General features: G+C 72.4%; 92 protein-coding genes. 25 read left to right on the plus strand and 67 right to left on the minus strand.

Annotation, left to right across the window (positions count from 1 at the left end; all coding sequences use genetic code 11):
- Positions 1-117: 117 nt before the first annotated feature.
- Positions 118-615: an NUDIX hydrolase gene (locus tag MOPEL_RS08175; protein ID WP_009482412.1), complete on the minus strand. Its 498-nt coding sequence runs from the start codon at positions 613-615 to the stop codon at positions 118-120.
- 77 nt (positions 616-692) lie between these two features.
- Between MOPEL_RS08175 and MOPEL_RS08180 the strand changes: the two genes are divergently transcribed.
- Together MOPEL_RS08180 and MOPEL_RS08185 are read left to right on the plus strand one after the other, a co-directional pair.
- Positions 693-1,262, plus strand: coding sequence for a hypothetical protein (locus MOPEL_RS08180; protein ID WP_009482413.1), 570 nt, complete (start codon positions 693-695; stop codon positions 1,260-1,262).
- Positions 1,263-1,265: 3 nt separating this feature from the next.
- The gene (locus MOPEL_RS08185) at positions 1,266-2,279 is read left to right on the plus strand and encodes a hypothetical protein (protein ID WP_009482414.1); all 1,014 of its coding nucleotides are present in this window, start codon (positions 1,266-1,268) and stop codon (positions 2,277-2,279) included.
- Between the two features lie 164 nt (positions 2,280-2,443).
- On the opposite strand, the gene MOPEL_RS08190 is transcribed toward MOPEL_RS08185, so the two are convergent.
- From MOPEL_RS08190 to MOPEL_RS08205, 4 genes are all read right to left on the minus strand, one after another.
- Positions 2,444-3,736 carry a type II toxin-antitoxin system HipA family toxin gene (locus MOPEL_RS08190; protein WP_009482415.1) on the minus strand — a complete coding sequence of 431 codons (1,293 nt, stop codon included), beginning with the start codon at positions 3,734-3,736 and terminating at the stop codon, positions 2,444-2,446.
- On the minus strand, positions 3,730-4,083 hold the full coding sequence (locus MOPEL_RS16635) for a helix-turn-helix domain-containing protein (RefSeq protein ID WP_009482416.1): 354 nt from the start codon (positions 4,081-4,083) through the stop codon (positions 3,730-3,732). The genes MOPEL_RS08190 and MOPEL_RS16635 overlap by 7 nt, the downstream gene beginning before the upstream one ends.
- Positions 4,084-4,190: 107 nt before the next feature.
- The gene (locus MOPEL_RS08200; RefSeq protein ID WP_009482417.1) at positions 4,191-4,433 is read right to left on the minus strand and encodes a YbdD/YjiX family protein; all 243 of its coding nucleotides are present in this window, start codon (positions 4,431-4,433) and stop codon (positions 4,191-4,193) included.
- Positions 4,433-6,703, minus strand: a complete 2,271-nt coding sequence (locus tag MOPEL_RS08205; RefSeq protein ID WP_009482418.1) for a carbon starvation CstA family protein — start codon at positions 6,701-6,703, stop codon at positions 4,433-4,435. The genes MOPEL_RS08200 and MOPEL_RS08205 overlap by 1 nt, the downstream gene beginning before the upstream one ends.
- A 268-nt stretch (positions 6,704-6,971) precedes the next feature.
- On the opposite strand from MOPEL_RS08205, the gene MOPEL_RS08210 reads away from it, so the two are divergent.
- Together MOPEL_RS08210 and MOPEL_RS08215 are read left to right on the plus strand one after the other, a co-directional pair.
- Positions 6,972-7,964 (plus strand): 1,4-dihydroxy-2-naphthoyl-CoA synthase, encoded by a 993-nt coding sequence (locus MOPEL_RS08210; protein WP_009482419.1) that lies wholly within the window; start codon positions 6,972-6,974, stop codon positions 7,962-7,964.
- Between the two features lie 13 nt (positions 7,965-7,977).
- Positions 7,978-9,231, plus strand: coding sequence for an acyltransferase family protein (locus MOPEL_RS08215; RefSeq protein WP_009482420.1), 1,254 nt, complete (start codon positions 7,978-7,980; stop codon positions 9,229-9,231).
- A gap of 175 nt (positions 9,232-9,406) precedes the next feature.
- Here MOPEL_RS08215 and MOPEL_RS08220 read toward each other — a convergent pair whose 3' ends face one another.
- Entirely contained in the window at positions 9,407-10,159 is a 753-nt protein-coding gene (locus MOPEL_RS08220) for an SDR family NAD(P)-dependent oxidoreductase (RefSeq protein ID WP_009482421.1), read from the minus strand.
- A gap of 219 nt (positions 10,160-10,378) precedes the next feature.
- Between MOPEL_RS08220 and MOPEL_RS08225 the strand changes: the two genes are divergently transcribed.
- Genes MOPEL_RS08225 through MOPEL_RS08235 form a run of 3 tightly spaced genes read left to right on the plus strand, consistent with a single transcriptional unit; the run spans position 10,379 to position 12,821 of the window.
- The gene (locus MOPEL_RS08225) at positions 10,379-11,656 is read left to right on the plus strand and encodes an AMP-binding protein (RefSeq protein WP_009482422.1); all 1,278 of its coding nucleotides are present in this window, start codon (positions 10,379-10,381) and stop codon (positions 11,654-11,656) included.
- 3 nt (positions 11,657-11,659) lie between these two features.
- Positions 11,660-11,929: a PLD nuclease N-terminal domain-containing protein gene (locus MOPEL_RS08230; RefSeq protein ID WP_009482423.1), complete on the plus strand. Its 270-nt coding sequence runs from the start codon at positions 11,660-11,662 to the stop codon at positions 11,927-11,929.
- 1 nt (position 11,930) lies between these two features.
- Positions 11,931-12,821 (plus strand): 1,4-dihydroxy-2-naphthoate polyprenyltransferase, encoded by an 891-nt coding sequence (locus MOPEL_RS08235; protein ID WP_009482424.1) that lies wholly within the window; start codon positions 11,931-11,933, stop codon positions 12,819-12,821.
- A 116-nt stretch (positions 12,822-12,937) separates the two neighbouring features.
- On the opposite strand, the gene MOPEL_RS15945 is transcribed toward MOPEL_RS08235, so the two are convergent.
- The 24 genes from MOPEL_RS15945 to MOPEL_RS08350 all read right to left on the minus strand — a co-directional run bounded on the left by MOPEL_RS15945 (position 12,938) and on the right by MOPEL_RS08350 (position 36,428).
- Complete coding sequence (locus MOPEL_RS15945; RefSeq protein ID WP_009482425.1) at positions 12,938-13,255, minus strand: DUF4229 domain-containing protein; 318 nt, start codon at positions 13,253-13,255, stop codon at positions 12,938-12,940.
- A complete protein-coding gene (gene ccsB / locus MOPEL_RS08245; protein WP_009482426.1) occupies positions 13,255-14,361 on the minus strand; it encodes a c-type cytochrome biogenesis protein CcsB in 1,107 nt (368 codons plus the stop codon). Before ccsB (MOPEL_RS08245) ends, MOPEL_RS15945 begins: the two co-directional genes overlap by 1 nt.
- Positions 14,358-16,211 carry a cytochrome c biogenesis protein ResB gene (resB, locus tag MOPEL_RS08250; RefSeq protein WP_009482427.1) on the minus strand — a complete coding sequence of 618 codons (1,854 nt, stop codon included), beginning with the start codon at positions 16,209-16,211 and terminating at the stop codon, positions 14,358-14,360. The genes ccsB (MOPEL_RS08245) and resB (MOPEL_RS08250) overlap by 4 nt, the downstream gene beginning before the upstream one ends.
- 112 nt (positions 16,212-16,323) lie before the next feature.
- Positions 16,324-17,100: a cytochrome c biogenesis CcdA family protein gene (locus tag MOPEL_RS08255; RefSeq protein ID WP_009482428.1), complete on the minus strand. Its 777-nt coding sequence runs from the start codon at positions 17,098-17,100 to the stop codon at positions 16,324-16,326.
- Between the two features lies 1 nt (position 17,101).
- The gene (locus tag MOPEL_RS08260) at positions 17,102-17,740 is read right to left on the minus strand and encodes a TlpA family protein disulfide reductase (RefSeq protein ID WP_051992264.1); all 639 of its coding nucleotides are present in this window, start codon (positions 17,738-17,740) and stop codon (positions 17,102-17,104) included.
- An 8-nt stretch (positions 17,741-17,748) separates the two neighbouring features.
- Entirely contained in the window at positions 17,749-18,357 is a 609-nt protein-coding gene (locus MOPEL_RS08265; RefSeq protein WP_009482430.1) for a histidine phosphatase family protein, read from the minus strand.
- Positions 18,354-19,712, minus strand: coding sequence for a glutamate-1-semialdehyde 2,1-aminomutase (gene hemL / locus MOPEL_RS08270; protein ID WP_009482431.1), 1,359 nt, complete (start codon positions 19,710-19,712; stop codon positions 18,354-18,356). Before hemL ends, MOPEL_RS08265 begins: the two co-directional genes overlap by 4 nt.
- Before the next feature lie 14 nt (positions 19,713-19,726).
- Positions 19,727-20,038 carry a MarR family winged helix-turn-helix transcriptional regulator gene (locus MOPEL_RS17220; RefSeq protein ID WP_009482432.1) on the minus strand — a complete coding sequence of 104 codons (312 nt, stop codon included), beginning with the start codon at positions 20,036-20,038 and terminating at the stop codon, positions 19,727-19,729.
- A gap of 254 nt (positions 20,039-20,292) precedes the next feature.
- Positions 20,293-21,312, minus strand: coding sequence for a porphobilinogen synthase (gene hemB / locus MOPEL_RS08280; RefSeq protein ID WP_009482433.1), 1,020 nt, complete (start codon positions 21,310-21,312; stop codon positions 20,293-20,295).
- Positions 21,312-22,973, minus strand: coding sequence for a bifunctional uroporphyrinogen-III C-methyltransferase/uroporphyrinogen-III synthase (locus MOPEL_RS08285; RefSeq protein ID WP_009482434.1), 1,662 nt, complete (start codon positions 22,971-22,973; stop codon positions 21,312-21,314). The genes hemB and MOPEL_RS08285 overlap by 1 nt, the downstream gene beginning before the upstream one ends.
- A complete protein-coding gene (hemC, locus tag MOPEL_RS08290; protein ID WP_009482435.1) occupies positions 22,970-24,043 on the minus strand; it encodes a hydroxymethylbilane synthase in 1,074 nt (357 codons plus the stop codon). Before hemC ends, MOPEL_RS08285 begins: the two co-directional genes overlap by 4 nt.
- Positions 24,040-25,365 carry a glutamyl-tRNA reductase gene (locus MOPEL_RS08295; RefSeq protein ID WP_009482436.1) on the minus strand — a complete coding sequence of 442 codons (1,326 nt, stop codon included), beginning with the start codon at positions 25,363-25,365 and terminating at the stop codon, positions 24,040-24,042. Before MOPEL_RS08295 ends, hemC begins: the two co-directional genes overlap by 4 nt.
- Before the next feature lie 246 nt (positions 25,366-25,611).
- Positions 25,612-25,887 (minus strand): glutaredoxin family protein, encoded by a 276-nt coding sequence (locus MOPEL_RS08300; RefSeq protein WP_009482437.1) that lies wholly within the window; start codon positions 25,885-25,887, stop codon positions 25,612-25,614.
- Positions 25,888-25,994: 107 nt separating this feature from the next.
- The gene (locus MOPEL_RS08305) at positions 25,995-26,951 is read right to left on the minus strand and encodes a lysophospholipid acyltransferase family protein (protein ID WP_009482438.1); all 957 of its coding nucleotides are present in this window, start codon (positions 26,949-26,951) and stop codon (positions 25,995-25,997) included.
- A complete protein-coding gene (locus MOPEL_RS08310) occupies positions 26,948-28,204 on the minus strand; it encodes an NAD-dependent epimerase/dehydratase family protein (protein ID WP_009482439.1) in 1,257 nt (418 codons plus the stop codon). Before MOPEL_RS08310 ends, MOPEL_RS08305 begins: the two co-directional genes overlap by 4 nt.
- A gap of 154 nt (positions 28,205-28,358) precedes the next feature.
- Positions 28,359-28,457, minus strand: coding sequence for a 30S ribosomal protein bS22 (locus MOPEL_RS16640; RefSeq protein ID WP_003792170.1), 99 nt, complete (start codon positions 28,455-28,457; stop codon positions 28,359-28,361).
- Between the two features lie 279 nt (positions 28,458-28,736).
- Complete coding sequence (locus MOPEL_RS08315) at positions 28,737-29,930, minus strand: acetoin utilization protein AcuC (protein WP_009482441.1); 1,194 nt, start codon at positions 29,928-29,930, stop codon at positions 28,737-28,739.
- A 130-nt stretch (positions 29,931-30,060) separates the two neighbouring features.
- Complete coding sequence (locus MOPEL_RS08320; RefSeq protein ID WP_009482442.1) at positions 30,061-30,570, minus strand: GNAT family N-acetyltransferase; 510 nt, start codon at positions 30,568-30,570, stop codon at positions 30,061-30,063.
- Between the two features lie 128 nt (positions 30,571-30,698).
- Positions 30,699-31,529: a pyrroline-5-carboxylate reductase gene (gene proC / locus MOPEL_RS08325; protein ID WP_009482443.1), complete on the minus strand. Its 831-nt coding sequence runs from the start codon at positions 31,527-31,529 to the stop codon at positions 30,699-30,701.
- Between the two features lie 193 nt (positions 31,530-31,722).
- Positions 31,723-32,667 (minus strand): proline dehydrogenase family protein, encoded by a 945-nt coding sequence (locus tag MOPEL_RS08330; RefSeq protein ID WP_009482444.1) that lies wholly within the window; start codon positions 32,665-32,667, stop codon positions 31,723-31,725.
- Between the two features lie 180 nt (positions 32,668-32,847).
- On the minus strand, positions 32,848-33,657 hold the full coding sequence (locus tag MOPEL_RS08335; RefSeq protein WP_009482445.1) for a sugar phosphate isomerase/epimerase family protein: 810 nt from the start codon (positions 33,655-33,657) through the stop codon (positions 32,848-32,850).
- Between the two features lie 10 nt (positions 33,658-33,667).
- A complete protein-coding gene (locus MOPEL_RS08340; protein WP_009482446.1) occupies positions 33,668-34,639 on the minus strand; it encodes a sugar-binding transcriptional regulator in 972 nt (323 codons plus the stop codon).
- Between the two features lie 127 nt (positions 34,640-34,766).
- Entirely contained in the window at positions 34,767-35,984 is a 1,218-nt protein-coding gene (locus MOPEL_RS08345; protein ID WP_009482447.1) for a NupC/NupG family nucleoside CNT transporter, read from the minus strand.
- 3 nt (positions 35,985-35,987) lie between these two features.
- Complete coding sequence (locus MOPEL_RS08350; protein ID WP_009482448.1) at positions 35,988-36,428, minus strand: cytidine deaminase; 441 nt, start codon at positions 36,426-36,428, stop codon at positions 35,988-35,990.
- 202 nt (positions 36,429-36,630) lie between these two features.
- Between MOPEL_RS08350 and MOPEL_RS08355 the strand changes: the two genes are divergently transcribed.
- The 3 genes from MOPEL_RS08355 to MOPEL_RS08365 all read left to right on the plus strand — a co-directional run bounded on the left by MOPEL_RS08355 (position 36,631) and on the right by MOPEL_RS08365 (position 40,640).
- Complete coding sequence (locus tag MOPEL_RS08355; RefSeq protein WP_009482449.1) at positions 36,631-37,932, plus strand: thymidine phosphorylase; 1,302 nt, start codon at positions 36,631-36,633, stop codon at positions 37,930-37,932.
- Positions 37,933-38,121: 189 nt separating this feature from the next.
- A complete protein-coding gene (gene deoC, locus MOPEL_RS08360) occupies positions 38,122-38,799 on the plus strand; it encodes a deoxyribose-phosphate aldolase (protein WP_009482450.1) in 678 nt (225 codons plus the stop codon).
- Between the two features lie 137 nt (positions 38,800-38,936).
- Positions 38,937-40,640 carry a phospho-sugar mutase gene (locus MOPEL_RS08365; protein WP_009482451.1) on the plus strand — a complete coding sequence of 568 codons (1,704 nt, stop codon included), beginning with the start codon at positions 38,937-38,939 and terminating at the stop codon, positions 40,638-40,640.
- A gap of 140 nt (positions 40,641-40,780) precedes the next feature.
- On the opposite strand, the gene MOPEL_RS08370 is transcribed toward MOPEL_RS08365, so the two are convergent.
- The gene (locus MOPEL_RS08370) at positions 40,781-41,713 is read right to left on the minus strand and encodes a Ppx/GppA family phosphatase (RefSeq protein WP_009482452.1); all 933 of its coding nucleotides are present in this window, start codon (positions 41,711-41,713) and stop codon (positions 40,781-40,783) included.
- A 152-nt stretch (positions 41,714-41,865) separates the two neighbouring features.
- Here MOPEL_RS08370 and MOPEL_RS08375 point away from each other — a divergent pair, with 152 nt between their 5' ends.
- The 9 genes from MOPEL_RS08375 (at position 41,866) to MOPEL_RS08415 (ending at position 50,463) form a co-directional block, all read left to right on the plus strand.
- The gene (locus MOPEL_RS08375) at positions 41,866-42,720 is read left to right on the plus strand and encodes a DUF3109 family protein (RefSeq protein ID WP_141631260.1); all 855 of its coding nucleotides are present in this window, start codon (positions 41,866-41,868) and stop codon (positions 42,718-42,720) included.
- Positions 42,721-42,740: 20 nt separating this feature from the next.
- Entirely contained in the window at positions 42,741-43,505 is a 765-nt protein-coding gene (locus tag MOPEL_RS08380) for a class I SAM-dependent methyltransferase (protein WP_009482454.1), read from the plus strand.
- A gap of 91 nt (positions 43,506-43,596) precedes the next feature.
- Complete coding sequence (radA, locus tag MOPEL_RS08385) at positions 43,597-44,997, plus strand: DNA repair protein RadA (RefSeq protein ID WP_009482455.1); 1,401 nt, start codon at positions 43,597-43,599, stop codon at positions 44,995-44,997.
- Between the two features lie 123 nt (positions 44,998-45,120).
- Complete coding sequence (disA, locus tag MOPEL_RS08390) at positions 45,121-46,191, plus strand: DNA integrity scanning diadenylate cyclase DisA (protein ID WP_009482456.1); 1,071 nt, start codon at positions 45,121-45,123, stop codon at positions 46,189-46,191.
- A 31-nt stretch (positions 46,192-46,222) separates the two neighbouring features.
- Positions 46,223-47,119, plus strand: a complete 897-nt coding sequence (locus MOPEL_RS08395) for an iron-sulfur binding domain-containing protein (protein ID WP_040633655.1) — start codon at positions 46,223-46,225, stop codon at positions 47,117-47,119.
- Between the two features lie 152 nt (positions 47,120-47,271).
- Positions 47,272-47,703: a hypothetical protein gene (locus MOPEL_RS08400; RefSeq protein ID WP_009482458.1), complete on the plus strand. Its 432-nt coding sequence runs from the start codon at positions 47,272-47,274 to the stop codon at positions 47,701-47,703.
- Between the two features lie 39 nt (positions 47,704-47,742).
- Positions 47,743-48,606: an ABC transporter permease gene (locus tag MOPEL_RS08405; RefSeq protein WP_245544747.1), complete on the plus strand. Its 864-nt coding sequence runs from the start codon at positions 47,743-47,745 to the stop codon at positions 48,604-48,606.
- Between the two features lies 1 nt (position 48,607).
- A complete protein-coding gene (locus MOPEL_RS08410; RefSeq protein WP_009482460.1) occupies positions 48,608-49,474 on the plus strand; it encodes an ABC transporter permease in 867 nt (288 codons plus the stop codon).
- Complete coding sequence (locus MOPEL_RS08415; protein ID WP_009482461.1) at positions 49,471-50,463, plus strand: ABC transporter ATP-binding protein; 993 nt, start codon at positions 49,471-49,473, stop codon at positions 50,461-50,463. The genes MOPEL_RS08410 and MOPEL_RS08415 overlap by 4 nt, the downstream gene beginning before the upstream one ends.
- Before the next feature lie 333 nt (positions 50,464-50,796).
- Here MOPEL_RS08415 and MOPEL_RS08420 read toward each other — a convergent pair whose 3' ends face one another.
- The 4 genes from MOPEL_RS08420 to MOPEL_RS08435 form a co-directional block, all read right to left on the minus strand.
- Positions 50,797-51,150, minus strand: a complete 354-nt coding sequence (locus tag MOPEL_RS08420; RefSeq protein ID WP_040633615.1) for a hypothetical protein — start codon at positions 51,148-51,150, stop codon at positions 50,797-50,799.
- Between the two features lie 50 nt (positions 51,151-51,200).
- A complete protein-coding gene (locus tag MOPEL_RS08425; protein WP_009482463.1) occupies positions 51,201-51,710 on the minus strand; it encodes an amino-acid N-acetyltransferase in 510 nt (169 codons plus the stop codon).
- Positions 51,707-52,540: an NAD(+) synthase gene (gene nadE / locus MOPEL_RS08430; RefSeq protein WP_009482464.1), complete on the minus strand. Its 834-nt coding sequence runs from the start codon at positions 52,538-52,540 to the stop codon at positions 51,707-51,709. The genes MOPEL_RS08425 and nadE overlap by 4 nt, the downstream gene beginning before the upstream one ends.
- Positions 52,541-52,632: 92 nt before the next feature.
- Positions 52,633-52,950, minus strand: coding sequence for a DMT family transporter (locus MOPEL_RS08435; protein WP_009482465.1), 318 nt, complete (start codon positions 52,948-52,950; stop codon positions 52,633-52,635).
- Between the two features lie 452 nt (positions 52,951-53,402).
- Here MOPEL_RS08435 and MOPEL_RS08440 point away from each other — a divergent pair, with 452 nt between their 5' ends.
- The gene (locus tag MOPEL_RS08440) at positions 53,403-53,654 is read left to right on the plus strand and encodes a hypothetical protein (protein ID WP_009482466.1); all 252 of its coding nucleotides are present in this window, start codon (positions 53,403-53,405) and stop codon (positions 53,652-53,654) included.
- Positions 53,655-53,767: 113 nt separating this feature from the next.
- On the opposite strand, the gene MOPEL_RS08445 is transcribed toward MOPEL_RS08440, so the two are convergent.
- The 4 genes from MOPEL_RS08445 to lysX all read right to left on the minus strand — a co-directional run bounded on the left by MOPEL_RS08445 (position 53,768) and on the right by lysX (position 61,960).
- Positions 53,768-56,410 (minus strand): ATP-dependent Clp protease ATP-binding subunit, encoded by a 2,643-nt coding sequence (locus MOPEL_RS08445; protein WP_009482467.1) that lies wholly within the window; start codon positions 56,408-56,410, stop codon positions 53,768-53,770.
- A gap of 285 nt (positions 56,411-56,695) precedes the next feature.
- Positions 56,696-57,676, minus strand: a complete 981-nt coding sequence (locus MOPEL_RS08450) for a bile acid:sodium symporter family protein (RefSeq protein ID WP_009482468.1) — start codon at positions 57,674-57,676, stop codon at positions 56,696-56,698.
- A 58-nt stretch (positions 57,677-57,734) separates the two neighbouring features.
- Positions 57,735-58,595 carry an MBL fold metallo-hydrolase gene (locus MOPEL_RS08455; RefSeq protein WP_009482469.1) on the minus strand — a complete coding sequence of 287 codons (861 nt, stop codon included), beginning with the start codon at positions 58,593-58,595 and terminating at the stop codon, positions 57,735-57,737.
- Positions 58,592-61,960: a bifunctional lysylphosphatidylglycerol synthetase/lysine--tRNA ligase LysX gene (lysX, locus tag MOPEL_RS08460; protein ID WP_141631261.1), complete on the minus strand. Its 3,369-nt coding sequence runs from the start codon at positions 61,958-61,960 to the stop codon at positions 58,592-58,594. The genes MOPEL_RS08455 and lysX overlap by 4 nt, the downstream gene beginning before the upstream one ends.
- Before the next feature lie 346 nt (positions 61,961-62,306).
- Between lysX and MOPEL_RS08465 the strand changes: the two genes are divergently transcribed.
- Positions 62,307-63,500: a M20 metallopeptidase family protein gene (locus MOPEL_RS08465; RefSeq protein WP_009482471.1), complete on the plus strand. Its 1,194-nt coding sequence runs from the start codon at positions 62,307-62,309 to the stop codon at positions 63,498-63,500.
- Between the two features lie 98 nt (positions 63,501-63,598).
- The gene (locus tag MOPEL_RS08470; protein ID WP_009482472.1) at positions 63,599-64,852 is read left to right on the plus strand and encodes an MFS transporter; all 1,254 of its coding nucleotides are present in this window, start codon (positions 63,599-63,601) and stop codon (positions 64,850-64,852) included.
- Positions 64,853-65,166: 314 nt separating this feature from the next.
- Here MOPEL_RS08470 and panC read toward each other — a convergent pair whose 3' ends face one another.
- The 4 genes from panC to ku all read right to left on the minus strand — a co-directional run bounded on the left by panC (position 65,167) and on the right by ku (position 68,878).
- Positions 65,167-66,018 carry a pantoate--beta-alanine ligase gene (gene panC, locus MOPEL_RS08475; protein WP_009482473.1) on the minus strand — a complete coding sequence of 284 codons (852 nt, stop codon included), beginning with the start codon at positions 66,016-66,018 and terminating at the stop codon, positions 65,167-65,169.
- Positions 66,015-66,902, minus strand: a complete 888-nt coding sequence (gene panB / locus MOPEL_RS08480) for a 3-methyl-2-oxobutanoate hydroxymethyltransferase (protein WP_040633618.1) — start codon at positions 66,900-66,902, stop codon at positions 66,015-66,017. Before panB ends, panC begins: the two co-directional genes overlap by 4 nt.
- A 76-nt stretch (positions 66,903-66,978) precedes the next feature.
- On the minus strand, positions 66,979-67,851 hold the full coding sequence (locus MOPEL_RS08485) for an Fpg/Nei family DNA glycosylase (protein ID WP_009482475.1): 873 nt from the start codon (positions 67,849-67,851) through the stop codon (positions 66,979-66,981).
- Between the two features lies 1 nt (position 67,852).
- Positions 67,853-68,878, minus strand: a complete 1,026-nt coding sequence (gene ku, locus MOPEL_RS08490) for a non-homologous end joining protein Ku (protein ID WP_009482476.1) — start codon at positions 68,876-68,878, stop codon at positions 67,853-67,855.
- 245 nt (positions 68,879-69,123) lie between these two features.
- Between ku and ligD (MOPEL_RS08495) the strand changes: the two genes are divergently transcribed.
- Complete coding sequence (ligD, locus tag MOPEL_RS08495; RefSeq protein WP_051992261.1) at positions 69,124-70,101, plus strand: non-homologous end-joining DNA ligase; 978 nt, start codon at positions 69,124-69,126, stop codon at positions 70,099-70,101.
- On the plus strand, positions 70,091-71,029 hold the full coding sequence (gene ligD, locus MOPEL_RS08500; protein WP_009482478.1) for a non-homologous end-joining DNA ligase: 939 nt from the start codon (positions 70,091-70,093) through the stop codon (positions 71,027-71,029). The genes ligD (MOPEL_RS08495) and ligD (MOPEL_RS08500) overlap by 11 nt, the downstream gene beginning before the upstream one ends.
- A gap of 9 nt (positions 71,030-71,038) precedes the next feature.
- Here the strand turns inward: ligD (MOPEL_RS08500) and MOPEL_RS08505 are convergent, their stop codons facing one another.
- The 10 genes from MOPEL_RS08505 to dacB form a co-directional block, all read right to left on the minus strand.
- Positions 71,039-71,704: a (2Fe-2S)-binding protein gene (locus tag MOPEL_RS08505; RefSeq protein ID WP_009482479.1), complete on the minus strand. Its 666-nt coding sequence runs from the start codon at positions 71,702-71,704 to the stop codon at positions 71,039-71,041.
- 53 nt (positions 71,705-71,757) lie between these two features.
- Positions 71,758-72,096 (minus strand): histone-like nucleoid-structuring protein Lsr2, encoded by a 339-nt coding sequence (locus MOPEL_RS08510; RefSeq protein ID WP_009482480.1) that lies wholly within the window; start codon positions 72,094-72,096, stop codon positions 71,758-71,760.
- Positions 72,097-72,306: 210 nt separating this feature from the next.
- The gene (locus tag MOPEL_RS08515; protein WP_009482481.1) at positions 72,307-72,585 is read right to left on the minus strand and encodes a hypothetical protein; all 279 of its coding nucleotides are present in this window, start codon (positions 72,583-72,585) and stop codon (positions 72,307-72,309) included.
- A gap of 133 nt (positions 72,586-72,718) precedes the next feature.
- Positions 72,719-73,612, minus strand: a complete 894-nt coding sequence (gene folK, locus MOPEL_RS08520; RefSeq protein WP_009482482.1) for a 2-amino-4-hydroxy-6-hydroxymethyldihydropteridine diphosphokinase — start codon at positions 73,610-73,612, stop codon at positions 72,719-72,721.
- The gene (gene folP / locus MOPEL_RS08525; protein WP_051992262.1) at positions 73,609-74,517 is read right to left on the minus strand and encodes a dihydropteroate synthase; all 909 of its coding nucleotides are present in this window, start codon (positions 74,515-74,517) and stop codon (positions 73,609-73,611) included. The genes folK and folP overlap by 4 nt, the downstream gene beginning before the upstream one ends.
- Positions 74,514-75,098: a GTP cyclohydrolase I FolE gene (folE, locus tag MOPEL_RS08530; RefSeq protein ID WP_009482484.1), complete on the minus strand. Its 585-nt coding sequence runs from the start codon at positions 75,096-75,098 to the stop codon at positions 74,514-74,516. The genes folP and folE overlap by 4 nt, the downstream gene beginning before the upstream one ends.
- A 29-nt stretch (positions 75,099-75,127) precedes the next feature.
- Positions 75,128-75,679 carry a hypoxanthine phosphoribosyltransferase gene (gene hpt / locus MOPEL_RS08535; protein WP_009482485.1) on the minus strand — a complete coding sequence of 184 codons (552 nt, stop codon included), beginning with the start codon at positions 75,677-75,679 and terminating at the stop codon, positions 75,128-75,130.
- A 50-nt stretch (positions 75,680-75,729) separates the two neighbouring features.
- Entirely contained in the window at positions 75,730-76,743 is a 1,014-nt protein-coding gene (tilS, locus tag MOPEL_RS08540; protein ID WP_009482486.1) for a tRNA lysidine(34) synthetase TilS, read from the minus strand.
- A 15-nt stretch (positions 76,744-76,758) separates the two neighbouring features.
- Positions 76,759-77,883: an Rv3626c family coenzyme F420 biosynthesis-associated protein gene (locus tag MOPEL_RS08545; protein WP_009482487.1), complete on the minus strand. Its 1,125-nt coding sequence runs from the start codon at positions 77,881-77,883 to the stop codon at positions 76,759-76,761.
- Between the two features lie 52 nt (positions 77,884-77,935).
- A complete protein-coding gene (gene dacB / locus MOPEL_RS08550; RefSeq protein ID WP_009482488.1) occupies positions 77,936-79,441 on the minus strand; it encodes a D-alanyl-D-alanine carboxypeptidase/D-alanyl-D-alanine endopeptidase in 1,506 nt (501 codons plus the stop codon).
- A gap of 153 nt (positions 79,442-79,594) precedes the next feature.
- Between dacB and MOPEL_RS08555 the strand changes: the two genes are divergently transcribed.
- Positions 79,595-80,143 carry an inorganic diphosphatase gene (locus tag MOPEL_RS08555; protein WP_009482489.1) on the plus strand — a complete coding sequence of 183 codons (549 nt, stop codon included), beginning with the start codon at positions 79,595-79,597 and terminating at the stop codon, positions 80,141-80,143.
- 210 nt (positions 80,144-80,353) lie between these two features.
- Here the strand turns inward: MOPEL_RS08555 and cutA are convergent, their stop codons facing one another.
- The 14 genes from cutA to MOPEL_RS18140 all read right to left on the minus strand — a co-directional run.
- Positions 80,354-80,689 (minus strand): divalent-cation tolerance protein CutA, encoded by a 336-nt coding sequence (gene cutA / locus MOPEL_RS08560; RefSeq protein WP_009482490.1) that lies wholly within the window; start codon positions 80,687-80,689, stop codon positions 80,354-80,356.
- Positions 80,690-80,819: 130 nt separating this feature from the next.
- Positions 80,820-81,035 carry a phospholipase D-like domain-containing protein gene (locus tag MOPEL_RS18830; protein WP_009482491.1) on the minus strand — a complete coding sequence of 72 codons (216 nt, stop codon included), beginning with the start codon at positions 81,033-81,035 and terminating at the stop codon, positions 80,820-80,822.
- Between the two features lie 397 nt (positions 81,036-81,432).
- Positions 81,433-82,113, minus strand: coding sequence for a TlpA family protein disulfide reductase (locus MOPEL_RS08570; RefSeq protein ID WP_009482492.1), 681 nt, complete (start codon positions 82,111-82,113; stop codon positions 81,433-81,435).
- 73 nt (positions 82,114-82,186) lie between these two features.
- Positions 82,187-83,101 (minus strand): c-type cytochrome biogenesis protein CcsB, encoded by a 915-nt coding sequence (ccsB, locus tag MOPEL_RS08575; protein WP_040633622.1) that lies wholly within the window; start codon positions 83,099-83,101, stop codon positions 82,187-82,189.
- Positions 83,102-83,106: 5 nt separating this feature from the next.
- Positions 83,107-84,612 carry a cytochrome c biogenesis protein ResB gene (gene resB, locus MOPEL_RS08580; protein WP_009482494.1) on the minus strand — a complete coding sequence of 502 codons (1,506 nt, stop codon included), beginning with the start codon at positions 84,610-84,612 and terminating at the stop codon, positions 83,107-83,109.
- 10 nt (positions 84,613-84,622) lie between these two features.
- On the minus strand, positions 84,623-85,363 hold the full coding sequence (locus MOPEL_RS08585; RefSeq protein ID WP_009482495.1) for a cytochrome c biogenesis CcdA family protein: 741 nt from the start codon (positions 85,361-85,363) through the stop codon (positions 84,623-84,625).
- A gap of 4 nt (positions 85,364-85,367) precedes the next feature.
- Positions 85,368-86,273 carry a tetratricopeptide repeat protein gene (locus tag MOPEL_RS15950; RefSeq protein WP_009482496.1) on the minus strand — a complete coding sequence of 302 codons (906 nt, stop codon included), beginning with the start codon at positions 86,271-86,273 and terminating at the stop codon, positions 85,368-85,370.
- Positions 86,274-86,538: 265 nt separating this feature from the next.
- The gene (locus MOPEL_RS08595) at positions 86,539-88,035 is read right to left on the minus strand and encodes an ammonia-forming cytochrome c nitrite reductase subunit c552 (protein WP_009482497.1); all 1,497 of its coding nucleotides are present in this window, start codon (positions 88,033-88,035) and stop codon (positions 86,539-86,541) included.
- Between the two features lie 4 nt (positions 88,036-88,039).
- Positions 88,040-88,534 carry a cytochrome c nitrite reductase small subunit gene (nrfH, locus tag MOPEL_RS08600; protein WP_009482498.1) on the minus strand — a complete coding sequence of 165 codons (495 nt, stop codon included), beginning with the start codon at positions 88,532-88,534 and terminating at the stop codon, positions 88,040-88,042.
- Between the two features lie 165 nt (positions 88,535-88,699).
- Positions 88,700-89,392, minus strand: a complete 693-nt coding sequence (locus tag MOPEL_RS08605; protein WP_009482499.1) for a response regulator — start codon at positions 89,390-89,392, stop codon at positions 88,700-88,702.
- A complete protein-coding gene (locus tag MOPEL_RS15955) occupies positions 89,389-90,759 on the minus strand; it encodes a sensor histidine kinase (RefSeq protein ID WP_009482500.1) in 1,371 nt (456 codons plus the stop codon). The genes MOPEL_RS08605 and MOPEL_RS15955 overlap by 4 nt, the downstream gene beginning before the upstream one ends.
- A gap of 102 nt (positions 90,760-90,861) precedes the next feature.
- Complete coding sequence (locus tag MOPEL_RS08615; protein ID WP_009482501.1) at positions 90,862-92,430, minus strand: YfcC family protein; 1,569 nt, start codon at positions 92,428-92,430, stop codon at positions 90,862-90,864.
- A 206-nt stretch (positions 92,431-92,636) separates the two neighbouring features.
- A complete protein-coding gene (locus MOPEL_RS08620; protein WP_009482502.1) occupies positions 92,637-95,669 on the minus strand; it encodes a type I restriction endonuclease subunit R in 3,033 nt (1,010 codons plus the stop codon).
- A gap of 4 nt (positions 95,670-95,673) precedes the next feature.
- Positions 95,674-95,994: restriction endonuclease subunit S (locus MOPEL_RS18140; RefSeq protein ID WP_009482503.1), on the minus strand; the 321-nt coding region annotated here is incomplete at its 5' end.

Raw genomic sequence — 95,994 nt, forward strand, 5'->3', positions numbered from 1 at the left:
CCGGACGGGGCATCGGCCGCCGCGGCCGGACGAGGTGCACCGACCCCGCCTCGACCGGCCTCCGTGAGATGGACGCGGGGCCGAGGATCGGCCGGAGGGGCTTCGTGTCGGCGGTCCTCAGTCCGCCGGGCCGAGGTAGGGATCGACCTCGCCCGTGACGGCGCGCACCACGAGACGGACGTGGTCGTCGCCCATCGGGGGCAGGGCGTCGGTGGGCCACCAGGCGGCCTCGGTGGCCTCGTCGTCGCCGACGCGCGGCTCGCCCGCGACCCACCGGCAGCGGAAGGCGTGGTCGACGTAGTCCGACACGTCACCGTTCGGGTACGTGATGGGGCCGACGACCCGCACCGCGACGAGGCGCTCGACGGCGATCTGCACGCACGTCTCCTCCATCGCCTCGCGCACGGCCGTGTCGGCGGGGTGCTCGCGCGGGTCGACGATGCCGCTCACCGGCGTGTAGCGGCCGTCGTCGCTGCGCTTGACGAGGAGCACCTGCGGCGGGCCGTCGGGACGCTCGGGGTCGTCGCGCAGGACGATCGCCGTCACCCCCGTGAGCCACAGAGGGTCGTGGCCGACGTGGCGGCGCAGCTCGGCGACGTGCGGGGGAATCGGCATGCGACCCAGCGTAGGAGGTTCGGGACCCCCGTCGCCCACCCCGACCCGCCGCGCCCGGCCCCTACGCTGGAGACATCATGAGCACCTCTCTCCCCGACCCCACGGACCCCGCCCGCGTCGAGTCACCGGAGGAGCAGACGCCCCACCCCGTCCTCCCGGTGCGCACCGAACGGACGGGACGCACCGGGAGCAGCGTGCCCGAATACCTCGAAGACACGGACGACCTCGGCGACACGGACGGTCTCGACGAGGACGAGGACCAGGACGAGGACGAGGACGACGGACCCTCACGCACAGCGAAGCAGTGGTGGCCGTACCTGATCTCGGCGCTCGCGTTCCTCGTCGCGCCGTACGTCATCGGGATGGCTCTGCCCGCCGCGACGGCGACGACGGCGATGCTCGTGCTGCTGCCGGTGGCGGCGTTCGGCACCGGGGTGCTCGACGGCGCGGTGTTCCGGTCCACGTGGTCGTTCCCGATCCTCACGGGCCTGATCTGCTGGTTCGCGCTCAAGCTGTATTCCGACCCGGGCACGTGGATCTACGCCGTCGGCGTGTTCCTGCTGTGCCTGGCGGGCAGCCATCTCGGCGGCCGACTCCGTGGTGGAGCCGAGGGACGGCCCGCCGACTCCGGCGTCGGGAAGGTGTGACGCGTGGAGGTCTGGACGCTGCACCATCCGCAGCAGGGCGTCATCGAGCTGGAGCAGGGGTTCGACGCCGAGTTCGTCGGGCGTTACCCCGACTGGCCGGTGCCCGACTCCGACACGGACGAGAACGGCGCCCCGAAGTCCGGCGTGCGGGCCGGCATCGATGCGGGCCCGCGGGAGCGCGTCGAGCGGTGGGTCCGCAACCCGCCGCTGCGGCTGCAGGTGACGGTCGACGGGCGCGTGGTCGGACGGTACTCGGGGACCGCGGACGGCGACCTGCCCCTGATGGGACGCCGCGGGATCACCAAGCTGGCGTCCGTCGGTTCCGCCCTCAGCCGGTCGAAGCCACACCTGCGCATCCGCGCCAACACGTTCGACGACCTCCTGGAGGTCTACTACCGCGACGCCGACTCGATCATCGAGGTCGACCCGCCCGCCGGGTCGCGCGGGGCCAAGCGGCGGGAGGCGATGGCGTCCAGCGACGTCAAGCGGGTCGCGTACCCGTTCCTCGCGGGGCTCGGCAAGGCCGGGTGGGCGATCGCGATCTTCGTCCTCGGGCCGATCATCGGCAGGCTCCTGCCCCACTGGGACGTCGACCTGCCCGACGTTCCGTGGCCAGACCTGCCGCCGCTGCCGCAGATCCACCTGCCGGTGCCGGGGTTCCCGCGCATCCACCTACCCGTCCCCCACCTCGACCTGCCGCCGCTGCCCGACCTCCCCGATCTACCGCCGCTGCCGCCGTGGCTCGTCACGGTGCTGGAGCACGACCAGTTCTGGAAGCCCGTGCTCATCGGCCTCGTCCTCGGCGTCATCGGGCTGCGCAACCACCGCAGGTCCGAGGCGGAGAAGGCCCGCTGGGCGCAGACCCACCCCGACGGCGCGGACGCCGAGACGACGACCGACGAAGGACGGGCGGCCGCAGGGGACGATGCCGGGGTCGCGGGGAAGCCCGCGACGGCCGACGACGTGCACCCCGGCGCCGAGCCGGACGTCCCGGACGAGGCGGACCGCATCCCGTGACCGCGGAGTGACGCCATCAGGACGGAGTCGATGCCCCCTCGGCGCCCCCCCGAGCCCGTGACCTGCAGTCTCACGGACTGAGACGGGCTCGAGACCGTTCGAATGGCGCTACCTCCGCACCGACCGCGCCCGCCGCATGGGTGCCCGCCGCAGCCCGGCCCGCCTCAGCTCCGCAAGCCCAGCTCCCCCGCGGCCCGTGCGACGCGGTCGTCGAGGACGGTCCACGCCCCCGGCGTCACGCCGGGGTGGCGGCCGCGGTCGATGCGCGCGAGGGCGTCCGTGAGGTCGGTGACGACGTCGACGACGGCCGCGCGGGCCGCGTCGCCGGGCACGCCCCACGAGGCGACCTCGTCGACGACGTGGGCGACCGTGAGGGCGTCGAAGTCGGACTCCCCCGCCAGGTCGAGCGCCGTGCGGTGCGCGCCGGGATGGTGCAGGTGCGCGGCGACGTCGTACGCGGGGGCGACGTCGACCCGGCCGTCGGCGTGCCGCAGGAACGACGTGTTCTTGGCGTGGTGGTCGCTGTTGCCCACGAGCCACGAGAACGCCACGAGCCGCGCCAGGGGCGAGAGCCGCCCGCGACCGGCGCGGATCACGTCGGATGCGGCCCGCCACGACGGGATCGTGCGGCCGCGCTGGAACTTGCGGGCCGGGTCGGCGGTGTTGAGCCCGAGCGCCTGGGCGAGGTCCTCCTGGTGCAGGCGCGCGACCCCGCTCCGGCCGTCCGGCATCCGGTCGTACCGGGAGACGGCGATGGCGCGCAGCCCGTCGACCTCGATCACCTCGGCCTGCACGGTCGTCACCCCGACGCGGCGGCCCAGGTCCAGGCAGGCGGCCTCGGTGTCGACGACGTCGGCGGCGTCGCTGCCCACGGGGTGGGCCACCTTGAGGATCCACGTCGACGGGATGCCCGGCGGGGGCTGCCACCACGACCCGTCGGCGGCGCGACGCAGGGCGATCTTGGGCACGAGGCCGGCGAGCGAGATGGACGTGAGGCCGCCGTCGCGGCGGCTGCTGCCCGCCCGTTCGAGCAGCTCCCTGACCTGCGCGTCGCCGAGCGGCACGGGCTCTGCGGCGGGGTCCCCGGGCCGACCCGTGCGGGGGACGAAGTCGAGCGCGCCGGCGGTGTCGCGGCCGTACCGGCGCAGCATCGCGAACGTGTCGTCGGGGTCGATGCCGGCGTTGACGGCGTAGTGCAGCCGCGCCTGCCCCTCGGGCAACAGCCCGGCGACGACGACGCCGGCGCGCAGGTCGTGCAGCCTCGCCCCGGGCTCGCCGACGGGTGCGGCGTGCCCCACGACGCGGGCCCCGACGCCCCATCGGGCGGCGGCGTCGGCGGTCCACGTCCAGTCGAGGCGGTGCGGTTCACGCCCGCGCCGCACCTCCGCGACGTGGGTGCCGTAGAGGACGACGTCGAGGACGTCGGACGCGGCACCGGAGGAGGTGCGGGTCACCATCCGAGGTCCTTGAGCGCGGGGGCGCCCCCGTCTGGGTCGTCGTCCACCGCGACGGCATCGTCACCCGATGCGCCCGTCCGGGAGAGGCCGGAGGCGGCGTCGCGGGCGCCGGGTTCCTCGACGACGAGGCGGGCGTCGAGGGCGTCGAGCACGGCGTGCAGGCGCTGGACGAACAGGGTGGAGCGGCCGTTCTCCAGGTCGACGACGAACCGCCGCGGCACCCCGGCGGCGTCGGCGAGTTCGGCCTGGGTGAGACCGTGCGCGCGACGCAGGAGGAGGAGCAGCGCGCCGAGGTCGGCGGGCTCGTCGGCCGCTCCCCACAGGGGAGGGCGGGTGCCGTCGTCCATGATCGACCTCCTGTACGGATATCCGCACACCCATGGTAAGTGCGATTATCTGTACACGCCAGGGACGTGGCCGGTTATCCGTTCATGCCCGTCGCCGGACGGGCGGATCAGCAGCAGCGGGCGCCGGGGTCGCGGTCGAGAGAACGGTAGTGCTCGCGCCAGAACTCCTTCTCCCCCATCGGTTCGACGTCGGGGTGGGCGACGCGGTGGTGGGCGAGGTAGCGGTCGTATCGGTCGGCGCCGAGGATCGACCGCCACGTCGCCCACGCCAGACGCCCCGCCGCCCGCACCCGGCCGGTGAGGGCCTGGGTGCGGGCGGCGAGGGTCGTACCGGTCGCGACGTCGGCCATCAGTGGCCCGTGCGGTGGGCGAGGGCGACGTCGGGGTGCTCCTCGTAGAACGCCTCCCACTCCCGCTCCAGCTCCTTCTCGGGCGGGGTGGTGACGAACCCGGCGGGTGCGAACACCCGCGAGGCGACGTACGGGCCCTCCGTGTCGATCCGCGACGCGCCCCGCAGCGTCTGCAGGGTGCGGACCACCGCGACGACGATGACGACGATCGCGAGGACGACGAAGAGGATCGACAGGCTGCCCTGCACGAACGTGTTGCGGACGACGGCCTCCATCGCCTCGGGCGTCTTCGCCGTGCCGAGTTGCGTCTTGCCCGCCGCGAGGGCGTCCTTGAACGCCCTGTGCTGCGCCCAGTAGCCGATGGCGGGGACGGAACTGAAGATCTTGTAGAACGAGCCGGTGATCGTCACCGCGGAGACGAACGCGAGCGGTGCGGCGATGATCCACAGCGAACGGCGGCGGCCCATGTGGGCGGCGATGGCGAGGCAGACGGCGAGCGCGATCGCGGCGAGGAGCTGGTTCGCGATGCCGAACAGCGGGAAGAACGTGTTGATGCCGCCGAGCGGGTCGTGCACGCCGAGAAGGAGGATCGACCCCCACCCGGCGACCATGACGCCGGTGCACAACCACTTGCCGAGGGTCCAGTCGAGGTCGGCGAACTTGGGCCACACGTTGCCGAGGGCGTCCTGGAGCATGAACCGGGCGACGCGGGTGCCGGCGTCGACGCTCGTGAGGATGAACAGCGCCTCGAACATGATCGCGAAGTGGTACCAGAACCCCATGAGGGCCGACCCGCCGAGGAACTGGTGCATGATCTGCGCGAGTCCGATCGCCATCGTCGGCGCGCCACCGGTGCGGGAGACGACCGAGGGCTCCCCGACGGCCTGCGCGGTCGCGGCGAGTGCGTCGGGCGTGGTGTGGACGCCCATGAGTCCGAGGTTGTTGACGAACGCGGCCGCACCCTCGACGGTGCCCTGAGTGACGGCGGGCGAGGAGTTCATCGCGAAGTAGAGGCCGCGGTCGATGGACACGGCGCACACGAGGGCCATGACGGCGACGAACGACTCGGCGAGCATGCCCGCGTAGCCGACCATCTTGGCCTGACGTTCCTTCTCCAGCAGCTTCGGCGTCGTGCCCGACGCGATCGTCGCGTGGAAGCCGGAGAGCGCACCGCACGCGATCGTCACGAAGAGGAACGGGAACAGCGGGCCGGAGAACACCGGGCCGTCGCTGCGGAACGCGAGCTCGGTGAAGGCGGGCGTGTGGATCTCGGGGCGGACCACGACGATGCCGACCGCGAGCAGGGCGATCGTGCCGATCTTCATGAACGTCGAGAGGTAGTCGCGCGGGGTGAGGAGGATCCACACGGGCAGCACGGCCGCGACGAACCCGTAGACGATGACGGCCCACGCGAGGGTGCCGCGGGACAGGTGGAACATCGACGCGAGCGCGGGGTTCGCGTTGATCCACCCGCCCGCGACGATCGCGAGCAGGAGGAGGACGACGCCGATGGCCGAGACCTCACCGACACGGCCCGGGCGGAGGAACCGCATGTAGACGCCCATGACGAGCGCGATCGGGATCGTCATGCCGACGCTGAACACGCCCCACGGGCTGTCGCCGAGGGAGTTGACGACGACGAGCGCGAGGATCGCGACGATGATGAGCATGATCGTCAGCGTCGCGACGAGGGCGGCCGCACCACCGACGGTGCCGAGCTCGTCCTTGGCCATCTGACCGATGGACCGGCCGCCGCGCCGCATGGAGAAGAAGAGGACGAGGTAGTCCTGCACGGCGCCGGCGAGGATGACGCCGACGATGATCCACAACGTGCTCGGCAGGTAGCCCATCTGCGCGGCGAGGATGGGGCCGACGAGCGGACCGGCACCGGCGATCGCGGCGAAGTGGTGACCGAAGAGGACACGGCGGTCGGTGCGGACGAAGTCCTTGCCGTCGGCGGCGTACTCCGCCGGGGTGGCGCGCCGGTCGTCGGGCCTGAGGAGCGTGTCCTCGATGTACGTCGCGTAGAAGCGGTAGGCGATCGCGTACGTCGCGAGCGCGGCGAAGACGAACCAGATCGCGTTGACGGTCTCGCCGCGCACGAGCGCGAGCATCACCCACGCGACGCCGCCGACGAGCGCGACGACCGACCACGTGAGGATCTTCGACAACGGCCAGGCGCGGTCGTGCGCCTCACGCCTCTCCGGGTCGACCGCCGGCGGCGGCCATCCCTCGGTGCGGACGTCCTCGTTCGTGGGTACCGGACTCATCTGCCGTCTCCTCGCTGTGCATCCACGCTGATGCGACGCGCCCTCCCCGAAGGGGCGAGGCCCGTCGCCGGGAACGGTACGCCCGCGCGGGGGCGCTCCTGTCCGAGATGCCCGAACGTCCCGGGTGCCCGCGTCGCCACCGCGAGCGTCGAAGGGGCGGCGTGCCGCGGGGTGACCGGGCGGCCGGGAGTGGCACCCGTGACGGACGGGTCGGGGCGTCGCACGGGTCGTCCCGGTGCGGGGCGTCCCGGCTTTGTACCCTTCCCCCATGACCGACGCCGGCGCCCGCTCTCCACAGCCCTTCGACCCGCAGGCCTGGGAGGAGGTCGCCGGGTTCGACTTCACCGACATCACGTACCACCGGTGTGTCCTGCCCGGCCCGGTTCCGGGCCGCACCCTCGGTGCGGTGCGCATCGCGTTCGACCGACCCGAGGTGCTCAACGCGTTCCGGCCGCACACCGTCGACGAGCTGTACCGCGCGCTCGACCATGCGCGTCGCTCGGCCGACGTCGGCGTCGTCCTCCTCACCGGCAACGGCCCGCACCCCACCCCCGGCAAGTCGGGCGAGACCGCCGGGTGGGCCTTCTGCACCGGCGGCGACCAGCGCATCCGCGGCCGCTCCGGCTACCAGTACGCGAGCGCCGAGGCGGAGGAGAAGGGCGACGAGTCGAGCAACAGCGTCGACACCGCGCGTGTCAAGGCCGAGGGCGGTCGCCTCCACATCCTCGAGGTGCAGCGGCTCATCCGCACGATGCCGAAGGTCGTCGTCGCGGTCGTCCCCGGCTGGGCCGCGGGCGGTGGGCACTCCCTCCACGTCGTCTGCGACCTCACGATCGCGAGCCGCGAGTACGCCCGGTTCAAGCAGACCGACGCCGACGTGGGCTCCTTCGACGCCGGTTACGGCAGCGCCTACCTCGCGAAGATGGTCGGGCAGAAGTTCGCCCGCGAGATCTTCTTCCTCGGCCGCGCCTACACCGCCGAGGACATGCACCGCATGGGCGCCGTCAACATCGTCGCGGACCACGCCGAGCTCGAGGCGACGGCCATCGAGGTGGCGAAGGAGATCATGGGCAAGTCGCCGCAGGCGCAGCGCATGCTCAAGTTCGCGTTCAACCTCGCCGACGACGGACTCATGGGCCAGCAGGTGTTCGCGGGCGAGGCCACGCGCCTCGCGTACATGACCGACGAGGCCGTCGAGGGCCGCGACCAGTTCCTCGAGAAGCGCGACCCCGACTGGTCCCCCTTCCCCTGGTACTTCTGATCGGGGGTCCCCCATGCCCGCCGACACCCCCACACCCGCACCACGGGGGGACCGTGGGCCCCACGCCCCCGAGGACCGGGCCACCGAGGCGCGCCGCCGACGCGCGTCCGGTGGCCGGGCGCTCAAGTCACGCCGACTGAGACTCGCCCGCCTCGAGCAGCTCGAGCACTTCGGCCGCCCCACCCCCCGCCCCACGGGCGGTGCCTCCCGCCTCGCGTGGATCGACGCCGCCCGCGGACTCGCGATCGTCGCCGTCGTGCTCCTCCACGTGAGCATCGGCCACTACTACGCCCTGCCGCAGGCCGCCGACTGGGTCGTCCCCCGCTGGGACCGCATCAACCAGGTCGTCGCCGTCATCCGCATGCCGCTGCTCTTCGTCGTCTCCGGCATGCTCGCCTCCGGCAAGATCCGCCGCGGCTTCGCCCACGGCAACGCGATCCTCTCCGCGGTGACGAACTACTACCTGTACCTCGTGTGGCTCGCCGTGTACGGGTTCCTCTTCATCGCGTCCGGGCCCGTCGTCGTCCCGTTCCAACCCGCGCGCGTGCAGGACTTCTTCATCCAGATCGTCGAGCCGCGCACCCCGCTGTGGTTCGTGTTCGGTCTCGCCGCCTACACGCTCGTCTTCACGGCGCTACGCCGCGTCCCGCCGGGGATCGTCCTCGCCGGCTCCGCCGCCGTGAGCATCTGGGCCGGGATGACATGGACCGTCGAGTCGCCGCTGTGGACCCGGATCCTGCTCTACGTGTTCTACTTCGTCCTCGGCGTCCACGCGAAGCCGCTCATCCTCCGTCACGCCCGCTCGTGGTGGGTCCTCCTCGGGAGCGGCGTGCTCACCGTCGCGTTCTTCCAGGCGTTCGGCCTCGCGACCCTCATGACGCCGAAGCCGCTCTCGTTCGGCGACTCCGTCCTCTCCCTCGTCCTCCAGCTCGCCGCGAGCGTCCTCGGCATCACCGCCTCTGCGCAGCTGTGCCGGTGGCGGCCATGGCGCGTCGTCGGTTCCTGGGTCGGACGCCGCACGCTCGGCATCTACGTCATGCACGTGCCGGTCATCGTCGCGTGGCACTTCGCCGTCGAACTCGGCCCCCTCGCCGTCGTCGAGACCCTCACCGCGACCTCGCTGTGGTTCGACCTGCTCTACCCCGTGCTCCTCACCGCGTTCGTCGTCGTCGTGTGCGTCGGCATCGAGACACTCCTCGGCACGCTGCGCCTTGCCCACCTCTTCCGACTCCCCAGCCGACTCCGCCGCCGTCTCTACCGCCGGTGACCCACGCCGACGACCGGTGAGACGCGGCGCATGACGGAGCCGGAAGTGGCACGGGATGCGGGCGGGCGACGCGGCCGGCATGCGACGACGGCCGCGCCGGGGCCGGGCCGGGGCCTCGGGACGGTGACGACACGACGACGGCGCCGGTTCTCGCACCGGCGCCGTCGTCACGTCCTCACGCTTCGCGCAGCGGCCCGCGGTGGAGCTTGTACGGGGTGGCCTGGGCGACGGGCTTGACCGTCATCCGGTCGATGTTGACGTGGGCGGGCAGCGAGACGACCCAGCGGACGCACTCCGCGACGTCCTCCTCGGAGAGGGGGTGGTCGACGCCCTCGTAGACGGCCTTCGCCTTCTCCTCGTCCCCGCCGAACCGGACGAGGGAGAACCCCTCGGACTCGACGAGACCCGGCGCGATGTCGCAGATGCGGATCGGTTCGCCGTTGAGCTCGAGGCGCAGCGCGTCGCTCGCGTACCGCTCGGCGGCCTTGACGCCGCAGTACCCGGCGCCCTTCTCGTACGCGCCGTCACCGGCCGTCGACGTGATCGTGACGATCGTGCCGCCGCCCGACGCCCGCAGCGCCGGCAGCAGGGCCTTCGTCACCGCGACGGTGCCGAGGACGTTGACCTCGTACATCGCCCGCCACTTGTCGAGCGCCGCCTCCTCGACGGGCTCGAGACCGAACGCGCCACCCGCGTTGTTGACGAGCACCGCGACGTCGTCACCCGCCTCCTCCGCGAGCCGCGTGACGTCCTCGGCCTTCGTCACGTCGCACGTCACCGCGACGCCGCCGAACTCCTCCGCGATCCCGGCGAGCTTCTCGCCCCGCCGTGCCGCGAGGACGACCCGGTAGCCGTCCGCGGCGAGGGCCTGCGCCGTCGCCTTGCCGATACCGCTGCTCGCACCCGTCACCACTGCCGTCTTCGTCATGGCCCCATTCTCGCGCCGCCGCCTGCTCACCCACCGCCGCTCCCCGGTTTCCGGGGCCCTCCGTCATACAGCGGGGCAGGGGCGTCGCCCGACGCCCGCAGCGCACCCCTCTGACCTGCGCCGACGCAGAACATCTTCCCGCCACCACCCGCGCCGCCGACATCGCTGTACCGCGGAGGGGCCGAGGAGTCGGGGGGTGCCGCGCGCTACGGTGCCCCGGTGACGATCGCGCCCCTGGCCGTGCCCACCGACCCGACGGACCCGGAGCTGCTCGACCGGCTCGCGACCGCGGCCGCCGGAACGGGCCCCCTCCTGCTCCCCCACGCCGCCGATGCCCCGGCCCCGGTGGTCGAGGACGCCGACGTGGCCCACCTCGCCGCGCTCGGCGCCGACACCGGTGGCGGGATCGCCGTCGGCACCTCCGGGTCGACCGGCGCCGCGAAGCGCGCCGTGCTGCCGGCCACGGCGCTCGCCGCCTCGGCCGATGCGACCCACGCGCGCCTCGGCGGCCCCGGCCGCTGGCTGCTCACGCTGCCCGCCCACCACGTCGCGGGCCTCCAGGTCGTACTCCGATCCCTCCGCGCAGGCGCCCCGCCCGTTCCCCTCCCCCCGGCCGACTCGTTCACCCCCGCGGTGTTCGCCGCGGGCGCCGAGGCGATGGCCGCGGCCACGAGCGCGCAGGAACGCCGCTACACCTCCCTCGTGCCGACGCAGGTGCGCCGCCTCCTGGCCGACGCCCGCGCCGTCGAGGCCGCCCGCGGGTTCGACGCGATCCTCGTCGGCGGATCCGCCTGCCCCGCCGACCTCCTCGAGGAGGCCGCGCGGGCGGGGCTGCGACTCGTCACGACGTACGGCATGAGCGAGACGTGCGGCGGATGCGTCTACGACGGGCGCCCCCTCGACGGCGCCCGCGTCCGCCTCGTCGAGGGGAGGATCCACCTCACCGGTCCGATGCTCGCCGCCGGATACCTCCGCCCCCCGGCCGAGTCGCCCTTCGTCGAGCTCGACGGCGAACGCTGGCTCCGCACCGACGACCTCGGCCGCCTCGACACCGACGGCGAAGGGCACGACGGCGAAGGGCACGACGGGCACGAGCGTCTCGTCGTCGAGGGCCGCGCGGACGACGTCGTCGTCACGGGCGGCCTCAAGGTGTGGCCCGCGCAGGTCGTCGCCGCCCTCGCCCCGGCCCTTCCCGCCGGGTGCGACGTCGCGGTCGTCGGCGTCCCCGACGCCGAGTGGGGTCAGCGGGTCGCCGCCCTCGTCGAGGCATCCGCCGGGCAGGAGAGCGCGGCGCGAGAGGCGCTCGACGCCCGTGCCCGGGAGGCCCTCCCCCGTCATGCGCGACCCCGACTCGTCCGGGTGGCCCCCGCCCTGCCGCGCGTCGCGCTCGGCAAGCCCGACCGGCGCCGGATCGCCGAGATCCTCGCCGCACCGGAGTGGGATGATGGATCACCCACCGTGCCGGGCCTCCCGCAGGCCCACCCGAAGGAAGGATGAGGGTTGCTCCGCGTCGTCGCCGCCGTCGCGCTCCTCGTGTTCACGGTCTACACGCTCGTCGACTGCGTGCAGACCGAGGACGAGCGCGTCAAGGGCCTGCCCAAGATCGTGTGGGTGTTCGTCATCCTCCTGTTCCCCCTCGCCGGAGGTCTCGGCTGGTGGTTCGGCGGCCGTGCCGCGGGCATGCCCCTGCCGATGCCGCCCCACCGTGCCCCCCGCCGTCGCGGGCCCATCGGGCCCGACGACGACCCCGACTTCCTCGGACGGCTCTGACATGGCGACCCTCCACGAATGGATCGAGGGTGCCCGCCCGCGCACCCTGCCCGCCGCCCTCGCCCCCGTCCTCCTCGGCACGGCCTGCGCCTACGCCGTCGACGCCGGCCACCTCGGCCGCGCCGCCCTCGCGCTCGTCGTCGCGCTCGCGCTCCAGGTGGGCGTCAACTACGCGAACGACTACTCCGACGGCATCCGCGGCACCGACGAGAACCGCACCGGCCCCGTCCGTCTCGTCGGCCAGGGCCTCGCCCCCGCCGCACACGTCAAGCGGGCCGCGTTCGCCTCGTTCGGCGTCGCCGCTCTCGCCGGACTCCTCCTCGTCGCGCTGTGCGGCGCGTGGTGGCTCCTCCTCGTCGGCGCCGTGTCCGTCGTCGCCGCGTGGTTCTACACCGGCGGGCGACGCCCCTACGGCTACCTCGGGCTCGGCGAGATCTTCGTCTTCGTCTTCTTCGGCCTCGTCGCCACGCTGGGCACGACGTACACCCAGGCCGACACGACGACCCTCGCCTCGTGGGCCGCGGCCACCGGCGTCGGTCTGCTCTCGTGCGCGATCCTCATGGTGAACAACGTCCGCGACATCCCCACCGACGGCCCGGCGGGAAAGCGCACCCTCGCCGTCCGTCTCGGCGAGCGACGTGCCCGACTCACGTACGTCGGGATGCTCGTCGCCGCGTTCGTCGCCTGCGCCGTCGCCGCAGTGCAGCACCCGGGAGCCCTCGTCGGTCTCCTCGTCGCACCGCTCGCCGTGCGCCCCTGCAAGGACATGCTCGGCGGCGCCACCGGTCGCGGCCTCATCCCCGCGCTCGGTGCGACCGGCAAGCTCACGCTCGCATACGCCGTCGCCGTCGCCGTCGGGATCGGCGTCGTCGTGTTCCCCACGATGTCCTGACCGCGCCGCCCCGACCTCACCCGCACACGAACGAGGCCGCTGCCCGGAGCTCCGGGCAGCGGCCTCGTCGTCGTTCGACGGGTGTGGTGTCGACGCGTGGGTCGACGGGGGTGCGGTCAGCGGAAGGCCTGGTCCTCGACGTCCTCGTCGGTGACGGCGTCGGCGTGCCGGCGGCGACCGCGGGTGGGCGCGGGCTCGGCCGGGGCGGCCTCCTCGAGCGGGGCCTCACCGCGGCGGCGGGCGGAACGCTCGACGATCTCCGCGCTCATCCTGTCGCGCATGCCACTGAGGGCGAAGACGGAGATGAGCATCGAGACGGTCGCCGCGACGAGGAGGAGCACGAGGAGGTTCTCCAAGCCCATGAGCCGGAAGAGCCCGAGGCAGCCGAGGAAGATGAGGATGCGGGCGAGCGAGTAACGAACGGTGTACGACATCAGAGTCCCGAGTAGGAGTGGAGTCCGGAGAAGAAGAAGTTGACGACGGTGGTGTTGAGGAGGATCGCGACGTAGCCGGCGATCGCGATGACGTTCGACGTGCGTCGCTTCCATCCGCTCGTCGCGCGCGCGTGGAGGTAGGCGGCGTAGAGCACCCAGATGACGAAGGTCCACACCTCCTTGGGGTCCCAGCTCCAGTAGGTACCCCACGCCTTCTGGCCCCAGATGGCGCCCGCGATGATCGTGAAGGTCCACAGCGGGAACGCGGCGACGTTGAGCGAGTAGGCGATACGGTCGAGCCGGGCCGCGCCGGGGAGGGCGTCGAGGAGCGTGCCGAGGCGGGACGTCGACGGCGCGCGACCCTCGGCCCGCTGCCGTTCCCGACGCTCGACGCCGAGCTGGACGAGGAGGATGCAGAACGCGACGGTGAAGATGCCGATGGAGATGATCGCGATCGGCACGTGGATGGCGATCCAGTAGCTCTGCAGGGCCGGCGCGAGCTCGGCCGCGGGCACGTACCAGGCGACGAGCGCGAGGCCGAGGACGGAGAGCACCGGGACGACCACGAACAGCCCGAGCCACCGCAGCGGGCGGCGCTGGGCGAGCACGAGGTAGGTGAGGAGCGTCGCCGTGGCGCCGGCGACGGCGAACTCGAAGAGGTTGGCGACGGGCACACGCGAGACGGAGAGCCCGCGGAGCGCCAGCGACACGACGAGGAACAACGCGCCGAGCCAACTCAGGGACATCCCGAGGCTGCCCGAGGCGGGCTCGCGGCGATCGCCCTCGGCCACCGCACTCGCGGGCGTCGTGGCCACGTCCTCCCGACCGTGGCCACCGGTGGTGACGCCGGTGGTGGAGTCGCCGGTGGTGGAGTCGCTGGTGGTGGAGTCGCCGGTCACGGCGTCGCCGCGGGCCGCACCCGCGGTGACGAGCACAGGCGAGTCCGTGTGGGTGCGTGCCGCCTCCGACTCGGAGACCCGTCGGGCCTCCCGCCCGGAGGCGAGGCGGGCGAGATACAGCGTGAAGGCCGTCATCGCGCAGGCGAGCGCCGCCATCGCCACGTAGAGGGCATAGGTCGCGAGCTGGGCCATCTGGATGGAAGTCATGAACGGTCCGTCCCCTCGGTCGAGTCGATGATAGTCGTGTCGCCGAGGCGTTCGGCGAGGTCCTCGGCGAGATCCCGCAACGTGCCGGGGAGTCCGGCGTCGTCACGGCGGGTGAGTCCGGCGAGGACGACCTGGGTGCGCGGCCCTGCCACGGTGCCGGGGTCGGCGGTAGCCGTCGGGTCCGTGCCCGGCGTGGGCGGCGCGCCTGTCGTCACCGCGGGGGCGCCCTCGCGTCGTGCCCGGAGGAACACGCGGCGTCGCGGCACGACGAGCGAGGCGAGCAGGCCGAGGAGCATGACGACCGACGAGCCGAGGGCGAGGCCCTTGACCGGGTCGTAGCGGGTCGAGACGCCGGCCCAGCGGTCGACGGCGGAGAGCTCGACGCTCCCCCGCCCGCCCGGCAGGGTCGCCTTCTCGCCCGGCCGCAACCGGAGGGTGAGGGGCGCACCGGAGGCGTCCTTCACCGGGTCGAGGCCGCGAGTGTCGAGGCGGTACACCGACTGGGGTTCCGAGTCGGGGAAGAGTGTGCCCTCGTGGACGGCGAGGACGAGCATCGGGTCGTTGAGCCCGGGGAAGCCGGACTCGAGGTTCCCGGCGACGCCGGAGCCGCTGCCCTCGCCGACCTCGACGACGGTGGGGAGGAAGACGCCGGAGAACCCGAGCTGCTTCGGCGAGGCTGCGGGCACCTTGATCGCGCCGCTGGAGCGGTAGTTGCCGTCGTCGGGGAGGAACGGGGTGGCCTGCCGGTAGAGGACCCGGCCGCCCGCGTCGCGCACGGTGACGACCGGCGCGTACCCGTTGCCGAGGAGGTAGACCTCCGCGCCGGAGAACTCGAGGGGGTGGTTGACGGCGAGGGTGTCGGTGCGGGGGGCGCCGCCCGGGGTGTCGCGCACGGTCGTCTCGACGCGGAACTCGCGCGGGGCGCCGAGCTGGCCGGTGCCGATCTCGTCCTCGAACCGGGCGACCATCGAGTCGAGCGTGACGACGAACGGCTGCATCCGGTCCGCGTCGACGAGCGGGCCGCCGGAGAACGTGTGGTAGGCGGCGCGGTTGTTGGCGAAGCTCTCGCCGATGGGGACGATGCGGTCGCCCTTCCAGCCGACGAGGTAGCCCGCGGCGAGGGAGAGGATGACGGCGACCACGCCGTAGTGGAACAGGAGGTTGCCCGCCTCGCGGAGGTAGCCCGTCTCGGCGGCGACCTCGGCGACCTCTCCCCCGGCGCGTGCCGGCCGGTCGTCGGCGCGGCGGAGGCGGTACCGGCGGTGGCGCAGGAGCGCGCGGGCGGCGTCCTCGACCTCCGCAGGACTCGCGGAGGTCTCGAGGCGCAGGCTCGTGCCGAGGCGTTCGGGCCGGCGGGGCACGGCGGGCGGCGGCCCGGTGAGGGTGCGTCGGTAGGTCGCGGTGCGCGGGAGGATGCAGCCGACGAGCGAGATGACGAGCAGCAGGTAGATCGCCGAGAACCACGGCGAGGTGTAGACGCCGAAGAACCCGAGGGTGTCGAGGATCGGGCCCGCGACGGGGTGCTTGCCGATGAACGTGTCGACGGCGGTGACGTCGATGTTGCGCTGCGGGAACACCGAGCCGGGGATCGCCGCGAGCGCGACGAGCAGGAGGAGGAGCAGCGCGGTGCGCATGCTCGTGAGCTGCCGCCAGAGGAACCTCACCCAGCCGCGGAACCCGAGGCGGGGGCCGCGGAGCGGGCCCGCGACGCCGGGGTCGTCGGGGAGGGAGTCGAGGGTCGTCGGCGAGTCGGGGGTGTCGTCGAGGCCGACGGCGGAGTGGCGCGCCGCCGGGGTCCGGGGCTCCGGTCCCGTACTCGCGGGGTCCTCCGGCGTCGATGCGGGTGTCACCGCGTCCTCCTCGTGGTCGGGGTGCGTCGGGTGGGGGTGGCCTCGTCCGGGTGCGTGCCCAGGTGGGCGTTCCGGTGGGCGTCGTCGGGGACGGGCGGGGTCGGGAGGGGTCTCACAGCAGCGTCTCGTATCGGCTCACGAGGCCGGCCTGGAGGCGCGCGACGATCTCCGTCCAACCGCCGGTGACGAGGAGGAGCCCGACGACGAGGAGCAGACCGCCGCCGAAGAGGTGGATCCCCCGCTGATGGCGACGGAGCCAGGCGGAGGTCGAGAGCGCGCGAGACCACCCGGCGGCGATGAGGAGGAACGGCACCCCGAGTCCGAGGCAGTAGGCGAGGCCGAGGACGAGTCCGCGGGCGATGAGGTGGCCGTCACCGGCGAGGTTCGTCGCGAGCGTGTAGATCATCGCGAGGGTCGGCCCCATGCAGGGCGCCCAGCCGAGCCCGAACACGACGCCGAGCAGCGGCGCGCCCGCGAGTCCGGCCGCGGGGCGCCACCGGGGCGCCCACGTGCGTTGCCCGAGGGAGCCGCCCCAGCCGAGGAAGACGAACGCGAGGAGGACGACGAGCACGCCACCGGCCCGCACGAGCGTCTCCTGGTGGACGCGGAGGAACGAGCCCGCCGCGGCGGCGAAGAGGGTGCCGGTGAGGAAGACGGCCGTGAACCCGAGGACGAAGAGGGCCGCGCCGAGGAGGACCCGGCAGCGGGGCTGGTCGTCGAGGGGGCGGTCGGCCGCGCCGGTGACGAACCCGAGGAACCCGGGCACGAGCGGCAGGACGCACGGCGACGCGAACGAGACGAGCCCCGCGAGCAGCGCCACGAGGGTGGCGAGCAGCAGGTTTCCGTCGGCGATGATCTCGGTGACGCCGCCGGTGTCGGCGAGCAGCACCTCAGCCCTCGGCGAGGAGGTCGTCGACGAGGCCGGTGACCGTGGCCGACGTCGTCTCGCCGGTGACGCGGGCCGCGATGCGTCCCTGTCGGTCGAGGAGGATCGTCGCGGGCGGGGTGGAGGCCTTGTCCTGGAGTGCGGTGAGGGCGGCGCCGCCGTCGTCGGCGAGCGAGGGGTACGTCGTGCCGACGCGACGCATGAACGCGGCCGCCGTCTCGGGAGCCTCATTGACGTCGACGCCCATGAACTCGACGGGCTTCTTCGTCTTCTCGAGGGTGGCGTGGGCCTTCTGCAGCTCCGGCATCTCGGCGACGCACGGCGGACACCACGAACCCCACACGTTGAGGACGACGATCTTGTCCCGGTGGTCGACGCTCGACCACGCCTGGCCGTCGAGGGTCTTTCCCGTGAGGGTGACGGGTTCGCCGCGGTCCGCGGCGGACAGCTTCTCGATGCGTCCGTCACCGCTCACGTAGGCGCGGTCGGCGACCTCCTTGGCCTGACCGGCGACGGTGTCGTCGCCACCCTGGGCGCCGGAGCAGCCGCCGAGGACGCCGAGGGTGAGCGCGGCCGCACCGGCGAGGACGGCCCGGCATCCTCGGGTCGGGAGGACGTGCGGACGGGGGTCGGAGGAGGACACGGCGGGGCTCACAGGTCGGCGCACGGCTCGGCGTAGGCGACGGAGGTGAGGTCGTCGTCGTGGTAGGTGAGCGTGGTCACCGACGCGAGACGACACTCCCGCTTGCGGGGGTCGTGCCAGAGACGGCGGCCCTCGGCGTAGCTGCGGGCCGTCCACACGCAGAGCTCGTGCGAGACGAGCATGATCTCGTGCCCCGGCGCGAATGCTCGGGCCGCGTCGACGGCCTCCATCATGCGGGCCGCGATCGAGGTGTAGGACTCGCCCCACGAGGGGAGGAACGGGTTGACGAGCAGGCTCCAATACTTCGGGTGCAGCAGCTGTTTCGGGTTCGACCCGATCGTTTCGCCCTCGAAGTGGTTGCCCGCCTCGAGGAGACGCGAGTCCGTGCGCACCGGCAGCCCATGGGCGCGTGCGGTGGGCTCGGCGGTCTCCTGGGCGCGCTCCATCGGGGAGGCGGTGACGGCGGCGAGGTCGTGCCCGTCGAAGTACTCCGCGAGGCGGTCGGCCATGGCGCGGCCCCGCGCGGAGAGGTGGTAGCCGGGCATCCGGCCGTAGAGCACCCGGCCGGGGTTCTCGACCTCGCCGTGGCGGACGAGGTGGACGAGCGTACGGGTCATCGGTCCATCCTGGCACGGGATTCCGAGGCCGCCCTGGCAGCGTCGGGCAGCGCGTCGAGGACGACCTCGACGGCGGCGTCGTCGTGGGACGCGCCGACGAACCACGACTCGAACGCGCTCGGCGGGAGGTGGACGCCGGACTCGAGCATCGAGTGGAAGAACGCGGCGAATGCGGGCAGGTCCTGCGCGCGGGCGTCGTCGTAGTTTCGGACGACCCCCGTCTCGGCGCCGCGGCTGCCCTCGGAGACGAAGAAGATGCTGAACATGCTGCCCGCCCACTGGACGACGTGCGGCACGCCCTGGACGTCGAGCGCGGAGGAGGCGGCCTCGGCGATCGTGCGGGAGACCTCCTCGAGACGCGTGTAGACCTCGCTCGTGCACCCCTGCAGCGTGGCGAGACCGGCCGCGGTGGCGATGGGGTTCCCCGAGAGGGTGCCCGCCTGGTAGACGGGGCCGAGGGGGGCGAGGTGGCCCATGATGTCGGCGCGGCCGCCGAACGCCGCGGCCGGGAACCCGCCACCCATGACCTTGCCGAACGTGAAGAGGTCGGGGGCGCCGCCGTCGTAGGGGCCCTCGAGGCCGTACCAACCGGAACGGCTGCAGCGGAAGCCCGTCATCACCTCGTCGGAGACGAGGAGCGCGCCGTGCTCGGCGGTGACGCGCCGCATCGCCTCGGTGAAGCCGGGGGCGGGCGGCACGACGCCCATGTTGCCGGGGCTCGCCTCGGTGATGAGGCAGGCGATCTCGTCGCCGTGCTCGGCGAACGCGGCCTCGAGGGCGTCGACGTCGTTGTACGGGAGGACGATCGTCTCGCCCGCGGCCGAGGCGGGCACGCCCGCGGAGTCGGGCAGGGCGAACGTCGCGACACCGCTGCCCGCGTGGGCGAGGAGGGCGTCGACGTGGCCGTGGTAGCAGCCGGCGAACTTGACGACGGTGCTGCGGCCGGTGAACCCACGCGCGAGGCGAACGGCGCTCATCGTCGCCTCGGTGCCGCTGCTCACGAGGCGGACCTGCTCGACGGGGTCGACGCGGGACACGATCTCGGCGGCGAGGGCGACCTCGTTCTCGCTCGGCGTGCCGAAGCTGAATCCTCGCGTCGCGGCGTCCTGCACGGCCGCCATGACGTCGGGGTGCGCGTGGCCGAGGATCATCGGGCCCCACGAGGCGATGAGGTCGACGTACCGGTTGCCGTCGACGTCGGTGAGCCACGGCCCCTTCGCCTCCCGGATGAACCGGGGCGTGCCGCCGACGGCGCGGAACGCGCGGACGGGGCTGTTGACGCCGCCGGGGGTGACCTGCGCGGCGCGCTCCATGAGGTCGGCCGAACGATCGATGGTCGGGTGGGATCGCGTCATGCGTTCATCCTCGCTCAGGTGGTCCGCGAGGGGCCGCCGGGGGTCCGCTCGCTCATGATGCCGTCTCGGATCTGCCCCATCGCGTCCCCGAGCCGCTGGAAGCCCTCGGGGCCGAGGTGGTCGATGAGGTGATGTCGGACACTCGCCACGTGCAACGGCGCCACCGGGTCGAGAAGTTCCCGACCGGCCTCGGTGAGCCACAGTTCGACGCCGCGACCGTCGTCCTCGGCGCGCCGACGCTGCACGAGACCGCGCTTCTCCAGCCGGCTCGCCGTGTGGGTGAGACGGCTGCGGGACCGGACGACGGAGTCCGCAGGGGTCGACATGCGGACGTGCTGGCCCCCGTCTCGGAGACGACCGCGAGGACCTCGTACTCCCCGAGCTGGAGGCCGTGGACACGGACGCCCTCGTCGAGGACGTCGTGGGTGAGGCGCATCGCCGCGAGACAGGCGCGCCAGGCGCTGCTCGTCGTCGGTGAGCCAGGTCGTCCGGGGCTCGTGGGTGGTCTCGTCCGTGGTCGCGTCCGTGGTCTCCGGAGAGGGGTGGTCCGGCATGTCGTCCCGTTCGTCGGGCCGCAGGGTCACCCCTGCAGGCGGCGCGCCACCTCGAGGGCGTAGTAGGTGAGGATCGACCCCGCGCCGGCGCGCTTGATCGAGGTGAGAGCCTCCATGACGACGCGGTCGCGGTCGATCCAGCCCTGGGCGGCGGCGGCCTCGATCTGGGCGTACTCCCCGGAGACCTGGTAGGCCGACGTGGGGACGCCGGCCTCGTGGGCCACCTCGGTGACGGCCCGGAGGACGTCGAGGTAGGGCAGCGCCGGCTTGACCATGACGATGTCGGCCCCCTCCTCGATGTCGAGGCGCGCCTCACGGAGCGACTCGGAGAGGTTGGCCGGGTCCTGCTGGTAGGTGGAGCGGTCGCCCTCGAGCGTCGACTCGACCGCCTCGCGGAACGGGCCGTAGAACCCGGAGGAGTACTTCGCGGCGTAGGCGAGCACGGCGACGTCGGTGCGTCCGTGGGCGTCGAGGGCGTCGCGGACGACGCCGATCTGGCCGTCCATCATCCCGGACGGGCCGAGGACGTGGGCGCCGGCGTCGGCCTGCGCACACGCCATCGCGGCGTAGCGCTCGAGGGTGGCGTCGTTGTCGACGACGGTGGCACCGCGGGCGTCGGTGGTGAGGACGCCGCAGTGGCCGTGGTCGGTGAACTCGTCGAGGCACAGGTCGGCCATGACGAGGGTGTCGTCGCCGACGGCCTCCCGCACGCGGGCGAGCCCGACGTTGAGGATGCCGTCGGGGTGGTCGGCGGCGGAGCCGACGGCGTCGCGCGTGGCGGGCACGCCGAAGAGCATCACCCCGCCGACACCGGCGTCGGCGGCCTCCCGGGTGGCGACGACGAGGGAGTCGAGGGAGTGTTGGACGACGCCCGGCATCGAGGTGATCGGCACCGGGAGGTCCACCCCCTCCCGCACGAACATCGGGAGGATGAGGTCGGAGGGGTGGAGACGCGTCTCGGCGACGAGGGCACGCATCGCGGCCGAGCTGCGGAGCCGGCGGGGCCGGACGCGGCCGACGCGGACGTCGGTGTCGGGGGGGGTCATCAGCGGGCCTTCCTGCGGGCGGCGGGGCGACGTTCGCTCGGGCGTCGCACATCCTCCCCCGCCTCGATCGAGTCGGCGCGCAACCGGCGCCCGTGGGCGGCGAGGGCGTCGACGAGCGCGTCCGAGGACGCCTCCTCGGCGAGGACGGAGACGGTGAGTCCATGCTCCTCGGCCGTCTTGGCGGTCGCGGGGCCGATGCAGGCGACGACCGTCGTGGGGTGCGGCTTGCCGGCGATGCCGACGAGGTTGCGCACCGTGGAGGACGACGTGAAGATCACGGCGTCGAAGGCGCCCTGCTTGATCGCGTCGCGGATCTCGACGGCGGGCGGGGCGGCGCGGACGGTGCGGTAGGCGGTGACGTCGTCGACCTCCCAGCCCATCTCCTGCAGACCGGCGACGAGCGTGTCGGTGGCGATGTCGGCCCGCGGGAGGAAGACACCGTTGATGGGGTCGAGGACCTCGTCGTAGGGCGGCCACACCTCGAGGAGCCCCTTGGCGGACTGCTCGCCCGTGGGCAGGAGGTCGGGCTCGAGACCCATCTCGCGGAGCGCCTCGGCGGTGACCCCGCCGACAGCGGCGATCTTGAGCCCGGCGAAGGCGCGGACGTCGAGGCCGATCTCCTCGAGCTTCTCGCGCACGGCGCGGACGGCGTTGACCGAGGTGAACCCGACCCACTCGTACCGGCCGGTGACGAGGCCCTTGATCGCACGCTGCATCTGCTGCGGGGTGCGGGGCGGCTCGACGCTGATCGTGGGGACGGTCTCGCCGCGGGCGCCGTACTCGGCGAGGCGCTCGATCGTGGGTCCGGCCTGGTCCTTCGTGCGGGGCACGAGCACCCGCCACCCGAAGAGCGGCTTGGTCTCGTACCAGGACATCTCGTCGCGGAGGGAGACCGTCGCGCCGACGAGGGCGACGTCGGGCTGGAGCTCTCCGCTGCGGAGGAGCGCAGGGGCGTCGGCGAGCGTCGACGTCGTCGTGCGCTGCTCGGTGGTCGTGCCGTTCTCGGTGATGGCGACCGGCGTGGCACCGTCCCGCCCGGCCTCGGCGAGGTGCTCGAGGCCGTCGGCGAGGCGCTCGGCGTCGCCGAGGACGACGACCGTCGTCGAGTCGGCGACCCCGCCGCTCCAGTCCGCGTCGGAGGCGGCCGCGTCGACGATGTGGACGGAGCCGGACTCGCGGGAGGTGAGCGGGATGCCCGCGTAGGCGGCGACACCGGCGGACGTGCTCACACCGGGGACGATCTCGGTGGCGTGGCCCGCCTTGTGGCAGGCGGCGAGCTCGGCGGCGAGGCCGTGGAAGGCCGTCGGGTCACCGGTCATGAGTCGGACGAGGAGTCCGCCGCCGGATCCCGCACGGGCCGCATCCTTGCCGACCTGCGTGGCGGCGCGGGCGACGAGCTTGGCCCACGAGGCGTGGGTGAGCGCGTTGCCGCGGTCGCCCTCGGTCGTCTCGATGATCGTCACGTCGGGACGCCCGTACTCGCGGGCGAGGACCTCGGCGGCGGCGTCGTCGACGACGACGGCGTCGGCGGCCGCGAGGAGTTCGGCGGCCCGGACGGTGAGCAGGGCGTGGTCGCCCGGTCCGGCGCCCACGAACGCGACCCGCGTCGGGGTGGCACCGGAGGCCGGGGCGGGCGGGGAGGTCCGGCGGGAGGTGGTCACGGTGTCTGCTCCTTGGGGGCGCCCATGTCGTTCGGGCTGTCCGGGTGGTCGCCTTCGTGCTGCGGCCTCGTTCGTGAGGGAGTGCGGGCGAGCATGCTCGCGGGGATGCGATCGGCTCCGTCGGCGAGGAGCTCCGTCGCGAGGGCGACGCCGACGTCGGCGGGCGTCTCTGCCGCGCCGGTGGCGCGGCGGCGCAGCGCGATCGTCGCGTCGTCGCTGCCGGCGAAGGCCTCGAGCACGAGTCCTCCGTCGTCCTCGACGCGGGCGTAGGCCCCGACGGGGGCGGTGCAGCCCGCCTCGAGCGCACGCAGGAGGGCGCGCTCGGCGGTGATCGCGATGCGGGTGGGGTCGTGTTCGAGAGCGCCGAGCGCCTCGACGAGGTCGGTGTCGCTCTCGCGGCACTCGACGGCGAGGGCGCCCTGCCCGGGGGCGGGGAGCATGATCGCCGTGTCGACGACGTCGGTGATCTCGGCGTCACGGCCGAGGCGGCGGAGTCCGGCCCCGGCGAGGACGACGGCGTCGAGTTCGCCGCTCGTCACGCGGCGGACGCGGCTGTCGACGTTGCCCCGAATGGGTTCGACGACGAGGTCGGGCCGATGGACGGCGAGCTGCGCGGCGCGCCGCGGCGACCCGGTGCCGACGCGGGCCCCCGCGGGGAGCTGCGCGAGCGTGAGCCCGTCGCGGGCGACGAGCACGTCGCGCGGGTCCTCCCGCACGGGCACGGCCGCGATGACGAGGCCGGGCTCGGGCAGGACCGGCAGGTCCTTGAGGGAGTGGACGGCGAGGTCGACCTCACCGGCACGCAGGGCGTGACGCAGGGCCGAGGCGAAGACGCCGGTGCCGCCGATCTGGGTGAGCGGCGCGTGGTTGACGTCGCCTTCGGTGACGACCTCGACGATCTCGACCTGCAGGCCACGGGCCCGGAGGAGGTCGGCCACCCACCCCGACTGTGTCGTCGCGAGGGCGCTGCGGCGGGTGCCGAGGCGCAGGACGCGTTCGGTGAGGGGCGGGAACTCGCCCGCGGGAACGGCCGCGTCGGGAGACGGCGGCGTCCGGTCGGAATCGGTCACGGCAGATCACCTGCCCCGCCACGCTCGGGCGGCCGGGAGACCGTCGAGACGTGCGCATGGTCGAGGTCGAACAGCTCCCGCAACGCGTCGGCGTACCCGCCCTCGACGCCCCGGCCGCGGGCGGTGAGCTCTTTCACCCGCACCGTCGGGGTGTGGAGGAGCTTCTCGACGACGCGGTGGACGGCGAGCTTGACCTCCTCGCGGGTGCGGGGGTCCATGTCGGGGACGCGCGCGTCGAGACGCTCCATCTCGCTGCTGACGACGGACGCGGCGTGCTGACGGAGGGCGGCGACGGCGGGGCCGACGGCCTCCTGGCGGCGGGACACGAGGAACGCGGCGACCTCGGAGACGACGAGGTCCTGCACCTGCCGGAGCGCCTCGCCACCGAGGGCCGTCTCGGCGAGGTCATGACCGAGGTTCTCGAGGGCGAGGAGCCGGCAGCCCGGGAGCTCACCGACGGCCGGGTCGACGTCGCGCGGGAGCGCGAGGTCGACGAGGGCCAGCGGCCTGGACGGCCGGGTCGACATCGCGGCCGCGACCATGGCGGTGTCGACGACGTGGTCCATCGCCCCCGTGCAGGTGACGACGACGTCGGCGGCGGCGATCACCTCGTGGAGCGCGTCCCATTCGTAGGCCGTGGCGCCAGTGGCGGCGGCGAGCCGTGAGGACCGTTCCGTCGTGCGGTTGACGACACCGAGCGAGGCCACCCCGCGACGCGCGGCCGTGGTGGCGACGAGCGAACTCATCGCCCCCGCACCGACGACGAGGACCGACGCGGATGCGAGGGACCCGACGTGCCGCTCGGCGCGGTCGAGGCCCGCGACGACGAGCGAGGAACCGTACCGGTCGAGGTCGGTATCGGAGTGCGCACGCTTGCCCACGCGCAGCGCGTGCTGGAGGAGGAGGTTGAGCTCGTGACCGACGGCACCGGAGGCCTGCCCCCGGGCGAGCGTCTCGCGGATCTGGCCGAGGATCTGCGCCTCGCCGACCGCCATCGCGTCGAGCCCGCAGGCGACGGAGAAGACGTGGGCGATGGCCCGGTCCTCGTAGTGGACGTAGAACGCCGCGTTGAGCTCCTCGCGGTCGACGCCGGTGATGCGTGCGACCGCGTCGCCGATGTGGGCGACGGCACCGTGGAACGCGCTCGCCTCGGCGTACACCTCGAGGCGGTTGCACGTGGCGAGCAACGCGACCTCGTCGATGTGCTCTCCCCCGAGGAGGGCCGAGGTGAGGAGGTCGGCCGCGGCGGCGTCGAGGGAGATACGCTCGAGCAGCGCCATCGGCGCGCTGTGATGGGAGATCCCCATGACGACGAGACTCACCGGGCCACCCCCTGCGAACCGGGGCGGTGGAGCCCACTACGATAGCGGCGTCGCCCTTCCGTGGCCGAAAGGGCGTGAACGGTCAACGGTGTCTCCGACTCTTCATAGACGACGTGCCGGCGGTGAGGCTCTCGTGCCCCGGCCAGGACTTCGTTCACCTTAGTTCCACCCCTCGTCCGCGACAAATGAGCGGGACGATCTCGCCCCGCGGGACAAGGTGCCCGCAGGCACCGACGACGAGGGCGGTCAGGCGCTGCGTGCCGTCCCCATCCGCTGCGAGAGCTCACTGCGCAGGCGTCGCTCGCTCACGCGCCAGTAGTCGTGGGTCTCACCGTCGATGAGCGTGACCGGGATCTGCTCCCACCACATCGGGTCGGGATCCGCGATGTCGGGGAGGGACTGCTCCTCGAACCCCACGCCCAGCTCGCCGGTCACCCGGACCACGACGTCACGGGCCAGCGTGCACAGGTGGCACCCGGGCTTCGTGATGAGCGTGACCGTGGGGGTCTGCGTGCTGTCCATGACGACAACTGTATGACGACCGTCCGACATCTCCCGCATCCACAGGTATGGAACGCCCGTCCAGGTCGGTCGACCCGCCCCGGGCGCCCCCCGTCGACCGGGGCGGTTCAGGGGAACGTGGATCCGCGCCGGGCGAGGAGGCCGTGGAGGGTGCGCTGGATCGTCTCCCGCACCTCGTCGGTGAGGTCGAAGACGGTGAGGGGGTCGTCGGCCGCGTCGGGCCCGAGGCGGCCGGTGTCGACGGGTGCACCGAACTCGATGATCCACTTGCTCGGCAGCGGCACCGCCCCGAGCGGGCCGAGGAACGGGAACGTCGGGGTGATCGGGAAGTACGGGAACCCGAGGAGCCGGGCGAGGGGTCGCAGGTCGGCGATCATCGGGTACGCCTCCTCGGCGCCGACGACCGAGCACGGCACGATCGGCACCTTCGCGCGCAGGGCGGTGGCGACGAACCCGCCGCGGCCGAAGCGTTGGAGGCGGTACCGGTTGGCGTACGTCTTGCCGACGCCCTTGAAGCCCTCGGGCCAGACGCCGACGATCTCCCCCCCGGCGAGGAGTCGTCCCGCGTCGTCGTGGCTCGCGAGGGTCGCGCCCGCCCGACGCGCGTACTCCCCGACGATCGGCAGCGCGAACACGAGGTCGGCGCCGAGGGGGCGGAGGATGCGGTGGGCCGGGTGCTCGTCGTGGATCGCGACGGCCGTCATGAGCGTGTCGATCGGGATCGTGCCCGAGTGGTTGGAGACGACGAGTGCTCCTCCCTCGGCGGGGACGTGCTCGATGCCGCGGACCTCGACGCGGAACCAGCGGCGGTAGAGCGGGCGGAGCACGGGCAGGTAGACGAGTTCGGTGAACTCGCGGTCGAAGCCGAACTCGTCGATCTCGTAGTCGCCCTCGAGGCGGCGGCGGAGGAACGCGAGGCCGGCGGCGACGACCCGTTCGGCCTCGGCGCCCTCGTGGCCGGTGAGCTCGGCGGCGGCGTGGAGGGCGCGGGCGAGGATGTCGACGACCTCGGTCTCGGCGCCGCCGGGCAGCGCCGCGAGGACGGCACGCACGAGCTCGTTCATCGCGCCTCCCGGGCGTCGGACGTCTCTCCGGCGACGGGGCCGGGGGGCGGGGTAGGAGGCGGGCCGGGGTCGGCCGAGCGCCCGGACGCCTCGGGCACGTCGACGGCCCCGGCGGGGGTGTCGCCGTCGTCGTCGTCGCGGAGGGCGGCGGCGGGGAGCACCCCCCCGGGCCGGGCCTCGACGACGTCGGACTCCTGGGCGTCGAGGAGGTCGTGACCGCGGGCCACGCCGCTCACGTGCTCGGGGCGTGCACCGATGGGGCGGGACCCGCCTGCCTCCTCGTGGAGGGTCGGGACGACGCCCCACGTGTCGGTCGCGAACCGTTCGATGGCCTCGCGGGTCGTGTGTTCGGGCGTGAACCGGAGGACCTCCCGCATGCGGGTGAGGTCGAGGCAGCGGCCGTACATCACGTAGTCGACGTGGTCGGGCTCGATACCGGCGATGCCTGCCCACCGGGTGAGCGCGCCGAGCGCCCGGCCGGTGGTCGTGAAGACGGGCACGGTGGGGCGGCGGGCGATGCGCACGACCTGGCGGAGCGTGAGCACGCCCTCGCCGGCGACGTTGACGGTGCCGACCGGGTCGCCCGCGGCCGCCGCGACGAGGGCGGCGACGGCGTCGTCCTCCGAGAGGGCCTGCACCCGCGCGTCGAACCCGAAGGGCAGGGGCACGACCGGGGCGCGGAGGTAGTTCGTCATCGCGCTGCGCGTCGAGGGGCCGAACACGTGGGCGAGGCGCAGGACGCTCACGCCGACGTCGGGCCGTCGTTGCGTGATCGCATGCACGTACGACTCCACCTCGACGGCGTCGCGCACGTGCCCGCTGCGGGCGCGGGTGTCGACGGGGCTCTCCTCCGAGACGACCGCCGGGGTGCCGGGCGAAGCGCCGTAGACCGAGCCGGTGGAGGCGAGGACGACGTGCCGCAGCTGCGGGACGGCCTGGCACACGCCGAGGAGCTGCATCGTGCCGATGACGGCGGCCTCCCGCGCGGAGGTGCGTGCCGAGGAGGTGGCCGTGGCGCGGGGTATCGCGCCGACGTGGACGAGGGTGTCGATGCCGGCCTGCTGGACGATGCGCCCGAGGAGCGGGTTGCGCACGTCGGCGCGGAGGAACTCCGCCTCCCCGAGGGGGAACGGCGGTGCCATGACGTCGACGCCGATGACCTGCGCGACCTCCGGACGGTCGGCGAGGACCCGGGCCACACCCGCGCCGAGGTAGGTGGACACGCCGGTGACGAGGACCGTCGTCGTCGTCATGACACCTCCTTCGGTGGTCGGGCCCGATCCTAGCGATGCCGGGCCCGGCGCCACGCGCCGCGGACGGTGGACGCCGCGGGACGGGGCCGGACGCACGCGGGCCGTGGCGCCTCAGAGGAGACGACCACGGCCCGAGGGCGTCGGTGGGACCGACTTACTTCTTGTTGCGACGCTGGTGGCGCGTCTTGCGAAGCAGCTTGCGGTGCTTCTTCTTCGCCATGCGCTTGCGGCGCTTCTTGATGACAGAGCCCATAGACAAAACCTCATCGATTCGCACCGGAGAGGCCCGGTGACTGGGGTGGTGCGGCTGGTCGGCGCGAGACGACCGGCCCGGTGGAGCCACGGCGGACATGGTCGGCCGTGAACCGGCGGTCATGCGCGCGCGTTTGGAGTCCGCCGCGGGCGACACACGGACGCACGCCGCCCCCGACAGATGATCTCCCCGAGCTTACCGCGCGGGGATGCCGCACGAAAACGGGGCCGTCGCCCTGCTCGACGCCGCCGGACGGATCCCCGGTCGACGGGACGGGTGTCAGTCGAACCAGAGATCGAGGCCGTGGTGGGGGAAGACGGCCTCGCGGGTCTTCATCGTCGCGCGGTCCACGGGGTCCTCGGGGTCGTACCCGACCTCCCAGGACCGCCACCAGATGCGGCCGTCCTCGGAGGCTCCGTCCCCCATCTTCTCGGGGGCCTGCTCGCCGAGGCGTTCCGTGACGTCGTCGAGCCACCCCTGCGGCACGGCGGTGTCGACGGGGATCGGCCGGTGCAGGGCGACGGCGGTGAGATGCGTCCACGTGCGGGGCACGACGGAGACGACCTCGTACCCGCCCCCGCCGAGGGCGACCCAGCGTCCGTCGCACAGCTCGTGGGAGAGGTCGTGGAGGGACTCGGCGAGGATGCGCTGCGCGTCGACCGAGACCGACAGGTGCGCGAGCGGGTCGCGGAAGTGGGAGTCCGCGCCGTGCTGACTCACGATGATCTGCGGCCGGAACGCCCGGAGCACGGCGGGCGCGACGGCATGGAAGGCCCGCAGCCAGCCGGCGTCCCCGACACCGGGTGGCAGGGCGAGGTTGACGGCGGACCCGAGCGCCCCGGGCCCACCGAGGTCGCCCGGAAAACCCGTGCCGGGGAACAGGACCGTGCCGGTCTCGTGGATCGAGATCGTGAGCACGCGAGGGTCGTCCCAGAACATCCGCTCGACGCCGTCGCCGTGATGGGCGTCGACGTCGACGTAGGCGATGCGTTCGACTCCCTGCTCGAGGAGCCAGTCGATGGCGACGCCGGCATCGTTGTAGATGCAGAACCCGGCGGCGCTGCCCGGCATCGCATGGTGGAGACCGCCGGTGAAGTTGACGCCGTGTGCGACCTCGCCCCGCCACACGCCCTCGGCGACGGCACGGCTGCCCTCGGCGATGCGCGCACTGACGTCGTGGATGCCCTCGAAGGCCGGGTCGTCCTCGGTGCCGAGACCGAAGCGGGAGTCCGCGCGGCCGGGTTCGACCGACGCATGCTTGACCGCGTCGATGTACTCGGGCGAGTGGACGCGGGCGAGGACGGAGTCGTCCGGGGTGTCCGGCGCGACGATCTCGCACTCGGAGTCGAACAGGCCGAACCCGCGGCAGAGTCGCGCCGTGAGGTCGAGCCGGATCGGGTTCATCGGGTGCCCCTCACCGAAGTCGTAGCCGGTGAAGGAGTCGTCCCAGACGATGCGGGCCTGTGTCGTCATGGCCGAACGCTATCGGCCCACCGGCGACCACGGCCCGTGAGCGACCCCACCGATTCGCCGATCCTTTCCACACGACGGCGCACGGCGGGCACCGTCACCGGTGCCCGCCGTGCGTCGACGTGTCGTGGGGTCAGCTGCGCAGCGCGAGCACCATCGCCATCTCTTCCTCGATGCCCTCGGAACGGGCGGCGTCGGTGCGGGGCTCGCGCCGGTGCTCGGTGGGGCGGAACCCGTAGCTGCTCGCGAAGGAGACGGCGGGGACGTTGTCGGTGCCGACCCAGTAGACGAGCTGGCGGGCGCTCTTCTTCTCGGCCTCCTCACTCGCCGCGACGACGAGCTGGGCGGCGAGACCCTCACCGCGCAGCTCGGGCTTGACCCAGAGGCTGAACAGCTCGGCGGCGTCGTCGAAGAGCGTCTCGTCCATGCGCAGCGAGGCGATGCCGACGGGCTCCTCGCCCTTGGTGATGAGGAGACGGACCGACCGGCGCATGCGGTCACGCCACAGCGCCTCGTCGTACTCCTCCTCGGTGCTCACGTCGGCGACGAACGCGTCGGGCGACTCGCGCAGGGCGCGCAACCGCATCTCGCGGTACTGCTCCCACTCGTCCTCCGAGAGCACACGAATCGAGATATCCGACATGAGGTTCCTTTCATCGCAACCGGCACGAGGGCAGGCCGACGGGTCGACAGCAGCGTAGCAGCGCACAGCGACACCCCGAGGCCACATCCGGGACGTCGAAGAGCCCTCCGCGCCTCCCGGATCCGGGTTCAGCCACCCATCTCGCCAGCACGCCTGGTGGCGGCGGAGACGGCGGCCGAGAATCGATGGCGTACCGCCCCCTCGTCGAGGACGCGCAGGGCGGCCGCGGTGGAGCCGCCGGGGCTCGTCACCTGCTCGCGCAACGTCGCCGCGGGCGTGTCCGACTCGACGAGCATCCGGCCCGCGCCGAGGAGCGTCTGGGCGGCGAGCCGGACGGCGAGATCACGCGGCAACCCCTCGAAGACACCCCCCTCGGCGAGCGCGTCGGCGACGTAGAAGACGTAGGCCGGCCCCGAACCGGAGACCCCGCTCGCCGCGTCCTGCCACTTCTCGGGCACGACCTCGGTCTCCCCGCAGGAACGCAGGAGATCCACGACGCGCCCGAGCTGCTCTTCGGAACAGTCGTGCCCGCCGGTGAGGACGAACATCCCCTCCCCCACCAGGGCGGGCGTGTTCGGCATGACGCGCACGACCGGCACCCCGGCACCGGCGCGGCCCTCGAGGGTCTCCAGCGTGATGCCCGCCGCGAGCGAGACGACGATCGCGTCGTCTCCCAGGGCGTCGCGGACCTCGTCGAGCACGTCGGCGACGAGGTGGGGCTTGACCCCGAGGACGACGACATCGGCCCCCCGCACGGCCTCGGCGTTGTCGGCGCCCGCGGACACCCCCCGCTCCTCCCACCGCGCGCGGGTGCGCTCGCGCGCGGCCGTGACGCGGACCCGCTCCGGCGGCAGCCCGGCGGCGAGGAACCCGTCGAGCACGGCGCCTCCCATCGCGCCGGCGCCGAGGAACGTCACGGTGCCGGTGAAGTCGGACAGGTCGGGGGCGTCGGTCGTCATGAGGACTCCTGATGAACGGTGAGGGGGTGAGCTGCGGAGGACGGGTGGGAGGCGCACGCCGGACGGATCGGGGCGCGATGCCCATCGGGGCGGGGCGCACCGGGCCTCGGGAGGTCGCGGCGCGATCGGGGCCCGGGGCGCGTGCGGCCTCCGGGACCGACCGCGGCAGCGCCTCACTGCCGCGACGGACGGGTCAGAAGACGGTCGCCCGGACGAGTTCGAGGATCTCGCGGGGGCTGTCGGCGACGCGGCGGGCGAGGTAGGGGTACCAGTCCTCGCCGAACGGCACGTAGACGCGGAGGGTGTCGCCGCGATCGGCGATCTCGGCCTGCTTGTCGGGCCGTACGCCGTAGCGGAGCTGGTACTCGACGCTCTCGCGTGGGCGGCGCAGGTGGCGGGCGAGGGTCTCGGCGAGGCGGATGAGGCGTTCGTCGTGGGTCGCGACGACGACGGTCCCGTTTCCCTCGAGGAGCGGCTGGACGGCCCGCACGTAGGCGCGGTCGACCTCGCTGCGGCGGGTGAACGCGCCCTCCTCTCGGCCGGGTGCCCCCTTGGTGAGTCGCACCCGGGCGCCGGTGGCGGCGAGGGCGACGCAGTCGGCCTCGGCGCGCCGAAGGCAGGCCGGGACCGAGATGCCGAGGGTCGGGCGCTCGGCGCGGACCTCGTGGAACGCGGCGAACGTGACGTCGGGCGGGACGAGGTCCTCGACCTCGAGCGTGAGGGTGACACCGTGCGCGTCGCCGATCTCGGCGAGCTCGCGCAGGCGGTCACGGGCACCGGCACGGCCGGCGGCGCCGAGTCCCGCCCCGAGCGTCGACAACCGGACGCTCACGTCGGCACCCCCGTCGGTGGCGAGACCGGCGTCGGCGAGGCGACGGACGAGCTTGCGGATCCGTTTGACCCGCTTCTCGATCCGTATCCCGTCCTGCGGTTCGGCGACGAGATGGGTGACGCTCACGGCACGGCCACGCACCCCGAGCCACTGGGCGACGTCCATCGCCGAGGAGATCGACTCCCCCGCGACGTAGCGCCGCACGATCTCGTGGCTCGTCGTGCGGTTCTCGGCCGCACGCCGCAAACGGGCGTCGGTGGCCACGCGGAGCAGGACGTCCTGCACGGTCGGACGAGCGGGTTCCACGCCGTCTCCTGTCGATCCGGCCTCGTCGGACGAGGCAACTCGGGCGGACGGACTCAGGCTATCCGCCGTCGGCCCCCGCCACCGTCCGGCACCCCGGGCCCACCGGGCCCACCGGACGCACCGGACGCACCGGACCCACCGGACCCACCGGACCCACCGTGCGAGGGCGACGTCGAGGCGTCAGTGATGTCGGCGCTCGGCGAGGCCGCGGGCGAGGTGCGTGCGGGCGAACTCGAGGGATTCCCGCAGGAACGCCTCACGCCCCTCGGGCTTCTGCTTGCGGGTGCCGACCTCGACGGCGACGACACCGTCGTAGGGGTCACGGGCGAGGCGGTGGAGGAACTCGGCGCACGGCTGGTTGCCGTGGCCAGGGACGAGGTGTTCGTCCTTGAGGGATCCCGAGCCGTCGGTGAGGTGGACGTGTGCGAGGCGCCGGCCCAGGTCGGCCTGCATCTGCAGGACGTCGCTCTGGGCGGTGGCCGCATGGGAGAGGTCGAGCGTGACGTGCTCGTACGGCTGCGGCACCGGGTCCCAACCGGGCAGGTACGCCTGGACGTGGCGCCCCGCACGCCACGGGTACATGTTCTCCACGGCCAGGGTGAGGCCGAACTCGCGCTCCCGGGCGGCGACCCCCTCGACGAAGGACGTCGCGTACTCCTTCTGCCACCGGAACGGTGGGTGGAGGACGACGACGTCCGCGTCGACGTCGTGGGCGAGCTCGATGGACCGGTCGATCTTGTCCCACGGGGAGTTGCCGTAGACGCGTTGGGTGACGAGGAGCGTCGGCGCGTGGATCGAGCGGATCGGCAGGCCGTGCCGTTCGGAGAGCTCGCGCAGTCCGGCCGAGTCCTGGGTGGTGGGGTCGGCGAGGACCATCACCTCGATGCCGTCGTATCCGAGCTTCGCGGCCATCTCGAAGGCCTGGGTGGGCCCGAGGGGGTACAAGGACGACGTCGACAGCGTGACCTCGACCCCGGCGACCTCACTCATGTCGTTCAGCCTAGGTGGCGGGACGCCCGACCGCGGCATCCTCGGCGGGTCGATCCCCGAGGATGCGCCCGGCGGTGCCCGCGTCGGTGACGAGGTGGGTGGCATATCCGGCCTCGAGGGCGACCCCGAGGGCGTGGGTCTTCGTGGGGCCGCCCGCGACGAGGATGCGGGTGTGCTTGGCGCGCAGGTCGGGCAGGGAGATGCCGACGGTGCGGGCGTCGAGCTCGGGCAGCGCGATGTCGCCGTGCTCGTCGAAGAACCGGGAGCACATGTCGCCGACGGCCCGTGCGGCGAGTGCATCGCGCTCCTCCTCGGAGAGGTGCCCGAGATTGAAGAGCATCGCCTCGGGCGAGGTCGCCCCGACGGTGAAGATCGCCGTCGGCGCCTCCCGGCCGAGGTCGAGGATGTGCCGGATGTGGCGTTCCTGCTCGACGATGCGCTTGACCTCGGCGGAGTCGAAGATCACCGGAAGTGGCAGCATCCGGGCGTACGCGTCGAACCCACGGCACAGCAACGTCATCGTCTCGACGTCGTTCGTCGAACGCGGCGTGAGCGAGAGTCCCCCCTTGAGCTGGACGAACCCGACACCGTGCCGCGGCTGCGGGGTGAGAGCGCGGGCGACGGCGTACATCGTGTCCCCCCACGTCACCCCGACGAGGTCGCCGTCGCCCACCTCGTCGGCGAGCACGGCCGCTCCCAGGCGCCCGAGTTCGCGGGTGAGCGCGGGGCCGCTCGGCACGGTGTGGGCGAGGCGCACCTCGACGAGCCCGAACCGTTCCTGCAGCCGCTCGGCGAGCGCGGAGCCCGTCTCGCGCGGGTCGTGGATCTCGATCGAGACGAACCCGCGATCCTTGGCGTGTTGGACGAGCTTGCTCACCGTGGGGCGGGAGATGCCGAGCCGGTCGGCGACCTCCCCCTGGGAGAGGCCGTCCCGGTAGTAGAGCTTGGCGGCGTCGAGGGCCTGCTCGTCGCGGGGATTCACGGAGGACTCCGATCGGGGACGGGGAGGGGCAGGCCGGGCTCTCTCCCGGCCGGCCCCTCGGTGGACGTCGACAGTGTGCGGGACGCCCTTCGTCCTGCCGCGCCGGGGCCCGAGGCGTCGCGTGTCGTCAGCTCGCGACGACCCCGACGATGGCCGCGTTGAGGAGGTTCGTGCACGTGCCCGCGAGGAGGGCGAGCATGCCGAGCTTGGCGACGTCACCGCGCCGCTCCGGGCACAGACCGCCGAACGCACCGATCTGGATCGCGATCGAGGAGAGGTTGGCGAACCCGGCGAGGGCGAACGAGGAGATCATCACGGCCTTGGGCGAGAGGGTGTCGACCTGCTGGGAGAATGCGGTGAACCCGACGAACTCGTTGAGCACCGTCTTCTGCCCGATGAAGTTGCCGACGGACATGGCCTCGTTCCACGGCGTGCCGATGAGCCACGCGACGGGGGCGAACAGCAGACCGAACAGGCTCTCGAGGGACCATCCCTCCTGCCCGAACAGGTGCCCGAGGCCACCGACCATCGCCGAGCCGAGCGCGATGAGGGCGACGAACGCGATGAGGAGGCAGGCGACGATGACGGCGATCCTGCCGCCGTTCATGGCGCCGCGGCCGATCGCGTCGATGAGGTTGCGCGACTCGGTGTCGCGCACGTCGCGGACGCTCGCGTCGTTCGTCGGCGTCTCGGTCTCGGGGAAGAATGCCTTGGCCATGAGGAGCGACCCCGGCGCGTTCATCACCGACGCGGCGAGGAGATACGGCAGCGGCGCCCCGAGGAGGGAGTAGCCGATGAGCGTCGAACCGGCGACGGCGGCGAACCCGCCCGTCATGCACGTGAACAGCTCGGCCGTCGTGAGTGTGCGGATGTACGGGGCGATCATGAGCGGCGCCTCGGACTGGCCGAGGAAGATCACCGTCGTCGCCCAGATGCCCTCGACCTTGCTCGTGCCGAGGAGCTTCTGCAGCCCGGTGCCGACGATGTCGACGACGTACTGGATGACCCGCAGGTAGTAGAGCGCGCCGATGATCGCTCCGAGGAAGATGATGACCGGCAGCACGTTGAGGGCGAAGACGAATCCCTTGCCGGGCTCGGGGAGCAGCGGGCCGAAGACGAACGCCGTGCCCTTGTCGGCGAACGCGATCGCCTCGGTGAACGCCTTCGCGACGGCCTCGAGGGCCCGGAAGCCCGGCTCCCACTTGAGGACGAGCAACGCGAAGAGCACCTGGAGGGTGAGGCCCACGCCGAGGGTGCGCCAGTTGATGCGGCTGCGGTGCCGTGACATCGCGATCGCGAGACCGAGGATGACGGTGATGCCGAGGAGGCCCTGGAAACGCCCCACGCGTCAGCCCTCCGGGTTCTCGAGGTCGGCGGGTCCGAAGCCGTGCGGGAGGATCTCGGCGAAGGGGTAGGCGCGCGGGGCGCCGTCCTCCTCGACGATCACGCTCTGGCAACCGAACTCGTGGAGCACCTGCCGGCACGCCCCGCACGGGAAGCACGGGGAGGCCTTGAGCCCGACGATCGCGACCTTGACGATGCGGCGCGCGTCGGCGTCGTCCGGCCCGTCGCTCGAGACGATCATGCGGGTCGTCGCGGTGCGCTCGGCGCAGATCGTGAGGCCGTAGCTCGCGTTCTCGACGTTGCACCCCTGGACGACCTCGCCGCTCGCGGTGAGCAGGGCCGCACCGACGGGGAAGGTGCTGTAGGGGATGTAGGCCTTCGTCGCGGCCTCGCGCGCGAGCTCCAGGAGCTGCGCGTCGTCCGGGACCTGGGGTGGAGTCGTCATCGTCGCCACACTTTCCGCCGTCGCCGACCTCGCCGACGGCCTCGTCGTGAGCTCCGGCGTGAGTCGCCGGACCGCACCGACCATCCTGCCGTCTGGAACATCTGTAATCAAGGGGGTTGACAAAGGTTCTGCGCGGTCGGAGGGTGGAGGAGGTCGGGACGTCTCCCCCGACCCACCACCCGACGAGGAGAGGGACGAAGCCGTGGCCGAGAAGTTCGACGCCGTCGATGTCATCCGCACCAAGAGGGATTCGGAGCGCCTGTCCGACGCCCAGATCGACTGGGTCGTCGACGCCTACACGCGGGGCGTCGTCGCCGACGAGCAGATGTCCGCCCTCGCGATGGCGATCTTCCTCAACGGGATGGACCGCGAGGAGATCGCCCGCTGGACGCACGCGATGATCGCCTCCGGCGAGCGCATGAGCTTCGCGCAGCTCGCCCGCCGCACCACCGACAAGCACTCCACCGGCGGCGTCGGCGACAAGATCACCCTCCCCCTCGCCCCGCTCGTCGCCTCCTACGGCGTCGCGGTGCCGCAGCTCTCCGGGCGCGGCCTCGGCCACACCGGCGGCACCCTCGACAAGCTCGAGGCGATCCCCGGCTGGCAGGCCTCCCTCTCCAACGAGAAGATGATGGAGATCCTCGACGAGGTCGGCGCGGTCGTCTGCGCCGCCGGCTCGGGCCTCGCCCCGGCCGACAAGAAGCTCTACGCCCTGCGCGACATCACGAGCACCGTCGACTGCATCCCCCTCATCGCCAGCTCGATCATGAGCAAGAAGATCGCCGAGGGCACCGGCGCGCTCGTCCTCGACGTCAAGGTCGGCTCCGGCGCGTTCATGAAGACGGAGGAGAACGCCCGCGAGCTCGCCCGCACGATGGTCGACCTCGGCACCGACGCCGGTGTGCGCACGGTCGCGCTCCTCACCGACATGTCGCGCCCGCTCGGCCGCAAGATCGGCAACGCCCTCGAGGTCGCCGAGTCCGTCGAGGTCCTCGCCGGTGGCGGCCCGAAGGACGTCGTCGACCTCACCGTCGCCCTCGCCCACGAGATGCTCCGTCTCGCCGATGCCCGAGTCACCGAGGACGACCTCCGCGCCGCCCTCGCCGACGGTCGCGCCATGGACACGTGGCGGGCGATGATCCGCGCGCAGGGCGGCGACCCCGACGCCGCGCTGCCCAGCGCCGCGCACACCCAGGACGTGCTCGCCGAGGCCGACGGCGTGCTCACCGAACTCGACGCGCTCTCCGTCGGCGTCGCGAGCTGGCGCCTCGGCGCCGGTCGCGCCCGTAAGGAGGACCCGGTACAGGCCGGCGCGGGCATCGAGATCCACGTCGAGCCCGGCGAGAAGGTGGTGAAGGGGCAGCCCCTCATGACGCTGCACACCGACACCCCCGAACTCTTCGACCGCGCCCTCGAGTCCCTCCAGGGCGGGTGCACCGTCGACGCCGACGCCGCGGAGGGCACCGGAGCCCGCACCGACGTCGTGCTCGACCGCATCGAGTGACGCTCCGCTCCTGATCCCCCAGCACCCCCAGCACCCCCGACTTGGCGCCCTCGGAACGTTCTCGACCGCGACGGACTCACCACCCAGGACCCTGACCTGCGGTGACTCCCGGCGGCACGACGGCGAAACCGTCCGAGGGGCGCAACGTCCGCCGAGACCCCGACCCTCCACCCGACAGGAGACCACCCCGTGTCCCACATCCCCACGCGCGAGCAGGTCGCGCAGCTCATCGACCACACGCTCCTCAAGCCCGAGGCCACCGCCGAGCAGGTGGCGGCCCTCGCCGCCGAGGCGGGCGAGCTCGGCACGTACTCGATCTGCGTCTCGCCGAACATGCTGCCGGTGGAGGTGCCCGAGGGTGTCAAGGTCGCGACGGTGTGCGGGTTCCCCTCCGGCGCACACAAGGCCGAGGTCAAGGCCGCCGAGGCCGCCCGCGCGGTGCAGGACGGCGCCGACGAGGTCGACATGGTCGTCAACCTCGCGCTCGTACGCGACGGCCGCTTCGACGAGGTCGAGGCCGAGATCCGCGCGGTGCGCGAGTCCTGCCCCACGGACGGCGACCACCCGGTGCTCCTCAAGGTCATCATCGAGTCCGCCGCCCTCACCGACGAGCAGATCGTCGCGTGCTGCGAGGCCGCCGAGCGTGTCGGCGCCGACTTCGTCAAGACCTCCACCGGGTTCCACCCCGCGGGTGGGGCGAGCGTCGAGGCCGTCGCCCTCATGCGGAAGACGGTCGGCGACCGACTCGGCGTCAAGGCGAGCGGTGGGATCCGCACCGCCGAGGCCGCGCTCGCGATGGTCGAGGCAGGTGCGTCCCGCCTCGGCCTCTCCGGCTCGCGGGCCGTGCTCGACGGCCTCGAGGGCTGATCGCGGCCGCGGAGCACGACGGCCGAGGACGACCTCTCACGGTCGGGCACACCCCGTACCCACGGGCATGAGCACGAGCACGAGCACGCACGCACACGAGAACGACGCATCGGCACGGTGACGTCCGAGGAGTGAAGATGGAACGCAGCAACGAGGACCTCGTCCAGGCCGCCCGGGAATGGGCGCGGCACGACCCCGACGAGACGACGGCGACCCGACTCCGGGCCCTCGCCGATGCCGCGGAGGGAGGGGACGCCACCGCGACGGCCGATCTCGACTCCCGGTTCGCCGGTCCCCTGCAGTTCGGCACGGCCGGTCTGCGCGGCGCGGTCGGGGCGGGTGAGTCGCGGATGAACGTCGCCGTCGTCACCCGCGCGACGGCCGGGCTCGTCGCCTGGCTCACCGAGACGCTCGGTGACGCGCCGCGGATCGTCCTCGGGTGCGACGCCCGGCACGGGTCGAGCGAGTTCGTGCGGGCCGCGGCCGAGGTCGTCTCGGCGGCGGGCGGCACGGCGCTCACCCTGCCCGAGCAGCTGCCCACCCCCGTCACGGCCTTCGCGGTGCGTCACCTCGACGCGGACGCCGGCGTCATGGTGACCGCCTCGCACAACCCGCCCGCCGACAACGGCTACAAGGTCTACCTCGGTGGCCGGGCCGCCCAGGGCGAGGGACGTGGCGTCCAGATCGTTCCGCCCGCCGACGCCGGTATCGCCGCGGCCATCGCCGCCGCCCCACCCGCCGACGAGGTGCCGCGCGACCGCGAGCGCATCGAGCCCGTCGGGCCCGAGCTCCTCGAGGCCTACCTCGACCGGGCCGCCTCCCTCGCCGGATCGGCCGCGGAGGCCGGCACGACGCCGGCGGACGTGCGCATCGTCCTCACCCCGATGCACGGCGTCGGTGGGGCCACCGCGGTCGAGGCCCTGCGTCGTGCCGGGTACACCGACGTCCACGTCGTCGCCCGGCAGGCCGAGCCCGATCCCGACTTCCCCACCGTGAGCTTCCCCAACCCCGAGGAGCCCGGCGCGTTCGACCTCGCACTGGACCTCGCCCGTGAGGTCGAGGCCGACGTCGTCATCGCGCTCGACCCCGACGCCGACCGCTGCTCCGTCGGTTCCCGCGGCGCGGACGGCGCGTGGCGTCAGCTCACCGGTGACGAGATCGGCGCGCTCCTCGGCGAGCAGGCCGCCGGTGACGACTCCCGTGAGGGCGACACCCTCGCGTGTTCGATCGTCTCGGGTCGACTCCTCGGCCGGATCGCCGACGCCCACGGGCTGCGCTGGGCGCAGACCCTCACCGGGTTCAAGTGGATCGCACGCACCCCCGGGCTGCGGTTCGGGTACGAGGAGGCCATCGGCTACTGCACCGACCCGGCCGCCGTCCGCGACAAGGACGGCATCGGCGCGGCTCTGCGCGTCGCCCGCCTCGTCGCCGACCTCAAGGGGTCGGGCCGCGGCCTCACCGACGCGCTCGACGACCTCGCCCGCACCCACGGCCTCCACGCGACCGCCCCGCTGTCGTTCCGGGTCGCCGACCTCACCCTCATCACCGACGCGATGGCCCGCCTCCGCGCCACCCCGCCGACCGAGCTCGCCGGATCCCCCGTCGTCGAGACGGCCGACCTCGCCACGGGGTACGCGGGGCTCGGCCCGACGGAGGGGATGCTCTTCCGCACCGCCGACGACGACCGCGTCGTCGTCCGTCCGTCCGGCACCGAACCCAAGCTCAAGTGCTACCTCGAGGTCGTCCGCCCCGTCGGCGAGGATGGGGAGGTCCCGCACGGTCCCGCCCGCGCCCGGCTCGTCCGGTTGTCCGAGGACGTGCGCGCGGCCGTCGGCCTCTGAGCCCACCTCGACGAGCCACCTCCGGCAGAGACGACCCGCCCCTCCACGTCCGTGTGTGTGGAGGGGCGGGTCGTCTCCGTGGGCGGCGGGTCCGCGTGGATCCACGTCGATCCACGTCGATCCGCGTGGATCCGGATGGGTCAGGGGGCGGGGATGAGGTCGAGCTCCTGGAGGATGACGCCCTCGCGGAGGGCCCACGGGCAGACGACGAGTTCCTCGATGCCGAGGAGGTCCATCGCAGCCTCGATGACCATCGCGCCTCCGAGCACCTGCCGGGAGCGCGTGACCGAGACGCCGGGGAGTTCCGCCCGCTTCCCCTGGGGCATCGCCGCGAGCTGCGGGAGCATCTCCTTGAGGGCATCGCGCCGCAGGACACGGCGGGTGTAGATGCCCTCGGTGCTCGGGGCGGCGCCGGTGAGGCGGGCGAGGGAGCGGATCGTCTTGCTCGTGCCGACGTAGAGGTCGGGCTCGCCCACCTTGTTGAGGTCGCGGACGACGCGGGCGATCTCGGTGCGCACCATCTTGCGCACCTTCTTGATCTGCGCCGGCTTGGGCGGGTCGCCGGGGAGGTGGTCGCGGGTGATGCGGCCCGCGCCGAGCGGGAGGGAGAGTGCCACGTCGGGGTCCTCGTCGATACCCGAGGCGAGTTCGAGGGAGCCGCCGCCGATGTCGACGAGGAGGATCCGCCCGGCGGACCAGCCGTGCCACCGACGTGCGGCGAGGAACGTGAGCCGCGACTCGTCGGCGCCGGAGAGGACCTTGAGCTCGACGCCCGTCTCGACGCGGACGCGTTCGAGGATCGCGTCGCCGTTGGGCGATTCGCGGATCGCGCTCGTCGCGAAGCCCATGAGCGACTCGACGCCGTAGTCGTCGGCCACCTCGAGGCATTCGCGGACGAACCCGAGGAGACGCTCGGCGCCCTCGTCGCTGATGATGCCGTCGGCGTCCATGTGGTCGAACAGCCGCAGGTCGACCTTGTGCTTGCTCGCCGGAATGGGATGGGCACCCCAGAACGCGTCGACGACCAGCAGGTGGACGGTGTTCGATCCGACGTCGATGACTCCCATGCGCATGGAGGGAAACCTACCGCGCGGGTCGAGGGCGACCGCAGCACGCCGGGCGGTGGCGACGGTGGGGTCGGTCACGCACCTCGGCGGCCGGTGTCGCCTCGCACGTCCGCCCCGGACCGGCGATGCGGGCCCGACACCCGGACTACCCTGACGCGATGACCTCACCGTCGCCCTCCCCGCTCCCCCCCGACGGCACCGAGGTCGGGGAGCCGGCATCACGCACGTGGGTCGAGTTCGACGACCCCGCCGCGGAGGACACGCGACTGCGGTGCGACCTCACGTGGCTCACGTCGGACTACCACTGCATCTTCGGCGCGGGGTGCCCCGGCATCGACGCCGACCGGCCCGACGACGGCTGCTGCGTCCTCGGCGCGCACTTCACCGACGAGGAGGACCGCGACCGGGTCGAGGCCGTCGTCCGCGACCTCACCGACGACGAGTGGGAGCTGCGTGAGGAGGCCCTTGCCGACGGGTGGACGGAGACGGAGGCCGGCGAGCTCAAGACCCGCGTCGTCGATGGCGCGTGCATCCTCCTCAACGGCCCGGGGGCACCGATGGGGGCGGGCTGCGCGCTGCATCAGCACGCCGTGGCGCATGGTCTCGAGCCGCACACGACGAAGCCCGACGTGTGCTGGCAGCTGCCCCTGCGGCGCACGTACCGCACGGTGACGCTGCCCGACGAGACGGAATACCTCGAGGTGTCGATCGGGGAGTACGTCCGCGGAGGGTGGGGCCCGGGCGGGCACGACCTCGACTGGTACTGCACGTCCTCACCACTCGCGCACACCGGCCGGAGCCCGTTGTTCCGCACGAACGAGGCGGAGCTCGTCGAACTCATGGGGCGGGCGGCGTACGACGTGCTCGTCCCCCTCGCCGAGGCGCACCTCGCCGGGATCGCCGCGTTGCGGGCCGTCCCCGAGGGTGCACGGCTCCTGCCGCTCGTCGTCCACCCGGCGACGCTCGCGGCCCGCGCCGCCGCAGGCACGCGCGACGGAGAGACGGAGTCGTGAGGCACGGGGAGGAGCTGCCCGTGGAGGGCGCCCTGCCGAGCCCGAACATCTGGAACGACGCCGACACCTACGAGGTGGAGAACCGCGCCGTCGACCGATCCGGGCTCATCGAGGCGGCGATGGAACGCATCGTCGCCGAGCACGCGTGGGCCGGCGGGCCGGGCAACTCGCACGGGGCGGCCGGCCCGACGGGGTCGCCCCATTCGTGGGGGCGGGTCCTCGACATCGGGTGCGGTGCGGGGTTCCACCTACCGCGGTGGGCCGAGCGCGCCGAACACGTCGTCGGGATCGAACCCCATCCCCCGCTCGTCGAGCGGGCCCGGCGGCGCGTCGCCGATCTCGGTCCGGAGCTCGCCGCCCGCGTCGACGTCCGTCGCGGCACCGCGCAGGACCTCCCGGTGGAGGCGGGCGTCGTCGACGTCGCGCACGCGCGGTGGGCGTACTTCTTCGGGCCGGGGTGCGAACCGGGACTCGCCGAGCTCGACCGCGTCATGGCGCCGGGCGGCGTCGCGTTCGTCGTCGACAACGACGCGTCGACCTCGACGTTCGGCTCGTGGTTCCGGCGGGCGTTCCCCGAGTACGACCCGGCTGCGATCACGCGCTTCTGGCGCCGGGCGGGGTGGACCCGCGAACCGCTTCTCGTCTCGTGGGAGACCGACACCCGCGAGGAGTTCGAGGCGATCGTGCGCATCGAGTTCACGCCCGACCTCGCAGGGCGCATCCTCGCCGAGCACCCGGGCACGTCCGTCGACTACGCCGTCGACCTGTGGTGGAAGGCGTACTGAGCCCTGACGGGCGACGACCGCACGGACACACGGCGCGAACACACCGCGTGCCCCGGAAGGGTTGTCGGCGGTCGCCCCTAGGGTGCGGGGCATGACGACGACGAGCTCCTCCCGCCGCAAGAGCGCACGTCAGCCGCAGTCCGGGCATCGGTGCACGGAGTGCGGGTGGACGAGCGTCAAGTGGGTCGGCCGCTGCGGCGGATGTGGGGCGTGGGGCACGGTCGTCGAGATCGACGGCGCGCCCGCCGGGCGCACCCGGGCCGCGGGGTCCGTGGCCCGGCCCGCGCAGCTCATCGCCGAGGTCGACGCCACCGCCGCCGAGGCGGCGAGCACGGGCGTCCCGGAGTTCGACCGAGTCCTCGGCGGCGGCCTCGTCAAGGGCGCCGTCGCCCTCGTCACCGGAGAGCCGGGCATCGGCAAGTCGACGCTGCTCCTCGACGTCGCGGCCCGGGCGGCACGCCTCGGCCGCACCGTCCTCTACGTCACGGGCGAGGAGTCCGCCGCCCAGGTGCGGTTGCGCGCCGAACGCATCGACGCGCTCGCCGACAACCTCTACCTCGCCGCCGAGTCCGATCTCGGCACCGCCCTCGCCCAGATCGAACGGCTCTCCCCCGACCTGTTCGTCCTCGACTCGGTGCAGACGATCAGCTCCACCGAGGTCGACGGCGCCGCGGGCAACGTGTCGCAGGTGCGGGAGGTCGCGGCGTCGGTCATCGCCGCCGCCAAGGAGCGCGACATGTCGACCCTCATCGTCGGTCACGTCACCAAGGACGGCGGCATCGCCGGCCCGCGCGTGCTCGAACACCTCGTCGACGTCGTCATCACCTTCGAGGGCGACCGCCACACGAGGTTGCGTCTCGTCCGCGCCGTCAAGAACCGCTACGGACCCACCGACGAGGTCGGCTGCTTCGACCTCGGCGAACGCGGCATCCTCGGCCTCACCGACCCGAGCGGCCTGTTCCTCTCGAGCCGCGACATGGAGGTGCCCGGCACGAGCGTCACCGTCACCCTCGAGGGGCGCCGCCCCCTCGTGTGCGAGGTGCAGTCGCTCATGACCCGCGCCTCCGCCGGGTCGCCGCGACGCACGACGAGCGGCCTCGACCACTCCCGCATCGCGATGGTCCTGGCCGTCCTCGACAAGCACGTCAAGATGCCCGTCGGCGAGTGCGACTGCTACGTCTCCACCGTCGGCGGGGTGCGCCTGTCGGAGCCCGCGAGCGATCTCGCCGCCGCCCTCGCGATGGCGAGCTCCCTCGCCGACCGGCCGCTGCCACGGGGCACGGTCGTCGTCGGGGAGGTCGGTCTCGCCGGTGAGCTGCGGCCCACCGCCGGGGTCGCACGCCGGCTCGCCGAGGCGGGTCGGCTCGGCTTCACGCAGGCCGTCGTGCCCGTCGGGTCGGTCGAGGCGGGCGACATCCCGCCCGGCCTCCAGGTGCACCAGGTGCAGCGCCTCGCGGACGCGGTGCGCGGCCTCATCGGATCCGGCCGGTAGACTCTGACAAAAGCCCTGCTCAGGCATGTCCGACGACACCACGCGGTGTCGCGGCACCCGCCTGGCAGCTACTGCAAGACGAATGCGGGCCGAACGGTGCGCGCCCCGCCGGGAGGAGAGTTCGTGGCCGAGATCGACGAGGAGCTGCGTCAGGCCCTTGCAGCAGTAGCCCCGGGCACGGAGCTGCGCGACGGCATCGAACGCATCCTGCGTGGCCGCACGGGCGCCCTCATCATCCTCGGCCACGACAAGGTCATCGAGACCATCGCCACCGGCGGGTTCCCCCTCGACATCGGATTCTCCGCGACGCGTCTGCGCGAGCTCGCGAAGATGGACGGGGCGGTCGTCGTCGACAAGGACGTGACCCGCATCCTCCGCGCCGCCACGCAGCTCCTGCCCGACGCCTCCATCGAGACGAGCGAGTCGGGCACCCGCCACCGCACCGCCGAGCGGGTGTCGACGCAGTCGGGCTTCCCCGTCGTGTCGGTGAGCCAGTCGATGCAGATCGCGGCGCTCTACCTCAACGGGCGCCGACACGTCCTCGAGAACGCGGCGACGATCATCAGCAAGGGCAACCAGGCGTTGCAGACCCTCGAGCGCTACAAGAACCGACTCGACGAGGTCATGGGCACCCTGTCCGCCCTCGAGGTCGAGGACCTCGTGACGATCCGCGACGTCGCCGCCGTGCTCCAGCGCCTCGAGATGGTGCAGCGCATCCGCGACGAGATCTCCGGCTACGTCGTCGAGCTCGGCACCGACGGCCGTCTGCTCTCCCTCCAGCTCGCCGAGCTCACGAGCGACATCGACCGCGACCGCGACCTCGTCATCCGTGATTACCTCAGCCCCTCCTTCGACCGCAGCCGCGAGGACGTCATCGAGTCGCTCGGCTCGCTGTCGCCGACGGCGTTGCTCGACCTCGCCTCGGGGAGCGCCGCGCTCGGGTACTCGACCGCGCCGGAGACCCTCGACGAGTCGGTGAGCCCGAACGGCTACCGCCTGCTGTCGAAGATCCCCCGCCTGCCCGGCGTCATCGTCGACCGGCTCATCGAGCACTTCGGCGGTCTGCAGCGGCTCCTCGCCGCGAACCTCGAGGAACTCCAGCGGGTCGACGGCGTCGGCGAGGGGCGCGCGCGTGCGGTCCGCGACGGCCTGTCCCGCCTCGCGGAGTCGAGCATCCTCGAACGCTACGTGTGAGCGCGTGGCGCGCCTGGCAGACTCCGGGGCCGTGACCGACCTCTCCCCCACCCGTCTCGCGACGCTTCACGACCGCGTCCTCACGTGGTTCGACCGGGCGGGCCGCGACCTGCCCTGGCGGCGTGAGGGGACGACGCCGTGGGGCGTGTTCGTCTCCGAGGTGATGAGCCAGCAGACGCCCGTGGCGCGGGTGGTGCCGGCGTGGGAGGCGTGGACGACGCGATGGCCGGCCCCGGCCGACCTCGCCGCGGACTCCCCCGGTGAGGCGGTGCGCATGTGGAACCGTCTCGGCTACCCGCGGCGTGCCCTGCGGCTCCACGAGGCCGCCGCGGCGATGGTCGAGCGCCACGACGGTGAGGTGCCGAGAGATCTCGACGACCTCCTCGCCCTGCCGGGGGTGGGCGCCTACACGGCGGCCGCGGTCGCGGCGTTCGCGTTCGGTCGGCGGGCGACCGTCGTCGACACGAACGTGCGCCGCGTCGAGGCCCGGGTCGTCTCGGGTTCGGCGCTGCCCGCCCCGGCGCTCATCCGAGCGGAGTCGACGCTCGCCACGGCGCTCCTGCCCGAGGACGACGAGGACGCGGCGCGGTGGAACGTCGCCGTCATGGAGCTCGGTGCGCTCGTCTGCACCGCGCGGGCGCCGCAGTGCGACGTCTGCCCCGTCGCCGACCTGTGCGCCTGGCAGCTCGCGGGCCGTCCCGCCTACGAGGGCCCCGCACGCCGCACCCAGTCGTGGGTGGGCACCGACCGGCAGATCCGCGGCCGGATCCTCGCCCTCCTGCGGCAGACCCGTGACCCGCTCACAGCCACCGAGATCGCCGCGGCCTGGCCCGACGACGAGGCCCGCCGCGATCGATGCCTCGCCGGACTCGTCGAGGACGGACTCGTCGAGGCACTCCCGGGCGACCGGTTCGCGCTGCCCGCCTGAACCTGTCGCCGGAGCCGATCCGACCCTGATCCTGGCACGTTCGCGCCTGGCGGAGAACGAGATCCGAGCAGTCGTTCGAGACGCGGCCACGTCGGCCGACGGGTGCGCGCCGGTCCTCCCCTGGGACCGCGCCCCTGCCAGAAAGGATCGACATGTCCCGTCGACTCACGACCGCGTTCGCGGTGGCCCTCGCCGCCACCACCTTCGGTGCCGGTGTCCCTGCCGCCTCCGCCACCCCCACCCACGAGGCGCCGCACTCGGTGTCCTCCTACGCCAAGGTCGACCGCCACACCCCCGGTTCGCGGGCGCTCGCCGAGGCGACGCAGCGTGCCGCCGAACTGCGGGCGACCGCCGACCGTCTCGCGGCGGGTGTCGCGACGACCGATGCCCGTGCCCTGCGCGTCGCCCGCTCCGCGGCCGCCACCGCTGTCCGCGCCGACCAGCGGGCCGTCGTCGCCGACCGCCTCGCCGACGAGGCCGAGGCGCTCGTCGCGAAGCTCTCCGGGCGTCGCCGACGCCACGCCCACGTGCCCGGGACCGGTTCGGTGGTCCCGGCACGTCCGCGTTCGACGGCCCGCGCATGAGCCGTCCGCGGGCCGTCCCGTCGGCTATCGTTCCCCCTCGTGCCCACCGCCACCGCCGCTTCCGCCACCGCGCTCCGGACGGGGTCGAACGGAGTCCCGGTCGTGCCGGTGAGGGCCTTCCTCGCGCTCGTCGCCGCCGGGTTCCGCCGCACGACGACGTACCGCCTCGCCGCGCTCGCGGGCGTCGTCGCGAACGTCACCTTCGGGTACATCCGTGGCGCGGTGCTCCTTGCCGTCGCGGGGGCCGCCACCGTGGCGAGCAGCGGGTACTCGGCCGACGGGCTCATGACGTACAACTGGCTCACCCAGGCCGCCCTCGGCCCCCTCGCGATCTGGGGCACGACCGAGATCACCGAACGCGTCCGCAACGGCGACATCGCCGTCGACCTCGCCCGCCCCGTCGGGCTCATGGGCACCTACCTCGCCCAGGACCTCGGCCGGGCCGGCGCGTCGCTGCTCCTCCGCAGCGTCCCGACCGTGCTCGTCGGCGCGCTCACCGTGGGGATGACGATGCCCGGCACGCCGGGGCCGTGGCTCCTCGGCGGGGTCGCCGTCCTCCTCGGGCTCCTCCTGTCGTTCCTCTCCCGGTTCCTCCTCCAGCTCGCGTCGTTCTGGATCGTCGAGACCCGCGGCCTGCAGACCCTCTACATGGTCGTCTCGGGCTTCTTCGCCGGGCTCGTGTTTCCGCTCGCGCTCATGCCCGCCCCGCTGCGGGTCGCCGCGGCCGCGACCCCGTTCCCCTCGATGCTCCAGCACCCCGTCGACGTCCTCTCCGGACGCATCACCGGGGGCGCCGCCTGGGAGCTCGTCGGCGTCCAGGTGCTGTGGCTGGTCGTCCTCGCCGTCGCGGGTCACCTCGTCCTCCGCGCGGGCACCCGACGCCTCGTCGTCCAGGGAGGGTGAGATGACTTCGCCCGCACACTCCTCTCCCGCCCGTTCCTCGCCCGCGCGATCCTCGCTCGCCCGCTCGGCGCGCGCCTACCGGGCGTTGATCCTCTCCCGCCTCCGCAGTCAGCGGGTGTACACGACGTCCTTCGCGCTCGACGTCGTCGGATCGCTCCTCACGGGCGCCGTCGAGTTCGCCGAGGTGTGGATCGTCTTCCACAACGTCCGCTCCCTCGGCGGGCTCACGTTCGCCCAGATCTGTCTGCTCTTCGGCATCGCCCACACGGGGTTCTCGTTCTCACAGGTGGTCTTCGGGCACGTCGACCGCATCACCCGTTACCTGCGCGCCGGCACCCTCGAGGCGTTCTACCTCCGCCCGCTCTCGCTCCTCGGCCAGCTCGTCACGAGCGAGGTCGCGCTGCGGCGGCTCGGCTGGGGCGCGCTCTCGGTCGTCGTCCTCGGGTGGGCCCTCGTCGCGGTCGACCTCGCGTGGACCCCGGCGAAGGTCGTCCTCCTCGTCTCCTCGATCGTCTCGGCGGCGGCCCTCTTCGGGGCGCTGTTCGTCGCGGCGGCGGGGCTCCAGTTCTTCCTCGTCGACGGGGAGGAGATGACGAACGCCTTCACGTACGGCGGCCGGCACGCCTCGCAGCAGCCCGCGTCGATCTTCGGCCCTGGCCTCGTCACGGCGTTCGTCTTCGCCGTCCCCGTCGCGTTCACCGGGTACGTGCCCACGCTCGGGCTCCTCGACCTGCCCGCCCCGACGGCGCTCCCCTGGCTCGGCGCGGAGGCGGCGTGGCTCTGCCCGCTCGTCGCGGCGTGGACGTGGGTCGTCGCGCTCACCTGCTGGCGCATCGGCACCCGACACTACCAAGGAGGCGGCGGATGACGCCCGTCATCGAGACCCGTTCCCTCACGCGGGAGTTCCACGTCCGCACCCCGGGGCGCCGCTTCGGTCGGACGACGGTGACGGCCCTGTCCGACCTCACGATCACCGTCGACGCAGGGGAGGCCGTGGGGTACATCGGCGCGAACGGCGCGGGCAAGTCGACGACGATCAAGATGCTCACCGGCATCCTCACCCCGACGGCCGGGGAGGTGCGCACGTGCGGCCTCGACCCGATGCGGCGTCGCCGCGACCTCGCCCGGCGCATCGGCGTCGTCTTCGGGCAGCGGAGCCAACTGTGGTGGGACCTGCCGCTGCGTGACACCTACCCCGTCCTCGCGGCGATCCACGGGCTCCCCACGGCGGAGGAACGCCGCCGCACCGTCGAACTCGTCGACGCGCTCGACCTCGGTGCGTTCCTCGACACCCCCGTGCGGCAGCTCTCCCTCGGGCAGCGGATGCGGGGCGAGCTCGCCGCCGCGCTACTCCACTCCCCCGAGCTGGTGATCCTCGACGAGCCGACGATCGGTCTCGACGTGCTGAGCAAGGCCCAACTGCGCGAGTTCCTCCGCGCCGAACGTGCGGCCCGCGGCACGACACTGCTCCTCACGACCCACGACATGAGCGACATCGAGCACCTCTGCGAGCGGGTCCTCCTCGTCGACTCGGGTCGCCTCGCACACGACGGCGACCTCGCATCCCTCGCGCGGACCGTCGGCGCAAAACGCGTCCTCGTCGTCGACCTCGCGACGCCGCACCCCCGGCTGCCCGTCCTCACCGACGGGGCCGGGGCGCCCCTCACGGTCGACCACGTCGGTTCCGAGGGCGGCGGCCTGCGGCACCGGTTCGCGTTCGACACGGCCCGGACGTCGGCCGCCGCCGTCCTCACCGCCGTCTCCGCGCACGCGGAGGTCCGCGACCTCGCCATCGAGGAGCCCGACATCGAGGACGTCGTCCGGCACGTCTACTCCGCAGGCCTGTCGGGCGCCTGACTCCCCCGAGGGGGAGACGGCCGGACGCGCGAGTGCCGAACGAGACGTCGCGCGGGCGGTCGACCTGCGGTGACGGGAATCCACCCGACACCGGCGCCGTCGACCCGACATCGCGACACCCCACCCGAGCGCGCACGCTCCTGCCATCCGATCTGCGCACCGCACCCCACGAATCCACCGATCCCCACCGTCACATCGGGTGGGACCCGAGACGCGCGGCGGACGCGCCCGGTGAGGGCCTCATCGATGGACAGGCGTCGGTCGGCGCGCGGCGGCCATCGGCGGTCGGCAGGGGTCGGCGGTCGGCGATGCCCGAGCAGCGGGGCCGGGCACCTACCCCTCGTGCTCGACGCGGACGCGGCGGGGCGGGGTGAAGGCATGGATCGCGAGGAGGTCGGGGATCTCGGCGACGCCCGGACCGCCCGCCTCGAGCCACGAGGAGACGGCGTCGAGGACGTCGGGGTCGTGCACGTCGCGCAGCCAGCAGGGTCGGCCACCGGCGCGGCGTCCCTCGGCGGAGGGTCGGACGACGGTGACGCTGTCGCCCTCGCACACGTCGAAGCAGTCGACGCCCCGCGTCGGCACCTGCCCACCGAGGCCGCACAGCGGCACCCGGCCGACGACCTCACGCCCGTCACCGGCCCAGCACTCCTGGCAGACGGCGACGTTCGGCGTCGACGGGGTCACCGCCCGGGCACTCCCCGAACCCACGGATTTCCCGCGGGTCCTGCGTCTGCTCACAGGATCCTGAGCATCCGCGTGTTGCCGAGGGTGTTCGGCTTGACGCGTTCGAGGTCGAGGAACTCGGCGATGCCCTCGTCGTAGCTGCGGAGGAGCTCGGCGTAGACCTGCGGTTCGACGGGGATGCCCTCGATGGGTTCGAACCCGTGCCGACCGAAGAACTGCGTCTCGAACGTGAGGCAGAAGACGCGGGCGACTCCGATCTCCCGGGCGTCATCGAGGAGCTGCCGGAGGATCGCCGAGCCGGCGCCCGTGCCGAGCTGGTCGTCGCGCACGGTGAGGGTGCGGACCTCCGCTAGGTCCTTCCACATCACGTGGAGCGCACCGCAGCCGACGACGTCGCCGGCCGCGTCGCGCACGACGCGGAACTCGGGGAGGTTCTCGTAGTAGGCGACCCGTTCCTTGGCGAGGAGGATCCGCTTGCCCGCCTGGGGCTCGACGAGGGCACGGATGCCGTCGACGTCGCTCGTGCGGGCACGGACGACCTCGACCGGTGGGCGGCTCACGCGCGGCGTCCCGGCGTCGCGGGCATCGCACGCTTGTGGGCGGTGCGGCGGTACCAGCCGGTGATCGTCGCTTCCGCCTCGGCGGAGACGTCGCCGCCCTCGAGGTAGGTGTCGACGTCGGCGTAGGCGACGCCGAGGGCCTGCTCGTCGGGCAGGAGCGGCTTGTCGGATTCGAGGTCGGCCGTCGGCACCTTCTCGACGACACCCTCGGCCGCGCCGAGGTGGCGGGCGATCTCGCGGACCCGACGCTTGGTGAGTCCCGTGAGCGGGGTGAGGTCGGCAGCCCCGTCGCCGAACTTCGTGTAGAACCCGACGACGGCCTCGGCGGCCTGGTCGGTGCCGACGACGAGCATGCCGCGGGCCCCGGCGACGGTGTACTGGGCGATCATCCGTTCGCGGGCCTTGACGTTGCCGCGGACGAAGTGGGCGTTGCCCCGCTCGGGCATCCCGGCGGCGAGGCACGCCTCCCACATCGCGTCGGTGGAGGGGGCGATGTCGACGGTGAGGGTCTCGTCGGGGCGGATGAACGCGAGAGCCGCCTGCGCGTCGGCCTCGTCGGCCTGGACGCCGTAGGGCAGACGCATCGCGACGAACGTCGCGTCACCGCCGCCGGCACGGACCCGCTCGCAGGCGAGCTGGCAGAGACGACCGCCGAGGCTCGAGTCGACACCGCCGGAGATGCCGAGGACGTACCCCTTCACGTCGGTGCGTCGCAGGTAGTCGGCGAGGAACCCCACCCGGTGCTCGATCTCCGCCGCGGCGTCGAACGTCGCGGGGTCGATCACCTCGAGCTCGTCGATGATGCGCTGCTGCAGTTGTCGGTCGACCATGCGCCAAGTCTCCCGCCCCGGTGGCGACGGACAAAATGCCGCCACGCGGGCATCGGGGGCGGCCGACACGGGTGGTGACGACGCGCCGAGGGTCAGTGGAGGAGCTTGAGCCCGACGATGCCGCTGATGATGAGGCCGAGGCAGAGGATGCGGGCCGCGGTGGCGGGTTCGCCGAGCACGGCCATGCCGTAGACGGCGGTGCCGATGGCGCCGACGCCCGTCCACATCGCGTACCCGGTACCGACGGGGATGCTGCGGAGTGCGACCGCGAGGCCGCCCATCGACGTCGCGCAGCCGAGGACGAACACGAGCGCGGGCAACGGCCGCCGGAGTCCGTCCGAGGCGGCGAGGGCCGTCGCCCACACGGTTTCGAAGAGTCCCGAGACGACGAGCACGATCCAGGGAAACACGCCGCACCTCCACTTGCGACACCGTCGTCGTCACCGGGTACGGCGTGCCACTCGTCCGGGCCGTGCCCGTGGGCCGGGCCTGCCGTCCACATGTAGCACGGCGGCGTTCCTCGACGCGAGGCCCGATCGGGACGTGCACAGGGGAGGTCGTGGAAGACCGCGCCGGCCGCTCCCTCATCCACGGGGTCGTCGCCCCGATCGTCCGACCTGCCCGCCCTCTGCGAATGAGTGATCGTCGTGTCTCCACTCCCTCGCCGCGCGGTTCGTGCTCGGGGCGGCGGGGCCCGATGAGGCCTCCCGCCGCGAGTTCCTCCGGGGCCTCATCGCCCGGGTGGGCGAGGACCGGACGATGGCCGAGACCGGCCCGATGCACGCACGGGCCGGACTCGACCACTCGACGTCGGTGGCCGCCGACGGGTCGTCGGTTCGCGACCGACCCGCGCGGAGGTGGCATGGCAGGCGCGGGCCCCGCGGACTCCCCCGTGTTCGCCGCGGCGGAGCTGTACGAGCGGATCTCGTGCCCGATGTGGTTCGTCCACACCGACGACGGCCCGTACGCCGACCTGCTGCCCGGCCTCGAACGCACCGCCGCCCGCCCGGGGCGTCGTCTCGTCCGCCTCGACGCGGGCCTCCACGTCGAGCAGACCTACCCCGGCGAGGTCGCCCGGATCGTCCTCGACCTCCGGCCCTCCCTCGGAGGCTGAACCCGCCCCGCCCGGCCGGCGGATCGGCCCCCTCACGCGACGACGCCGACCCCCTTTCCTAGGGAGTCGGCGTCGTCGTCGTGTGGTGCCGGGGCGAACGCCCTCGGGTCGGATCAGGCGAGGGCCTGACCACCCTCGGGGCCGCCTGCAGGCGGGGCCTGCGGGCTCGGCGGGGTCGACGGCGTCTCGTCCGTCGAGGCCGCACCGCCGGGGGTGCCGTGGATCTGGTCGGCGGCGTCGTGGTCGCTGCCCTCGGCGTGGTCGGGCAGCGGGGCGTCGCCGAAGTCCTTCTTCGTTCCCTGGAACGTGAAGGTGGCGGAGTCGCCCTCGCCCTCGACGTCGACGGAGACGAGTTCGCCGGAGCCGATCTCGCCGTAGAGGATCTTCTCCGACAGCATGTCCTCGATGTCGCGCTGGATCGCGCGCCGCAGCGGACGAGCACCGAGGACCGGGTCGTAGCCGCGCTTGGCGAGGAGCTTCTTGGCCGCGGGCGTGAGCTCGACGCCCATGTCCTTGTCCTTGAGGCGCTCGTCGAGGCGACCCACCATGAGGTCGACGATCTGCACGATCTCGTCCTCGGACAGCTGCGGGAACACGACGATGTCGTCGACGCGGTTGAGGAACTCGGGGCGGAAGTGCTGCTTGAGCTCGTCCTGCACCTTGTTCTTCATGCGCTCGTAGTTGCTGCCCTGGTTGCCGTCGGGTGCGAACCCGAGCGAGACGGACTTGCTGATGTCCCGCGTACCGAGGTTCGTCGTCATGATGATGACGGTGTTCTTGAAGTCGACGACGCGACCCTGGGCGTCGGTGAGGCGCCCGTCCTCGAGGATCTGCAGCAGGCTGTTGAAGATGTCGGCGTGCGCCTTCTCGACCTCGTCGAACAGCACGACCGAGAACGGCTTGCGCCGCACCTTCTCGGTGAGCTGGCCGCCCTCCTCGTAGCCGACGTACCCGGGCGGGGAGCCGAACAGCCGCGAGACGGTGTGCTTCTCGGCGAACTCGCTCATGTCGAGGGTGATGAGGGCGTCCTCATCACCGAACAGGAACTCGGCGAGCGCCTTGGCGAGCTCGGTCTTACCGACACCGGTGGGGCCGGCGAAGATGAACGAGCCACCCGGGCGACGCGGGTCCTTGAGGCCCGCACGGGTGCGGCGGATCGCCTGGGAGAGCGCCTTGATCGCGTCGTCGTTGCCGACGATGCGCTTGTGGAGCTCGTCCTCCATGTTGAGCAGTCGGGTCGACTCCTCCTCGGTGAGCTTGAACACCGGGATGCCGGTGGAGGCCGCGAGCACCTCGGCGATGAGGTCCTCGTTCACCTCGGCGACGACGTCCATGTCGCCGGCCTTCCACTCCTTCTCGCGAGTGTTCTTGGCCTCGATGAGCTGCTTCTCGTCGTCGCGGAGCTTGGCCGCCTTCTCGAAGTCCTGCCCGTCGATGGCCGCCTCCTTCTCGCGGCGCACGTGGGCGATCTTCTCGTCGAACTCGCGGAGGTCCGGCGGCGCGGTCATGCGCTTGATGCGCAGGCGCGCGCCGGCCTCGTCGATGAGGTCGATGGCCTTGTCGGGCAGGTACCGATCGTTGATGTACCGGTCGGCCATGTTCGCGGCGGCGACGAGGGCACCGTCGGTGATGGAGACGCGGTGGTGCGCCTCGTACCGGTCGCGCAGACCCTTGAGGATCTCGATGGCGTGCGACAGGGTCGGCTCGGCCACCTGGATCGGCTGGAAGCGGCGCTCGAGGGCCGGGTCCTTCTCGATGTGCTTGCGGTACTCGTCGAGCGTCGTCGCACCGATCGTCTGGAGCTCACCGCGGGCGAGCATCGGCTTGAGGATGCTGGCGGCGTCGATCGCGCCCTCGGCGGCACCCGCACCGACGAGGGTGTGGATCTCGTCGATGAACAGGATGATGTCGCCGCGGGTGCGGATCTCCTTGAGGACCTTCTTGAGGCGCTCCTCGAAGTCACCGCGGTAGCGCGACCCGGCGACGAGGGCGCCGAGGTCGAGCGTGTAGATGTGCTTGTCCTTGAGGGTCTCGGGGACCTCGCCCTTGACGATGTCCTGCGCGAGGCCCTCGACGACGGCCGTCTTTCCGACGCCGGGCTCACCGATGAGGATCGGGTTGTTCTTCGTGCGGCGCGAGAGCACCTGCATGACCCGCTCGATCTCCTGCGCACGACCGATGACCGGGTCGAGCTTGCCCTCACGCGCGGCCTGGGTGAGGTTGCGGCCGAACTGGTCGAGGACGAGGGAGCCCGCGGGGGTGCCCTCGCCGGAGGTCGACTGCCCGCCGACGCCCGCGGCCGCAGTCTCCTTGCCGCCCTGGTAGCCCGAGAGCAGCTGGATGACCTGCTGGCGCACACGGTTGAGGTCGGCGCCGAGCTTCTGCAGCACCTGGGCGGCGACGCCCTCGCCCTCACGGATGAGGCCGAGGAGGATGTGCTCGGTGCCGATGTAGTTGTGCCCGAGCTGGAGTGCCTCGCGGAGGCTCAGCTCGAGGACCTTCTTGGCACGGGGCGTGAACGGGATGTGCCCGCTGGACGCCTGCTGGCCCTTGCCGATGATCTCCTCGACCTGCTCACGGACGGCGTCGAGGGAGATCCCGAGGCTCTCCAGGGCCTTGGCGGCGACGCCCTCACCCTCGTGGATGAGGCCGAGCAGGATGTGTTCGGTGCCGATGTAGTTGTGGTTGAGCATGCGCGCTTCTTCCTGCGCAAGCACGACCACGCGTCGGGCCCGGTCGGTGAACCTCTCGAACATGAATACTCGCTCCTCGCTATCGAGATCACTCGATGCTATCTGTGCTCGTTGCGCATCCTCGACTCATGTTGTGTGCCCGGCATGGCGGGCCCTCATGCATGAGGACGAGGACGGTCTCGGGGTGTGCAACGCGATGGGTGGCAGGCATGTTCCCCGGGGAGGGGGTGAGCCTGTCCGCTCTGGGCGGACGGCCCGGACGAGGCCTCGCGCGGATCGTCGGGGCGTCGGTCGGGGACGTGGTCGTCGGTGCGGCCGTGGGTGTGGGCCGTGGGCGGGGCGTCGGGGTCAGGCCGGGGGCGCGTCGACCTCCCGGGCGTAGCGGGAGGCGAGCGTCGCGCACACCATGAGCTGGAGCTGGTGGAAGATCATGAGCGGCAGGATGATGAGCCCCACCTGCTGCCCGCCGAAGAGCACGGCCGCCATGGGCAGGCCGGTGGCGAGCGACTTCTTCGTGCCGCAGAACTGGATGGCGATGCGGTCGCCGCGGTCGAACCGGAGGGCGCGGGCGCTCGCGTCGGTGGCCCAGAGCACGACGACGAGGAGCACGGCGCTGACGAGCGTGACGAGGAGGATCTGGCCGACGGAGACCATCCCCCAGATGCCCTCGCGCATGCCGGAGGAGAACGCCGAGTAGACGACGAGGACGATGACGCCGCGGTCGACGAACTTGAGCCAGGCGTTGTTCTCCTTGAGCCACGTCGCGGTGAGCGGTCGGGAGAGCTGGCCGAGGACGAACGGGACGAGGATCTGACCGACGATGTCGAGGATCGAGGACGCCTCGATGTGGACGCCGCCCGCGCCGCCGGTCATGAGGAGCATGACGAGCAGCGGCGTGATGAGGACGCCGACGAGGTTGGAGAACGAGGCGCTGACGATGGCGCCCGCGACGTTGCCGCGGGCGATCGACGTGAACGTGATCGAGCTCTGCACGGTCGACGGCACGAGGCACACGTAGAGGACGCCGAGGGCGAGCGGGGCGCTGAGGACGTGCGGGAGGACGAACCCGAGGAGCACGCCGAGGACCGGGAACGCGACGTAGGTGAAGCCGAGGATGACGGCGTGGAGCCGCCAGTTGCGGATTCCGGCGAGCGCCTCGCGGGGTTCGAGCCGACCCCCGTACATGAAGAAGAGGACGAAGATCGCCGCGGTGACGACGTGGTCGAGCACCGGCACCGCCGCTCCCGTCGCGGGCACGATCGCGGCCACCGCCACCGCGGCGAGGATGGCGAGGAGGAACCCGTCGAGACGCACCGGACCGATCTTCATGGCTCCACCCAACCACGGGTGGCCGCGGGCGTCCGGGGTCCCCGTCCCGTCGCGTCGGTCACGCGGTCGTCGGTCCGTCGCCCGTGGCCGCGCGGTCCGGCCGGGGCGGTCGGCCCGGGACGGTGAGGTGCGTCCCGTCGGGCGGCGCGATCGCGTCGTGGGCGGCGAGCGCCTCGGCGAGCTGGGCGGGCGGCGGGTTGTGGTGGGAGAGGTGGATCGCGACCACCCTCCCGTCGTCCGTGAGGGCGCCGATGTCGCGGAGGTCGGCGACGGTCGTGCCGAAGGAGGTGAGGTCGTGGTGTCCGGGGCCGGCCGGGCGGTGGCCGAACGTCTCCTCGAGGAGGACGAGGTCGAACCGCGACCCGCGGATCGCGGCGAACGCCTCGGGCGTGAGCGGACCGGTGTCCGTCGCGTAGAGGAGGCGGGCCTCGGCGGGGGTCGTCACGTCGTAGAGCACCGCGGGCCCGAACGCCTCGTGGGTGGCGGGGAGCACCCGTACCCGGTACCCGGCGACCTCGAGGTCGTCACCGGCCGTGACCTCGCGGAGCGTGATCGGCGAGCCCGCCGGGTCGAGCCACGGGGTGCAGGCGGCGACGACCGCCGGGGGGCCGTGGACGACGAGGGGCTCGTCGGTCGCCCACGTGCGGTGCAGGAGGGCGGCCGGGGCGCAGTGGTCCTCGTGGACGTGGGTGACGAGGACGGCGGCGAGGTCGGCGAGGTGCGTCCCGGCGCGGGTCGCGGACGCCTCGACGTGGGGGCCGAGGTCGAGGAGGATGCGCCCGTCGACGAGGACCGACGTCGGCGATCGGACCACCCCGGCGGCGCGGGCCGCCTCGCAGGAGTCGCACCGGCAGAACGCGTTGGGCCAGCCGTCGGCGCTGCCCGTGCCGAGGAGGACGACCTCGGTGGGGCCGCTCATCGGGCGGGTCGGACGAACGGGAACGTGAGGACGCCGCGGATCGAGGTGCCGAGGAGGAGCATCGCGAGGCGGTCGACGCCGATGCCGAGGCCACCGGTGGGTGGCATGCCGATCTCGAGGGTGCGGAGGAAGTCCTCGTCGACCTCCATCGCCTCGACGTCGCCGAGGGCCGCCTTGAGGGACTGCTCGGTGAGGCGTCGCCGTTGTTCGATCGGGTCGGTGAGCTCGGAGTAGGCGGTGCCGAGCTCCATGCGGTCGACGACGAGGTCCCAGCGTTCGACGAGGCCGGGCTTGGAGCGGTGCGCGCCGGTGAGCGGGGAGGTCTCGACGGGGAAGTCGACGTAGAACGTCGGGTGGACGGTGGCCGCCTCGACGAGGTCGGCGTAGAGCTCCTCGACGACGGCACCCGGGCCCATGCCGTCGTGGACGGCGACCTCGTGGCGGCGGGCGATGTCGAGGAGGGTCTCGAAGTCCATGTCGAGGGTGACCTCGCGGCCGACGGCCCGCGACACGGCCTCCAGGACGGGGAGGACGGGCCAGGGTCCGGAGACGTCGACGAGTTCACGGGCCTCGGGGTCGGCGCCGCGGCCGGTGCGGAGCGGGAGGAGCGGGGCGCCGTGGACGGCGGTCGCGGCCTCCGTGACGAGGCGTTCGGTGAGGTGACGCATCGTCGTGTAGTCGCCGAAGGGCTCGTACGCCTCGAGGGACGTGAACTCGGGGTTGTGGGTGGCGTCGGCGCCCTCGTTGCGGAAGTTGCGGCCCATCTCGAACAGCGGCCCCATGCCGGCGACGACGAGGCGCTTGAGGTAGAGCTCGGGCGCGATCCGCATGGCGAGGTCGACGCCGAAGGCGTTGGAGTACGTGCGGAACGGTCGGGCGGAGGCGCCGCCGTGGACGGTGTGGAGGATCGGCGTCTCCACCTCGAGGTAGCCGGCGTCGGTGAGGGTGCGGCGCAGGGAGGCGACGACGGCGCTGCGGACGCGCAGCCTCTGGGCCACCTCGGGGTGGACGATGAGGTCGGTCGCCCGTCGGCGGAGTCGCGCCTCGGGGTCGGTGAACGCCTCGAACGGCACGGGGTGGAGCGCCTTGGCGACGAGGCGCCAGCCGGTGACGAGGACCGACGGCGTGCCGGTGCGCGAGTGGCCGAGGGTGCCCTCGACGACGAGGAGGTCGCCGCCGTCGGCGGAGTGCGTGAACGCGGGGACGGCCTGCTCCCCGGTGAGGGCCTGACGTTCGAGGACGGCCTGGAGCGTGTGGGTGCCGTCGACGAGCTGGGCGAAGACGACCCCGCCGTGGTCGCGGACGGTGCGGATGCGGCCGCAGAGGCGCACCTTGCCGTGCCAGTCCTCGGCGGGGAGCGTGGCGAAGCGGGCGAGGCCCTCGGCGGGCGCGACGCCCACGGGGTAGGGGTCGACGCCGCGGGCCCGCATGGCCTCGACGCGGGCGAGGCGGACGCGCGTCTGGTCCCCACGGCGCGGGGCGAGGGACGCGGCGTCGACGAGGGGCCGCGACTCGAGTTCCCGCACCCGAGCTAGGTGCTCGGCGTCGAGCTGCGGCACCTGCGGCGTGCCGAAGAGGGTGGGGATGAAGCCCTCCGCGAGCCCCATCGCGACGAGGGCCTGCGGGAGGGAGACGCGGGAGTCGACGCAGACGTACCGCGGCACCCACGTCGGCCGGTACTTCTCGTTCGAGCGGTAGAGCCGTTCGAGCTGGAAGAACCGGTCGAGGCCGCCGAGGACGGAGGAGTTCAACCGGGTGAGGGTGCTCGCGCCGAGGCGTTCGGCGTCGACGAACACGCCGCGGAGGAACGCGAAGTTGAGGGAGACGCGGCGGATCCCGAGGTCGGGACCGCACTCCATGAGGGTGGCGACGAGGAGTTCGATCGTGCCGTTGGGCGCCTGGGGGTGGCGACGCATCGTGTCGAGGGAGACGCCGGAGGCGCCCCACGGCACGAAGGACAGGAGACCGAAGCACTTGCCGTCGGCGTCGTGGGCGGTGACCCAGACGGTGCGGCCGTCGGCGGGGTCGCCGCGGCGGTCGAGGGCCATGGAGAACCCGCGTTCCGTGCCGCCCTCGCGCCACGCGTCGGCCATCGCGCAGAGTTCCGCGAGCTCGACGGGCGCGATGTCCTGCTGGCGGCGGATCTGCGTGACGAGCCCCGAGCGGCGGGCGTGCTGCACGGCGCGGCGGACGGGCGTCATCGTCGTCGTGTCGAGGTGGAACGCGTCGGTGTGGAGGATCGCCTCGTCGCCGAGGGCGACGACGTCGAACCCGGCGGCGAGGTAGGCGCGGGCGCCGTCCTCGCTCACGCCGAGGATCGCGGGTACCCAGCCGTACCAGCGGGACTGGGCCTTCCAGCGGTGGATCGCGTCGGTCCACGCGGCGGGGTCGCCGACGGGGTCGCCCGAGGCGAGGGCGACGCCGCCGACGACGTCGTAGGCAACGGCGGCGCGTCGGTCCTCGGAGAACACGAGCGACTTGTCGCGGCGCGTGGCGAAGTAGCCGAGAGAGTCCCGCTCGCCGTACTCCCGCAGGAGGGAACGGAGTTCGACCTCGTGGTCCTGCGTCCACGCCTTGCTGTCGCGAGAGGAGCGGGTGAAGAGGACGACGGCGACGACGAGCGTCGCACCGACGATGATCCCGGCGAGTTGGGAGACGAGCTGCGGGACGGGGACGACGGCCTGGGCCCACGTACCGGTGAAGCCGAGGGCGCGGAGGACGACGGACCGCACGACGGCGGGGTCGCCGGCGTCGCGGTCGAACCAGGTGAGGAGGCCCCACGTGGTGAGGACGGCGAGGCCGACGCCGATGACGAGGGTGCCGACCAGCGTCGTCCACGACCCCTGGCGAAGTCGGCCGGGGAACGCGGCACGGGATCGCCAGCAGAACCAGAGGACGACGACGGCCGGCACGATCGCGCCGAGGTCGAGGAATCCGAGGACGAGCCACCAGCCGTGCCAGGAGGGGTAGGGGCTGCCCTCGGTGAGGAAGAACGACGCGACCTGGAGTCCGCCGAGGAGGCCGAAGGCCTGGAAGAAGGCGACGCCGACGAGACCGAGGCGTTTGCGGCCGACGAGGGCGCGGGTGACGAGGGCGAGGACGACGAGGGAGACCGCCGAGTTGCTCACCGGCACGTTGACGAACGAGAACACGAGCTCGGGCCATGAGACGTGGCGGCGGCCCCAGTGTTCGAACATCCAGAGGAACGCGGTCGTCACGGTGGCCACGGCGTACGTCCACACGAGGACGCGGGCGAACCGTTCCTGCCGCGGCGTCGAGTCGCGGACGGCGACGTCCTCCGTCGTGCCCGCCGCGTGGGGCGGGCACGGTTCGGTCGTGCGGCGGAGGAGGGACGTGCTCGGCATGCGGGGGTCTCTTTCCGTCGTGCTCGGGTCGGACACCGAGAGCACCTCCGCGCTGCCCGCACCGGCGTCGCACACGCCGCCCCGACCACCGGAGCCCCCCGGCTCACTCCCCCCAGACTGACACGACCCCACGGGAACCCGGCACACGGACCCGGTCGACGGGACGGCGTTTCCGCCGCCCGGGGCGGCGCATCCCCTGCCACCGCCCCGCGTGTCCGCACCGTGAACCCCCCCCCGCGCGCCACCCTCTCGTGCGGCTCTCGCGTCCGTAGACTCCCCGAAATCTCGCCGCCCACGGCCGGATCGTCCTCGCCGCCCGCCGGCGTCCCCCACCGAAAGGCATCAGATGACCACCCGTCCCGAGCTCGTCGACCTCCGTCGCACGCTCCACCGAGACCCGGAGGTGGGACTCCACCTCCCCCGCACCCAGAAGACCCTCCTCGACGCCCTCGAAGGGCTGCCCCTCGAGATCACGACGGGCGGGTCGCTCACCTCGATCACCGCCCTCCTCCGCGGGGGCCGCCGCGGCGAGGGCGACGTCCCGGCCGTCCTCCTCCGGGCCGACATGGACGGCCTGCCCGTGCGGGAGGAGACGGGCGTCGAGTACGCCTCGACGACCGGCACGATGCACGCCTGCGGCCACGACCTCCACATGACGATGCTCGTCGGTGCGGTCCGCGACCTGTGCGAGCGCCGCGAGGACCTCCCCGGCGACGTCGTCTTCATGTTCCAGCCCGGTGAGGAGGGGCACGACGGCGCGGGCCACATGATCCGCGAGGGCGTGCTCGAGGCCTCGGGCCGCAGGGTCGACGCCGCGTACGCCGTCCACGTGTGGTCGGCGCTCGAGCCGGGCGGCACGTTCGCGACGAAGCCGGGCGCGATGATGGCCGCCTCGCACCGGCTGCAGGTCAAGGTCGTCGGGCAGGGCGGCCACGGCAGCACCCCCCACCGCGGCAAGGACCCGGTGCCGGCGCTCGCCGAGATGGTCACCGCGCTCCAGGTGCTCGTCACGCGCCGGTTCGACGTGTTCGACCCCGTCGTCATCACCGTCGGGTCGTTGCACGCGGGCACGACGTGCAACGTCATCCCCGAGTTCGGCGAGTTCGACGCGACCGTGCGGTCGTTCTCGCACGAGGCCGAGGAGCGGCTCTTCGACCTCGTCCCGCAGGTGTTGCGGGGGGTCGCCGACTCCCACGGCGTCGAGGTCGAGATCGACTTCGAGCGTCAGTACCCCGTCACCGTCAACGACGACGCCGAGACCCACTTCGTCGCCGAGGTCGTCGAGGACCTCTTCGGTCCGGAGCGCCACTCCCGGTGGCGCAACCCCCTCGGCGGTGCGGAGGACTTCTCCCGCGTGCTCGAGGAGGTCCCCGGCGCGTTCATCGGGCTGTCGGCGGTCCCCGAGGGTGGCAACCCCGCGACCGCCCCGTTCAACCACTCCGCCTACGCCACGTTCGACGACTCCGTCCTCGACGACGGCGTGCGTCTCTTCGTCGAACTCGCCACCCGCCGTCTCGCCGCGCTCGACGCGGACCGCTGACCGGTTCGCCGATCCCTCCCCTCCCAGAACGGATCCCCGTGTCCTCCACCCCTGCACCGCCGGCGTCGTCTGCGACGTCCTCCCCCACCGACGCCGCCGTGGCCCGCCGCGCGATCGTCGGCACCGGCATCGGCAACGCCCTCGAGTGGTACGACTGGAACGTCTACGCGACGTTCTCGACGTTCATCGCCGCCCAGCTGTTCTCCAAGGCCGACCCCACCTCCGCGCTGCTCTCGACGCTCGCGATCTTCGCCGTCGGGTTCATCGCCCGCCCGTTCGGCGGCTACCTCTTCGGGTGGCTCGCCGACCGGATCGGTCGAAAGCACTCGCTCATGGTCGCCGTCATCTGCGCGTCCGTCGGGTCGCTCCTCATCGCGATCTGCCCGACCTACGACCAGGTCGGCGTCTGGGCGTCGGCGATCCTCCTCCTCGCCCGGCTCGTCCAGGGCCTCGCCCACGGCGGCGAGCTCCCCTCGGCGCAGACGTACATCGCGGAGGCGGCCCCGCCCGCACGTCGCGGACTGTGGGCGAGCTCGATCTACGCGAGCGGCACCGTCGGCCTCCTCTTCGGCATGTTCCTCGGCCTCGGCCTCAACATCGTTCTCTCCGACGAGGCGATGAGCGCGTGGGGTTGGCGCATCCCGTTCCTCCTCGGTGCGATCTTCGGCCTGTTCGCCATGTGGATCCGAACCCGCATGGAGGAGTCCGAGGTCTTCGAGAACGAGAAGGAGACCGAGGGACTGCCGACGCGCAGCATCCTCGCGGGTGTGTGGCACCACCGCCGCCAGGCCCTCCAGGTCATCGGCATGACGGCCGGACTCACCGTCACCTACTACGTGTGGTCGGTCGCGATGACGCCCTACGCCGTCAAGACCCTCGGGTTCTCCACGCAGCAGGCGTTCTGGGCGTCGATCATCGGCAACACCGCGCTCATCGCCAGCCTGCCGTTCTGGGGGATGCTGTCCGACCGCATCGGCCGCAAGCCCCTCCTGCTGTTCGCGATGATCGGCTCCGCCGTCATGTACATCCCGATGCTGAACCTCGTCCAGGATCAGACGTGGCAGCTCGCGCTCGCGATCTCGGTGATGTGCGTGATCCTCTCGGCCGACCTCGCGATCGCGCCCGCCGTGTACGCCGAGATGTTCCCCACGGCGTCCCGCGCTTCGGCGTTCGGCATCCCGTATGCCGTCTGCATCGCCCTCTTCGGCGGCACCGCGCCGTACGTGCAGGCCTGGATGGGCACGGCGTTCGGCCCCCGCGCCTTCCCGATGTACGCCATCGCGCTCGGTGTCGTCTCGGCCCTCACCATGCTCACCCTGCCCGAGACGAAGGGCCGCGACCTCTCGGACTGACGCCTCACCCGACCGGAACGGACCCCACCCCGACGAGGGCGGGGTCCGTTCGTCGTTCACGGGCCCGCCGACGCGGCCCGAGATGCGATCCCCGATGAGGACGTGGCCCGGGAGGGACAGGGGCGTCGCGACGAAACCGCAGGTCAACGGGCTGATCGGATGGGGGGGCGAGGTCGCCGCTCACCGGTGATCGTCATTCGGACCGCCTCTCGCGCCGGCGATGTGGTCCGGAGGCGACGGCGGCACCCGGAGGCACGCTCACCGTCGTCGTGTGCGCCGGCCACGACCTGCCGGCGGCGACGACGGCCACTCGATCACCCGAGGCCGGGGTCCGCCTCGTGGAGGAGGGTGTTGTCGAGGAGGCGAGGGCGGCCGATGCGGACGGCGAGGGAGGCGGCGGCCTTGTCGACGGGGCCGTCGAGTTCGACGAGGGTCTCGGGGTCGGCGAGGCTCACGTAGTCGATCTCCGCCCGCGGATCGCCCTCGACGACCTCCCGGATCGTGCGACGCAGCGTCTCGGCGTCGCGTTCGCCCGCGTCGTAGGCGGCCCGACCGGCCCGCAGCGCCCGCGACAGCACCGTCGCCGCCTGCCGGTCCTCCGCGTCGAGGTAGGCGTTGCGGCTGCTCCGCGCGAGCCCGTCGGCCTCCCGCCCCGTCGGGCACACGACGACCTCGTCGACGAGCGCGAGATCCGCTGCGAGCCGCCGCAGCACCACCGACTGCTGAAGATCCTTCTGACCGACGAACAACACGTCCGGACGCACGACCCCTAGCAGCACCGACACCACCGTCGCCACCCCGGCGAAATGCCCGGGCCGAGACGCCCCCTCGAGGACGTCCGTGACGCCGTCGACCTCGACCGTCGTCGCGAACCCCGACGGGTACACGTCCCCCGGCTGCGGCAGCCACACGAGATCGACACCCGCCTCCTCCAGGAGCGCGAGGTCACGCTCGGGGTCGCGCGGGTAGCTCGCGAGGTCCTCCCCCGGCCCGAACTGCGTCGGGTTGACGAAGATCGACACCGCGACGTGCCCGCACTCCTCCTTCGCCCGGCGCACGAGGCTCAGATGCCCGTCGTGGAGATACCCCATCGTCGGCACGAACCCGAGCCGCCCGAGCCGCGCCCGCTCCTCACGGACCTCCGCCCGCGTCGTCACGACCTTCATGCCTGCGCCCCCGCCCCGTCCGTCCCGCCGAGCCCGTCGTGTCCGACGACCGTGTCGAGCCCGGCGAGTTCCGCGGCGAGGGCGTCCTCGTCCATGCGGGCGCTGTTCTCCGGCCCGGGGAACGCGCCCGCCTCGACCTCGGCCGCGAGCGCCTGCAACGCCTCGACGGCCTGGTCGCCGAGCGTCGCGAACCGCCGCGTGTGCCTGGGGACGTGGGCGTCGAAGAGACCGAGGACGTCGTGCCACACCTGCACCTCACCGGAGGTGTGCGGGCCGGCGCCGATGCCGATCGTCGGGATGTCGAGCCGCGCCGTGACCTCGCGGGCGAGCGGTGCGGGGACGAGTTCGAGCACGATCGACCACGCCCCGGCGTCCTGCAACGCGAGGGCGTCCTCCACGAGTCGCCGCGCCGCACCGGTGTCGCGACCCTGTACGCGCAGGCCGATCGTGTGCTGCGACTGCGGCGTGAACCCGAGGTGCCCCATGACGGGCACGCCCGCGTCGACGAGGGTGTGCACGGTGCCCGCGACGGTGCGTCCGCCCTCGATCTTGACCGACCCGCAGCCGCCCTCGGCCATGACCCGGCGGGCCGCGTCGATCGCATCCGCCGTCGTCGCGTACGTGAGGAACGGCAGGTCGCCGACGACGAGCGGCGTCTCGCACCCGCGGACGGCGGCACGCGCGTGGTGGACGATGTCGTCGACCGTCACCGGTAGCGTCGAGTCGTGACCCAGCATCACCATGCCGAGGGAGTCCCCGACGAGGATGAGCGGGATGCCGGCCCGCTCGGCGAGGCGGGCACTCGTGTAGTCGTACGCCGTGACCATCGTGAACCGGCGGCCCTCGGCGTGGAGGCGGGCGATGTCCCGCGTCGTCGTGCGCATGGGCGCAAGACTAGGCAGCCGCCCCACCCGGGAGCGCCCCGGCCGGTCGTCCTCGCGGCGTGGCCGCATCACGCCGTCACCGGCGCCGCTGGCACCGCCCGCACCAGTAGAGTTGCCGTCCGGCGACCTTCTCGGTGCGGATCGTCGAACCGCACTGCAGGCACGGCTCGGCCGTGCGCTTGTAGACGAAGAACCGCCGTTCGTAGTGGGTGCCGTGCGCGGCGCCGGTGAGGGTCGCCGTGTAGGTGTCGACCTCCTCGGGCGCGCGGGCGATCCACTCCTGGGCGTCCTCGACCTGGTCGGTCATCGTGATGATCTGCCCGAACGCGACGCCGAGCGGCAGAAGAGCGGTGATGTCCTCCCACAGCACGTCCCACGTCGCGCGACGGATCTCCCGGCCGGGCCGGAACGGGTCGACGCGATGACGGAACAGCACCTCGCACCGATAGACGTTGCCGACGCCCGCGAGGACCGACTGGTCCATGAGGAGCTCGGCGATCGACCGCCCGCTGCGCGAGATCTTCGCCCACGCCCGGTCGGGGTCGGCGTCCTCCCGCAGCGGATCGGGCCCGAGCTTGGCGAGCACCGCGTCGTGTTTCTCCTCCGTGACGAGCTCGCAGAGGTTCGGTCCCCGCAGGTCGGCGACGTGCGCGTCGTCGCGGATCCGCAACCGCACCGTGCCGGTGACCGGCACGTCCCCGTCACCGTGGTCGTGGGGCACGACCGAGAACGACCCGATGAGCCCGAGGTGAACGTGGACGATGCGGTCGCCCTCGTGGTGGAGGAACAGGTGTTTGCCCGCCGCCTCGGCCGCCTCGAACACGCCGCCGTCGAGGAGCGCCGCGGAATCGGCGAACCGCCCCTGCGGGCTGCTCACCCGCACGGGCCGGCCCCGGAACGCCCGGTCGAGCCGCCGCGCCTGCGCGTGGATCGTGTGACCCTCGGGCACCTCAACCGGCCTTGCGGTCGCCGCCGGAGCCCTCACCCTCCGACGCGGTGTCCTTCTCGGTGGACTTCGTCGCGGCCTTCTTCTTCGCCGGAGCCTTCCTCGCCGCCGTCTTCTTCGCGGCCGACTTCGTGGGCGCGGCCTTCTTCTCGGCCTTCCCCTCGGACGACGAATCCTCGTCCGACTCCTCGTCCTTCGAGGACGTCGTCGAGGAGCCCTTCGAGGTGTCCTTCTCGTCGGCGTCCTTCGCGCCACGTCCGGCCTTGGCCCGTTCGACGGACTTCTGCAGGGCGGCGAGGAGGTCGACGACCTGACCGGCATCCTCCTCGGGCTCGGGAGCGGCGACGACCTTCGCGCCGTCGATCTTGCGGGCGACGAGTTTCTCGACGGCTTTCGCGTAGTCGTCCTCGTACGCGTTCGGTTCGAAGTCGTCGGCGAGGGACTCCACGAGGAGGTTCGCCATCGCGACCTCCTTGTCGGTGGGGTCGGGCACGTCGTCGAGGACGCCGAAGTCGGCGGCGCGGATCTCGTCGGGCCACAGCATCGTCTGGCACACGATGACGTCGTCCCGCACCCGCAGGACCGCCATCGTGAGGCGCGTGCGGATCGAGACGGTGACGACGGCGACCCGGTCGGTGTCGCGCAGCGCCTCCCGGAGCAGCGCGTACGGCTTGGCCGCGGCACCCTCCGGCTCGAGGTAGTAGCTCTTGTCGAGGAGCATCGGGTCGATCTGCTCGGCGGGGACGAATTTCTCGACGCTGATCTCCTTGCTGCTGCGGCTCGGCAGCGAGGCGAGGTCGTCGTCGGAGAGGACGACCATGCGACCGTCGGCCGTCTCGTACCCCTTGGTGATCTCGTCGTAGGGCACCTCTTCGCCGTCGGCCTCGGCCACGCGCTTGTACCGGATGCGGGAGCCGTCGCTCGCGCGCACCTGCCGGAACTGGATGTCGTGGTTCTCCGTGGCCGAGTAGAGCCGCACCGGCACGGTGACGAGGCCGAAGGACACGGCCCCCTTCCAGATCGCCCGCATGGGACCTCCCTGATCGAGATGCGATCTCCAGCATGCGGCACCGTGCCCCGGCGTGCGAACGGAGCCCGCCCCGCTGCTCCCAGGGCGGACGCGCCGCGGAGGAGGTGAACGCCCCGACGGGGTGGCGGTCTGCGACGTCGTCGGTCGCCCCCTCACCGGCACGCTCGCCCGATCCCGGCGGTGAACTCGGCGGCGTCGACGCCGATGTCCCGGGCCGGAGGGGGTCCGACGGGGATCATGGAGGCATGCGCCCGATGCTCGCGACGTTCACCGACTCCGTGCCGGAAGGGTCGGCGTGGGTCCACGAGGTGAAGTGGGACGGATGGCGGGTCGTCACCGAGATCCGCGGCGGCGCTCTGCATCTCACGAGCAGGTCGGGACGCGACATCACGGCGAGCTTCCCCGAGCTGGGCGGCCTCGTCCTGCCCGACCTCGTCCTCGACGGCGAGATCGTCGCCCTCGACGAGAGTGGCGTCCCCTCCCTCCACGCCCTCGCCGACCGCATCTCCGGGCCCGTTCGCGCGGGGCGGGCTCGGCCGCGGCCGGTCACCGTCATGCTCTTCGACGTCATGGCCCTGGGGGGTCGCGACCTCACCGGCGAGCCGTGGGCGCAGCGCCGTGCCCTCCTCGAGGCGCTCGCCCCGAGCCTCGAGCACGACCGGTGGGCCGTCCCGGAGGTCTACGACGACGGCGCACTCCTCCTCGACGTCACCGCGCAGAACGGACTCGAGGGGGTCGTGAGCAAGCGTCGCGACTCCCGGTACCTCCCCGGCGAGCGGAGCCCCTACTGGCTCAAGCGTCCCCACCGCACGACACGCAGCGTCGTCGTCGGAGGGTGGCGGGAGGAGACCGGCGCCCACCGACGCCTCGGGGCCGTCCTCGTCGGCGTGCCCCGCGACGACGGCCGTCTCGACCTCCTCGGGCGGGTCGGCAGCGGCCTCGCCGGGGAGGCAGGCCGCGACCTCCTCGCGCACCTCGCCCCCCTCGCGGCGGAGGAGTGCCCCTTCGCCGACGTCCCCCGCGAGGACGCGGCCGGGGCCCGCTGGCTCCGCCCGGAGACCGTCGTCGACGTCGAGAGCCTCGGCCTCGCCGCACAGGGGCGGCTCCGTCAACCGACCTACCGGGGCCTGCGCCCCGATCTCACCTCGGCCGACGTCACCGCGGACGTCGCGGATGCCGCCGCCGAGCCCGCCACGAGCGAGGAGCCCACCGATGGCCGATGACCGTTCCCGCGTCCGCGTCGAGGTCGACGGCCGGGTGCTCGTCCTCACGAGCCTCGAGAAGGTGATGTTCCCCGGCACGGGCATGACGAAGGCGGAGGTCATCGCCTATTACCGCGAGGTCGCGCCCGCGATCCTCGCCCAGCTCCACGACCGCCCGGCCACCCGCCTGCGGTTCCCCCACGGCGTCTCCGGCGAGTCGTTCTTCGAGAAGAACCTCCCCTCCGGGGCGCCGTCGTGGATGCGGCGGGTCACGCTCGTCTCCCCGCACTCCCGCCGCGCGGACGAGCTCGTCACCTATCCCCTCGTCGACGACGTCCCCGGACTCGTGTGGCTCGGGCAGGTCGGCGCCCTCGAACTCCACGTCCCCCAGTGGCGCGTCGCGCAGGACGGCACGACGGAGGAGGCGGAGACCGCCGAACGACGTCGCCTCGACGCCGACCGCCTCGTCGTCGACCTCGACCCCGGCGCCCCCGCGGGCCTCCACGAGTGCGCGAAGGTCGCCCTCCTCGTCCGCGACGTGCTCGTCGACGCCGGACTCGACGACGTCGTCCCGGTCACGTCCGGCAGCAAGGGGCTGCAGCTCTACGCGTTCCTGCCGGCACTCACCCCGTCGGAGCAGACCCGCGAGATGGCGAAGACGATCGCAGACCACCTCCAGTCGGAGCACCCCGACCTCGTGCTCTCGTCGATGGCGCGTCAGGCGCGTGGCGGAAAGATCTTCCTCGACTGGAGCCAGAACGTCGCCGCGAAGACGACGATCTGCCCCTATTCGTTGCGGGGAAAGCGTGATTCGCCGTTCGCGGCCGCGCCACGCACGTGGGAGGAGATCGAGAAGGGCGCGGAGGATCCCATTGCGCTCGAGCAACTCACTCCGCGTGAGGTGATCTCGCGTCTCGATTCCCTCGGTGACCTTCTCGGGGGGCGATGACGCCGCGCGTCACCGAAGCCGTTGCCGGGGGCACCGCGAACATGTGATCGCCCCGGGCAGGGCGAAGAGGAAGCAGCACGATTCCCGCAGACCCAACCTGCTCGGTTCTCCGAGAACGGACGTCCGCGCGGTGTCGAGACTCGCCGCCCACGTGTCACGCACGAGGCCGTAACGCTGCCGACTTCCCATCTTCACGCCGGGGGAGTAGGAGTCGGCGAAGCGCATCGCATGGGATTCGTACGCCTTGCGGGCCTCGACGAGACGCATCTGGGGATGCGGCACCCGATGGATCCCGGAGCCACCGAGGGATTCGGCGACGGGATACCTCTCGACGTCGTCGAGATCGAAACGCAATGCCTCGGGCGAGACGTCGGGAACCCAGTCGCGCAGCACGGCCGCGAATGCCGCCGGGACGGCGACCACCTGCAAGTACCACTGCATGACGAATGCGGCACCCACGGTCGGGGGTGCCGCACTCCGATAACGCCGTTCCTGCGCGCGTCCGACGTCCTCGCGCCAGGAGGCCGTGGGGTCCTCCCCCGCCTCCTGGGCGGTGAGGATCTGTGCGCACGAATGGGGCAGCGCCGTGCCCAGCCCTTCGGCGAGGACGTCGACGTACCCGATGTGGGTGGTGATGTCTGCGGCGAGATCATCGAGGTCGGGGTGTGCACCCATCAGCTGCCCCCTTACGTCGTCGCCCGCACGCGGGCATCACCGCCCGCGCCGTCTCACGCCTTGCCGTGCGCCTTGTCGTAGGCGGCCTGGAGCTCACCGGAGACGCGGCCCCGATCGCTCACCTTGAAGCCGTTCTCGCGGCCCCATTCACGGACGTCGTTGAGGTCGGTGCGACGACCGCCACCGGCGGCCGCACGGCGACCGGCGGTCTTGCGCCCACCGGCACGGCGGGCATTCCCGACCCACTCGCTGAACGAATCGCGCAGGCGCGCGGCATTCGCCTCGGAGAGGTCGATCTCGTAGCTCACGCCGTCGAGGGCGAACGTGACGGTTTCCGTGGCCTGTCCGCCGTCGATGTCGTCGACGAGGATGACCTGCACGCGCTGGGCCATGTGAATACTCCCGGATGCTGGGTTTCGCTGAACCTGAACGAGGCTTCTTCCCGCTCGGGCGAGCCAACCCTACGATATCGACGGACCCCGTGAACACTCGGCCGGGACATTTCCTTCATTTCCGTCCGCGGCCCATTCGGATGTCCGACGCCCACATACCCCGACGCGCATCGACGGCGGTCCCGCCGCGCATCTCCTCAAAGACCCCGATCAGTCGCGGGGGATGGCCCCGCCGTTGTCGACGCCCGACTGCGGGGCGCGCGTGGAAATGCCGGCCGTGGGCGCGGAATCCGCGCCGGACCGGATATGCGTCCCGGTCGTCGTGGCCGCCCGACCCGCACGCTCCGCGTCGTGCTCGGCCTGCCACTGCGCATAGGCGGCGCGTTCCTGGCGGTCGCCCTCGAGGAGCAGACGCATGATCTTGTAGAAGAGGTATCCGATCCCGATGGAGGGGAGCAGGCCGGCGAGAATCTCACCCATCACGTTCATGTTGGAATCCTCCTTCTGGGGCGGAACGGCACCACGGTACCCCGACCGCCGGAACGCCGTTCCACGCGCTCCGCGGACGGGCGGCCGCGATCACCGGGAGAGGGGCGGGACGGCCTCGCGGGCAGCCCGCACGTCACCACTCGGGGTGCCACGCCTCCGCGACGCGGACTCCCGCGGGCTGTCCCTCGGCGTCGAGACGAGCCACGAGATCGACGACGGGAACGACCTCGTCCCCCCTTCGCAGACCGGCCTGCGGGTCGACCTGGGCCCAGGGCACGAGGACGAATCCCCGCTCGTGAGCGCGGGGGTGGGGGAGGACGAGGGTCTCGGTGTCGACGACGACGTCGTCGTCGCGGCGCGGGTCGCCATGCTGGACGAGGTCGAGATCGAGGGTGCGCGGCCCCCACCGCACCTGTCGGACACGGCCGTGGTCGGCCTCGATGCGATGGAGTCGCCGGAGCAGGGTCGCCGGCGCGAGCCGGGTGTGCCCGACGAGGACGGCGTTGAGGTAGGCGGGCTGCTCGGGCCCGCCGACGGGGTCGGTCTCGAAGAGGTCGGAGACGCCGTCGACGCGGACGCCGTCGAGACCGGCGACGGCGCGGACGGCAGAGGCGAGCGTCCGCCGGGGGTCGCCCTCGTTGGCACCGAGGGCGACGACGAAGCGGTGCGCATGCTCCCGGCGGATGCGGACGGCGACGTCGGCGAACGGGTGCGGGATCGGCGCGTCCGGCTTGTGGACGGTGACCTCGACGGCCTCGACGCCGGGGTGGGCGAGGGCGGCGGCGGCCATGCGGTCGGCGAGGGTCTCGACGAGGTCGACGTGCGGGCCCTCGACGATCGCCACGACGTCGTCGGCGACGTCGGCGTAGCTCACGGTGTCGGCGAGGTCGTCGCTACCGCCTGCGGGTTGCAGGTCGACCTCGAGGACGACGTCCACGACGAATCGTTGCGGCTTCTCGTGCTCCTCGGGGAGCACGCCGTGGGTGCCGTCGGTCTGGACGCCGGTGAGGACGATGCGGTCGCTCACGCGGACGCCCCGGCCCCGCGGGCCGTATCGGGGGCCGCTCCGTCGGCGGAGGTGGCCGCGGCGGCGACCTCCTCGTACACCTGGAGCGCGGCGAGCGTCGAGGGCACGTCGTGGACGCGCACGGCCCAGGCGCCGGCCTGGGCGGAGAGGAGGCTCGTCGCGGCAGTCGCGGCGTCCCGACGTGCCGGGGGCACCGGCTCCTCGACGCCGCCGAGGCGGCCGAGGAAGGTCTTGCGGGAGGCGCCGACGAGCACCCGATAGGGCAGGTCGGTGATCTCACGGAGGTGGGCCATGAGCTGCCAGTTGTGCGCGGGCGTCTTGGCAAACCCGAGTCCGGGGTCGAGGACGAGACGCTCGGGCGCGACCCCGGCGGCGAGGATCGCGTCCACCCGCTCGAGGAGCTCACGGCGGACGTCGGCGACGACGTCGTCGTAGACCGCGTGCTGCTGCATCACCTCGCCGTGACCGCGCCAGTGCATGGCGACGTAGGTGGCGCCGGTGCGGGCGACGAGGGGGATCATCTCGGGGTCGGCGAGACCGCCGCTCACGTCGTTGACGATCTCGGCGCCGGCGTCGAGCGTCGCGGCGGCGACACCGGCGCGCATGGTGTCGACGGAGATCCGCAGCCCGGCGCGGGCGAGGGCGGAGACGACGGGCAGGACGCGGTCGAGTTCCTCCCGCTCGCTCGGTCGCCGGGAGCCGGGGCGGGTGGACTCGCCACCGACGTCGAGGATCTCGGCACCCTGCCGGGCGAGGTCGAGTCCGTGCGCGACGGCCGTCTCGGTGTCGGCCCAGTGGCCACCGTCGCTGAAGGAGTCGGGCGTGACGTTGACGATGCCCATGACGAGGGGCCGCTCCGCCGGGGTCGCGCCGGTGGCGACGCCCGCACCGTCGGGGGCGGTCATCGTCCGCCGCCGAGGATGAGGCTCATCGCCTCGGCGCGGGTGGCCGGGGCGCGGAGCTGACCGCGCACGGCCGACGTCGTCGTGCGGGCGCCGGGCTTGCGGACGCCGCGCATCGACATGCAGAGGTGCTCGCAGTCGAGGACGACGATGACGCCCCGCGGTTCGAGGTGTTCGACGAGGGCGTCGGCGATCTGGGTGGTGAGCCGCTCCTGCACCTGGGGGCGTCGGGCGTAGACGTCGACGAGACGCGCGATCTTCGACAGACCGGTGACCTGCCCGTTGCGGCCCGGGATGTAGCCGACGTGGGCGACGCCGTGGAACGGCACGAGGTGGTGCTCGCACGTGCTGTAGAGCTCGATGTCTCGCACGAGGACCATCTCCTCGTGCTCGATGTCGAACGTCGTGCCGAGGATGTCGGCGGGGTCCGCCCGGAGACCGGCGAACAGTTCGACGTAGGAGCGCGCGACGCGGGCGGGCGTCTCTCGCAGCCCCTCACGGTCGGGGTCCTCCCCGACGGCGAGGAGGATTTCGCGAACGGCGCGCTCGACGCGTTCGAGGTCGACGGGGGGCTGGACGGGCATGACGGTTCTCTGTCGCTGAGGAGTGGGGGTCAGGAGTAGACGTGCGGGGCGAGGGTGCCGATGCAGCGCAGGTTGCGGTATTTCTCGTCGTAGTCGAGGCCGTAGCCGACGACGAACGCGTCGGGGATGTCGAACCCGACGTACCTGACGCCGACGTCGACCTTGACCGCGTCGGGCTTGCGCAGCAGCGTGCAGATCTCCACGGAGGCGGCGTGCCGGGAGGCGAGGTTGGCCTTGATCCAGCTCAGGGTGAGGCCGGAGTCGATGATGTCCTCGATGATGAGGACGTGTTTGCCGGTGATGTCGGTGTCGAGGTCCTTGAGGATCCGCACGACGCCGGAGCTTTTCGTGCCGGAGCCGTAGGAGGAGATCGCCATCCAATCCATCGGCGCCGTGCCGGGCAGGGCGCGCATGAGGTCGGAGACGACGACGACCGCGCCCTTGAGCACGCCGACGAGGAGGAGGTCCTTGCCCTCGTAGTCGCGCCAGATCTCCGCGGCGAGCTCGTCGAGCCGGGCGTGGATCTGCTCCTCGGTGAAGAGCACCTTCTCGAGGTCACCCGACATGTGCTCGGCGTCCACGGTTCCTCCTGCTGGGCTGGTGGGTCTGGGCTGGACCGGATGTCGCGAGGCTATCGGACGCGCGGCGGCGGCGAGTAGCCGATCCGGATGCGGGGTGGTGAGGCGAGCCGAACGGCTCGGGTCCCGCCGGGCAGGTCGACCGGCCCCTGGCCGTGCCAGTCGACGGCGAGGGCGTCGATGGCGGCGAGGTGCCCGGCGCGGAGGTCGCCCGCGGGAACCCCGGCGGCGACGGCGAGTCCGCGCCACACCCGACGGCGCAGGGCGGCGGGTCGGTCGGCGACGAGGCCCACGGGGCAGGAGGTTCCGCCGACGTGGGCGAGGAGGTCGTCGGCGAGGGCGTCGAGGGCGTCGGCGTCGTCGCGGAGGAGGTCGGCGCTCCGGGCGAGGGCGGCGGACGTGCCGGGGAGGTCGTCCTCGACGCGGGCGAGGAGGGCGCGGGCGCGGACGCGGAGGTACCGGGGGTCGTCGTTGTGGGGGTCGTCCCAGGGGAGGAGCCCGGCGGCCTCGCAGGCGGCACGGGTGGTCGCGCGGTCGAGGTCGAGGAAGGGGCGGCGGAGGTGTCCGCGGCGGGGCGGCATGCCCGCGAGGGAGCGCGTCCCCGATCCGCGGACGAGGCCGAGGAGGACCTGTTCGGCCTGGTCGTCACGGGTGTGGCCGAGGAGGATCACGTCGGCCCCCACCCGCAGCCGGGCGTCCTCGAGCGCGGCGTGGCGGGCCTCGCGGGCGCGGGCCTCGGGGCCGCCCTCCCCCGCCGGGGCGACCTCGACGCGGACGACTTCGGCGTCGAGCCCGAGGTCGCGACACGTCGCGGCGGCGCTGGCGGCCACGGCGGCCGAGTCCTCCTGGAGGCCGTGGTCGACGACGACGGCCCCGGCGCGGACGTCCCCCGCCCGCACGACGGCGGGCCGCCGCGGATCGCACTCGAACGCGAGCGCGGCGGCGAGTGCGAGCGAGTCGGCACCGCCGCTCACGGCGGCGAGGACGTGCCGCGGCGAGGGGATCTCCTCCAGCACGCGACGGACGGCGCGCCGGGTGGCGGCGACGGCGGGGTGGGGGCCGGGCACGGCGGTCGGCCCCCGTCAGCCGTGGACGCGGGCGATCCAGCGCTGCGGGTCGGCGATCTCCGCGGCCGTCGGGAGGGTCTCTGGTGAGGTCCACACGGCGTTGAAGTCGTCGACGCCGACGCGGTCGACGACGCCCCGCACGAAGGCGGCGCCCTCGCGGTACTGCCGCATCTTCGCCTCGAGGCCGAGGAGGCGCCGCAGGAGCACGTCGACGGGGCCGAGTCCGTCGCGGCGCTGCTCGAAGAGGCTGCGGATCTCGGTGACGGTGGGGACGATCCGGGGGCCCACGTCGTCCATGACGACGTCGGCATGCCCCTCGAGGAGCGACATGAGCGCGGTGACCTCGTCGATGTGCTGCCGCTGCTCCGGGGTGGTGACGAGGCCGACGAGCCCCGGCCCGCCCTCCTTGAACGCGTCGGAGGCGCCGCGGACGAGCGTGCCCAGGCGGTCGCGGAGGGTGTCGAGGTCGGGGGCGAGCTCGTCGAGGAGGTGTCGGGAGCGGCCGATCATGTACTCACGCAGCCACGGGTTGGCGGTGAACTGCACGCGGTGGGTCTCCTCGTGGAGACACACCCAGAGGCGGAAGTCGGTGGGGTCGACACCCATCGTCCGTTCCGCGTCGACGACGTTGGGGGCGACGAGGAGGAGTCGGGCGTCCTCGAGGCCGACCGCGGGGGCGATGTCGTACTGGCCGAGGACCTTCGTCGCCATGAAGGAGAGCAGGGTGCCCACCTCGACGCCCGAGATCGTGCCGCCGGCCTTGCGCATCGGGCGCGGCATCGCATGCCCGGGCCGGTCGACGAGGCGGGCGACGACCGGGTCCATGAGCCCGGAGAACGACGTGATGTTGACGTCGGCCCACGTGCCGCGGTCGACGATCATCGCGGGCGGCAGGTCGGCGGGCGTGTGGAGCCGGGCGGTCTCGGCGACGGGGCCGTGGGCACGGGCCGCGGCCTCGCGCAGCTCGGCGACGGCACGGGCCGCGTCGTCGCGGCTCACGGCGGGGCCGGACGGGGTGAGACGACGGGCGGTGGACCGCGCGAGCCCCCAGTCGACGAACGCCCGTGGGGCGTCGGCGCCCCCGGCGCCCGGGCTCGACGCAGGCACGCTCGGCGAGGGGGTGGGCGAAGGGGGCGTCACGGTGATCTCTCCTCGGCTCTCCCACCGCCCCGGGTGGGCGGTGGGCACGTCGTCATCGGCACCCGCAGGACGCGAGGGTGGCGACCATGGAATCCAACGCCGCGCGCGCTTCGGGCGTTCCCCCGGCGCGATCGGCGAGGACTCCGTACACGAGCAGTCTGCCGTCGGCGTCGACGACGGTGCCGGCGAGGGCGTGGACTCCGGTGAGGGTGCCGGTCTTCGCGCGGGCGAGCCCGGCGGCGGGTCGGGCGACGGGGTCGTGGAACCGTTCGCCGAGGGTGCCGGTGAGACCGGCCACGGGGAGGCGGGCGACGACGTCGGCGAACCGGGGGTCCTTGCCGGTGGTGGCACCGGCGAGGAGGTCGCCGAGGGCCGAGGCGGGCGCGCGGGTGTCGCGGGAGAGGCCGCTCGTGTCGACGAGGGCGATGCGACGGATGTCGAGGCCCGACTCACCGAGGCGGCCGCGCACCCAGTCTGCGACGGTGGGGAACTCGGGGGCGACGCCCTGGCCGGCGGCGGTGCTGCGGGCGAGGGATTCGGTGAGGGTGTTGTCGGACTCGTCGAGGGCGAGCGCGAGGACGTCGACGAGGGGCGCGGAGTGCACGGCGCCGAGCTCGGTCGCGTCCTCGGGCGCGCGGGTGCGGTCGGGGCGGCCGGTGACCGTGACGCCTGCGCGGGCGAGTTCCGTCGCGAAGACGCTCGTCGCGTGGAGGGCCGGATCGGCGGGGGCGGGGTGGCCGGGGAGGGCGCGGGCGTCGGTCGTGCCGAGCATCGTCACCGGGCCGACGAGGCCGAGGCTCACGTCGCCGGGTTCCCACGTGGGGGCGAGCGCCGGGCCGGCGGCGAAGGTGTCGTCGAGGTGGACGCGCACGCTGCTGCGTCCCTGCTTCTGCAGGGAGCGTGCGACCTGCCGGGCGAGGTCCGCGAGCCCCGCCCGCCCGGCGACGGCGGCGGGGTCGCCCTTGCCGGGGGCGAGGAGGGTGTCGCCGCCGGCGACGAGGACGACGTCGCCGTCGCCCGCGCCGGTGACGGCCCGCGTCGTGAACGTCGCGGCCGGGTCGGCGGTGTGGGCGATCGCCGCGGCGGAGAGGAGCTTCGTCGTCGAGGCGGGCGTGCGTGGCGTGTCGGGGTCGGCGGCCACGAGGCGTTTCCCGGTGAGGCCGTCGCGGACGTCGAGGCCGACGGAGGGGCCGAGCGCGGGATTCGCGAGGACCGGCGCGAGGCGCGCCCGGAGGGTCTCGCCTTGTGGGAGGGGCGCGTCTGTCGCGAGCGCGGCGAGTGGCGGCGCGGGCGGGGCCTGCGCCGGGTCGGTGTCGGGCTGCGCGTCGCCCGCGGGTGTCGGTGCGCCGGGGGCCGGGGCGCCGGCGCGGGTGTCGGTCGTGAGGACGCCGGGGACGATGTCGGCGACGTCGAGCGCGACGTACCCGCCGAGAGCGGTGACCGCAGCGAGCGCCCCCGCGAGGGCGCGACGACGCCCGCCGACGACACCCACCGTCGGCGCGTCATCGCTGCCCTGACCGGTGCGGCGTCCGACGCGCGCACGACGATTCGACCCCATGGCCACTCCCCTTCGGACTCCCCCTGCATGTCGGCACCTCGCCCTCGACGTCGAGGGGATTCCCGCCGGTTGGTCCTCAACCGGCGCGCCGGGGGAGGACGCATGACATGCTGTGCTGCGAGAATACGTCGCCACCTCAGAAGGAGTCCGAGCATGACCGGCAACGAGGCCTCAGCGCCGAAGATCTTCGACGTCACCGTCGAGATCCCCAAGGGTCAGCGGAACAAGTACGAGGTCGACCACGAGACCGGTCGTATCCGTCTCGACCGCATGCTGTTCACGTCGACGCAGTACCCGAGCGACTACGGCTACATCGAGGACACGCTCGGTGAGGACGGGGACCCGCTCGACGCGCTCGTGCTCCTCGACTCCCCCACGTTCCCCGGCGTGCTCATCGAGTGCCGCGCCATCGGCATGTTCCACATGCGTGACGAGGCCGGCGGTGACGACAAGATCCTCTGCGTCCCCGCCAAGGACCCGCGCGTCTCGCACGTGCAGGCCCTCGAGGACGTGAGCGAGTTCGACCGTCTGGAGATCCAGCACTTCTTCGAGACGTACAAGGACCTCGAGCCCGGCAAGTCCGTCGTCGGTGCCCACTGGGCCGGCAAGGAGGAGGCCGAGCGGATCATCGACGAGGCCGTCGCCCGCGCCGAGGAGAACGGTGTGACGACGAGCCGCTGGCCTGCGCCGCACGCCCACTGATCGTCCCGCCCCGCGGCTCCGCGCCGCGCACGGCCCCGACGGCCCCGGCTCCTGCCGGGGCCGTCGGCGTGTCCGGGGCGTTGTCGACGTCTGCGTCCGTGGCCACGACTGTGCGGCGGCGGCGCGACGGGGACGGCGTCCCGGCCGTAGGGCGAGGAGGGTGTCCGTCGACGTCGCCGAGCAGCCGAGGAAGCGTCGGGTCGGGAGGGGTCAGGCGGTGGGCGCGGGTTCGCGGGTCGTCGCGACGATCCAGTCGAGGTAGGCGGGGAGGCCGCCGACGATGGGCAGGGCGAGGACGCAGGGCACGTCGTAGGAGTGCAGTTCGCACACGCGACGGGAGAGTTCGGGCACGAGGTCGGCGCGGGTGTGCACCTGGAGTCGACTCTCGGGGTCGTCGTTGATCTCGTCCTCCCACCGGTACACCGCACGCGTCTCGGGGACGATGTGCACGCAGGCGGCGAGGCGTTCCTCGACGAGCAATTGGGCGAGGTCCTCGGCCCACTCCGGGGTGGGGCCGGTGATGACGACCTCGACGCATTCGGTCACGCTGCCTCCTCGGCGAGTTCGTGGGCGCAGCGGGTGCGGGCGCCCGTGGGGGAGGCGGGCTCCCCCACGGGTTCAGCCTGACAGACGAGCGGGTGTCACGGCGGAGGCACGGACGTCCTGATCGGGGGCGTCACTGGAACGCTGAGGTGAGCCTGCAGGCGTTGTCGACGTACCGGAGGAAGGCGGAGGGGTCGTCCCACTCGTCGAGGGTGAGCACGCGGCAGCGGCTCCGGTAGACGTCGGCGAGGTCGTCGATGGGCCGGACGAATCCGTCGCCGTGGCCGAAGGGGCTGATCCCGTAGTCGAGGCCGAAGGACCGCATGTCCATGTCGCTGCTGCCGAGCACGCCGGTGACGCCGTCGACGACGGGGAACTGGTCGGCCTTGTTCGCTGACGAAGAGTTCGACCTCGACGCCGCGGTAGGCGGCGGCGGCGACGGCGGCGGTGACGGCGGCCAGGAGGGACTCGTCGGGGGCGAAGGAGGGGCTGCACATCGTCACGCGGCGTTCGGCGAGGTGGACGAGGCTCGTGAAGAGGCGGAGGTTGGGTCCGGTGGTGAACCCCCGGCCCGAGGGGACGATCTGGAGGGCGCTCACGGGCGGTTGGCCCTCCATGTCCACCGGTGCGGGGGCGGCGAGGGCACGGTCGGTGTGCGGGACGTCGAAGTCGAGGACGACATACGTCGTGCTCAGGATCGTGGACCAGCCCACCCCCCCTTGTTCTACCGCGTCGGCGCGGGGGGCTCACCGGCGGAGCGCGGCGAGGGACTCCGTCATGCGCTCCGCGTCGAGCGCGCCGACCTGGATCGAGTCGATCCTGCCGTCGGGGGCGACGAAATAGTGGGCGGGGATCCCCATGACGCGGTAACGGGAGGACAGCGAGGTCTCGGGGTCGGGGACGTGGGTGTACGTGAGGCCGGTGTCGCTCACGTAGTCACGGACGGCCATCGCGTCCTCCCCGAGGTAGACGGCGAGGACCTCCACACCGGCGGCGCGGGCCTTCTCGTGGACGGCTTGCACGTCGGGGGCCTCGGCGCGACAGGACGCGCACCACGATGCGCCGAACAGAAGCCACACGGGTCGGCCCCGGTAGTCGCTGAGACGCACCGTGCGGCCGTCGATCGTCCGAGCGGTGAAGTCCTGCGCGGGGGCGCCGACCGCGGGCGCGGGGCCGGTCGCCTCGGCCGTGGTCGCGACGTCGGAGACGCCGGACCCGCCCTTGGCGTCCTGGACGAACCAGGCGCCGACGAGGACGAGGAGAGTCGTCACGACGAGGACCGCGAGGGTGCCGAACCTGCTGCCCCGCAGCCGTGCCCGCCAGTCGCGCGGTGCCGGGTCGGCGCCCCCGCCCGTCGCGGGAGCGCCGGGGCCGGTCGCGTCGGTCGTCCCCGTCGCCCCGGTACCGGCCGTGGCCTGGTCCGTCATGTCGTCTCTCCTCGTCCTCGTCCTCGTCCTCGCCCGCCGGGCCGGCCCGGCGGTGTTCCGTCGTGGCGCAGGATCACCCGTAGGCGTGCATGCCGCCGAAGAAGTGGTTGCCGAAGAACGTGAAGAGCACGGCACCGAACCCGATCACGAGCAGCCAGGCGGCCTTGTCGCCGCGCCAGTCGCGGACGACGCGGGCGTGGAGGTAGGCGCTGTAGATGAGCCAGGTGACGAGCGAGGCCGTCTCCTTGGGGTCCCAGCTCCAGTACGAACCCCACGCGACGTCGGCCCAGATGGCGCCGAGGACGATCATCGCGGTGAGCATCGGATAGGCGAAGATCGCGCCGCGGTAGCCGATCTCGTCGAGGAGTTCACGTCCCGGCAGGCCCCGCCAACGCACGTGCGGCCGGACGAGGTAGAGGACGGCGGCCGCGGAGGAGACGGCGGCGCCGCCGTAGGCGAGGACGGCCGTCGCGATGTGGACGGTGAGGAGGAGGTTGTTCTGCAGCGCCGGGATGAGCGGCTTGACCTCGGTGGGCTGCGCGAGGGCGTAGAGGAGGATCCCGGCGGCAACGGGCAGGACGGCGAGGGAGAGCGTGCGCACGCGGTAGCGCCACTCGAACCACACGTAGGCGACGAGGATGCCCCAGGCGAAGGACGTCGCGAACTCGTGCTGGTTGGTGAAGGGTCCGTGACCGGTGACGATCATCCGGGCGAGGAGCGAACCGGTGAGCAGCGCGAGCGCGATCCACACGAGACGGCTGCTGTACCAGACGAGCCCGGGGGGTGCCACGGCCCCGGCGCCGAGGTCGATGTCGGGCTGCGGGCGTTCGTCGAGGAGGACGCCGCCGTGGCCCGCCGGGGAGGCACCCGCGTAGGCGTGCTCGCGGGCATGTTCGTGGCTGCGGGAGAAGCCGACGATGTTGGCGAGGAGGGCCACGATCACGAGGAGGGTGGCCGCGACGAGCAGATACTGACCGAGTTCGAACATGACTCTCACACCCTGGTCTCGTGGTCGTGGCGTGCGGTGGGGGTCGGGGTGGTCCCGAGGCGGGCGACGTCGTCGGCGAAGCCTCGGAACCAGTTGCGGAAGGTGACGTCGGACTTGTCGGAGGTGGCCGCCCGCACCCGGGTGCCACCCTCGACGGGGTCGACCCGCACCCAGACGCGGCGGTGTGTGAAGCCCATCGTCGTGATGAGGCCGATCATCATGAGGGCGCTGCCGATCCACACCCAGATCGCGCCCGGGTCCTTCTTGATCATGAGGCCGGTGAACTTGGCCTCGCGGTCGAGGGTGACGGTGTAGCCCTCGGCGGTGACGGGGTCGCCCGGCACGAGCCGCTCGCTCGCGAGGGGCCGGTCGACACCGGGCTTCTGGAGCTCCATCTGCGCCTGGCCCGCGGGGATGTCGCTCTGGACCTGGCCGGAGGCGGGGGTGACGATGTACAGCTCGAGGTCGGTGCCGGGAACGGTGACCCGGCCGATGGAGTGTTGCTCGTCGTCGGAGGTGTACTGCAACGGGATGCCGTCGGAGAACACGCGCCGCCCGTTCGCGTCGGTGACGGTGACGACGGCGGAGGTGCCGAACCAGGACTGGTGGATCGCGACGCCCTCGTGGCGCAGCGGCGTGTTGACGCGGACGTCCTGTCGCGCCACCTGGGCCCCGTCGTCGTAGAGGACGACGTCGCTCACGTAGTCGAGGGGGCGCCCGTCGGGGTGATACGTGTCGGAGAAGCCCTTGACCTCCACGGTGAGTCCGGTGTCGTGTCCGACGTCGACCTTGCCGCCGACGGTGACGGGGACGTTCTCGGAGAAGCCCGTGTTGGCGCTCACGAGCATCCCGACGAGGAGGACGACGAACGAGGCGTGCGCGATGACGGTGCCGAACGGCATCCACCGGTAGCGGTCGGCGTAGAGGCCGTACCCGGCACCCTTGGGATCGTCGAGGACGCGGTAGCGGCGACGGCCGAGGAGGTCGCGGAGGTGGGCGACGGTCTCCTGCGGGGAGGTGGGCACGACGACGGTCTCGCGGATCTTCGCGTGGTCAAAGAACGGCTCGGTGACGTGGAGGTGCGGGCGGGTGGCCTTCTGCCACATACCGGGCAGGCGGTGCAGCGTGCACGCGACGATCGAGAGGCCGAGCAGGACGCTCGTGAGTTTGAACCACCACGAGGAGAACGTCGAGAACGCGCCGACGGCGTCGAGGATCGGCACCCAGCCGCCGTACTTGGGTCGTTGGGCACCGAGCCAGTCGGCGTACGACTCCGGGTCGGCGCGGATGTCGGCGGGCACCTGCGCGATGAGCGCGCCGACGAGCGTGAACACGGCCATCGCGAGGATGAGGAGCAGGCCGACCTTCTTGTTGTGGAAGAAGGCGAAGACGCGGTGGAAGAACGCCTCGACGGGCGTGTCCTGCCGGCGGGACCGGCGAGGCGCGGGCTCGGCGGGCAGGGGCTCGAGGTCGTCGTCGAGGATCTCGGGTCGCGTGTGCGTGTCGGTCATGGCGTCTCGTTCACAGGAGGGTGGGGGTGAGGGCGGCGACCCGGTCGAGGAGGCCGGTGATCATGAGGAATCCGGTGAGGACGAGCAGTCCGCCGGTGAGCAGGGCGACGGCCGTCTCGTGACGGCGGAGACGACGAAGGTGCGTCGTCACCTGGCCGGCGCCGGCGGCGACGAGGACGAACGGGATGCCGAGCCCGAGGGAGAACGTGAGGAGGAGCCCCGCGCCCTGGAACACGGTGCCGCTCACGGAGGCGAGGCCGATGACGCCGCCGAGGATCGGGCCGATGCAGGGGGTCCATCCGGCGCCGAACGCGAGGCCGAGGAGCGCGGACCGTCGGTAGCTCGGGGTGAGGGCGGCGACGTCGATGCCTCCCGGCCCGGCGCCGAGGAGGCGACCGGTGGAGACACCCACCTGTCGACCGAGGAGGGGGATCTCGACGAGGCCCGCGACGTGGAGGCCCATGAGGACGAGGACGGCGCCACCGACGACGCGCAGGGGGCCGCGGAGATCGCCGACGGCGTAGCCGACGAGTCCGATCGAGGCCCACAGCGTGACGAACACGGCGGTGAACCCGGCGACGAACGCGAGGGACTGGGTGACCGCGGCGCGGCGGGCGGCGCGGGTGCGGGCGAACTCGTCGGGCATCGAGCCGACGAGGTATCCGAGGTAGACGGGGACGATCGGCAGGAAGCACGGCGAGGCGAAGGCGACGATTCCGGCGGCCAGCGCGAGGAGGAACGTGACCTCCACGGGGTCAGCCCTTCGTGGCCGAGGGCGTCGGCACGTGCGTGGGCGAGGTGCCGCCCCCGCCCGCGGCGGCGCCGCTCTTGAACCGGTCGAGGTGGCTCTCGACGCTCTTGGCGAGGTCGGAGTCGGGATCGATCTCGACGAGCTTCTTCCACGCCGCCTCGGCCTTGTCGAGCTTGGGCGGGTTCGTGGCGAAGTAGAGGAATCCGAGGTCGTAATAGGCGTTCGCGTTGTCGGGGTCGCGGCGGAGGACCTCGTTCCAGTGCTTCTCTGCGGCGGGCAGGTCGTCCATGTTGAAGTGGGCGACGCCGAGGGCGAGGCGTGCGTCGACGTCGTCGGGGTTGAGCTCGACGATCCGGGTCTGCGTCTCGGCGGCCTTGCGGTAGTGCCCGGCTCGGGAGTACTCGTTCGCGAGTTCCTTCATGGCGGCGGTGTTCTTCGGCTCGGCGGCGATCTTCTTCGTGAGCCGGTCGACCTTGGCCTGGTCGAGGGAGGGCTGGGTGGGCATCTCGGTGGGCATCCCGTTCGCGTGCGGGTCGGCCGGGGCGGAGGAGGCGGCCTGTCCGGCGGTGCCGGCGGTGGCGGGGTCGGTGGTGTCGCCCATGTTGTAGACGCCGACGACGACGAGGGCAAGGGCCGCGGCGATGCCGAGGGGGACGAGGGGTGAGCGCCGACGGCGCGGGTTCGTGCCCGACGGGACGGGGGCGCTCCTCGCCCCGCTGGCCGGTGCGGTGGCGGGGGCGGCCGTGTGGGTGAACGCGGCGGTCCGCTGGCCCCGGGCCCATCCGTCGAGATCCGGTGGGGCGTCGGCGAGGAAGGCGTCGAGGGCCTCACGCGTACGCGCGACGTCGGTCTCGTCGGCGTCGGCGTCGAGTCCGAGCCAGGCTCGGGTGGCGGAGGGGTCGCGGGTCATCGGGGTCCTCGGCGGGTGGCAGGGTCGGGCGTCTCCCCCACCTTTCCGGTTGGGGCCGGTCTCTTCCATCCGTCGGCCGTCACGTTTCGGATAGGGGCCCCGGGACGTTCGATACATCCCCCGGCCTACCCGGGGTACATCCGTGGTGGCGATCGCCGACGCCCGACGGGCCGTCCGAGGAGCGGCCGCGAACGCGCCGGGAGGGGAGGAGACGCCTCCTCCCCTCCCGGGGTGTCCTGCGGTGTCGTCCGCGAGGGGTGGCGGGTTACTTCTTCGCCGCGGCGGGCGTGCCGGTGCCGGCCGTCGGGGCCTTGGCCGGGGAGCCGTCCGGCAGGTCCTCGGTGTGGACACCACGGAGGGCGAGCTGACCCTTGCGTGCGGCCTCGTTGGCGTCGTTGAGGACGCGGAGCGCCTCACCGGGGGCGTGGAACCCGTTGGAGTTCTCCGAGACGATCCAGTCGATGTAGAAGCTCGCCTTGCGCTGGTAGGCGCGGGCGGCCTCGAGGTCGGCCTTGTTCGTCTTCGGATCCTTCGCGGCCTTCTCGAGGTCGGTGATGAGCTCGGAGAGGGCCTGGCTCGCCTGGTTGCGGGTGTGGATGTGGCGTTCCTGGATCTGCGCGACCCGGTCCTTGATCTCCGCCTCGTCCTGTTTGTGGCACGTCTGGCAGGAGGCGTTGACGTTGAGCATCGGGCTGCGCACCTGGTGGTTGCTGATCTTCTTCGCGCCCTCACGCTCGTAGGGCATGTGGCAGTCGGCGCAGCTCACACCGGAGCGGGCGTGGATGCCCTGGCTCCACAGCTCGAACTCGGGGTGCTGGGCCTTGAGCATCTTCGCGCCGGTGAGTTCGTGGGTCCAGTCGTTCCAGCCGGTCTCGTTCCAGTACCGCTCCTCGTCACGCACGGTGTTGCCGTACTTCCAGGGGAACGTGACGGTCTTGCCGTCGCCGGGGAACGCGTACTCGACGTGACACTGGGCGCAGACGAAGCTGCGCATCTCCTGGGCGGTGGCGTCGCGGTTCACGTCGAAGTCCTTGACGCCCTGGGAGGCCTTGAGCTGCTTGATGCCCTCCTGGAACGCCGGCCGGGTGATGCGCAGCTTCATCGTCTTGGGGTCGTGGCAGTCGATGCAGCTGATGGGGTGCTCGGCGAGCTTGGTGGCCTCGGCGTAGGTCATCTTGTTGAGCTTGTCGAAGCCCTTCTTCGCGTCACCCTGGCCGAGGTCGTCGTAGATCTTCGGCATCGAGGCGTGGCAGTTGAGGCAGGCGCCGGGCTGCTTGAACTCGGTGACGCGGCGGGTGCTGCGCTGGTCGACGAGCATGTAGGCGTGGCCGCGCTTCTCGCGGTAGTCGACGGAGAACGCGTAGCCCTTCCACATCTGGACGAGGCGGGGGTCGACCTCGATCTTCTGCTCGGTGACGACCGTGCGGGGGTCCTGCGCGGTGGGGTCGTGAGGCATCGCCTCGGAGCCGCCGTGCTGCGTCTTCGCCTGGTCGGCGGTCCGCTTGTACGAGTCGTACTGGAGCGGCCAGTTACGGCCCCACACGGCCGGGTCGACGGTGTTCTCGTCGATCTCGGCGACGCGGACGAACTGGTCCTCTGCCTCGTGCCGGCGGTCCATGATGCTCACGAGGAGCGCCGCCACACCCACCGTCACCGCGGCGACGACGAGGATCGTCAGCCCGATGAGGGTCTTCGTCCGCTTCGAGGGGTCTCCCGGTCGCGGCGCGTCGGCCTTCGTCTTCCCGGCCTTGGAACTGCTCATCTCATCACCTCTTGTGCCCGACGTCGGTGTGACACCTGATGCAGGAAATCTGTTCGCCCGGAGTCCGCGTGACGTGGATCGTCTCGGTGAGCTCCTTGTGGCAGTACACGCAGGCGTGCTCGGTGATCTGCTTGTTGTGCGGGCGGATCTGGATCTTCATCGGGTAGTCACGCGTCGTGAACTTGAGCGAGTGCCAGAACCCGTTGTCGGCCTTGTTGATGTACTTGGCGACGTAGTTCCCGTGGGGGGCGTGGCAGTCGTTGCAGGAGGCGACGTTCTTGTGGCTCCCCTTGAGCCAACCTGAGTACTGGTCGTTCATCGCGTGGCATTGGACGCACGTCTGCGGGTTGTTGCCGAAGTAGGCCCACCCGCCGGCGTATCCGAACGTGAAGACGCCGAGACCGAGGACCGTGCCGAGGACGAGCGCGAGGGTGGAGTAGACGAGTCCACGCATCCCGACGGCGCGGGCGAGTGTCGTCCACCACCGCGGTCTGCTCATGTCGTCCACCTCCGGTCTCGCACCTGCGGGGCGCGACGTGCCGGCCCGGGGTGGGCGCGCACGTCGTCCCTGGCCCGATTCTCGCGGTGGGGACGTGTCCTCCCCCACCCCTCCACGGATAGAAATCCGGTACAGCGGGGCAGGTGAGGGGTCTATCTCGCGGGGCTATCCGCCCGGGGGTCGGGGTGTGCCCAGGCCCTGCCGCACGATGTAGGCGGCCGCCTGGATGCGGTTCTCCATGCCGAGCTTCTGCAGGGCGTTGTGGACGTGGTTCTTGACGGTCCCCTCGGTGATGCAGAGGCGGGACCCGATCTCCTTGTTCGACAACCCGTGGGCGACGAGTCGGAGGATCTCGAGCTCACGGGCGCTGAGGAGGTCCTCGGGCCGGGTGGGTGCCGAGGTGCGGGGCGTGGGCGTGGTACCGCGGAGTTCGGCGAGGAGACGGCCGACGAGGGCGGGCGCGACGGGGGTCTCGCCGCGGACGACCGCGCGGATCATGTCGAACAGCTCTGCGGGGCGGAGGTTCTTGAGGAGGTAGCCGTGCACGCCGAGCCGCACGGCCCGCATGAGGTTCTCGTCGTCGTCGTCGACGGTGAGCATGACGACCTTGACGTGGGGTAGTCGTTCCCGGACGAGGCCGGCCGCCTCGATGCCGTCGAGGACGGGCATCTCGACGTCCATGACGACGACGTCGGGGCGGAGTGTGTCGGCCTGTTCGACGGCCATGAGGCCGTTGGCGGCCTCCCCGACGACGGTGAGGTCGGGTTGGGTGTCGATGACGGCGGCGAGGGAACCGCGGAAGAGTTCCTGATCGTCGACGACGAGGACGCGGACGGGGTCGGTGGGTGGCGTCGTCATACGTGGATCGGGGTATGGGGTCGGGCCGGGGCGGGATGCCGGTCGGCGGAGGCGCGCACGGGGCGGGCGTGGACTGCGGGGCCGTGCTCGCGGAGGGCGCCGGGCACACGCGCGGCGGGGACGTCGAGGGTGACACGTGTGCCGTGGCCCGGCGCGGAGTCGACCGTGAGGTGCCCGTCGAGGAGGTCGGCCCGCTCCCCCATGGTCGCCAACCCGAAGCGCCCCTCGGCGACCCGGGCCGGGTCGAAACCGGCGCCGTCGTCGGTGACGGTGACCCGGACGAGGCCGGGCGGGGTGGTGATGCGGACGTCGACACGGTCGGCGTGGGCGTGCTTGCGCACGTTCGTGAGGGCCTCCTGCACGACGCGGACGACGTGGTTCTGGTGGTGGGGTGGGAGGGCGTCGGCCGCGTCGGTGTCGGCGTGGAGTGTGGCGACGATCCCGGTGCGTCGGGTGTAGGCGCGCAGGTAGCCGTCGAGGGCCTGGGTGAGGGTCCGGTTCCGGCCGTCGGAGGTGGTGCGGAGTCCGAGGATGGCCTCGCGCACGTCGGCGTAGGCCTCCTCGCAGAGGGCGGCGACGTCCTCGATCTCGTGGGCGGCGGCGGGCGAGGCGGTGACGTCGGGGCGGGCGGCGATCGCGTGGAGGCGCAGGTGGGCGGCGCCGAGGGCCTGCGCGAGGCTGTCGTGCATCTCGCGGGCGATGCGGTCGCGTTCGGCGAGGGCGGCGTCGTGGCACTCGTGGTGGAGGCGGGCGAGGTGTCGTGCACGGTGGAGGGCGAGGGCGAGGGTGGAGGCGATGCTGGCGTGGGCGTCGTCGGTGAGGGGCCGTTCGGCGTCCTCGGCGGTCACCGTGAGGGTGCCGACGGGGGCGCCGTCGACGGTCAGGGGGAGGACGCGGACGACGGTGTCGGGCGCGTCCGGCTCGTCGCCGAGGCGCCAGGTGGTCCGCACCCCGCCGGGTTCGAGCGGGGCCGTCGTGTCGAGCCGAGCGTGCGCCGCGCCGGTGACGTCGAGCACCACCCGCAGGCACTGCACGACGACGTCGTCGGGAGTGCCGGGGGCACGGGCCGCGGTCGTGACGGCGTCGATCGCGGCGAGGTCGCGGGCGCGGCGGCTGCTGTCTCCGTGGCGGCGTTCGATCCCGGCGACCATGGCGAGCGCGAACACGACGGTCGCGAGCACGAGCACCGTGTCGACGACGAGGTGCCCGTGAACGGGCCACCGGTCGACGACGAGGGTGTGACGGAGCGCGGTGAGGACGAGCAGCGCGAGGCACGGGAGGACGACGGCGAGGATGCGCAGGCGCGGGAGCGTGTCCACCGCGCCCCGGCGCGGGGCGGCCGTGTGCGTCGTTCGGGCGCCGCTCATGACCACCTGCCTCCTTCGCATCCGCCGTGGATGGGCCGACGCGGAGGAATTTACCGGTTTCAGTCGTCGAAATACGTTGTTCCGGGTCGGGGCCTGTCGACGTCAGCTCATGAGCACCTGTGCGACGAGGAGGATCCCGCCGAATCCGAGGACGAAGAGGACCATCGGCCACACGAACCGGAGCCAGTGGGAGTACTTCATGTCGAGCATCTGGAGGGTCGCCATGACGAGGCCGGTGGGGGCGAGGTAGAGCATCGCGTACTGGCCCCACTGGTAGGCGCAGACGACGATGTACCGCTCGATGCCGACGGTGTCGGCGAGGGGCGCGAGGATCGGCATGGAGAGCACGGCGAGGCCCGAGGAGGACGGGACGACGAAGCCGAGGACGAAGAACACGAGCAGCATCGCGAGGACGAACACCGGTCCGCTCATACCGCTCACGAGGCGGGAGGCCGAGTCGAGGAGGGTGTCGCTGATGAGGCCCTGGTTCATGACGAGGTTGATGCCGCGGGCGAGACCGATGATGAGGGAGACGCCGACGAGGCTCGAGGCGCCCTCGGTGAACGCGGTGGTGAGCTGGGATTCGCTGAGGCGTTCGGGGCCGGTGGCGGAGAGCAGCATGACGATGATCGCGATGGCGAGGAACGACGATGCCATCGTCGGGAACCACCAGCCCTGGCTCATGACGCCCCACACCATGATCGGGAACGCGGCGACGAACAGGACGAGGACGACCTTGCGGCGCCAGTCGAAGCGGATGTTCTCGGCCCCCTCGGTGCCCATGCGCCACTGCTTCTCGAACTTCCCGCGATCCTCGTAGGAGTAGGAGAACGTGGGGTCGGCCTGGACCTTGCGGGCGTACCACCACAGGTAGACGCACACGACGACCGCGCCGACGGCGCACCCGAACACGCGCCACCACAGGCCCTCGGTGAACTGGATGCCGGCGGCGTTGGAGGCGATGACGACGGAGAACGGGTTGATCGTGGAGAACGTCGTGCCCATCGACCCGGCGAGGAAGATCGCGCCGACGCACACGATGGCGTCGTACCCCATGGCGAGGAAGATCGGCACGAGGATCGGGTAGAACGCGACGGCCTCCTCCTCGAGGCCGCAGGAGGTGCCGCCGAGGACCATGAGGAGCGCGACGGCGAGGACGAGGAGGAACTCGTGCCCCTTCGTCTTCTTCGTCAGGGCGACGAGGCCGGCGTCGAACGCGCCGGTGGCCTTGACGACGCCGATGAGTCCGCCGAGGACGAGGATGAAGACGATGATGTCGGCGGCCTCGATGGTGCCCTCGACCATGGACTTCGTGAGATCGGCGGCACCGGCCGGGTTCTGTTCGAGCCGCTGGTACGTGCCGGGGATGGACACCGGCTTGGTGAGCGACCCCGACGTGAACTTCTCGACGTCGATCTTGACGCCGAGGCCGTCGAGGGTCTTCTGCGTCGCCGGGAGCGTCTTCTCCTCGCCCTGCGGGGAGGTCATCGTGAGCGAGCTCGACGCGGGCGTGTACTCGAGCTTCGCGTACGACCCTGCCGGCACGAGCCACGTCGCCCCGATCGCGAGGATCGTGAGGAGGAACAGGATCGTGAACGCCGACGGCACGGTCAGCCGGAACCGGCGACGCGGCCTGGACGTGGACTCGGTCAGCGTGGCCTCGGTCGACATCGTCGACCTCCCTTCGGACGAACGATCCTCTGACGCACCTCACCCCCGGTCGGGGTGATCCGACGCTACTCCCGAGAACCTCGGTTCGTCGGTCACTCCGCGAAGCACGCGGTCGGGTGTCTCACCTCAGCGAGCCACGCGTGACCCTCGGTGCTGCGCACGTGTCGGAACCGGGGACCGCTGCGGTGCGCGCTCGGGTCCCGCCCTCAGGCCCGCGATTCCTGACGGAACTCGTCGTAGGTGTCGGCGAGGTAGGCGATGAGTTGCTGCTTGAAGCCGGGCTTCTCGAAGAACATGTCGACCAGGGCGGTGTTGGCGTCCTGCCGGTCGAGGATGAGGTCGGCGAGACGTTCGGCGAGGACGAGTTCGTAGGCGGAGCGGTCGTTGTTCTCCGCGACGACGCGCAGGTCGGCGCTGTTCTTCACGACGGTGCGCTGTTGGTCGACCCACACCTTGTCGGTGTCGCCGAGGTCGGCGCCGAACTTCTCGTTCATCGCGGCGATGAGCGCGGACAGCTTGTCGAGCACCGGCTCGGCCTGCGTGCCCTTGCCCTCTCCGGGCAGCGCGACGCCGGGCTCGTCGCTGCCCTCCAGGGCGATCGAGCCCTCGTGCGTCGTCGCCAGGCGCAGGTGGGTGAGCTGCACCGACTTGCCGAGCTGCGGCATCGGGTCGTGATCGCGGGCGGGCAGATCCGACAGGAGCATCCGGCCGTAGAGGTAGAGCCGTTCGAGCTCCGCGTCGGTCCACGGCATCACCTGGGCGAGGAACGCGTACGTCCGCACGAAGTGCTCGAGCGTCGCCCGGAACGCCTCGGCGGCGTCGGGGTCGGTCTCCTCGATGGTGATGTAGCGGCCCACGGCAGGCGCGATGTTGGCGTACATCTCGCCCTGCCGGGACTCGTCCCCCTCGAGCAGGGTCGTCACGGCCGCCTCCATCTCGGGCGCCGACAGCACGCCGGCGTTCATGAGGTCGTGGAGCTGCGTGTAGAGGATGTTCGGTTCGGTGGGGGTGGCAATGCTCTGCTCGTAGAACGGCTCGAACGCCTCGCGAATCTCGTCGGCGGTGTTGGCGAAGTCGAGGACGAACGTGTCCTCCTTGCCGGGGGTGGTGCGGTTGAGGCGCGAGAGGGTCTGGACGGCCTTGACCCCGGCGAGTTTCTTGTCGACGTACATCGTGTGGAGCAGGGGCTCGTCGAACCCGGTCTGGTACTTCTCGGCGACGACGAGGAGCTTGTTCTCGTCGTCCTTGAACTTCGTGGGGAGCTGCGATTCGGGGAAGCCGTTGATGCTCGCCTCGGTGAGCACGACCTCGGGCGCGTCCTCCTCGGTGACGGTGCCGGAGAACGCGATGAGGGTGCGCATGGGGCGGGCGCCGGTGTCGTAGCCCTTGAGCTTGATGTACCGGTCGATGGCCTCGTGGGTGCGCACGGCGTGGAGGCGGGAGCGGGTGACGACCATCGCCTTGGCGCGGCCGTCGATCTTGCTCATCGTCTTCTGCCGGAAGTGTTCGACGATGACCTCGGCCTTGGTGTCGAGCTCGTAGGGGTGCAGCGAGGCGAACCGAGCGAGGGCGGCGCGCCCCTTGCCCTTGTCGATCTCGACGTCGACGCGCGGGTCGGCGTTGGCGAGGCGGTAGTAGACGCCGTACGTCGTGTAGTTGGCGAGGACGTCGTGGATGAACCCTTCGTCGATGGCCTGCCGCATCGAGTACGTGTGGAACGGGTGGAGCCGCCCGTCCGCCCCGCGCTGTCCGAAGAGTTCGAGGGTCTTAGGTTTGGGCGTCGCGGTGAATGCGAAGAACGACAGGTTGCCGGACTTGCCGCGCAGCCGGGCGGATTCGAGGAGCAGGTCGTTCGCCTCCTCCGCCTCCTCGGCTTCGGCCTGGGCGGCCTCGGCGGCGGCGAGGGCGTCGTCGTCGCTGGTGAGAACGGTCTTGAGCTGCTTCATCGCGTCGCCGCCGGTGGAGGAGTGCGCCTCGTCGACGACGACGGCGAAGCGCTTGCCGGCGATCTCGCGGGCGGCGCCCTCGGCTGCGGCCTTCTTGGCGAGTTCGACGACGACGGGGAACTTCTGCAGCGTCGTGATGATGACGCGGGCCGCGTTGCCCTCGAGGGCCTCCTTGAGCTGGGAGGAGTGCTTGTCGACGCGGACGATCGTGCCGGGGGTGTGTTCGAGCCCGGCGACGGTCTCCTGCAGCTGGCGGTCGAGGACCTTGCGGTCGGTGATGACGACGACCTTGTCGAAGATCGGCCGCTCGTCGGTCCCGTGGAGCCGGGAGAGGCTGTGCGCGGTCCACGCGATGGTGTTCGACTTGCCCGACCCCGCGGAGTGCTGGACGAGCCGGTCGACGCCCGCGCCGTCGCGGTGCGTCGCGGCAAGCAGCGAGCGGACGGCGTGCCACTGGTGGAACCGCGGGAACAGCACCCGCCGCTCGCCCGTGTCGCGGTCGGTGGAGACGTGGATGAATGAACCGAGCAGGTCGAGCCACGCGTCGCGCTCCCACACCTGCTCCCACAGGTAGGCGGTCTGGTAGCCCGAGCTGTCCGTCACGGCCGGGTTGCCTGCGGCGCCGGGGTTGCCGGGTCCGGCGCTGCCCTGGTTGAACGGGAGGAACCGGGTCTTCTCGCGAGCGAGGCGGGTGGTCATGGCGACCCGGTGGGGGTCGACGGCGAAGTGGACGAGGGTGCGCCCGGCGAAGAGGAGGTCGGCGGGATTGCGCTGCTCGCGGTACTGAGCCATCGCGTGGTCGATGCCCTGCCCGGTGAGGGGGTTCTTCAGTTCGGCGGTGGCGACGGGGATGCCGTTGACGGCGAGGACGAGGTCGAGCGAGTCGAGCGGGTTGGACTCGGAGTGGTGCACCTGCCGGGCGACGCCGAGCCGGTTGGCCTCGTACCGGGCGACCTGTTCGTCGTTGAGGCCGGACGCGGGCTTGAAGTAGGCGAGGCGCACGGGGACGCCAGAGTCCTTGACGGGGTTGCGGAGCACGTCGAGCGTGCCGCGATGCTTGATCGCCTTGACGACGACGGCGAGCAACTTGTCGACCGCGATCGCCTCCCCGCCGTGGCGGGTGACGAGCTGCTGCCACGCCTTCGGCTGCGAGGCCTTGACGAACTCGATGACCTCGTCGGGGAACAACCCGAGCTTGCGGTCGTACCCGGACGGAGCGAGCCGCCCCCACCCGTGCCCGAGCAGATGGGCCTCGATGTTCGCCTCGAACGCCGACTCACGCGTGATCGTCATATCTCTACCCCGGAATCCTCGTCGATGCCGTCGTCACGTCGAACTCCCCCGTCGCCGCTGCCGTGATGAGGGACTGCTTGTACTCCTGAAGGTGCTCTACTATTGCCTTAATGGAAGCACGCATGGCGGCATGATTCTCGCTTGCGCGGTGAAGCTGTCGAATCCTCCGAGCTTGCTCTTCCCGGGACGGGAGTGGAACCATGAAGGATGCCACCTCGGAAAGGTTGATGACACCCTGTGCAGCGCCATATTGGACCCTTTCAACATTCCACTTGCCCAAGGGGGAGTTGAAGAAGGAAGCCAGCCAATGTGGGTCAAGACTGGG

Source organism: Mobilicoccus pelagius NBRC 104925, from assembly GCF_000247995.1.
Classification (GTDB): domain Bacteria; phylum Actinomycetota; class Actinomycetes; order Actinomycetales; family Dermatophilaceae; genus Mobilicoccus; species Mobilicoccus pelagius.

Bases quoted from the DNA above. Each gene is read 5' to 3' on its own strand.
- MOPEL_RS08350 (WP_009482448.1), bottom strand. From the start codon at position 36,428: ATGACGACTCCACCCCAGGTCCCGGACGACGCGCAGCTCCTGGAGCTC.
- MOPEL_RS08180 (WP_009482413.1), top strand. From the start codon at position 693: ATGAGCACCTCTCTCCCCGACCCCACGGACCCCGCCCGCGTCGAGTCA.
- MOPEL_RS08310 (WP_009482439.1), bottom strand. From the start codon at position 28,204: ATGACGACGACGACGGTCCTCGTCACCGGCGTGTCCACCTACCTCGGC.
- MOPEL_RS08365 (WP_009482451.1), top strand. From the start codon at position 38,937: ATGGAACGCAGCAACGAGGACCTCGTCCAGGCCGCCCGGGAATGGGCG.
- MOPEL_RS15955 (WP_009482500.1), bottom strand. From the start codon at position 90,759: ATGAGCGGCGCCCGAACGACGCACACGGCCGCCCCGCGCCGGGGCGCG.
- MOPEL_RS08400 (WP_009482458.1), top strand. From the start codon at position 47,272: ATGTCCCGTCGACTCACGACCGCGTTCGCGGTGGCCCTCGCCGCCACC.
- hemL (WP_009482431.1), bottom strand. From the start codon at position 19,712: ATGACGCGATCCCACCCGACCATCGATCGTTCGGCCGACCTCATGGAG.
- MOPEL_RS08515 (WP_009482481.1), bottom strand. From the start codon at position 72,585: ATGAACGTGATGGGTGAGATTCTCGCCGGCCTGCTCCCCTCCATCGGG.
- MOPEL_RS08415 (WP_009482461.1), top strand. From the start codon at position 49,471: ATGACGCCCGTCATCGAGACCCGTTCCCTCACGCGGGAGTTCCACGTC.
- MOPEL_RS15945 (WP_009482425.1), bottom strand. From the start codon at position 13,255: ATGTCGTACACCGTTCGTTACTCGCTCGCCCGCATCCTCATCTTCCTC.
- MOPEL_RS08200 (WP_009482417.1), bottom strand. From the start codon at position 4,433: ATGGCCGACGTCGCGACCGGTACGACCCTCGCCGCCCGCACCCAGGCC.
- nrfH (WP_009482498.1), bottom strand. From the start codon at position 88,534: ATGAGCAGACCGCGGTGGTGGACGACACTCGCCCGCGCCGTCGGGATG.
- panB (WP_040633618.1), bottom strand. From the start codon at position 66,902: ATGCGCACGACGACGCGGGACATCGCCCGCCTCCACGCCGAGGGCCGC.
- MOPEL_RS08370 (WP_009482452.1), bottom strand. From the start codon at position 41,713: ATGCGCATGGGAGTCATCGACGTCGGATCGAACACCGTCCACCTGCTG.
- MOPEL_RS16640 (WP_003792170.1), bottom strand. From the start codon at position 28,457: ATGGGCTCTGTCATCAAGAAGCGCCGCAAGCGCATGGCGAAGAAGAAG.
- MOPEL_RS08265 (WP_009482430.1), bottom strand. From the start codon at position 18,357: ATGACCCGTACGCTCGTCCACCTCGTCCGCCACGGCGAGGTCGAGAAC.
- radA (WP_009482455.1), top strand. From the start codon at position 43,597: ATGACGACGACGAGCTCCTCCCGCCGCAAGAGCGCACGTCAGCCGCAG.
- nadE (WP_009482464.1), bottom strand. From the start codon at position 52,540: ATGGTCGACCGACAACTGCAGCAGCGCATCATCGACGAGCTCGAGGTG.
- MOPEL_RS08465 (WP_009482471.1), top strand. From the start codon at position 62,307: ATGACCACCCGTCCCGAGCTCGTCGACCTCCGTCGCACGCTCCACCGA.
- MOPEL_RS08615 (WP_009482501.1), bottom strand. From the start codon at position 92,430: ATGTCGACCGAGGCCACGCTGACCGAGTCCACGTCCAGGCCGCGTCGC.
- lysX (WP_141631261.1), bottom strand. From the start codon at position 61,960: ATGCCGAGCACGTCCCTCCTCCGCCGCACGACCGAACCGTGCCCGCCC.
- MOPEL_RS08215 (WP_009482420.1), top strand. From the start codon at position 7,978: ATGCCCGCCGACACCCCCACACCCGCACCACGGGGGGACCGTGGGCCC.
- MOPEL_RS08455 (WP_009482469.1), bottom strand. From the start codon at position 58,595: ATGAGCGGCCCCACCGAGGTCGTCCTCCTCGGCACGGGCAGCGCCGAC.
- MOPEL_RS08450 (WP_009482468.1), bottom strand. From the start codon at position 57,676: ATGAAGATCGGTCCGGTGCGTCTCGACGGGTTCCTCCTCGCCATCCTC.
- MOPEL_RS08305 (WP_009482438.1), bottom strand. From the start codon at position 26,951: ATGAACGAGCTCGTGCGTGCCGTCCTCGCGGCGCTGCCCGGCGGCGCC.
- MOPEL_RS08595 (WP_009482497.1), bottom strand. From the start codon at position 88,035: ATGAGCAGTTCCAAGGCCGGGAAGACGAAGGCCGACGCGCCGCGACCG.
- MOPEL_RS08410 (WP_009482460.1), top strand. From the start codon at position 48,608: ATGACTTCGCCCGCACACTCCTCTCCCGCCCGTTCCTCGCCCGCGCGA.
- folP (WP_051992262.1), bottom strand. From the start codon at position 74,517: ATGACCGCCCCCGACGGTGCGGGCGTCGCCACCGGCGCGACCCCGGCG.
- MOPEL_RS08300 (WP_009482437.1), bottom strand. From the start codon at position 25,887: ATGGACAGCACGCAGACCCCCACGGTCACGCTCATCACGAAGCCCGGG.
- MOPEL_RS08570 (WP_009482492.1), bottom strand. From the start codon at position 82,113: ATGACGGACCAGGCCACGGCCGGTACCGGGGCGACGGGGACGACCGAC.
- MOPEL_RS08235 (WP_009482424.1), top strand. From the start codon at position 11,931: ATGGCGACCCTCCACGAATGGATCGAGGGTGCCCGCCCGCGCACCCTG.
- MOPEL_RS08205 (WP_009482418.1), bottom strand. From the start codon at position 6,703: ATGAGTCCGGTACCCACGAACGAGGACGTCCGCACCGAGGGATGGCCG.
- MOPEL_RS08510 (WP_009482480.1), bottom strand. From the start codon at position 72,096: ATGGCCCAGCGCGTGCAGGTCATCCTCGTCGACGACATCGACGGCGGA.
- MOPEL_RS08220 (WP_009482421.1), bottom strand. From the start codon at position 10,159: ATGACGAAGACGGCAGTGGTGACGGGTGCGAGCAGCGGTATCGGCAAG.
- folE (WP_009482484.1), bottom strand. From the start codon at position 75,098: ATGCCCGTCCAGCCCCCCGTCGACCTCGAACGCGTCGAGCGCGCCGTT.
- hemB (WP_009482433.1), bottom strand. From the start codon at position 21,312: ATGACCCCCCCCGACACCGACGTCCGCGTCGGCCGCGTCCGGCCCCGC.
- panC (WP_009482473.1), bottom strand. From the start codon at position 66,018: ATGAAGGTCGTGACGACGCGGGCGGAGGTCCGTGAGGAGCGGGCGCGG.
- MOPEL_RS16635 (WP_009482416.1), bottom strand. From the start codon at position 4,083: ATGGACGACGGCACCCGCCCTCCCCTGTGGGGAGCGGCCGACGAGCCC.
- MOPEL_RS08190 (WP_009482415.1), bottom strand. From the start codon at position 3,736: ATGGTGACCCGCACCTCCTCCGGTGCCGCGTCCGACGTCCTCGACGTC.
- MOPEL_RS08320 (WP_009482442.1), bottom strand. From the start codon at position 30,570: ATGTCGGATATCTCGATTCGTGTGCTCTCGGAGGACGAGTGGGAGCAG.
- MOPEL_RS08335 (WP_009482445.1), bottom strand. From the start codon at position 33,657: ATGAGTGAGGTCGCCGGGGTCGAGGTCACGCTGTCGACGTCGTCCTTG.
- MOPEL_RS08210 (WP_009482419.1), top strand. From the start codon at position 6,972: ATGACCGACGCCGGCGCCCGCTCTCCACAGCCCTTCGACCCGCAGGCC.
- MOPEL_RS08505 (WP_009482479.1), bottom strand. From the start codon at position 71,704: ATGGGTGCACACCCCGACCTCGATGATCTCGCCGCAGACATCACCACC.
- proC (WP_009482443.1), bottom strand. From the start codon at position 31,529: ATGACGACCGACGCCCCCGACCTGTCCGACTTCACCGGCACCGTGACG.
- ku (WP_009482476.1), bottom strand. From the start codon at position 68,878: ATGCGGGCGATCTGGAAGGGGGCCGTGTCCTTCGGCCTCGTCACCGTG.
- MOPEL_RS08605 (WP_009482499.1), bottom strand. From the start codon at position 89,392: ATGACGACGCCACCCACCGACCCCGTCCGCGTCCTCGTCGTCGACGAT.
- ccsB (WP_040633622.1), bottom strand. From the start codon at position 83,101: ATGTTCGAACTCGGTCAGTATCTGCTCGTCGCGGCCACCCTCCTCGTG.
- MOPEL_RS08440 (WP_009482466.1), top strand. From the start codon at position 53,403: ATGGCAGGCGCGGGCCCCGCGGACTCCCCCGTGTTCGCCGCGGCGGAG.
- ligD (WP_009482478.1), top strand. From the start codon at position 70,091: ATGGCCGATGACCGTTCCCGCGTCCGCGTCGAGGTCGACGGCCGGGTG.
- MOPEL_RS08375 (WP_141631260.1), top strand. From the start codon at position 41,866: ATGACCTCACCGTCGCCCTCCCCGCTCCCCCCCGACGGCACCGAGGTC.
- ligD (WP_051992261.1), top strand. From the start codon at position 69,124: ATGCGCCCGATGCTCGCGACGTTCACCGACTCCGTGCCGGAAGGGTCG.
- dacB (WP_009482488.1), bottom strand. From the start codon at position 79,441: ATGGGGTCGAATCGTCGTGCGCGCGTCGGACGCCGCACCGGTCAGGGC.
- MOPEL_RS08620 (WP_009482502.1), bottom strand. From the start codon at position 95,669: ATGACGATCACGCGTGAGTCGGCGTTCGAGGCGAACATCGAGGCCCAT.
- ccsB (WP_009482426.1), bottom strand. From the start codon at position 14,361: ATGACTTCCATCCAGATGGCCCAGCTCGCGACCTATGCCCTCTACGTG.
- MOPEL_RS08175 (WP_009482412.1), bottom strand. From the start codon at position 615: ATGCCGATTCCCCCGCACGTCGCCGAGCTGCGCCGCCACGTCGGCCAC.
- resB (WP_009482494.1), bottom strand. From the start codon at position 84,612: ATGACCGACACGCACACGCGACCCGAGATCCTCGACGACGACCTCGAG.
- MOPEL_RS08445 (WP_009482467.1), bottom strand. From the start codon at position 56,410: ATGTTCGAGAGGTTCACCGACCGGGCCCGACGCGTGGTCGTGCTTGCG.
- MOPEL_RS08555 (WP_009482489.1), top strand. From the start codon at position 79,595: ATGACCGGCAACGAGGCCTCAGCGCCGAAGATCTTCGACGTCACCGTC.
- MOPEL_RS15950 (WP_009482496.1), bottom strand. From the start codon at position 86,273: ATGACCCGCGACCCCTCCGCCACCCGAGCCTGGCTCGGACTCGACGCC.
- MOPEL_RS17220 (WP_009482432.1), bottom strand. From the start codon at position 20,038: ATGTCGACCCCTGCGGACTCCGTCGTCCGGTCCCGCAGCCGTCTCACC.
- MOPEL_RS08315 (WP_009482441.1), bottom strand. From the start codon at position 29,930: ATGACGACACAGGCCCGCATCGTCTGGGACGACTCCTTCACCGGCTAC.